At 64.4% G+C, this 113383-nt stretch carries 103 protein-coding genes and 2 riboswitches (2 of these 105 only partly in view); of the genes, 45 read left to right on the top strand and 58 right to left on the bottom strand.

From position 1 onward, the window contains the following. The 4 genes from LR961_RS12565 to LR961_RS12550 all read right to left on the bottom strand — a co-directional run. A protein-coding gene (locus tag LR961_RS12565) for a TonB-dependent receptor (RefSeq protein WP_232149690.1) crosses the window boundary here: on the bottom strand, positions 1-593 show its beginning. 1918 nt of this gene lie to the left of the window's left edge; 593 of the gene's 2511 nt are visible here — the first part of the coding sequence; the start codon lies at positions 591-593; the stop codon falls past the left edge of the window. Between the two features lie 91 nt (positions 594-684). Then, positions 685-1839, bottom strand: a complete 1155-nt coding sequence (locus LR961_RS12560) for an ROK family protein (protein WP_232149689.1) — start codon at positions 1837-1839, stop codon at positions 685-687. Further along, complete coding sequence (locus tag LR961_RS12555) at positions 1836-3179, bottom strand: MFS transporter (RefSeq protein ID WP_232149687.1); 1344 nt, start codon at positions 3177-3179, stop codon at positions 1836-1838. The genes LR961_RS12560 and LR961_RS12555 overlap by 4 nt, the downstream gene beginning before the upstream one ends. Positions 3180-3467: 288 nt before the next feature. Continuing rightward, entirely contained in the window at positions 3468-4898 is a 1431-nt protein-coding gene (locus LR961_RS12550; protein ID WP_232149685.1) for a GGDEF domain-containing protein, read from the bottom strand. 116 nt (positions 4899-5014) lie between these two features. Between LR961_RS12550 and LR961_RS12545 the strand changes: the two genes are divergently transcribed. From LR961_RS12545 to LR961_RS12535, 3 genes are all read left to right on the top strand, one after another. Further along, entirely contained in the window at positions 5015-5812 is a 798-nt protein-coding gene (locus LR961_RS12545) for a TlpA disulfide reductase family protein (protein WP_232149682.1), read from the top strand. A gap of 26 nt (positions 5813-5838) precedes the next feature. Continuing rightward, complete coding sequence (gene dsbG / locus LR961_RS12540) at positions 5839-6654, top strand: thiol:disulfide interchange protein DsbG (protein ID WP_232149681.1); 816 nt, start codon at positions 5839-5841, stop codon at positions 6652-6654. Positions 6655-6768: 114 nt separating this feature from the next. Further along, positions 6769-7752: a cation diffusion facilitator family transporter gene (locus LR961_RS12535; protein WP_232149679.1), complete on the top strand. Its 984-nt coding sequence runs from the start codon at positions 6769-6771 to the stop codon at positions 7750-7752. Between the two features lie 437 nt (positions 7753-8189). Here LR961_RS12535 and LR961_RS12530 read toward each other — a convergent pair whose 3' ends face one another. After that, positions 8190-10253, bottom strand: a complete 2064-nt coding sequence (locus LR961_RS12530; RefSeq protein WP_232149678.1) for a 3-hydroxyacyl-CoA dehydrogenase NAD-binding domain-containing protein — start codon at positions 10251-10253, stop codon at positions 8190-8192. A 239-nt stretch (positions 10254-10492) separates the two neighbouring features. On the opposite strand from LR961_RS12530, the gene rpoE reads away from it, so the two are divergent. From rpoE to recO, 9 genes are all read left to right on the top strand, one after another. Further along, positions 10493-11113 (top strand): RNA polymerase sigma factor RpoE, encoded by a 621-nt coding sequence (gene rpoE, locus LR961_RS12525; RefSeq protein ID WP_232149677.1) that lies wholly within the window; start codon positions 10493-10495, stop codon positions 11111-11113. Then, the gene (locus LR961_RS12520) at positions 11110-12009 is read left to right on the top strand and encodes a sigma-E factor negative regulatory protein (RefSeq protein ID WP_232149676.1); all 900 of its coding nucleotides are present in this window, start codon (positions 11110-11112) and stop codon (positions 12007-12009) included. The genes rpoE and LR961_RS12520 overlap by 4 nt, the downstream gene beginning before the upstream one ends. Before the next feature lie 124 nt (positions 12010-12133). Continuing rightward, on the top strand, positions 12134-13678 hold the full coding sequence (locus LR961_RS12515; protein WP_232149675.1) for a DegQ family serine endoprotease: 1545 nt from the start codon (positions 12134-12136) through the stop codon (positions 13676-13678). Positions 13679-13836: 158 nt separating this feature from the next. Beyond that, the gene (gene lepA / locus LR961_RS12510; RefSeq protein WP_232151141.1) at positions 13837-15627 is read left to right on the top strand and encodes a translation elongation factor 4; all 1791 of its coding nucleotides are present in this window, start codon (positions 13837-13839) and stop codon (positions 15625-15627) included. A gap of 103 nt (positions 15628-15730) precedes the next feature. After that, on the top strand, positions 15731-16540 hold the full coding sequence (gene lepB / locus LR961_RS12505) for a signal peptidase I (RefSeq protein WP_232149674.1): 810 nt from the start codon (positions 15731-15733) through the stop codon (positions 16538-16540). A 169-nt stretch (positions 16541-16709) separates the two neighbouring features. Continuing rightward, complete coding sequence (locus LR961_RS12500) at positions 16710-17087, top strand: DUF4845 domain-containing protein (RefSeq protein ID WP_232149672.1); 378 nt, start codon at positions 16710-16712, stop codon at positions 17085-17087. Beyond that, entirely contained in the window at positions 17077-17754 is a 678-nt protein-coding gene (gene rnc / locus LR961_RS12495; protein ID WP_232149668.1) for a ribonuclease III, read from the top strand. Before LR961_RS12500 ends, rnc begins: the two co-directional genes overlap by 11 nt. Beyond that, on the top strand, positions 17751-18650 hold the full coding sequence (gene era, locus LR961_RS12490; RefSeq protein WP_232149666.1) for a GTPase Era: 900 nt from the start codon (positions 17751-17753) through the stop codon (positions 18648-18650). Before rnc ends, era begins: the two co-directional genes overlap by 4 nt. Before the next feature lie 96 nt (positions 18651-18746). Further along, positions 18747-19472 carry a DNA repair protein RecO gene (gene recO, locus LR961_RS12485; RefSeq protein WP_232149664.1) on the top strand — a complete coding sequence of 242 codons (726 nt, stop codon included), beginning with the start codon at positions 18747-18749 and terminating at the stop codon, positions 19470-19472. 143 nt (positions 19473-19615) lie between these two features. Here the strand turns inward: recO and LR961_RS12480 are convergent, their stop codons facing one another. Further along, a complete protein-coding gene (locus LR961_RS12480; RefSeq protein ID WP_232149663.1) occupies positions 19616-20329 on the bottom strand; it encodes a response regulator in 714 nt (237 codons plus the stop codon). Between the two features lie 124 nt (positions 20330-20453). Here LR961_RS12480 and rlmD point away from each other — a divergent pair, with 124 nt between their 5' ends. From rlmD to LR961_RS12430, 10 genes are all read left to right on the top strand, one after another. Further along, positions 20454-21794 (top strand): 23S rRNA (uracil(1939)-C(5))-methyltransferase RlmD, encoded by a 1341-nt coding sequence (gene rlmD / locus LR961_RS12475; RefSeq protein WP_232149662.1) that lies wholly within the window; start codon positions 20454-20456, stop codon positions 21792-21794. A 3-nt stretch (positions 21795-21797) separates the two neighbouring features. Next, complete coding sequence (locus LR961_RS12470; RefSeq protein WP_232149658.1) at positions 21798-22289, top strand: CYTH domain-containing protein; 492 nt, start codon at positions 21798-21800, stop codon at positions 22287-22289. A gap of 279 nt (positions 22290-22568) precedes the next feature. Further along, positions 22569-23258: a DsbA family oxidoreductase gene (locus tag LR961_RS12465; RefSeq protein ID WP_232149654.1), complete on the top strand. Its 690-nt coding sequence runs from the start codon at positions 22569-22571 to the stop codon at positions 23256-23258. A 67-nt stretch (positions 23259-23325) separates the two neighbouring features. After that, positions 23326-24333, top strand: coding sequence for a beta-N-acetylhexosaminidase (gene nagZ / locus LR961_RS12460; RefSeq protein ID WP_232149653.1), 1008 nt, complete (start codon positions 23326-23328; stop codon positions 24331-24333). After that, positions 24333-24884 carry a hypoxanthine-guanine phosphoribosyltransferase gene (locus LR961_RS12455; protein ID WP_232149652.1) on the top strand — a complete coding sequence of 184 codons (552 nt, stop codon included), beginning with the start codon at positions 24333-24335 and terminating at the stop codon, positions 24882-24884. The genes nagZ and LR961_RS12455 overlap by 1 nt, the downstream gene beginning before the upstream one ends. Before the next feature lie 7 nt (positions 24885-24891). Next, entirely contained in the window at positions 24892-25341 is a 450-nt protein-coding gene (locus tag LR961_RS12450; RefSeq protein ID WP_232149650.1) for a hypothetical protein, read from the top strand. Between the two features lie 7 nt (positions 25342-25348). Then, complete coding sequence (locus LR961_RS12445) at positions 25349-26095, top strand: S-methyl-5'-thioinosine phosphorylase (RefSeq protein WP_232149648.1); 747 nt, start codon at positions 25349-25351, stop codon at positions 26093-26095. A gap of 90 nt (positions 26096-26185) precedes the next feature. Next, entirely contained in the window at positions 26186-26392 is a 207-nt protein-coding gene (locus tag LR961_RS12440) for a cold-shock protein (protein ID WP_057506519.1), read from the top strand. Between the two features lie 96 nt (positions 26393-26488). Further along, a complete protein-coding gene (locus tag LR961_RS12435; protein WP_232149645.1) occupies positions 26489-27799 on the top strand; it encodes an NAD(P)/FAD-dependent oxidoreductase in 1311 nt (436 codons plus the stop codon). After that, entirely contained in the window at positions 27796-29436 is a 1641-nt protein-coding gene (locus LR961_RS12430) for an acyl-CoA dehydrogenase family protein (protein WP_232149643.1), read from the top strand. The genes LR961_RS12435 and LR961_RS12430 overlap by 4 nt, the downstream gene beginning before the upstream one ends. Here the strand turns inward: LR961_RS12430 and LR961_RS12425 are convergent, their stop codons facing one another. The 4 genes from LR961_RS12425 to LR961_RS12410 all read right to left on the bottom strand — a co-directional run bounded on the left by LR961_RS12425 (position 29437) and on the right by LR961_RS12410 (position 33459). Then, positions 29437-31134 carry a diguanylate cyclase gene (locus LR961_RS12425; protein ID WP_232149636.1) on the bottom strand — a complete coding sequence of 566 codons (1698 nt, stop codon included), beginning with the start codon at positions 31132-31134 and terminating at the stop codon, positions 29437-29439. Positions 31135-31293: 159 nt separating this feature from the next. After that, on the bottom strand, positions 31294-31656 hold the full coding sequence (locus tag LR961_RS12420) for a hypothetical protein (protein ID WP_232149634.1): 363 nt from the start codon (positions 31654-31656) through the stop codon (positions 31294-31296). A 163-nt stretch (positions 31657-31819) separates the two neighbouring features. After that, positions 31820-32161: a hypothetical protein gene (locus LR961_RS12415; RefSeq protein ID WP_232149633.1), complete on the bottom strand. Its 342-nt coding sequence runs from the start codon at positions 32159-32161 to the stop codon at positions 31820-31822. Positions 32162-32283: 122 nt separating this feature from the next. Continuing rightward, positions 32284-33459: an acetyl-CoA C-acyltransferase gene (locus tag LR961_RS12410; RefSeq protein ID WP_232149632.1), complete on the bottom strand. Its 1176-nt coding sequence runs from the start codon at positions 33457-33459 to the stop codon at positions 32284-32286. Positions 33460-33637: 178 nt separating this feature from the next. On the opposite strand from LR961_RS12410, the gene LR961_RS12405 reads away from it, so the two are divergent. Then, positions 33638-36487 carry an autotransporter serine protease gene (locus tag LR961_RS12405; RefSeq protein ID WP_232149630.1) on the top strand — a complete coding sequence of 950 codons (2850 nt, stop codon included), beginning with the start codon at positions 33638-33640 and terminating at the stop codon, positions 36485-36487. Positions 36488-36673: 186 nt separating this feature from the next. Here the strand turns inward: LR961_RS12405 and LR961_RS12400 are convergent, their stop codons facing one another. Then, the gene (locus LR961_RS12400; RefSeq protein WP_232149627.1) at positions 36674-37771 is read right to left on the bottom strand and encodes a Glu/Leu/Phe/Val dehydrogenase dimerization domain-containing protein; all 1098 of its coding nucleotides are present in this window, start codon (positions 37769-37771) and stop codon (positions 36674-36676) included. A gap of 303 nt (positions 37772-38074) precedes the next feature. Between LR961_RS12400 and LR961_RS12395 the strand changes: the two genes are divergently transcribed. Next, on the top strand, positions 38075-41593 hold the full coding sequence (locus LR961_RS12395; protein WP_232149625.1) for a methylmalonyl-CoA mutase family protein: 3519 nt from the start codon (positions 38075-38077) through the stop codon (positions 41591-41593). A 73-nt stretch (positions 41594-41666) separates the two neighbouring features. Next, a complete protein-coding gene (locus LR961_RS12390; RefSeq protein ID WP_232149623.1) occupies positions 41667-42710 on the top strand; it encodes an LD-carboxypeptidase in 1044 nt (347 codons plus the stop codon). A gap of 38 nt (positions 42711-42748) precedes the next feature. Here LR961_RS12390 and LR961_RS12385 read toward each other — a convergent pair whose 3' ends face one another. The 5 genes from LR961_RS12385 to ahcY form a co-directional block, all read right to left on the bottom strand. Continuing rightward, entirely contained in the window at positions 42749-43711 is a 963-nt protein-coding gene (locus tag LR961_RS12385; RefSeq protein ID WP_232149621.1) for a hypothetical protein, read from the bottom strand. Positions 43712-43760: 49 nt separating this feature from the next. Beyond that, a complete protein-coding gene (locus tag LR961_RS12380; RefSeq protein WP_269670724.1) occupies positions 43761-44216 on the bottom strand; it encodes a GyrI-like domain-containing protein in 456 nt (151 codons plus the stop codon). Positions 44217-44293: 77 nt separating this feature from the next. Continuing rightward, positions 44294-44509, bottom strand: coding sequence for a DUF4287 domain-containing protein (locus LR961_RS12375; RefSeq protein ID WP_232149618.1), 216 nt, complete (start codon positions 44507-44509; stop codon positions 44294-44296). A 60-nt stretch (positions 44510-44569) separates the two neighbouring features. Further along, on the bottom strand, positions 44570-45361 hold the full coding sequence (locus LR961_RS12370) for an aminoglycoside adenylyltransferase family protein (protein WP_232149616.1): 792 nt from the start codon (positions 45359-45361) through the stop codon (positions 44570-44572). Between the two features lie 149 nt (positions 45362-45510). Beyond that, complete coding sequence (gene ahcY, locus LR961_RS12365) at positions 45511-46956, bottom strand: adenosylhomocysteinase (protein ID WP_057636091.1); 1446 nt, start codon at positions 46954-46956, stop codon at positions 45511-45513. A 32-nt stretch (positions 46957-46988) separates the two neighbouring features. Beyond that, a riboswitch (S-adenosyl-L-homocysteine riboswitch) is annotated at positions 46989-47075 on the bottom strand. 105 nt (positions 47076-47180) lie between these two features. On the opposite strand from ahcY, the gene LR961_RS12360 reads away from it, so the two are divergent. Both LR961_RS12360 and ppc read left to right on the top strand, forming a co-directional pair. Next, positions 47181-49691, top strand: coding sequence for a prolyl oligopeptidase family serine peptidase (locus LR961_RS12360; protein ID WP_232149611.1), 2511 nt, complete (start codon positions 47181-47183; stop codon positions 49689-49691). Positions 49692-50310: 619 nt separating this feature from the next. Next, the gene (gene ppc, locus LR961_RS12355) at positions 50311-53022 is read left to right on the top strand and encodes a phosphoenolpyruvate carboxylase (protein ID WP_232149609.1); all 2712 of its coding nucleotides are present in this window, start codon (positions 50311-50313) and stop codon (positions 53020-53022) included. 88 nt (positions 53023-53110) lie between these two features. Here the strand turns inward: ppc and LR961_RS12350 are convergent, their stop codons facing one another. Together LR961_RS12350 and metK are read right to left on the bottom strand one after the other, a co-directional pair. After that, a complete protein-coding gene (locus LR961_RS12350; protein ID WP_232149606.1) occupies positions 53111-53632 on the bottom strand; it encodes an acyl-CoA thioesterase in 522 nt (173 codons plus the stop codon). A gap of 355 nt (positions 53633-53987) precedes the next feature. Then, positions 53988-55223 carry a methionine adenosyltransferase gene (gene metK / locus LR961_RS12345; protein WP_232149604.1) on the bottom strand — a complete coding sequence of 412 codons (1236 nt, stop codon included), beginning with the start codon at positions 55221-55223 and terminating at the stop codon, positions 53988-53990. A gap of 155 nt (positions 55224-55378) precedes the next feature. On the opposite strand from metK, the gene LR961_RS12340 reads away from it, so the two are divergent. Next, entirely contained in the window at positions 55379-56452 is a 1074-nt protein-coding gene (locus tag LR961_RS12340) for a metal-dependent hydrolase (protein ID WP_232149603.1), read from the top strand. Here LR961_RS12340 and LR961_RS12335 read toward each other — a convergent pair. Beyond that, a complete protein-coding gene (locus LR961_RS12335; protein ID WP_232149601.1) occupies positions 56446-57267 on the bottom strand; it encodes a methyltransferase domain-containing protein in 822 nt (273 codons plus the stop codon). The genes LR961_RS12340 and LR961_RS12335 overlap by 7 nt on opposite strands. Before the next feature lie 473 nt (positions 57268-57740). Here LR961_RS12335 and LR961_RS12330 point away from each other — a divergent pair, with 473 nt between their 5' ends. Beyond that, positions 57741-58340 carry a nitroreductase family protein gene (locus tag LR961_RS12330; RefSeq protein WP_232149599.1) on the top strand — a complete coding sequence of 200 codons (600 nt, stop codon included), beginning with the start codon at positions 57741-57743 and terminating at the stop codon, positions 58338-58340. 122 nt (positions 58341-58462) lie between these two features. Here LR961_RS12330 and LR961_RS12325 read toward each other — a convergent pair whose 3' ends face one another. Then, positions 58463-59317: a DUF3883 domain-containing protein gene (locus tag LR961_RS12325; RefSeq protein ID WP_232149597.1), complete on the bottom strand. Its 855-nt coding sequence runs from the start codon at positions 59315-59317 to the stop codon at positions 58463-58465. A gap of 336 nt (positions 59318-59653) precedes the next feature. On the opposite strand from LR961_RS12325, the gene LR961_RS12320 reads away from it, so the two are divergent. Beyond that, positions 59654-62317, top strand: a complete 2664-nt coding sequence (locus LR961_RS12320; protein WP_232149596.1) for a M1 family metallopeptidase — start codon at positions 59654-59656, stop codon at positions 62315-62317. Between the two features lie 247 nt (positions 62318-62564). Here LR961_RS12320 and gcvP read toward each other — a convergent pair whose 3' ends face one another. Then, a complete protein-coding gene (gene gcvP, locus LR961_RS12315; protein WP_232149594.1) occupies positions 62565-65429 on the bottom strand; it encodes an aminomethyl-transferring glycine dehydrogenase in 2865 nt (954 codons plus the stop codon). A 108-nt stretch (positions 65430-65537) separates the two neighbouring features. After that, positions 65538-65646, bottom strand: a riboswitch (glycine riboswitch). A 331-nt stretch (positions 65647-65977) separates the two neighbouring features. Here gcvP and LR961_RS12310 point away from each other — a divergent pair. Both LR961_RS12310 and LR961_RS12305 read left to right on the top strand, forming a co-directional pair. Further along, a complete protein-coding gene (locus LR961_RS12310) occupies positions 65978-67198 on the top strand; it encodes a multidrug effflux MFS transporter (protein WP_232149593.1) in 1221 nt (406 codons plus the stop codon). A gap of 75 nt (positions 67199-67273) precedes the next feature. Continuing rightward, positions 67274-67690, top strand: coding sequence for a hypothetical protein (locus LR961_RS12305; protein ID WP_232149592.1), 417 nt, complete (start codon positions 67274-67276; stop codon positions 67688-67690). 378 nt (positions 67691-68068) lie between these two features. Here the strand turns inward: LR961_RS12305 and LR961_RS12300 are convergent, their stop codons facing one another. From LR961_RS12300 to LR961_RS12235, 14 genes are all read right to left on the bottom strand, one after another. Beyond that, positions 68069-68668 (bottom strand): hypothetical protein, encoded by a 600-nt coding sequence (locus LR961_RS12300; protein ID WP_232149591.1) that lies wholly within the window; start codon positions 68666-68668, stop codon positions 68069-68071. 241 nt (positions 68669-68909) lie between these two features. Continuing rightward, positions 68910-69395 (bottom strand): hypothetical protein, encoded by a 486-nt coding sequence (locus LR961_RS12295; RefSeq protein WP_232149589.1) that lies wholly within the window; start codon positions 69393-69395, stop codon positions 68910-68912. 237 nt (positions 69396-69632) lie between these two features. Then, positions 69633-70820, bottom strand: a complete 1188-nt coding sequence (locus LR961_RS12290) for a serine hydrolase domain-containing protein (protein WP_232149586.1) — start codon at positions 70818-70820, stop codon at positions 69633-69635. A 229-nt stretch (positions 70821-71049) separates the two neighbouring features. Continuing rightward, positions 71050-71508, bottom strand: a complete 459-nt coding sequence (locus tag LR961_RS12285) for a hypothetical protein (RefSeq protein WP_232149585.1) — start codon at positions 71506-71508, stop codon at positions 71050-71052. A 64-nt stretch (positions 71509-71572) separates the two neighbouring features. Next, entirely contained in the window at positions 71573-71959 is a 387-nt protein-coding gene (locus LR961_RS12280) for a hypothetical protein (RefSeq protein ID WP_232149584.1), read from the bottom strand. Between the two features lie 1522 nt (positions 71960-73481). Continuing rightward, entirely contained in the window at positions 73482-73820 is a 339-nt protein-coding gene (locus LR961_RS12275) for a hypothetical protein (RefSeq protein ID WP_232149583.1), read from the bottom strand. Positions 73821-73889: 69 nt separating this feature from the next. Continuing rightward, complete coding sequence (locus tag LR961_RS12270; RefSeq protein WP_232149582.1) at positions 73890-74540, bottom strand: hypothetical protein; 651 nt, start codon at positions 74538-74540, stop codon at positions 73890-73892. A 559-nt stretch (positions 74541-75099) separates the two neighbouring features. After that, positions 75100-75417 (bottom strand): hypothetical protein, encoded by a 318-nt coding sequence (locus LR961_RS12265; RefSeq protein ID WP_232149581.1) that lies wholly within the window; start codon positions 75415-75417, stop codon positions 75100-75102. A 96-nt stretch (positions 75418-75513) separates the two neighbouring features. Further along, positions 75514-75930, bottom strand: a complete 417-nt coding sequence (locus LR961_RS12260) for a hypothetical protein (protein ID WP_232149580.1) — start codon at positions 75928-75930, stop codon at positions 75514-75516. Positions 75931-76004: 74 nt separating this feature from the next. Further along, positions 76005-76415 (bottom strand): hypothetical protein, encoded by a 411-nt coding sequence (locus tag LR961_RS12255; RefSeq protein WP_232149579.1) that lies wholly within the window; start codon positions 76413-76415, stop codon positions 76005-76007. Positions 76416-76726: 311 nt separating this feature from the next. Continuing rightward, positions 76727-78751, bottom strand: coding sequence for a M2 family metallopeptidase (locus LR961_RS12250; protein WP_232149577.1), 2025 nt, complete (start codon positions 78749-78751; stop codon positions 76727-76729). Between the two features lie 200 nt (positions 78752-78951). Beyond that, positions 78952-80622 (bottom strand): phosphoethanolamine--lipid A transferase, encoded by a 1671-nt coding sequence (locus LR961_RS12245; protein ID WP_232151140.1) that lies wholly within the window; start codon positions 80620-80622, stop codon positions 78952-78954. Continuing rightward, positions 80619-81395 carry a phosphatase PAP2 family protein gene (locus tag LR961_RS12240; RefSeq protein WP_332311035.1) on the bottom strand — a complete coding sequence of 259 codons (777 nt, stop codon included), beginning with the start codon at positions 81393-81395 and terminating at the stop codon, positions 80619-80621. The genes LR961_RS12245 and LR961_RS12240 overlap by 4 nt, the downstream gene beginning before the upstream one ends. Before the next feature lie 181 nt (positions 81396-81576). After that, entirely contained in the window at positions 81577-83214 is a 1638-nt protein-coding gene (locus LR961_RS12235; RefSeq protein WP_232151138.1) for a glycosyltransferase family 39 protein, read from the bottom strand. A gap of 250 nt (positions 83215-83464) precedes the next feature. Here LR961_RS12235 and LR961_RS12230 point away from each other — a divergent pair, with 250 nt between their 5' ends. Together LR961_RS12230 and LR961_RS12225 are read left to right on the top strand one after the other, a co-directional pair. Then, on the top strand, positions 83465-84160 hold the full coding sequence (locus tag LR961_RS12230) for a response regulator transcription factor (protein WP_232149572.1): 696 nt from the start codon (positions 83465-83467) through the stop codon (positions 84158-84160). Beyond that, entirely contained in the window at positions 84157-85443 is a 1287-nt protein-coding gene (locus LR961_RS12225; RefSeq protein ID WP_232149571.1) for a HAMP domain-containing sensor histidine kinase, read from the top strand. Before LR961_RS12230 ends, LR961_RS12225 begins: the two co-directional genes overlap by 4 nt. Before the next feature lie 174 nt (positions 85444-85617). Here LR961_RS12225 and LR961_RS12220 read toward each other — a convergent pair whose 3' ends face one another. Genes LR961_RS12220 through LR961_RS12200 form a run of 5 tightly spaced genes read right to left on the bottom strand, consistent with a single transcriptional unit; the run spans position 85618 to position 88622 of the window. Continuing rightward, on the bottom strand, positions 85618-86109 hold the full coding sequence (locus LR961_RS12220; protein WP_232149570.1) for a hypothetical protein: 492 nt from the start codon (positions 86107-86109) through the stop codon (positions 85618-85620). Between the two features lie 54 nt (positions 86110-86163). After that, positions 86164-86421 (bottom strand): cell division topological specificity factor MinE, encoded by a 258-nt coding sequence (gene minE / locus LR961_RS12215; RefSeq protein ID WP_057634586.1) that lies wholly within the window; start codon positions 86419-86421, stop codon positions 86164-86166. Between the two features lie 2 nt (positions 86422-86423). Beyond that, complete coding sequence (gene minD / locus LR961_RS12210) at positions 86424-87233, bottom strand: septum site-determining protein MinD (RefSeq protein ID WP_232149569.1); 810 nt, start codon at positions 87231-87233, stop codon at positions 86424-86426. A gap of 32 nt (positions 87234-87265) precedes the next feature. Next, positions 87266-88030, bottom strand: coding sequence for a septum site-determining protein MinC (minC, locus tag LR961_RS12205; RefSeq protein WP_232149568.1), 765 nt, complete (start codon positions 88028-88030; stop codon positions 87266-87268). A gap of 1 nt (position 88031) precedes the next feature. Next, entirely contained in the window at positions 88032-88622 is a 591-nt protein-coding gene (locus tag LR961_RS12200) for a GNAT family N-acetyltransferase (protein WP_232149567.1), read from the bottom strand. A 151-nt stretch (positions 88623-88773) separates the two neighbouring features. On the opposite strand from LR961_RS12200, the gene LR961_RS12195 reads away from it, so the two are divergent. From LR961_RS12195 to LR961_RS12175, 5 genes are all read left to right on the top strand, one after another. Further along, positions 88774-89973, top strand: a complete 1200-nt coding sequence (locus LR961_RS12195; protein WP_232149562.1) for a sensor histidine kinase — start codon at positions 88774-88776, stop codon at positions 89971-89973. Then, positions 89973-90614 (top strand): response regulator transcription factor, encoded by a 642-nt coding sequence (locus tag LR961_RS12190; protein WP_232149561.1) that lies wholly within the window; start codon positions 89973-89975, stop codon positions 90612-90614. Before LR961_RS12195 ends, LR961_RS12190 begins: the two co-directional genes overlap by 1 nt. 315 nt (positions 90615-90929) lie before the next feature. Next, positions 90930-92066: an SRPBCC family protein gene (locus LR961_RS12185; protein WP_232149560.1), complete on the top strand. Its 1137-nt coding sequence runs from the start codon at positions 90930-90932 to the stop codon at positions 92064-92066. A gap of 105 nt (positions 92067-92171) precedes the next feature. Further along, positions 92172-92543: a DUF423 domain-containing protein gene (locus LR961_RS12180; RefSeq protein ID WP_232149558.1), complete on the top strand. Its 372-nt coding sequence runs from the start codon at positions 92172-92174 to the stop codon at positions 92541-92543. A gap of 4 nt (positions 92544-92547) precedes the next feature. After that, complete coding sequence (locus LR961_RS12175) at positions 92548-93222, top strand: DNA-3-methyladenine glycosylase (RefSeq protein WP_232149556.1); 675 nt, start codon at positions 92548-92550, stop codon at positions 93220-93222. A 14-nt stretch (positions 93223-93236) separates the two neighbouring features. Here LR961_RS12175 and LR961_RS12170 read toward each other — a convergent pair whose 3' ends face one another. The 9 genes from LR961_RS12170 to LR961_RS12130 all read right to left on the bottom strand — a co-directional run bounded on the left by LR961_RS12170 (position 93237) and on the right by LR961_RS12130 (position 98509). After that, positions 93237-93557: a hypothetical protein gene (locus LR961_RS12170; RefSeq protein ID WP_232149555.1), complete on the bottom strand. Its 321-nt coding sequence runs from the start codon at positions 93555-93557 to the stop codon at positions 93237-93239. Positions 93558-93676: 119 nt separating this feature from the next. Continuing rightward, the gene (locus LR961_RS12165) at positions 93677-94186 is read right to left on the bottom strand and encodes a hypothetical protein (RefSeq protein ID WP_232149554.1); all 510 of its coding nucleotides are present in this window, start codon (positions 94184-94186) and stop codon (positions 93677-93679) included. 111 nt (positions 94187-94297) lie between these two features. Beyond that, complete coding sequence (locus tag LR961_RS12160) at positions 94298-95110, bottom strand: M15 family metallopeptidase (protein ID WP_232149553.1); 813 nt, start codon at positions 95108-95110, stop codon at positions 94298-94300. Between the two features lie 9 nt (positions 95111-95119). Further along, positions 95120-95689, bottom strand: a complete 570-nt coding sequence (locus LR961_RS12155) for a PH domain-containing protein (protein WP_232149552.1) — start codon at positions 95687-95689, stop codon at positions 95120-95122. Then, complete coding sequence (locus LR961_RS12150; protein WP_232149551.1) at positions 95686-96984, bottom strand: alpha/beta fold hydrolase; 1299 nt, start codon at positions 96982-96984, stop codon at positions 95686-95688. Before LR961_RS12150 ends, LR961_RS12155 begins: the two co-directional genes overlap by 4 nt. Before the next feature lie 2 nt (positions 96985-96986). Then, the gene (locus LR961_RS12145) at positions 96987-97169 is read right to left on the bottom strand and encodes a DUF4177 domain-containing protein (RefSeq protein WP_232149550.1); all 183 of its coding nucleotides are present in this window, start codon (positions 97167-97169) and stop codon (positions 96987-96989) included. After that, positions 97166-97345, bottom strand: a complete 180-nt coding sequence (locus LR961_RS12140; RefSeq protein WP_232149549.1) for an Arc family DNA binding domain-containing protein — start codon at positions 97343-97345, stop codon at positions 97166-97168. The genes LR961_RS12145 and LR961_RS12140 overlap by 4 nt, the downstream gene beginning before the upstream one ends. After that, positions 97342-97617, bottom strand: coding sequence for a hypothetical protein (locus LR961_RS12135; RefSeq protein WP_232149547.1), 276 nt, complete (start codon positions 97615-97617; stop codon positions 97342-97344). The genes LR961_RS12140 and LR961_RS12135 overlap by 4 nt, the downstream gene beginning before the upstream one ends. A 10-nt stretch (positions 97618-97627) precedes the next feature. Continuing rightward, positions 97628-98509: an SPFH domain-containing protein gene (locus tag LR961_RS12130; protein WP_232149546.1), complete on the bottom strand. Its 882-nt coding sequence runs from the start codon at positions 98507-98509 to the stop codon at positions 97628-97630. A gap of 334 nt (positions 98510-98843) precedes the next feature. Here LR961_RS12130 and purT point away from each other — a divergent pair, with 334 nt between their 5' ends. Continuing rightward, on the top strand, positions 98844-100028 hold the full coding sequence (gene purT, locus LR961_RS12125) for a formate-dependent phosphoribosylglycinamide formyltransferase (protein WP_232149544.1): 1185 nt from the start codon (positions 98844-98846) through the stop codon (positions 100026-100028). A gap of 261 nt (positions 100029-100289) precedes the next feature. On the opposite strand, the gene LR961_RS12120 is transcribed toward purT, so the two are convergent. Both LR961_RS12120 and LR961_RS12115 read right to left on the bottom strand, forming a co-directional pair. Next, positions 100290-101504, bottom strand: a complete 1215-nt coding sequence (locus LR961_RS12120) for an endonuclease/exonuclease/phosphatase family protein (RefSeq protein WP_232149543.1) — start codon at positions 101502-101504, stop codon at positions 100290-100292. A gap of 28 nt (positions 101505-101532) precedes the next feature. Then, the gene (locus tag LR961_RS12115) at positions 101533-102288 is read right to left on the bottom strand and encodes an arginyltransferase (RefSeq protein ID WP_232149542.1); all 756 of its coding nucleotides are present in this window, start codon (positions 102286-102288) and stop codon (positions 101533-101535) included. 150 nt (positions 102289-102438) lie between these two features. Between LR961_RS12115 and LR961_RS12110 the strand changes: the two genes are divergently transcribed. After that, positions 102439-103020, top strand: a complete 582-nt coding sequence (locus LR961_RS12110; protein WP_232149541.1) for a hypothetical protein — start codon at positions 102439-102441, stop codon at positions 103018-103020. A 278-nt stretch (positions 103021-103298) separates the two neighbouring features. Here LR961_RS12110 and LR961_RS12105 read toward each other — a convergent pair whose 3' ends face one another. From LR961_RS12105 to LR961_RS12090, 4 genes are all read right to left on the bottom strand, one after another. Beyond that, positions 103299-104507: a sigma-70 family RNA polymerase sigma factor gene (locus LR961_RS12105; RefSeq protein ID WP_232149540.1), complete on the bottom strand. Its 1209-nt coding sequence runs from the start codon at positions 104505-104507 to the stop codon at positions 103299-103301. 58 nt (positions 104508-104565) lie between these two features. Next, a complete protein-coding gene (locus LR961_RS12100) occupies positions 104566-105093 on the bottom strand; it encodes a DUF2007 domain-containing protein (protein WP_232149539.1) in 528 nt (175 codons plus the stop codon). Between the two features lie 3 nt (positions 105094-105096). Further along, the gene (tesB, locus tag LR961_RS12095) at positions 105097-105993 is read right to left on the bottom strand and encodes an acyl-CoA thioesterase II (protein ID WP_232149538.1); all 897 of its coding nucleotides are present in this window, start codon (positions 105991-105993) and stop codon (positions 105097-105099) included. A gap of 75 nt (positions 105994-106068) precedes the next feature. Then, positions 106069-106851: an enoyl-CoA hydratase/isomerase family protein gene (locus tag LR961_RS12090; protein ID WP_232149537.1), complete on the bottom strand. Its 783-nt coding sequence runs from the start codon at positions 106849-106851 to the stop codon at positions 106069-106071. A 37-nt stretch (positions 106852-106888) separates the two neighbouring features. On the opposite strand from LR961_RS12090, the gene LR961_RS12085 reads away from it, so the two are divergent. Next, positions 106889-107341 carry a copper chaperone PCu(A)C gene (locus tag LR961_RS12085; RefSeq protein WP_232149535.1) on the top strand — a complete coding sequence of 151 codons (453 nt, stop codon included), beginning with the start codon at positions 106889-106891 and terminating at the stop codon, positions 107339-107341. Between the two features lie 14 nt (positions 107342-107355). On the opposite strand, the gene LR961_RS12080 is transcribed toward LR961_RS12085, so the two are convergent. After that, positions 107356-108261, bottom strand: a complete 906-nt coding sequence (locus tag LR961_RS12080) for an AraC family transcriptional regulator (RefSeq protein WP_232149532.1) — start codon at positions 108259-108261, stop codon at positions 107356-107358. Positions 108262-108382: 121 nt separating this feature from the next. Between LR961_RS12080 and LR961_RS12075 the strand changes: the two genes are divergently transcribed. Next, positions 108383-108916, top strand: coding sequence for a peroxidase-related enzyme (locus tag LR961_RS12075; RefSeq protein ID WP_232149531.1), 534 nt, complete (start codon positions 108383-108385; stop codon positions 108914-108916). Between the two features lie 314 nt (positions 108917-109230). Here LR961_RS12075 and LR961_RS12070 read toward each other — a convergent pair whose 3' ends face one another. Together LR961_RS12070 and uvrA are read right to left on the bottom strand one after the other, a co-directional pair. Continuing rightward, positions 109231-109638, bottom strand: a complete 408-nt coding sequence (locus LR961_RS12070; RefSeq protein ID WP_232149528.1) for a thioesterase family protein — start codon at positions 109636-109638, stop codon at positions 109231-109233. Continuing rightward, positions 109635-112598, bottom strand: coding sequence for an excinuclease ABC subunit UvrA (uvrA, locus tag LR961_RS12065; RefSeq protein WP_232149525.1), 2964 nt, complete (start codon positions 112596-112598; stop codon positions 109635-109637). The genes LR961_RS12070 and uvrA overlap by 4 nt, the downstream gene beginning before the upstream one ends. Positions 112599-112877: 279 nt before the next feature. Between uvrA and rplU the strand changes: the two genes are divergently transcribed. Then, positions 112878-113186, top strand: coding sequence for a 50S ribosomal protein L21 (rplU, locus tag LR961_RS12060; RefSeq protein ID WP_132864516.1), 309 nt, complete (start codon positions 112878-112880; stop codon positions 113184-113186). Between the two features lie 17 nt (positions 113187-113203). After that, on the top strand, positions 113204-113383 hold the 5' portion of the coding sequence (gene rpmA / locus LR961_RS12055) for a 50S ribosomal protein L27 (protein WP_232149523.1). It continues 81 nt past the right edge of the window; only the first 180 of its 261 coding nucleotides appear in the window; it begins with the start codon at positions 113204-113206; its stop codon lies beyond the right edge, outside the window.

Genomic DNA, 113383 nt, shown 5'->3' with positions numbered 1-113383 from the left:
AGCTCGCTGCGGTACAGCCCGGTGTCGCCCACGGTGATCTGGGCCTTGCCGTGGGTCTGCTCGCTTCCTTCGGCCAGGATGTTGTTGACGATGGCGGCGCTGCCGCTGGCGTAGATCGGTGCCGGGCCCCCGCGCACCACTTCCACGCGTTGATTCATCACGTCGAGGCGGTTCATGCCGTCGCCGGAATTGAAGAAGTTGCCTTCCAGCTCGTGGTAGAGCGGGAGGCCATCCTGCTGGAACGTGATGTAGCCGCGGTCGGTGGGGATGCCGCGCAGGCGGGTGATGTTCATCACCTCGCCGCCGGTGGCCTCCACATGGATGCCGGGCACGCCGCCGAGCAGCTCGGCGTAGTTCTTCGGTGCGAGCTTCTGGATGTCCTCGCGACTGAGTGCGTTCACGGCATAGGAGGCGTCGAAGCGTCGCTGGGTACGCGCGGCACCGGTGACGACCACGGCATCCAGCGTGGCGGCCGTGCTTTCGGGTTGACCGGTTCCGGTGTCCTGGGCAGCAGGAGAGGATTGGGCCAGGACGGTACCGTGCAGGGTGATCAATGCCAGGCTGATCGCTGACATCAGGAGGGAAGGTTTCATCGAGGGAACGGCCTTGTGGGGCGGTGAGGAAGACCGCAGCACGGTAGGTTTGATCGATGACGGATTTGTTTGCTTCTTCGGAAATAAATACTCAGGTCGCATCGTCGGCGCTGAGCCGGTGGATCGGGAGCAACGCGGCGCCGATCGACACCGCCGAACCGGCCAGGCGCGAGACATGCAGGCGTGGCTGCGGCAGGTCCAGCGTGCTGCTCCAATGGCTGCGCTGTGCCAGTTGTGCGCCCACGGCGTCGAGTACACGCAGCGGCAGTGGGCCCGAAAGGATGACCGCACCCGGATCGAGCCACGCCGTGCCGGCTTTGGCGGCAACACCGAGTTGCTGGCCGGCGCGCGCGGCCCACACATCGACGATGTCGATGTGCTCGTCCAGGTGCCGCTCGAGCTCGAACAACGTGCGGATGTCCGCTCCGGCTGCACGCAGCGTGGCGAGCAGATCCAATCCGGAAGGGCGGGGAGCGTCCAGCGGGAACAATCTGCCGATATCGCCGGCATTGTTGAACTCCCCGCGCAACACGCTGCGCCGATGGATCACTCCGCCCCCAACGCCGTGTCCAATGAACAGCAACAGCGCCGATGCGCAGTCGCGGATCAGGCCGCTGTCGTGGTACTCGGCCAGCGCCGCCAGCGTGGCGTCATTCTCGACCCAGACCGGGAAGCTGAAGCGATCATTGAAGAAGTGGTGGTTGTCGATCGCCCGCCATCCGTGCAGCCAGTTCACGACGTGCCGCTGCGCGGGGCTGGAGGCTACCACTGGGCCAGGAACGGCCACGCCCAGGCCGAGGAAGCGCGAGTGGAGCAGCGCGGGCCGATGGGTCAGCGCATGCAGGCGCTGGTCCAGCACCCGGACGAAGTCTTCCGGGTCGGGGCTGTCGAAGGCGGTCGTGTCGCGGGCGAGGACATGGCCGGCAAAGTCCACCAGCGCGATCTCCAGCCAACCGGGATGAACGGTTGCACCGGCGGCGTAACCCGCGCCGCCGGCCAGTGCCAATGGCACCAAAGGCCGGCCGCGTTGTCCGTCGGCCGTGGGCGCACGCTCTTCGACCACGCCCAGCATCAGCAGCTCCCGGGTCAGACGGGTCAATGCACCGTTGTGCATGTCCAGCTGATGGGCGATGGCGATACGCGGTGCGCTCCCCATCGTTCGCAGCAGCCCCACGATGCGCTTGTGGTCCGTATCCAGCCGGATCGATGGACGGTGGCGGGGAAGGGGGGCCGGATGAAGGCTCAAGGAGGCATTCCGATAGGTGCGCGCTGCCGGTACGGCAGCGTGAGCAGGACGGTGGAGAGGATGCTGCCGACGATCAGCATCACGACGACCAGGGCAACGGTGGCGGGGGCGTGGACCTGTACGCCTGGAAACAGCGCCGTCGCCAGCAATGACGAGAGTCCGAGGGCGAGCTTCATGGTGCCGGTGAGCAGCGCGAAACAGGACAGGTCCACCTGGTGGCCGCTCCGGCATGCATGGAGTCGTGCGATCCGTGCGGTGCGGCGCCATTTGATCACCCCCGTGCCGGCGCGGCTGAAACCGTGGAGGGTGGCGCACAGGATCGCGGGCAGGGCCGAGGCAATCTCCAGAAGGGCGACCGCGCCGACGATTCCGGACCCGGACAACAGCAGGATCACGCGTGCTTCGCTTCCCAGCCGACGCTGCAACCAGGCGACGCCCGGCCGTGCCGCAAGCATGCCGATGACCAGCGCGAGGGTGAGCGCAGCGCCGTGGCTGGCAAAGGGGAACAGGCGCGCGAGCACTCCCACGAGCACGATCTCGACGGCGGTGGCCATCAGCACCGGCAACAACGGCAGCAATGGCGCGCGACGGACGCCGCTGCGTTCGGCCCGCGTAGCCAGCACGGGAGGGGGCCTGCCGACGTTGCAGGCCAATGGCATGCAGGTCAGGACGATCAGCAGTGCGATCACCATGCAGATCCACAGTTCTGCTGCGTGTCGCATCCCGGAGCGCTCTCCGATAACGGCGAACATGGCCGCGGCGACGCACAGTTTCGCGCAGGGGATGGCCGTTGCATGGAGGGCGACGTAACGTTCGGCGTCGACGTCGTCTTCCGGCAGCAGCGAGGTGAGCGCGTTCTGGGCGACATCGTAGAGTGCGTAGAACGTGCGGAAGGCCAGCGAGCAGCCCAGAAGCTGCCAGTAGGTCTGCTCCTGTGTTGCCGGCGGGAACGGGAGGAACAGCAGGCAGGCGCAGGCGGCGGTGCCCAGCCCGCCGATCATCTGCAGCCGCAGTGCCAGGCGGTGCTGGTCGCGAACCCTGGCGAATGCCGCGGCCATCAGCAGATCGAGCACGCTGCTGTAGGTGAACGAAGCTGCCAGCAGTTGGCCGATGCGCGGTGCCGGCATTGCCAGCCGGGTGTGCAGGTAGTACGCCAGCGTCAGGTCGACGAACGACCAGGCAAGGGTCCGGACGAAGTGGCCGGCGGCATAGAGATGCCGTGATGGGAGCGGAATGTTCAACGCGGTGGATCGAGTGGGGTGGCTGCGGCGGCAACCTTGTACCCGCACGGCGTGACAGATGACTGACGCAGGTTTGCGGCCGATGTCGAGCGGATGCACGGTTCCTGCGCGACGCCGGTCGTGTCTCACGCCAGGCGTTGCTGGGCATGGGTTTGCCGGTCGCGGGCCGAGCCGTGGGGTTGGCGGCGGGGCGCGGGCGGGCGGCTTCTGTCCGTATGAATTGTGGGTACAGAAGCGCAGGCGATGCGCGGTGCGGGCCAGCGTATTGCTGGCCGGAATCGATGATCGGTTGGCTGTCGCAACGCCACAGCCGCGTGCGGAGGACGGTTCAGCCTGTCCGTTCAGCCCGCCGGTTCATCGGGCAGTGCCGACAGCACTGCCCGTCGGTCAGCCGCGCTGCAACGCGGCGCGGCCGGGTGCGGCCGGCAGCCTTTCATTGCCGAGCACGACGCGGTTGCGGCCCTGCTTCTTGGCCTGGTACATGGCGGCATCGGCACGCGCCATCACCCGCTCGTAGTCCGGGTGGCCGTCATACAGCGCCACGCCGATGCTGGTGGTGATGTCCAGGCGATGATCGTCACCCAGCGGTACCGGGGAGTCGGAAATGCGCCGGCACAGGCCTTCGGCAATCACCAGCGCCTGCTGTTCTTCGACCGCCACCAGCACCACGACGAACTCCTCGCCACCGTAACGGAACACGTAGTCACTGCCACGGGTGAACTGGTTGAGGATGCCGGCCACATGCTGCAGCGCGCGATCGCCGGCCTCGTGGCCGTACTCGTCATTGATGGCCTTGAAGTGATCCAGGTCCAGCAGCAGCACCGCGAAACTACCCTTGGATTTCTCGGCCAGTTCGATCTCACGGCGCAGGACCGTGGGCAGGAAGCGGCGGTTGAGCAGATTGGTCAGGGCATCGGAACCGGCATCCAGTTCGCCGATGCGCTCGAACAGCATGCCCAGCAGATTGCGGATCTGGCTCACCTTCATCCGCACATCCTGCAGTTGTGCGGCGCGTTGCTGGGGCGTGCTGCCGCGTTGCAGGGTGTGCTGAAGCAGCTGGTCGATCTCGCTGATCAGGTTGTTGATCTGCCGCGTTTCGGTGCTTTCGCCGAAGCTGGGAATGCCTTTGTGGGTGAACCACAGTCCGAATTCGGATTGGGCCAGCGATTGCGCACCCACCACTTCGTCCTGGCTGGCCAGGGCGTAAAGCAGGGTGTTTTCCCAGTCCAGCAGCAATGCGCGCTGGCGTTCGCGCTCGGTGCTCACGTTCTGTACCAGCGAGAACAGGCGGTAGGCCGCATCGGTGCGCGAAGAGCGCTCGCGCGCGTTGGAATAGGCCAGCGTCATGCCCTCCAGGGCGATGTCGAACGACGCGGTCAGGCTGGTCATTGCCGCATGCGCTGCCTCGCCATGCCCGGCGTGCTCGGCGATAAGTGCGAACATGCGCTGTTTCAGAACACGGGTGCCGCGCGTGACCAGATCCACCGGGATGCCGATCCGCGCATGCACGTCACCGACCACCCGCTGGTTGGCGATCAACTGTTCCACGTTGTCAGGGTTGGCGTTGAGCAGGTCGGATACCCAGCGTTGCATCGCCGGCTGCAGGCGCACGCGCACCTGGTCATGCGACAGCGAGCGGGATGCTCGCGTGTCGTTCAGCATGACTTTGTAGAAATGTGCGGCCAGTTCGGCGGCGTGGTGCTGGGCGATATCGGCCAGTACGGCGCAGGCCGGGGCACCGGCACTGGCGAGGCTGTGCCGCCAGTCGGCGACAAGGGCCGCGCTTTCGGCATCGGTAACAAGAGGAGCGGTATTCATGCGTAGGATAGGCAGGTTGCCGAAGGGCAACTGACAGTTATCGGCAGTGGCCGGGTTTGATTGAGGGTTCAAGTGCGAAATGAAGTGTTGAAGATTACCTGTGCGGGCGTGAGGCGATGATCAGCGCCGGCCCATTTCCGTTGATGGCGTTGGTGGCATTGCTGGCGTTGGGGGTTGCCTGGGGATTTGCCCGGCTGTTGGCACCGGCGGCCGAAGAACGCCGCAGCCGCGCCGGTGCCGTGGTGCTGGATGCCTTCCTGCTCGGCCTGCTGGGCGCACGGCTGGCCCACGTGGCCTGGCATGCAGGCGACTACCTGGCCCAGCCGTTGTCGATCATCCGCCTGGGCGATGGCGGTTACTCCGTCAGCGCCGGGCTGCTGGTCGCCGCGGCGTATGCACTGTGGAAGACACGGCGTTGGGCACCGCGCAAGCCAGTGCTGCTTGGGCTGGCGGCGGGTGCGGCGTTCTGGGCCATCGGCGGGATGACATTGTTCGCAATGCAGCGCTCGGCCATTCCGCTTCCCGATGCCGTGCTGGCCGACCTGCAGGGACAGCCCGCACCGTTGTCGGCGTTCGCCGGCAAGCCGGTGGTGGTGAATCTGTGGGCTACCTGGTGCGGACCATGCCGGCGCGAGATGCCGGTGCTGGCCGCCGCGCAGAAGCAGCACGCACAGGTGCAGTTCGTGTTCGCCAACCAGGGCGAAACAAGCGAGGAAGTGGCGGCCTATCTGGCTTCCGAGCAGTTGCGGATGGACAACGTGCTGCTCGACGAGGAGTCCAAGGTCATGCAGCAGACCGGCGCACGCGCGCTGCCCACCACCTTGTTCTTTGGCGCCGATGGCCGCCTGCACAGCCTGCACATGGGCGAGTTGTCGCGCGCGACGCTGGAAACACGCCTGCGCCAGTTGCAGTGAATTTCGATTTTCTGAAGAGGTAAATGATGATCCGTTCCCGTTCGATGTTGTTCCTGCTGGCCACTGCGGCCCTGGTGCCGACGGCCTGCGCCCGTGATGGTGAACCCGCCAAGCCAGCCGCTGCACCTGCTGCGAAGCCGGTTGCCGCCAACGAGCCGGCCGTGGTCAAGACGCTGCGCTCGCAGGGCGTGGAGTTCATGGGCACGTTTGAAACCCCGGTCGGCCTGACCGGTTATGCCGGCGTTGCCGGCCAGCGGCCATTGGGTGTGTATGTGTCCAAGGACGGTCAGTACGCGGTGGTTGGTACGCTGGTCAACGCGCAGGGCGAAGACGTGAGCGCGGCCAAACTCAAGGAACTGGTATCGGCCCCGTTGGGTGCGCAGGCCTGGAGCAAGGTGGAAGCCAGTCACTGGGTGGCTGACGGCAAGGCGGATGCGCCGCGCGTCATCTACGCCTTCAGTGATCCGAACTGCCCCTACTGCAACCATTTCTGGGAAGCGGCGCGGCCGTGGGTGGAATCGGGCAAGGTGCAGATCCGCGAAATCCTGGTGGGCGTGATCCGCGAGGACAGCGCCAACAAGGCCGCCGCCATCCTCGGCGCGGCTTCGCCGGAACAGGCGCTGCTGGAGAACGAGCGTAATTTCGCCAAGGGCGGCATCAAGCCGCTGCCGACGGTGCCGGCCGATGTGCAGGCCAAGCTGCGCGCCAACGAATTGCTGATGCTGGAGCTGGGCTTCCAGGGCACGCCGGGCATCCTGTTCAAGGATGTCGATGGCAGCGTGCAGATGCGTTCGGGCATGCCGCAGGGCGAAGATCTGGCGAAGGTGCTGGGGCCGCGCTGAGCCGCAGCAACGTGCGCCGGCCGTGCATGAACTGCCGGTCGGCGCCGGCGTCGGATGTAATAGTCTCCGTCACGCAGGGCTGACTAAGCTGGCCGCCACTTCCGGAGCCAGTCCATGAGCCACGACCACAATCACCTTCCCAGCGAAATCCGCCACGAGAAACCCTTGTGGTGGGCACTGGGGCTGACCACGTCCTATCTGATCGTGGAGGTGATCGGCGCCTTCTGGACCAACAGCCTGGCGCTGCTGTCCGACGCGGCGCACATGGCCACCGACGCACTCGGTCTGATGATCGCGCTGACTGCCGTGCGCCTGAGCCGACGTCCGCCCGATGCCAGGCGCACCTACGGTTACGCGCGCCTGGAAGCGCTGGGCGCGGTGACCAACGGCCTGCTGCTGTTCGGCGTGGGCATCTACATCCTGTGGGAGGCCGCCGAGCGTTTCCGTCAGCCGCAGGACATCGCGTCCACCGGCATGATGTGGGTGGCCGCGTTCGGCCTGGTGGTCAACCTGATCGCCATGCGCCTGCTCAGCGCCGGCAGTGGCGAGAGCCTGAACGTCAAGGGCGCCTACCTTGAAGTGTGGAGCGACATGCTCGGCTCGGTGGCGGTGATTGCCGGCGGCCTGATCATCCATTTCACCGGCTGGACGTTGGTCGATCCGATCCTGGCGGTGTTGATCGGCCTGTGGGTGCTGCCGCGCACGTGGGTGTTGCTGCGCGACGCGATCAACGTATTGCTCGAAGGCGTGCCGAAGGGCGTGGTGCTGGGTGATGTGGAGCAAGCGTTGCGCGGCCATGCCGGTGTTGCAGGTATCCACGATCTGCATGTCTGGGCATTGGCCTCCAGCACCCCGGCGCTGACCGCGCATGTGGTGATGAACGAGGGGCAGGAGCCGGACGTGCTGCGTCGAAAGCTGGCTGATGTGCTGCATGAGCGTTTCGGAATCGATCACGTCACATTGCAGGTGGAAGTGGATCACTGCGGTGACGACTGCGCGGATATGAAGCCGCAGGCTGCTGACGATCACGATCACGATCACGATGGGCATTCGCACGGTTCAGACCGGCAGGGGCATCACGGGCACGTGCATCGCTGAAGTTCGCCCTCACCCCACCCCACCCCCGCACCGGGCCCCGGCCCTTGCTTCAGCGCAAAGGCGTTCAACGGGCTGCGAACCGGAGCTTCGCTGGCAAGTCCGTATCGCCCCGCGAGCGGGAGAGGGGCTTGATATCCAGCAATTTGAAGCAACTCGTAACTGCAGCTTCAGCCCCTCTCCCGCCTGCGGAAGAGGGGCTCTGTATCTCGCAATCTGAAGTGCCTCTTGCAACTGCAGCCTTGGCTCCTCGCGCGCGAGTGGGGGGCTCGATTTCTCGCGGCGTGAAACACAGCCCGCAAATGCAGCTTCAGCCCCTCTCCCGTCTGCGGGAGAGGGGTTGGGGTGAGGGGAGAGCGCAAAGCGCCCAGCCGCTTTCCAAATGAAAAACGGAGCCACAAGGCTCCGTTTTTCATTCCATCAATCAATCAACAACGCACTCAGATCACCGGCTCACGCAACACCGCCATGTCCCAACCCTGGCGCGGTGCAAAGCGGTCGCCATAACGCGCCTGCAGGGTCTTGAGCTTCTCAACCAGCCCATCAGCCCCGGCCGAGCGGATGTACTGGATCGGGCCGCCACGGAACGGCGCAAAACCGGTGCCGAAGATCACCCCGGCATCAAGCAGATCGGCATCGGCGACCACGCCATCGTGCAGGCAGGCCACGGCCTCGTTGAGCAGCGGCAGGATCAGACGGTCTTCCAGGTCCGACGGTGCCTGGTAGTCCTTGGCCACTTCCGGCTTCACCGCACGGCCGTTCTCCCACTTGTAGATGCCCTGGCCGTCCTTCTTGCCACGCTTGTTCTGTTCAACCGTAGCCAGCGCTGCGGGAACCTGCAGGCCCAGGAACGGTGCCAGCTCCTTGCCCACGCCGGCGGCGACATCCAGCCCCACCGTATCGAGCAGCTCGATCGGGCCCATCGGCATGCCGAACTTCACCGCGGCCTTGTCGATCACCGGGCCGGGGATGCCTTCGGCATACGCGGTGGCAGCTTCCAGCATGTACGGGAACAGCACGCGGTTGACCAGGAAGCCCGGCGTACCGGCCACCGGCACCGGGAACTTGCCCAGCGCCTTGCAGAACGCGGCCAGGCGCTTTTCGGTTTCCGGGGCCATGCCGTCGTGGTGGATGATTTCCACCAGCGGCATCTGCGCCACCGGGTTGAAGTAGTGCAGGCCGGCAAACTGCGCCGGGCGCTGGATGTGGTCGCGCAACTCGACCAGCGGGATCGAGGAGGTGTTGGTGGTCAGCAGCGCATCGGCCTTCATCTTCGGCTCCAGCGACTGGTACAGCGCACGCTTGGCTTCCGGATTCTCGATGATGGCCTCGATCACCAGGTCGGCCTGCGCCACGCCGTCACCGGCCAGGTCGGCCTTCAGTCGTGCGACTACATCCGGGCGCTTGGCCGGGTCCTTCACCTTTTTCTCGAACAGCGCCTGGGCGCGGGTCATGGCCGGGTCGATGAAGCGCTGCTCGCGGTCCTGCAGGGTCACTGTGAAGCCCTTGTAGGCGGCCCATGCGGCGATATCACCGCCCATCACGCCGGCGCCGACCACATGCACATGCTTGATGCCGGAGTCCTTGCCGCCCAGGCCCTTGAGCCGCTCGGTCAGGAAGAAGATGCGGATGAGATTGCGTGCGGTCGGGCTGCCGGCCAGCTTGACCACGGCCCGGCGCTCGGCATCCAGGCGTTTCTGGATGTTGCTGCCACCGGTACGTTCCCAGGTGCTGATCAGTGCATATGGTGCCGGGTACTGGTCCTTCTTGGCCTTGCGCGCGACCTGCTTGGCCATCTGCGGGGCCAGGATCTTGCGAGCCAGCCAGCTGTTGGTCGCCCAGGCGGTGGCGCGCTGCTTGAACGGCCGGGTCGTACCGCTCTGCGCCAGTGATACCGCCGCATCCACCAGCACCGCCGGTGCGGCAACCTTGTCCACCAGGCCGATACCGCGCGCAGCCGAGGCTGACAGGGTGCGGCCGGTCAGCATCATGTCCATCGCCGCCGGGGCGCCCACCAGCTGCGGCAGGCGCGCGCTGCCACCCCAGCCCGGGAAGATGCCCAACTGGGTTTCCGGCAGGCCGATGCGGGTGGAAGCATCGTTGGAGGCCACACGGTAGCGGCAGGCCAGCGCCAGTTCGGTGCCGCCGCCCAGGCAATGGCCGTGGATGGCGGCCACGGTCGGGCAGGGCAGCTCGGACAGCTTCTGGTAGACGGTCTGGCCGCGCCGGATGGCGTCATTGACCGTGCCGCGCCGGTCGAACTCCTGGAACTCCTTCAGGTCGGCGCCTGCGATGAAGCCGGCCGGCTTGGTCGAGCGCACCACCACGCCCTTGGGCGGGTCGATGGCCAGGCGTTCGACGATGTCGCCCAGTTCCAGCAGCACGTCCTGCGACATCGCATTGACGGGGCTGTCCTGGCGGTCGAGGCTGAGCACTGCGATGCCGTCTTCACGCAGTTCGGTGTGCCAATGATTGAAGCGGAGCCCGTCGAAGCCTGAAAGCATGGGACGTTCCATCCGGTTGTGTATGGAGAAGATCGCTATGATCCAGAGGTTGTTTCCCCGGCGTCAAATCCCAATGCTTGGGTATGTGATGCATTCGCGCCGGCCGCTGCTTCCCGACAGCCTAGCCGAACGGGAGTTAAAAGCCGGTGCGGCCCCCTCCGGCGAGGGGGCTGAACTTTTTCCGCGAGCAGCGGTCTCATTGCCCGACGTCGGTTGGGCTGACAGGAGTGCGGCCCGTTATGGCCGAGGTTGAAACACCGCAGGAGCTGGATCTGGAACTGGTCCGGCGCGTGCAGCGCGGCGAGAGTGCGGCGTTCGATGTCCTGGTGCGCAAGTACCAGCACCGGATCGTCGCGCTGATCGGGCGCTACATCGCCGACTGGAGTGAATGTCAGGACGTGGCCCAGGACACTTTCATCCGCGCTTACCGCGCGATTGGGAACTTCCGTGGCGACGCCCAGTTCTATACCTGGTTGCATCGGATCGCAGTGAATACCGCAAAGAACTACCTGGCCGCACACAACCGGCGCCCGCCGACCGACGATGTCGACATCGGTGATGCCGAGCAGTTCGACAGCGGCACCCGTCTGCGCGACACCGACACGCCCGAGCGCGAGTTGATGCGCCAGGAACTGGAACAGACCGTGATGAAGGCGGTCGATGCGTTGCCTGAAGAGCTGCGCTCGGCCATCACGTTGCGAGAGGTGGAAGGCATGAGTTACGAGGAAATAGCACAGAAGATGGGTTGCCCGATCGGCACGGTGCGTTCGCGGATATTCCGTGCACGCGAGGCCATCGACGCGCAGCTGCGGCCCTTGCTGGATACCGCCAGTGCAACCCGTGAACGGAGCCGCATATGAATACCAACGGCCGTACCCTGGAAATGACCAATAGCCCCGACAAATTTGAACTTCATTACCGCCAGCAGCTGTCAGCGCTGGTGGATGGTGAGTTGGCCGCTGACGAAGCGCGTTTCATGCTGCGTCGGCTTGAGCGTGACGCCGAGCTGTCCGCCTGCCAGGAGCGTTGGCAACTGCTCGGTGATGCCCTGCGTGGTCGTGCCTGTGCGCCAGCGCCGCTGGATTTCAGCCTCAAGGTGTCCCAGGCCATCGCCGCCGATGTGGCCCAGCACGGTCCGGTACTGAACGAAACGCCCCAGCGCGCCGCGCGCCGGGGCTGGAAACGCTGGGGCGGCGGTGCCGCGCTGGCGGCTTCGGTTGCAGCGGTGGCGTTGTTCATGGCCCGCGAGCAGCTTCCGGAAAGCAGCCTGCCTGAAACCGTCATCGCCACCACCGCGCAGGTCAGCCCGGTATCGGCCGGAGCGACCGAAGCTGATGGTGCCGGCGCGGTCTCCGCTGCTGATGCAGCCGCCGGGCTGGTTGCCGCGGCACCGGCCGTGGCGGTGGCTGCCGCACGCCGACAGGACGCCACGCAACGCCGTGGCAGTGCCACCCGGACCCAGCAGGCCGCCCGTGGCGCCACGGTTGCCCGCGTGACCGAACCACAACGGGCATTGGCCGCCGCCGCACCGGTGCCTGCCATCCATGCCAATGCACAGGCGCAGGATCCGTTCGCTGCTGCCGCCACGTTGCAGGCACGGCCATGGCCGCGCTCAACCCTGTCCCAGGGTGGTGCGCTCAACGCCAGCTTCCCGACGCAGCAACAGGGCGGGGCGACGTTCTACCCGTTCGAGCCGCGACTGCCTGCGCAGGACGCCGAACCGGCCGAGCCGCAAGCGCAGCCGCTGCGCCGTTGATTTCCCGGGCGCCGGCCGCAACTCAGCGCTGGCGCCTTCCAGACATGCCGCTGTCGCATGCCGCCACCGGCGTGCTGGGGCACGGCGACCTACCAATATCAGATGAAACGGAGGCTCGATGCTGATGACTCACCGTACTTTGAACAGCGCGAATTCGACCCGGGTGATCCCGTCCAAGGTGCTTGGCCTGCTGGCCATGACCCTGCCGCTGGTGGCCTGCGCCCAGAGCGAGGCGCCCACCGCGCCCACCGAGCAGGTTGCCGCCGCACGCCAGGTTGCCCCGGCGCCGCAACTGGTCAGCGGGTTGCCGGACTTCACCCAGCTCGTGGACCGGGTGGGTCCTGGCGTGGTCAAGGTTGAAACCGTCATCGGCGCGCGCAGCAATCCGCGCGCGGGCAATGGCCCGAACATGGACGAGATGCCGGAGTTCTTCCGTCGCTTCTTCGGTCCGGACTTCCCGGGGCCGGGCCAGCAGGGGCCTGAAAGCGGTCCGCGCGGACGTGGCATGGGCTCGGGCTTCATCATTTCCAATGATGGTTATGTGCTCACCAACCATCACGTCATCGATGGTGCCGAGACGGTCAAGGTCAAGCTCAGTGATCGCCGCGAATTCACCGCCAAGGTGGTCGGCAGCGATGCCCAGTACGACGTGGCCTTGCTGAAGATTGAAGGCAGGAACCTGCCGACCGTGCGTGTGGGTGATTCCAGTACGCTCAAGGCCGGCCAGTGGGTGGTGGCGATCGGTTCGCCGTTCGGTCTGGAGCACTCGGTCACCGCGGGCATCGTCAGCGCACTGGGCCGCAGCACCGGCGGGCAGGAACAGCGCTATGTGCCGTTCATTCAGACCGACGTGGCGATCAACCAGGGCAACTCCGGTGGCCCGCTGCTGAATACGCGCGGCGAGGTGGTCGGCATCAACTCGCAGATCTTCTCCGCGTCCGGTGGCTACATGGGCATCAGCTTCGCCATTCCGATCGACCTGGCGATGAATGCGGTTGAGCAGATCAAGAAGACCGGCAAGGTCAGCCGTGGCCAGTTGGGCGTGATGGTCGGGCCGTTGACCGGCGATGCCGCCGAGGGCCTGAAGCTGCCGGACAGCCGGGGTGCGCTGGTCAACCAGATGGTGCCGGACAGCTCGGCGGCCAAGGCCGGTATCGAGGTGGGTGATGTGATCCGCTCGGTCAACGGCACCGAGATCAACGACGCCAGCGAACTGCCGCCGATGATCGGCGCCATGCCGCCGGGCAGCAAGGTGCGCATGGGCATCGTGCGCGACGGCAAGGCGCGTGAGATCACCGTGACCCTGACTGAACTGGCCGAAGACGCGGCACGTCCGGGCAATGCCGGCGCCGCAGCCGAGGAAGGCAAGCCGCAGGTGGGCGCCAATGCCCTGCTGGGCCTGGATGTGGCCGACCTGACCGCTGCCGAACGCCGTCAGCTGGGCCTGGAAGCGGGCGAGGGTGTCCGCATCACCGGGGTGAAGAGCCAGGCCGCGCGTGAGGCGCGGCTGGCGCCGGGCATGGTGGTGCTGCAGGTCGGGCGCAGCCCGGTGGGCAGCGTCGCGGCACTGAACCGCGAGTTGTCCGGGTACAGGAAGGGCGACGTGGTCATGTTGCTGGTCCGTGCCGGCGGCAACAGCAGCTTCGTTGCGATCCGTGCCGGCGAGTAAGCTGGCCGGGGCAGCAATGCCAACGGGAGCCGCCTTCGGGCGGCTCCTTTCGTTCAGCCGCCGGCAGGCCCCCTGTGCGGGCCCCCTGCCGGGCATGCGATAATGGCCCGTTATCCTGACGACGCCGCGCGCCGCCGCCACCTATGTCACACGATTCAATGCGGATGATCCGCAACTTTTCCATCATCGCCCACGTCGACCACGGCAAGTCCACGCTTGCCGACCGCATCATCCAGTTGTGCGGCGGTTTGACCGCGCGCGAGATGGAGGCGCAGGTGCTCGACAACAATCCGATCGAGCGCGAGCGTGGCATCACCATCAAGTCGCAGTCGGTGTCGGTGCCATACACGGCCCGCAACGGCCAGACCTACTTCCTGAACTTCATCGACACCCCGGGCCACGTCGACTTCTCCTATGAAGTCAGCCGCTCGCTGGCCGCCTGCGAAGGCGCGCTGCTGGTGGTCGACGCCGCCCAGGGTGTGGAGGCGCAGTCGGTGGCCAACTGCTACACGGCCATTGAACAGGGCCTGGAAGTGGTGCCGGTCCTCAACAAGATCGACCTGCCGACCGCCGACATCGACCGTGCCAAGGCCGAGATCGAAGCCGTGATCGGCATCGACGCTTCCGACGCGGTGGCAGTCAGCGCCAAGACCGGCCTGAACATGGAGGAGGTGCTCGAAGCCATCGTCCACCGCATTCCGCCGCCGGCCGACCGTGGCAGCAACAAGCTGCAGGCACTGATCATCGATTCCTGGTTCGACAATTACCTGGGCGTGGTCTCGCTGGTGCGCGTGATGCAGGGCGAGATCAAGGCCGGCGACAAGATCCAGGTCATGTCCACCGGCCGCTGGCATCTGGTCGACAAGGTGGGCGTGTTCACTCCCAAGCGCAAGGAAATGCCTTCCCTGCGTGCCGGTGAGGTGGGCTGGATCAACGCCAGCATCAAGGATGTCCACGGTGCGCCGGTCGGCGATACGCTGACCCTGCTGGCCGACCCGGCCGCCGAGCCGCTGCCGGGCTTCCAGGAAATGCAGCCGCGCGTGTTCGCCGGCCTGTTCCCGGTCGATGCCGAGGACTATCCGGACCTGCGCGAAGCGCTGGACAAGCTGCGCCTGAACGACGCCGCGCTGCGTTTCGAGCCGGAAAGCTCCGAGGCGATGGGCTTCGGCTTCCGCTGCGGCTTCCTCGGCATGCTGCACATGGAAATCGTGCAGGAGCGCCTGGAGCGCGAGTACAACCTCGACCTGATCAGCACCGCGCCGACGGTGATCTACGAGGTGCTCAAGAGCGACGGGACCATCGTGATGATGGACAACCCGGCCAAGCTGCCGCCGATCAATGCGATCGAGGAAATCCGCGAGCCGATCATCCGCGCCAACATCCTCACCCCCGAGGAATACATCGGCAGCATCATCAAGCTGTGCGAAGAGAAGCGCGGCAGCCAGATCGGCATCAACTACATGGGCAGCCAGGTGCAGATCAGCTACGAACTGCCGATGGCCGAAGTGGTGTTGGATTTCTTCGACAAGCTCAAGTCGGTCAGCCGTGGCTATGCCTCGCTGGAATACCACTTCGTGCGTTTCGAGGCCGGTCCGTTCGTGCGTCTGGACGTGCTGATCAATGGCGACAAGGTCGATGCGCTGTCGCTGATCGCCCACCGCAGCCACGCCGATCGTCGTGGCCGCGAGCTGTGCGAAAAGATGAAGGATCTGATCCCCCGACAGATGTTCGACGTGGCCATCCAGGCCGCGATCGGCGCGCAGATCATCGCCCGTACCACGGTCAAGGCGATGCGCAAGAACGTGTTGGCCAAGTGCTATGGTGGCGACGTTTCGCGCAAGAAGAAGCTGTTGGAAAAGCAGAAGGAAGGCAAGAAGCGCATGAAGCAGGTGGGCCGCGTGGAAATTCCGCAGGAAGCCTTCCTGGCCGTGTTGCAGATGGACAAGTAACAGTGGTGCGGTATTCGGAATGGGTGGTTGATCAAAGGCGGCATCGCCTTGCTTTGGCCTGTTCCGGCTCCCCGATCACCAATGCCATTCAAAAGGAATCCGAATGAAATGGTTTGAAATCGCCCTGGTCGTGTTGACGCTGGGTTCGGGTCTGGTGTTGCTGCTGGACAAGCTGTTCCTGGCCAAGCGACGGGCGGCCAATGCCAGCCTGCTGGACGGCGAAGAGCCGGTGATCGTCGATTACTCGCGCGCCTTCTTCCCGGTGCTGGCCATCGTGCTGGTGCTTCGCAGTTTCGTCGCAGAGCCGTACAAGATCCCGTCCAGCTCGATGATGCCGAACCTGCTGATCGGCGATTTCATCCTGGTCAACAAGTTCTCCTACGGCTTCCGCCTGCCGATCACCAACACCAAGGTCATCCCAGTGTCCGAGCCGGAGCGCGGCGACGTGGTGGTGTTCCAGTTCCCGGGCCATCCGGGCCAGGACAACGATCCGCAGATCGGCGAGAACTTCATCAAGCGCGTGGTTGGCCTGCCCGGTGACCACATCGGCTTCCAGGGCGACACGTTGTCGATCAATGGCCAGCCGGTGAACTATGAAGTCAAAGGCCAGTATGTCTTTGACGGCCAGCCGACCCGTTACACCTTGCTGACCGAAAACCTGCCTGGTCGCACCCACACCGTGCTCGAGCAGCTGGGCGTGGCGGACATGCGGGGGCAGGGTGAGTGGCAGGTTCCGCAGGGCCATTATCTGGTCATGGGTGACAACCGCGACAACAGCGACGATGGCCGTTTCTGGGGCGTGCTACCGGAGAAGAACCTGCGTGGCAAGGCCTTCCTGATCTGGCTCAACTGCAGCGGCTGGTTCTGCAAGAACAGCTTCGAGCCGTCGCGCATCGGCAACCGCATCCAGTAATCGACATGGAGCAGGCCCGGCTACTGCCAGTCCAGGGGCTTGTTTGTGCCCACGCCCGCGCGCCCAAGGGGTTGCGCGGGCGATCCCATTCAGTCTTTGCAGGCTTGCGCGTGTCGCGGGGCAGGCATTCAATGAACACCATCCATCACGCGCATCTGGGGAGATCGCAATGAAGTACAAGCAAAATGGCATGACCTTGACCTCGTTCGTGGTAGTTCTGGCGGTCGTTGGTTTCGCGCTCTACGTCGGCATGAAGCTGTTCCCGATGTACCAGGAGTACTACGCGGTCAAGGCTTCGATGAAAGCGTTGGCCAATGAGTCGAGCAGCGCCGACATGGACCCGAACAAGGCGCAGGAGCTGTTCTTCAAGCGGATGGACATGAACTACTCCGAGAGCGTCAAGCGCGACAACATCAAGTTCGATCGCATTGATGGCGGCTGGCGCATGAACGTGAGCTACGAAGTGCGCCGCCCGCTGATCGGCAACATCGACCTCGTCGGCCGTTTCGACAATTCCCAGGACCTGACTTCGCGCAGTGTTGAATAGAACGTTCCAGCGGGGTGACCTGATCGGCCACCCATTTCAGGATCAGGGTCTGCTCAAGCAGGCCCTGACCCATCGCAGTGCCGGCGCTCCGCACAACGAGCGCCTGGAGTACCTCGGCGACAGCATCGTCAACCTGCTGGTCGCCGAGGCGCTTTTCACCCGTTGGCCCAAGGCCGACGAAGGCGCGTTGACCCGCGCCCGCGCCGCACTGGTGTGCGAGAGCGCGTTGGCGGTGATCGCGCGCACCCTCAACCTGGGCGAGCGGCTGACGCTGGGGCCGGGCGAGATGAAATCCGGCGGCCACCGCCGTGACTCGATCCTGGCCGACACCGTGGAAGCGGTGGTTGCCGCCATTTACCTGGACGCCGGTTTCCTGGCTTGCCGGGAGGTGGTGCTGCCGTGGTTCGAGACTTCGCTGGCTGCCGTGCCGGTAGGCAAGCCCGAGAAGGACCCCAAGACACGCCTGCAGGAATGGCTGCAGGCCCGGCAGAAGCCCCTGCCGGTATACGAGCTGGTCCTGGAGACCGGCGACGACCACGCCAAGCACTTCCAAGTGCGTTGCAGCGTGGCTGACCCTGCCGTGAGCACCGAAGGCGAAGGCACTTCGCGACGGCTGGCCGAACAACAGGCGGCCGCGGCCGCGATCGAACAACTGGATTCCAAGTGAACGACACCTCCTCCCATCGCTGTGGCAGCGTCGCGGTCATCGGCCGCCCGAACGTCGGTAAATCGACCCTGACCAATGCGTTGGTCGGTGCCAAGATCAGCATCGTTTCCAACCGCCCGCAGACCACGCGCCATCGTCTGCTGGGCATTGCCACCTTCCCCGAAGGCCAGCTGGTGCTGGTCGATACACCCGGGTTGCACCGCCAACAGAAGCGGGCGATGAACCGGGTGATGAATCGCGCCGCGCGCGGCTCGCTGGAAGGCGTGGACGCCGGCCTGCTGGTGATCGAAGCCGGACGCTGGGACGAGGAAGACACCTTGGCCTTCAACGTGCTGCGTGATGCTGGCATCCCGGTGGTGCTGGTGGTCAACAAGGTTGACCGGCTCAAGGACAAGGGCGCGCTGCTGCCGTTCCTGCAGGAGATCACCGTTGGCCGCGAGTTTGCTGCCGTCCACCCGATTTCCGCGCTCAAGCGCAACGGCCTGGAGTCGCTGGTCCGCGACCTGATCGGTCTGGTGCCGGAAGCCCCGCCGATGTTCGGCGAAGACGAAATCACCGACCGCAGCCAGCGTTTCCTGGCCGGTGAGCTGGTCCGCGAGCAGCTGATGCGTCAGCTGGGCGAAGAACTGCCGTATGCCACCACGGTCGAGATCGAGCGTTTTGCCGAAGATGGCAACCTGCTGCGCATCGGCGCGGTGATCTGGGTCGAGCGCGAAGGCCAGAAGGCCATTGTCATCGGCAAGGGCGGCACCCGTCTGAAGGAAATCGGTGGCAAGGCGCGTCTGCAGATGGAGCGTCTATTCGGTGCCAAGGTGTTCCTGGAAACCTGGGTGCGCGTGCGTGAAGGCTGGTCCGACGACGAGGCTGCGCTCAAGGCGTTCGGCTACGGCGAATGAAGCCAAGGGTTGGGTAGAGAGGGGCTTGGCACAGCTAACAACCGTCGCGCAGTTCCTTGGCCAACCCTCCATCCCGATACCTGAATCCCGCCGCCGATGCGAATCACCGACCAGCCCGGCTTTGTTCTGCACGCGCGGGCCTGGCGTGAAACCAGCTTGTTGGTGGAAGTGCTCAGCCTGGACCACGGCCGTCTTGGGCTGGTGGCGCGGGGCGTGCAGGGGCCGAAGAAACAGGCGCTGAGAGCGGCGTTGCAGCCCTTGCAGGCCATCGCTTTCGATGCGGTGCTGGGTGGTGAACTTGCCCAGCTGCGTGCCGCCGAAAGCCGCGACGTGGCACCGCGCCTGCAGGGCCATGCGATGCTGTCCGGCTTCTACATGAACGAACTGGTGATGCGGCTGGCGCCCCGCCAGGACCCGCTGCCGGAGTTGTACGAGGCATTTGCCACCTTGCGTGCGCGGCTTGATCAGGCCGAGGAGCTGGCGTGGTCGCTGCGTCGTTTTGAACGCGATCTGCTGGATGCACTGGGCTTCGGCTTCGACTGGACACATGCGGCCGATGGCCAGCCCATCGATCCGGCCGCGCGTTACCAGCTGGACCCGCTGCAAGGACCATTGCGTCAGCTCAGCGAGCGCAGTGCCGGCGAGCGTCGCGGCCTGGCGACCGGAGCGGCGCTGTTGGCGCTGGGTGAAGACAGCCAACCTGCGGCGGCGGACCTGGCCAGCCTGCGCGTGCAGATGCGCGCGGTGTTGCTGCACCACCTGGGTGGGCGTGGCTTGAAGTCCTGGGAGATGCTGGGCGATCTGGTACGCCCGGCCGGTTGATGTTGCGTCCAGCTGTCGTAAGAGTGGCGTGCGCTACGAAACCACTGATATTGCCGTTTTGGGGGAGCCTGCAACTGCAGACATCCCCGCGATGAAAACCGTCGCCGGCTTCGCGGCCGAGGCCGCTCCTGCAGCTACGTTGCTCAGTCCATCAGGGCTTTGACTGCCGCATCGAACTGTTGCCGGGCCGAGGGGAGCTCCGGGTTGTTGTGCAGTTGGCGCACTGCACGTGCCAGTCGTAGCGCGCCGACAAAGCCGCAACTGGCCTGCAGACGATGCAACTGATTGCGCAGCGCAACCAGATCGTGCTGGTCAAGCGCCTGGGCCACCGCGTTGCGTGCAACCGGCAGCTCGGACAGGAACAGCTCGCGCAGCGCACGCAGGTGTGCCTGTTGCCCGTTCAGCGCGGTCAGCGCCACGGCTTCGTCCCAATGCGGGACCTGCGCATCGTCATCGATATCGCTGCTGACGGCCGATTTGGCCAGAGTGCGGCGGATGGCCTTGAGCAGGGTTTCGCGGGTCATTGGTTTGACCAGCGTTTCGCTGAAACCGGCCTGCTGCAGAGCCTGTTGGGTCTCGGTGCTGGCATCGGCGGTGTGGGCCAGAGCCGATACGCGTGGGTGTCGGACACGCAGGCGTTGCAGCAGGGTGGGCCCATCGCCGTCGGGCAGGTTGACGTCGATCAGCCACAGGTCGTAATGCCCTGATTCGGCGCGTTGCAGCGCACTGGCGAACGAGTCGGCCACATCCACAGTCGCCGGCAGGGATTCCAGGGCGAACTGGAAGAAACCTTGGCTGGTCATGTCGTCTTCGACCAGCAGCAGGTGGGGGATCGGTCCTTGGATCTGCGTATTCATCTGCTGCCTCCATGCCAGCGTCAACCTGCATATTAGCGAGGGGGGCGTTGGGTGCAAGCGGCAAAGCGCGTTCCTTGACGCTTCTGCGACAATACGCCCCCTTTTGCCCGCAGCCTGTTGCCACGTGGCCCGATCCAGATCCCCCCGCATAGACAAGACCCCGTTCCAGACCGAGATCCTCGACCTGAGCCACGATGGCCGTGGCGTTGCCCGCCGCGAAGGCGAGGGCGGCAAGGTCACTTTCATCAGTGGCGCGTTGCCGCAGGAAACGGTGATGGCCGAGCAGACCGGCAAGAGCCGTCACTTCGACGAAGCCCGCACGGTGGAAGTGGTGAAAGCCTCGCCGCACCGCGTGGAAGCGCGTTGCCCGCATTTCGGCGTGTGCGCCGGCTGCGTGCTGCAGCACCTGGAGGAGTCGCAGCAGATCGTGGCCAAGCAGCGCGTGCTGATGGACAACCTGGAACGTATCGGCCATGTGAAGCCGGGCGCAGTCTTGCCGCCGCTGGCAGGCGACAGCTGGGGCTATCGCCGCAAGGGCCGTTTCTCGGTGCGTCGCGTCGAGAAGAAGGACAAGACGCTGGTCGGTTTCCGCGAGCTGGACCCGCGCTTCGTCGCAGATCTGTCGCAGTGCCTGACGGTGATCCCGGAGATCGGCACCAAGGTGTCGGCGCTGTCCACGTTCATCGAAACGCTGGATGGCAAGCGCGATATTCCGCAGATCGAATTCATCGGCGGTGATGCCGCCATCGCGCTGACCGTGCGCCACCTGCAGCCGTTGTCCGATGCTGACGCACAGGCATGGATCGCGTTCGGCCAGGAACACGGCTTTGCGATCTACCTGCAATCCGGCGGCCTGGAAACGGTGAAGCCGCTGTGGCCGGCCGAAGGCGTGGCGCTGTCGTTCGCGCTGCCGCAGTGGAATGTGGAACTGGCGTTCCGTCCGCTGGACTTCATCCAGGTCAACGCCAAGCTCAACCAACAGATGATCGCGCACGCGCTGACCCTGCTCGATGCGCAACCGGACGAGCGCGTGCTCGACCTGTTCTGCGGCCTGGGCAACTTCACCCTGCCGCTGGCGCGCACCGTGCGTGAGGTGGTCGGCGTGGAAGGCGAGGCCGGACTGGTGGCACGTGCGAAGGAAAATGCCGAGCGCAATGGTTTGAGCAACGCGCAGTTCTTCGCCGCCGACCTCACCCAGGACCAGCGCCACACGCCGTGGATGAAGCAGGGCTTCGACAAGCTTCTGCTGGACCCGCCGCGATCTGGCGCGATCGACGTGCTGCAGCAGCTGCCGTTGAAGCAGTTCAAGCGCATCGTCTACGTGAGCTGCCATCCGGGCTCGCTGGCACGTGATGCCGGTTATCTGGTCAACGAACAGGGCTTCACCCTGGTCAGCGCCGGTGCGATGGACATGTTCCCGCATACCGCACATGTGGAAAGCATCGCCGTCTTCGAGAAGAAGTGAGCCATGGGCATCGAGATCGAGCGCAAGTTCCTGGTAACCAGCGACGCCTGGCGCGCCGCTGCGCATGCGGTCATCCCGATGGCCCAGGGGTATCTCAACGATACCGCGTCGCTGGACAGCGGCGCGCAGAAGGCATCGGTGCGCGTGCGCATCCAGGGTGATGAGGCGTACCTCAACATCAAGTCTCGCGAGATCGGCCATACGCGGCAGGAGTTCGATTACCCGGTGCCGGTAAGTGAGGCACGCGAGCTGTTGGCGCTGTGCGTCGGTGGCCTGATCGACAAGCGCCGCCATCTGGTCAACCACAACGGATTGTTGTGGGAAGTGGATGAGTTCCTCGGCGAGAACGCCGGGCTGGTGGTGGCCGAAGTCGAACTGGAAAGTGCCGGGCAGACATTCGATCTGCCGGAGTGGGCTGGCGCCGAGGTGACTGACGAGGTTCGTTACTACAACCTTGCGTTGGCTTCGCATCCGTACTGCAAGTGGGGCGTGTAGGGGCGTCCTCGGGCGAAAAGCTGTTACCCCTCCCCAGCCCTCCCCTCCGCCAGCGGCGCAAGGGAGGGGGCTGTTTCTTGGGGTCGGAAAGACCGCAGCCAAACCCGCTTCTGCTCCCTCCCTTGCGCCGCAGGCGGAGGGGAGGGCTGGGGAGGGGTAAGGCCTTCCAAACCCACAAACAACCATCCCAGCGGCAGTACGCTCCAATCCATCTGCTCGTAACCGGAACGTACCCGGACTTCGCTACGCTGGCGCATCTCTTCCAAGACAGAAACTCCCATGCGCATCGACATCTGGTCCGACGTGGTCTGCCCCTGGTGCTGGATCGGCAAGCACCGTTTCGAGCGTGGGTTGGCCCTGATGGGCGACAAGGCACCCGAAGTCGAGGTGCGCTGGCATCCGTTCCTCCTGGCGCCGGACGCCGATGCCACGCCGGTGCCGCTGCGCGAGGCCTATGCGGCCAAATTCGGTGGCATCGAACGCACCAACCAGATGCTGGCGCAGACTCAATCTGCCGCCCAGGCCGAAGGCCTGCCGATGGATTTCGACAAGGGCCAGGTCAAGGTCACCACCTTGCCAGCGCATCGGTTGATCTGGCTGGCCGGGCGTGAAGGCGTGCAGGCGCAGGTGGGCGAAGCGTTGTTCCGCGCCCACTTCGAGCATGGCCGCAACCTGGCCGACCCGCAGGTGCTGATCGAAGCCGCCGCAGCCGGTGGCATCGGTGCCGAGCGGGTCACCGCGATGCTGGAATCCGACGAGGGGCTGGCCGAGGTGCGCGCCGGGCTGGGCCAGGCGCAGGCGCTGGGCATCCAGTCGGTGCCCACCTTCGTCATCAACGGCCGCTACGCGGTGCAGGGGGCGCAGCCGCCGGAGGTGTTTGCCCAGGTGCTGGAGAAGGTCGCCGCCGAACTGGCGCCGACGCCGGGCAAGGATGAACAGGCATGCGGCCCGGACGGTTGCAGCGTCTGACGACAAAGGCGCCATCTGCGACAATGCCGGGCTACGCCGCGACCTGGCGGCGAAATGGAGTCCACGCATGCTTTTGATCGGCGTTGCCGGTACCGAACTGACCGCCCAGGAGCGCGGCTGGTTGCAGCATGACGCCGTGGCCGGCGTGGTGCTGTTCAAGCGTAATTTCGCTTCGCGCGCGCAGGTGACCGAGCTGACCGCGGCTATCCGCGCCGCGGCCAACCGGCCGCTGCTGATCGCGGTGGATCAGGAAGGTGGGCGCGTGCAGCGCTTCCGTGAAGGCTATGCCGAACTGCCGCCGCTGGACGGCTTCGGCAAGCTTTACGCCACCGATCCGGACGCCGCCCTGGCACTGGCCGAGCAGCACGCCTGGCTGATGGCCAGTGAGATCCGCGCCTCCGGCCTGGACCTGAGCTTTGCCCCGGTGGTCGATGTCGGCCACGGCAACCTGGCCATCGGCAACCGCGCTTTCGGCGAAGACCCGCAGACCGTCGCTGCGTTGACCGCTGCCTATGTGCGCGGCATGCATTCGGTCGGCATGGCCGCCACGCTCAAGCATTTCCCGGGCCACGGCACCGTGCGTGAGGACACCCACGTCGATACCGCGATCGACCCGCGTCCGCTGGCGGAAATGGAAACGCTTGATCTGGTACCGTTCCGCGCAGGCATCGCCGCAGGCGCCGATGCGGTGATGATGGCGCACGTCATCTACCCGCAGGTGGCACCGGAGCCGGCCGGTTACTCGCCGCGCTGGATCAACCAGATCCTGCGGCAGGACATGGATTTCCGTGGCGTGGTGTTCTCCGACGACATCGGCATGGCGGCTTCGTTCGCCGCCGGTGGCGTTGCTGGCCGGGTCAATGCCCATCTGGATGCCGGTTGCGACGTGGTGCTGGTGTGCCACCCGGAGCTGGTTGAAGAATCGCTGCAGGCCGTGGCCGGCCGCAGCCTCAATACCGCCGCGCTGCTGGGCCTGATCGCCCATGGCGCACTGGGCTGGGGCGGCCTGCTGGCCGATGCCCGCCATGGCGATACCCGTAATCAATTGCTTGAAAACCTTGGAAGAACCGTCTGATGTCCAAACTCACTCTCGAACAAGCCGTGGCCCAGGCCGACCTGCTGGTTGACCGCCCCACCATCGACAAGGCCATCGCCGGTATCGCCGACGCCATCGCGCGCGATTACAAGGGCGAGGTACCTGTGTTCCTGTCCATCATGAATGGCGCGCTGCCGTTTGCCGGCCAGCTGGCGCTGGAGCTGGGCGCACGTGGCCAGGATGCCCAGTTCGATTACATGCAGGCTTCGCGTTACCACGGCGAGAGCGGTGGCGAGCTGGTGTGGAAGCACCGCCCGGTATCGGCGCTGTTCGGCCGTCGCGTGATCCTGGTCGACGACATCCTCGATGAAGGCTTCACCCTGCAGGGCGTGCGCGAATGGTGCCTGGAGCAGGGTGCCACCGACGTGCGCATCGCTGTGTTGACGGTGAAGAAGCACGACCGCTGCTTGCCGGGCGTCAAGGCCGACTACGCCGGCGTCGAGCTGCCGGATCGCTTCGTGTTCGGTTTCGGCATGGACGTCAGCGAGTCGCTGCGTTCGTTGCCGGCCATCTACGCGATGAAGGAATAAAAGGCCGATGAGCAGCCGTCGGTCGGTCGCAGGCTGGCTGACGGTTGTCTTCGTTGCAGGCCAGTTGGGCATTCTGGCGATCAAGGAGCTGCGTGAGCAGGGCAGCCCCCTGGTCGAGCAGTACGCCGTCTTCGGTTATGCGCCGAACCTGATCGCGGCGCTGACGCTGCCGTGGTTGGTACTGGCGCTGGCAGTGAAGCGCATCGGGCAGGCCGACGATGCCTACGCCTGGCGCTGCCTCTGGCACGAGCGTCGCGCGATCACCGCCGCCCTGCTGCTGCCCACCGCCGGTCTGCTGGCCTGGGAGTTCCTCCAGCCCTTCCGTCCCAATCGCACCTTCGACTGGCTGGACGTGTGGGCCACGCTTGCCGGCGCTGGACTGTGGCTGGCCATTGTCCTGCTTGCCCGTGGCATCAGCGGCAGGCAGGTGAATTCATCACCCCCTACAAGAGCATGACAATTCCATGAGTTCCATCGCATTGGCCGTGATCGGCGGCACCGGCGTCTACAAGCTGGCCGCACTGGACGATGTCCAGACCCACGAGGTGCAGACTGCCTACGGCGCACCGTCCGGGCCGGTCCGGATCGGGATGCTGAACGGGCAGCGCGTGGCGTTTCTGGCCCGTCATGGCGAAGGCCATTCGATCCCGCCGCACAAGATCAACTACCGCGCGAATCTGGCCGCGCTCAAGCAGCTCGGCGCCACCCGCGTGTTGGCGCTGAATACGGTTGGCGGCATCACCGAAAACTTCGGCCCGCGTGTGTTGGCCTGCCCGGACCAGCTGATCGATTACACCTGGGGCCGGATCTCCACGCTGAGCGAGGAGGAGGGCAGCGAAGTGCTGCATGTCGACTTCGGCCACCCGTATACGCCAGCGTTTCGAGACAAGGTGCTGGCAGCGGCCAAGGCCCGGAACGTGGTGGTGCAGGATGGCGGCTGTTACGCCGCTACCCAGGGTCCGCGCCTGGAAACCAACGCCGAAATCGCCCGTCTGCGCCGCGACGGCTGCGATCTGGTCGGCATGACCGGCATGCCGGAAGCCGGCCTGGCAAGGGAATTGGGGCTGGAGTACGCCTGCCTGGCCATCGTCGCCAACTGGGCGGCCGGCTGTGGCGAGGCCGAGGAGATCACCATGGCCGAGGTGCTGGCCAATGTGGAGGCCGCCTCGGCGGGTTTGCCGACTTTGGTGGGTGAACTGGCACAGGGGTGATTGTCATCCCGGCCCAAGCTTTGCATACTCCGCCAGTGCGCTTCATTCAGCGTACATCAATCCATTCATCGAACAAGGTCTCGCATCACCATGCCGAACGGTACCGTCAAGTGGTTCAACGACGCCAAGGGATTTGGCTTCATCTCACCGGAGGACGGCAGCGCCGATGTCTTCGCGCACTTCTCCGCGATCAATTCCAAGGGCTTCCGCAGCCTGCAGGAAGGCCAGCGCGTCAGCTATGACGTGACCCAGGGTCCGAAGGGTGCCCAGGCTTCGAACATCACGCCGGCCGAGTGATTCACCGGCTGTGCTGAAAGGACCCCGCTACGGCGGGGTTTTTTTTTGGTTAAACAGCTAACCTCGGACCAACAGCGACGTGCACGAAGGAGCGTGATGAGCAAAGCATTGGATATCGCCATCGTTGGCTATGGCACAGCGGGGCAGGCACTGGCGGTGCTGCTGACGCGTGACGACCATCGCGTGCAGGTGTTCGAACAAGCCCCGACACCGGGGCCGGTGGGTGCGGGCTTCCTGTTGCAGCCCAGCGGGCTGCAGGCCCTTTGGGAGATGCAGCTGCTGCCGCAGGTGCTGGAACATGGCGCGGTGGTGCGTCGTTTGTATGGCGAGACGCCATGCGGGCGTGCGGTGATGGACATGCACTACGCCGGGCTGGATGCACGCCTGTGCGGCGTGGGCATGCAGCGCGGTGCCTTGTTCTCGCTGCTGGACAGCGCATGGCAAGGGCGCGAGGCGCTGCATGTGGACAGCCGCATCGTCGCCATTGATGAAACCCTGCGCCGCGTGCAGGACCATCGCGGGCACTGGCACGGCCCCTTCGATCTGGTGATCGCCACCGATGGCTCGGCCTCGGGGCTGCGCGCGCAGGTGCAGGGCACGCGGCTGGATCGTGTTTATCCTTGGGGTGCGTTGTGGTGCCTGCTGCCGCGCGGCGACTGGGCATTCGGCGATGAGCTGCGCCAGCGCTATGTGGCCGCGCGCAAGATGATCGGACTGCTGCCGGTGGGTACCCGCCCCGGTGATGACGAGCCGCGCCTGAGCTTTTTCTGGAGCCTGCCGCGTGAAGGATTCGGCGCCTGGGAGCAGGCGGGGCTGGAACCTTGGCTTGATGAGATCGAACAGCTGTGGCCTGAAGCCCGGCAGCGCCTGCAGGGCGTCAACGTTCAAACCCAGCTGGCGCGTGCCAGCTACCGCGACGCGGTGATGGAGCGTTGGTATCGCGGCCGGCTGGTGCTGGCCGGCGACGCCGCGCATTCGATGAGTCCGCAACTGGGGCAGGGCGTGAACATGGCCCTGCTCGATGCGATCGCGCTGCGCGATGCGCTGCGCACCGAAATCGGGATCGACGCCGCGTTGGCGCGTTACCAGGGACAGCGCAAGGCGCATGTATGGCTGTACCAGTTCTGGAGCCGCTGGCTGACCCCGGTGTTCCAGTCCGAACGTGATTGGGTCGCCAACGCCCGCGACCTGCTGTTCAAGCCGATGGGGCGCATGCCCGGAGGGCGCGGGCACATGCTGCGGGTGCTGAGCGGCACCCAGCATGGCCTGTTCGGCAAGTTGGCGCTGGACAGCGCATTCATTGCCGATCTGCAGGCGGCGGTGACCAGCGGCGACCGCCGGCATGACGCCATGCCCATGACGCCTTTGGCAGAATCGGCCTGCTGCCCGACCGAGCCAACGTCATGACCGCGCAACCGCCACCGTTTGAAACGCATACCGTCGACAACCAGCCGCCGGCGTTTGCCGGGCGCAATCTCTGGCAGGACGATCAGGCGCTGCAGGAGGCGGTGGCGCGCGAAGGCGCGCAGAGCTACCGCAATGCCCTTGCGCACTACGGTGACATTGCCGGTGGCGACCTCTATCACGCCGGTTTCGATGCCAACCGACAACGGCCCCAGTTGCGTACCCATGACGCGCAGGGGCGTCGCATCGATACGGTGGATTTCCATCCGGCGTATCACCAGCTGCTGGCGACCGCCAAGACCCACGGTGTGGCCGGGCTGTCCTGGCACGCGCCACGGCCGGGTGCGCACGTCGCGCGTGCCGCGCTGAGCTATCTGCACCATCAGGCCGAAGCCGGTACCAGTTGCCCGTTGACCATGACCCATGCTGCGGTACCGGTGCTGCGACAGGCACCGGCGCTGGCCGAATGGGCGGACAAGGCCGCCACGCCGTTCTACGACCCGCGTGATGTGCCCATCTCCGACAAGGCTGGCATCACTGTGGGCATGGGCATGACCGAGAAGCAGGGCGGCTCGGATGTACGCAGCAACACCACCACCGCCACGCCTTTGGCCACCGCCGGCGAGTACAGCCTGGTGGGCCACAAATGGTTTTTCTCCGCGCCGATGTCCGATGGCTGGCTGGTGCTGGCACAGGCGCCCGGTGGCTTGAGCTGTTTCCTGATGCCGCGCCGGTTGCCGTGCGGCAAGCGCAACGCGTTCCATCTGATGCGTTTGAAGGACAAGCTCGGCGACTGGGCCAATGCGTCCAGCGAAGTGGAATTCTGCGGCGCGTGGGCGCATCGCATCGGCGAAGAAGGGCGGGGCGTGGCTACCATCATCGAGATGGTCATGCTGACCCGGCTGGACTGCATGCTCGGTGCCGCGGCGGAAATGCGCATGGCGTTGGCGCAGGCACTGCACCATGCCCGGCACCGGCGTGCTTTCGGCAAGCGTCTGGTCGACCAACCGTTGATGGCCAACGTGCTGGCTGACCTTGCCGTGGAATCGGAAGCGGCTACCGCCCTGGCGATGCGTGTGGCGAGCGCGGTGGATGCCGCGCCATCGGATGCGCGCGAAGCGGCATTCGCCCGCATTGCCACCGCCATTGGCAAATTCTGGGTGTGCAAGCGCGCACCGGCCTTCGTCAACGAAGCGCAGGAATGTCTGGGTGGTGCCGGCTACGTGGAAGAGTCGATGCTGCCGCGCTTGTATCGTCAGGCACCGCTGAACTCGATCTGGGAAGGCAGCGGCAACGTGCAATGCCTGGACGTGCTGCGCGCGCTTGCCCGCGAGCCGGACACGCGCGCGGCGCTGCTGGAGGAACTGGCGCGACCGGCCGGGCAGTTGCCCACCTATGACCAGGCCTGTGCGCAGATGACGACGCGGCTGTCGGCGACAGCGCTGGAGCAGTCCGATGCACGCAGCCTCGTCGCCGCACTGGCGGTGCTGCTGCAGGCGGCAACGTTGATGCGCAACGCCAGCCCGCTGGCCGCAACCTTCGTGCAGTCGCGCTTGTCACCACGGGCTGGGGTTTATGGCGTGCTGGATGCCGCGACGTCGTTCGACGACATCCTCGAACGCGCGTTGCCGCAGGGCTGATCAGCCCGCGCCGTCCAGGCTCGCATCGAACTGCAGGACGCGGTTGCGGCCACTGCGTTTGGCCCGGTACAGCGCCGCGTCGGCCTTGCGCAGCAGGGTCAGCCCGACCACGCCATCAAGCGGGTAGGTTGCCACGCCCAGCGATGCGGTGATCGGTGGCAGTACCTTGCCAGCAAAGGGCACGCTCATCTGCGACAACGCCAGCCGCAACTCTTCGGCATGGCGCATGGCCGAGATGCTGTCCGACTCGGGCAGGATCACCGTGAATTCCTCGCCGCCGTAACGGCAGGCGATGTCTTCCCCGCGCAGGCGCGAGGACAGCAGGTGACCGATGGCCGCGAGCAACGCATCGCCACCGGCGTGGCCGTGGGTATCGTTGAACTGTTTGAAGTGGTCGACGTCCAGCATCAGCACCGACAACGGGAAATTGCGGCGCCCGCAACGGGCGATCTCGCGGGCCAGCGATTCTTCCAGGTAGCGTCGGTTGTACAGGCCGGTCAGTGGGTCACGGATCGACTGCAGGCGCAGCGATTCGCGCAGGCGCAGGTTGCTCAACGCCAGCGACAGCTGTTCCATCGCCGATTCGGCCACGGCCAGACGCGGCAGCGGACCGGGACCTGCGCCGCACAGGAACAGGAAGCCGATCTGCACGCCCTGTGCCGACATCGGGATGCAGGCGGTCGCCACGGACTGGCCCTGGTCGGGGCGGGCGATATGCGGGCAGCTGGCGTCGTTGTGCAGGTCGTCGATCACATGTGGCTGGCCGCGGCGGATCGCCCAGCAATCGCTCGGTGGCAGGAAGGTGGTGGTTTCCACCAGCGGCAGGCCCCAGCTGACGATGTTCTCGGCGCGGTCGTTGGAGGCACGCAGCAGATAGACCGAGCCGGCAATTTCCGGCAGCAGTGCCTCGAGCGTGCGTGCGCTGATCTCCAGTGCTTCCTCTGGGTTGGCGCAGCTCTGCAGCAGGCCGGTGTAGCGCCCCAGCGTCTGCAGGTCGGCGCTGGAGCGCTGCAGTTGCTCCAGGTTGCCTGACAGTTGCAGGCTGGCGCTGGCCGCACGCCGCTCGGCGCGGCTGCGGCGCCGCAGTTCGGACAGCAGGATGCCGTACACCGACGCCACCACCGCCAGGCCGAACGGAATGCCGGCGAAGGCCAGGCCGAGCAGCAGGTCGGCGCTGCGTCGCGAACTGGCCGCGCGTTCGACCAGCAGTTCCTGTTCCTCGCGCACCATCGCCCGCACCTGCTCGCGGATGGCGCTGGTGGTGCGAAAAGCGTTCTGGTTGATCGCCGAGCGCGCCGCTTCCAGGCCCTGGCCGTCGTAGATGTTCACGACGTGCTGGATCTGTCCCAGCCGGCGGTGCACCAACTCATCGAGCTTGCGCACGTTCTGGCGTTGTTCGGCGTTTTCGGCGATGGAGCGCGACAGGCTGGCCAGCAGCAACGGCAGGCGCTCGATGCTCATCTGGTAATCGACCAGATAGGCCTGGCTGCCGGTGAGCAGGTAGCCGCGCTCGGCCGACTCGGCATCAAGCACCATCGCCTGGATCTCATCGATCCGGCTGATGACTTCATGGGTGTGGGCGACAAGGCGCGAATCGGCGATGAAGCGGCGGGCGCCGATGAAAACACCGATGCCGATGGCGATGAAGACCAATGCCGAAAAAACCAATGCGATCTTGCTACGGGTGCGTTGTTGCATCGCCACCTTGATCAGCTGCTGAGCCTGGCCTGCGCGGGCACCTTCTCCCCGCGCAAGGCCTCATGTTTTCCGGAGTGAATCCCCGGCTCCGGCGGCATCGCGCATCAGGCGCGACAGCCACACAGCCAGCGCTCCCGCGCGGCTGCGTGGCGCAGTCTATCAATGCTTGGCTTCGTCTGCTTTTTCGCGCGCGTGCTGGGCCGCGTCGTGTGCTTCGTCAGCCACCTTCTGGGCCGCATCGGCGGTTGCCTCACTGGCATCAGCGGCGGCCTGCCGGGCGGCGACCGAAGCCTCCTGCGCTGCCTGGGAGGTGGCTGCGGCGGCATTGTCCAATGCCTGCTGTGATTGCGCCGCTGCGGCGCGGGTGGCATCAGCAGCCTGCGCGGCGGCATCGCGGGTGGCATCGGCAGCGGATTTGGCTGCGGCCTCTGCATCGCGCCGGGCCTGTTCGGTATCGGGGGCGTTGCAAGCGGCAAGAGCCAGCATCAGGCCTGTTGCCAGCAAGGGGACGGGCAGCTTCATGTTGCTCTCCTGAGCAGGGTGGACGCCCCCAGCCTAGGCGCTTGCGTATTCAGAGCGCGTCAATGCAGTGCGTCTGCCAGCGCTCAACACGCAGAAGAAACAGGCATTAAAAAAGCCGCTGGCGAACCAGCGGCTTTCGAGACTTGCTTTGAAGAAGAAGTTATTACTTCTTGGCTTCTTCAGCAGCGTCCTTGGCTTCAGCAGCGACGTCCTTAGCAGCTTCGGCAACGTCAGCAGCGGCGCCAGCAGCGGCGTCGGTTGCAGCGCCGGCGGTAGCAGCAGCGGCTTCGCCAGCAGCGTCAGCAGCGGTGGCGGCGGTGTCGGCAGCAGCCTGGGCAGCTTCGGCAGTGGCGGCGCCAGCAGCAGCGGCCTGGTCGGCAGCGCCCTGGGCTTCGGCAGCGGCGGCGTCAGCGGTGGCAGCAGCGTCGGCAGCCTGTTCCTGCTTCGAGCAGGCGGTCAGTGCCAGGCCCAGGGCCATCGCGATCAGCAGCTTGTTGATGCTCATTGTGTGAATCCTCGTCGTGAAATTTGGCAACGCGCCATTGCGCGCCGGGAACATGATGACAAGCCCATTTCGACTGTCAAGCGGATGCGCATTCATATTTCTTGGAATCTGAAATTTCCAAGTCAAATCAATTCGATGGCAATTGCGGTTGCTTCGCCGCCACCGATGCAGAGCGATGCAACACCACGCTTGAGGCCGCGCGTGCGCAAGGCGTTTACCAGCGTAACCACCAAGCGTGCACCGGAAGCGCCGATCGGATGACCGAGCGCGCAGGCACCGCCATTGACGTTGACCTTTTCGTGCGGGATGCCCAGTTCGCGGATCGGCGCCATCGCCACAACGGCGAAGGCTTCGTTGATTTCGAACAGGTCCACGTCCTCGATTTTCCAGCCAGCCTTGGCCAGGACCTGGGTGATCGCGCCGATCGGGGCGGTGGTGAACCACTCCGGTTCCTGCGAGAAGGTGGCGTGTGCGGCGATGCGGGCCAGCGGCTGCACGCCACGACGCGCGGCATCGTCGGCAGACAGCAGGACCACGGCAGCGGCGCCGTCGGAAATGCTGGAGGAACTGGCGGCGGTGACGCTGCCGTCCTTCTTGAAGGCCGGGCGCAGGGTCGGGATCTTGGCGATGTCCGACTTGCCCGGCTGCTCGTCCTGGTTGAACTCGGCCTCGCCCTTGCGGGTGGCGACCTTCACCGGGACGATTTCGTCATTGAAGGCGCCGTTGGCCTGGGCGGCCTGGGCACGGGTGACCGACTCGATCGCGTAGGCGTCCTGCTCTTCGCGGGTGAAGCCGAACTTGGCGACGGTGGCTTCGGCAAACACGCCCATGGCCTGGCCGTCGTACGGGTTGGTCAGGCCGTCCCACGCCATGTGGTCCACTGCCTGGAAGTTGCCGTAGCGGTTGCCGGTGCGCGAGTTGGGCAGCATGTGCGGTGCGTTGGACATGGACTCCATGCCGCCGGCAACCACGATCGCGGCCGAACCGGCCTTGATCAGGTCATGGCCCAGCATGATGGCTTTCATGCCCGAACCGCAGACCTTGTTGAGGGTGGTGGCGCCGGTGCTGGTCGGCAGGCCGGCGGCCAATGCGGCCTGGCGCGCGGGCGCCTGGCCCAGGTTGGCCGGCAGCACGCAGCCCATGATCACTTCGGAAACATCGGCCGCAGCGATGCCGGACTGCTGCATGGCCGCGCTGATGGCGGTGGCGCCCAGGGTAGGCGTGGGAACGCCGTTGAACTGGCCGAGGAAGGAACCAATGGCGGTGCGCTTGGCGGCGGCGATGACGATGTCGGACATGTGCAATCTCGGTTGTTCTCTTGCGGCAATTATCAGGACTTGCGGGGCGCCGTCACATTGGACCAACGGCACATCCCTTCAGACTGCGGATTGTCGGCGGAGTATAGAAGGTCGGGCCTGCCTGGCCGTGTGTCGCTAATACCTGAATCTGTGGGACAGCAACCAAGGAGGGCTTTGCGTGAGTAGAAGTGTCAGGGGATGCAACATTCTGAGCGCCTCATTGGCGTTGATATTGAGCGCCTGTGGAGGAGGGGGCAGCACCAAGGTGGCCCCACCGCCGCCGCCGACCACGCCGCCACCGACGACACCGCCGCCACCCACGACCACCGTCCCCGAGCCGGCCATCGATGCGCATCTGGCCCTGACCAATGCCAAAGCCGCGCAGGTGATGGGGCTGACCGGGGCTGGTTATCGCATCGGCATCATGGACTCGGGGGTGATGCGCAACCACCCGACGCTCAACGGACGGGTGCTGGACAGCTACTTCTACCTGGACCCGGCCAGCAACAACGCCAATGTGGATGACGTGGTCGGCCATGGCACGGCGGTAGCCGAATTGGCCGCCGGTGCGGAATACGGGCGCTGGCCTGGCGGCGTCGCTCCGGGGGCGCAGATCATTTCGGCACGGATCATCGCCGACAAGGATCCGGTCGATGATGGTTCCGGGCAAGGCAACGAGGTGACCGGTGCATTGGGATTCGCGCCGATCCACGCGGACCTGATCCGTGCCGGCGTGCGCATCATGAACAACTCCTGGGGCGGGCTGTACTGGACCCGGGACACCGCCACCGCGCCGATCGCGGCCGAGTACCGGCCGTTCATCACCAGCAATGACGGGCTGGTGGTGTTTGCCAGCGGCAACGAATCGCGCAGCAATCCATCGGACATGGCGGCATTGCCCAGCAAGGCCGGTCCCAATGGCACATTGCCGGCGGCTGATCTGGAGCGCGGCTGGCTGACCGTGGCCGCGCTGGATACCGCAGCGCCCACACAGCTGGCCTCTTACTCAAACGCCTGCGGTGTGGCGAAGAACTACTGCCTGGTGGCGCCGGGGACGGCGTCTTACATAAGCCATGACAGCACCGTCGGCAGCCTGAAGTACGTGTACGCCAGCGGCACCTCGTTTGCCGCGCCGCTGGTGTCCGGCGCGGCGGCGTTGGTGTGGCAGGCGTTTCCGTACTTCAACAACGACCTGGTGCGGCAGACCCTGCTGGGCACCGCCACCGACCTGGGCGAGCCCGGGCCTGACGTCAAGTTCGGCTATGGTCTGCTCAACGTCGGCAAGGCGGTGAAAGGGCCGGCGAAATTCGACTGGGGCGACGCCGTGGTCAACGTCAACCAGTCGGGCCTGAACTCGGTTTGGAGCAACGCGATCAGCGGGAGCGGCGGGCTGGTCAAGCAGGGTGACGGCGCGCTGGGGTTGTCCGGGGCAAATGTCTACAGCGGTGCTACCCGGATCGAGCGTGGCACCCTGGCCTTGCGCGACGGCGGTTCGATCCGTTCCAACGTCACAATCACCGCGCAATCCAATCCATCGGCGGCCGGATTGCAGTTCATGAACGGTGATACGCGGGTGGTTGGCAATGTCGACAACGGTGGCAGCGTGCTGCTGCTGGGCGCCGACAGCAGCGGCACCATCGAAGGCAACTACATCCAGCGGCCCGGGGCGCAGTTGATGATCGCGCTGGGAGTGAAGGCATTGCAGGTCAGTGGCTCGGCCGCGCTGGATGGTGGCGTGCTGATCAACGGCATGGTCAGTGGCTATGTGGCGCAGGACGGCAAACGTCAGGATCTGGTTCACGCCGGTGGCGGAGTGAGCGGGCAATTCGCCACGCCGGCCACGGCAACCCAGAACACCGGCCTGACGCTGCTGCAGACGCAGTACGGCTATGACGCCAACAATGCCTGGTTGATGCTGGACCGGGTGAGTGTGACCAGTGCCGCGCGTTCGGCCGGTGTCGGCATCCAGGCGATGTCGGTGGCGCAACAAGTGGAGCATGCCTTCGAACTGCTTGACGGCAATGCCGGTTTGCAGGGCAGCGCCTTCGCTGCGGCAGCAGCGTCATTGCAGCAGGGCAGTGGCGGCTTCAATGGCCTGGGCGCCAGCCTGGAAAGCCTGTCCGGGCGCGCACATGCAACGGCAACGGCGATGACCTTCGATAGCATCGACATGAATCGTCGTGCGCTCTCCGCCCAGTTCTCTGAAAGCGCCGTCACTTCGCCTCAGGGCCGCAGCTGGATGCGCACGTTGGGCGGCGGCGGGCAGGGCGGTTTCCTGGGCAGCGACTACAGCGTTGGTGGCTGGATGATGGGGCATGAGGCCGCCATTGCAGGGGGTGGAGTACTGGGATTCGCCTTCGGCGAAACCCGCGCCAACACGACCGACGGCGTTGCGCAGGACCGCAGTCGTGACCGCCAGATGCAGTCGCAGATGTATGCCGGTTGGCGCATGGGTGCGGGCTATGTGCTGGGGCAGGCGGGCTTTGGCCAGTATCAGCGCGAGATGGATCGTGGCCTGCTGCTGGGCAATGAGCGCGCGGGCGCGCATACGCGCTACAGCGGCAGTTTCCTGTCCGGCAGCGCGGAAGGCGGCTATCGCTTCGGGCACGGCGCGGCATCGCTCACGCCTTACCTGGGAGCCGAATACACCCGCATCGACAATGACGCTTTCCAGGAGCAGGGCGGCTACGGTTTCGGACTGCGTGCCGAGGATTGGAACAGTGACCGCCTGCAGGCACTGGCGGGCGTGCGCGGGCAGTATCGTTGGCGAGGACTGGCGCTCAATGGCTACGCGGAATGGCAGCAGGCGGTTGCCAATGGTGGCCTGATGCTGGATGCGGGCTTCGTCGGTATTGACGCATGGGCGCCGCTGGCGGGGTTGCAACCGGCGCGCTCGGGTGGACTGTTCGGTGTGTCGCTGGATTCGTGGTTGTCGCGCACTGCGCAACTGTCGCTGGGCTATGACCAGCGTTTCGGTCCGCGTGGTGAGAATCGGCAGGTGTCGCTGCGCTTTTTCCAGGGGTTTTGAAGAAGGGCAGGGGCGAGATTTCAACTGCACCCCTCCCCAGCCCTCCCCTTGGCGGTGCCAAAGGGAGGGAAAGCCAGCCAGAGCGCGCTGCTCTTTAGCCCCCTCCCTTTGGCACCGCCAAGGGGAGGGCTCGGGAGGGGTAGTTATCTGGAAGTCTTGGACTTCCAGTTCCCGCCCGGTCCCGCCTTACTCGCCGCGCAGGCGGTTCATGCGCGGGACCGAGCGGCCCATCGGCATCTTCAGCTTGCCGATGGATTGGATGCGGTTTTCGGCGATGCGGTCGGCGGCGCGTTGCGGGGAGATGCTGTCGCGTTCGGACAGATCGAAGACCTTGCCGAGATTGTGGTAGATGCTGCGGATCAGGCGCATCGCGCGTTCGCGGTTGTAACCGTCGATCTCCAGTGACACGTTCATCACGCCACCGGCGTTGACCGCGTAATCCGGGGCCCACAGCACGCCGCGCTTGTACAGCTCATCGCCGACTGCATGGCTGGCCAACTGGTTGTTGGCGGTGCCGCAGATGACCTTGGCCTTGAGCCGGTCCAGGGTATCCATGTCGATGGCGCCTTCCATCGCGCAGGGGGCGAACACGTCAGTGGCGACGTCGTAGATCGCGTCGGGCTTGACCGCTTCGCAGCCGTACTCGCTGACCGCGCGCTGCACCAGCACCGGGTCCAGGTCGGTGACATACAGCTTGGCGCCACGCTCGCGCAGCAGCTTCACCAGCTCCATGCCGATATGGCCCAAGCCCTGCACGGCGATGCTGACCTTGCCGATTTCCTCATGGCCGAACTTGCGGTTCACCGATGCCATCAGCGCCTGCAGGGCGCCATAGGCGGTGAACGGTGCCGGATCGCCGGAACCGCCGTGGACCTGGTGGACGCCGGTGACATAACCGGTCTCCAGGTAGATCTGCTCCATGTCGTTGACGTCGCTGCCCACGTCCTCGGCGGTGATGTAGCGCCCGCCCAGGGCCTCGACCTGACGGCCGAAGGCGCGGAACAGCACTTCGCTCTTGTCGGTGCGCGGGTCGCCGATGATCACCGCCTTGCCGCCGCCCACGTTCAGTCCGGCAAGGGCGTTCTTGTAGGTCATGGTCCGGCTCAGGCGCAGGACGTCGCGCAGGGCGTCGTCGGTGCTGGCGTAGGGGCGCATGCGCACCCCGCCCAGAGCCGGGCCGAGGGTGGTGTCATGGATGGCGATGATCGCCTTCAGGCCGGCATCGCGGTTCTGGCAGAACACGACCTGTTCGTGGCCGGAAGTCTCGAGGGTTTCGAAAAGCATGGAAGCTCCGATGGCGGTTTTTGCCACAACGTCAGTGAACCTGCAGCTAAACAGCAGGCCGAAAACAAAAAATGCGACTTCGCCATTACAGGGACGGGGTCGCGGTGGCGCCATTCTAATGCATTAGGTGGTGGGGATCCGTTCAGGCCTGCATGCCAGGGCCGGTGCCTTACTGTGCCAATGCAGGCCTTCACGGATTGTGCAGAGCGCTGATCGGCAAAAGGTCACGCTGCGCTGCAACCTGACCTGCCCGGCGCGCGGCCCTATCATCGGTTTCAACAGAAACCGGAAGTTGTACGGCCCATGAGTACCCCCGCCTCCCAGTTCCCGCAGACCCAGCCGGAAACCACCCCGCTGCGTTTCGTCACCGCCGCCAGCCTGTTCGATGGCCACGATGCAGCCATCAACATCATGCGCCGGCTGATCCAGGCGCAGGGCGCGGAAGTGATCCACCTGGGCCACAACCGCAGCGTCGAGGATGTGGTGCGTGCAGCATTGCAGGAAGATGCCGATGCGATCGCGCTGTCGTCGTATCAAGGCGGCCACGTCGAGTACTTCAAGTACATGGTGGACATGCTCAAGGAGCGCGGCGCCGGCCATATCAAGGTGTTCGGCGGTGGTGGTGGCACCATCACTCCGGAAGAAATCCGCGAGCTGCAGGCCTACGGCGTGGAGCGCATCTACCACCCCAACGATGGCATGAAGATGGGGCTGGTGGAGATGATCGAGGATGTGGTGGCGCGTGCCGGCAAGGCGCGAGATACCCGTGCACTCGATGCCGACGATGACACGCCGGCCATCGAGGATGAGATTGGTATCGGTCGCGTGCTGTCGCAGCTGGAAGATGGCAATCATTCCGAAGCCGAGTTGGGCCACCTGCGCAAGCAATGGCAGCTGGCTGCCGGCAAGACGCCGGTCATCGGCATCACCGGTACCGGTGGCGCCGGCAAGTCGTCGGTGACCGACGAACTGCTCAACCGTTTCCTGGCCAGCTTCCCGCAGATGCGCATCGCGGTGATCTCGGTGGACCCGACCCGTCGCCGCACTGGCGGTGCACTGCTCGGTGACCGCATCCGCATGAACTCGCTGCGCTCCAAGCGCGTGTACATGCGTTCGATGGCGACCCGCCGCCAGCACGCGGCGATCAATACCGTGCTGCGCGATTGCATCGGCTTCCTGAAGTCGCTGCATTTCGATCTGGTGATCGTCGAGACCGCTGGTATTGGCCAGAGCGATTCGGAGATCGTCGATCTGGTCGATTTCCCGATGTACGTGATGACCAGCGATTTCGGTGCGCCGAGCCAGCTGGAAAAGATCGACATGCTCGATTACGCCGAGCTGGTGGTGCTGAACAAGTTCGACAAGCGCGGCGCCGAAGATGCGCTGCGTGACGTGCGCAAGCAGTGGAAGCGCAACCGCGTCGCTTTCACGATGAAGGATGAGGATGTGCCGGTTTATCCGACCATCGCCAGCCAGTTCAACGATCCGGGTATCAGCTGGATGTTCGCCAACCTGTGTCGCCTGCTGCGCGAGAAGGTCAAGGCCGACACAGGGTTGCAGCCGCAGATCGACACCTCGCTCAAGGAGCCGCGTGCGACGGTGCTGATCCCGGGCAGCCGTGTGCGTTACTTGGCCGAGATTGCCGAGCAGGGCCGCGGCATCAACGCCCGCATCGACTCGCAGGCCGAGGTGGCCGAGCGTGCGCAGAGCCTGTGGCAGGCGCTGAAGGAACTGGGTGATGCGGCATTGCCGGGCGCGCTGGATCTGTACCCGGCCGATGCCCTGACCGACGCCGCTGCCGACAACAGCATCCGCACCCTGCGCCAGCGCTACAACGATGCCGTGCAGTCGCTCGATTCCGAAGCACTGCGCCTGTTGCGCGAGTGGCCCGCACGCCTGAAATCGATCACCGAGCCGGTCAATGAGTACCAAGTGCGCGGCAAGACCATCCGCGTGGAGAACTACCGCGAGTCGCTCAGCCACCAGCAGATTCCCAAGATCGCCGCGCCCACCTACCGCAGCTGGGGCGAGCTGCTGGTGTTTCTGCAGAAGGAGAACCTGCCGGGCTCGTACCCGTACACCGGCGGCGTGTATCCGTACCGCCGCACCGGCGAAGACCCGATCCGCATGTTCGCCGGCGAAGGCACGCCCGAGCGCACCAACCGTCGCTTCCATTACCTGAGCGTGGGCCAGCCGGCGGCGCGCCTGTCCACCGCCTTCGACAGCGTGACGCTGTATGGCGAGGACCCGGCGCCGCGCCCGGACATCTACGGCAAGATCGGCAACTCCGGCGTCAACATCCCCACGCTGGACGACATGAAGAAGTTGTATTCCGGCTTTGACCTGTGCGCGCCGACCACCTCGGTGTCGATGACCATCAACGGCCCGGCGCCGATGATCCTGGCGATGTTCATGAACACCGCCATCGATCAACAGATTGAGAAATACCTGCAGGAAGATCCCGCGCGCTGGGCCGAGGCCGAGGCGAAGATCGCGAAGATCTTCGAAGGCCGCGCCCGCCCGCAGTACCATGGCGAGCTGCCGCCGACCAACAACGGCCTGGGCCTGGCACTGCTGGGCGTCACCGGTGACCAGTTGGTCGATGCCGACACCTACGCGCGCATCAAGGCTGAGACGCTGTCCACCGTGCGCGGCACCGTGCAGGCGGACATCCTCAAGGAAGACCAGGCACAGAACACCTGTATCTTCTCCACCGAGTTCGCGCTGCGGATGATGGGCGACATCCAGCAGTACTTTGTCGACAACAAGGTGCGCAACTTCTACTCGGTGTCGATCTCCGGTTATCACATCGCCGAAGCCGGTGCGAATCCGATCAGCCAGTTGGCCTTCACTCTGTCCAACGGCTTCACCATCGTCGAGTACTACCTGGCGCGTGGCATGAAGATCGACGACTTCGCGCCCAACCTGTCGTTCTTCTTCTCCAACGGCATGGACCCGGAGTACACCGTGATCGGCCGCGTGGCGCGCCGCATCTGGGCGCGCGCGATGCGTGAGCGTTATGGCGCCAACGAGCGCAGCCAGATGATGAAGTACCACATCCAGACTTCCGGTCGCTCGCTGCACGCACAGGAAATCCAGTTCAACGACATCCGCACCACGCTGCAGGCGCTGTATGCGCTGTTCGACAACTGCAACAGCCTGCACACCAATGCCTACGACGAAGCGATCACCACGCCGACCGAGGAGAGCGTGCGCCGCGCGGTGGCGATCCAGATGATCATCAACAAGGAGCTGGGGCTGAACTTCTGCGAGAACCCGTGGCAAGGCAGCTTCATCGTTGACAAGCTCACCGATATCGTCGAAGAAGCCGTGTACAAGGAGTTCGAAGCGATCAGCGAACGTGGTGGCGTGCTGGGTGCAATGGACACCATGTACCAGCGCGGCAAGATCCAGGAAGAGTCGCTGTACTACGAGCACAAGAAGCACGACGGCAGCCTGCCGCTGGTCGGCGTCAACATGTTCCTGCCCAAGGAGCATGCGGGCGAAGTGGCCACCGAGATCGAATTGATCCGCTCGACCGAGGAAGAGAAGGGCCAGCAGATCGAGAACGTGCACACCTGGCAGCGCAATCGCAACGCGTTGGCGCCGGCTGGCGAAACCTCGCATTCGCATGAGGTGGAAGGCGCACCGGCCAACGAAGGCGATGCACATGACGGGCACGGCCTGGCTTACCTGCAGAAGACCGCGCGTGACCGCCGCAATGTGTTCGAGGCGTTGATCGAAGCAGTCAAGACCCACAGCCTCGGGCAGATCAGTCACGCGCTGTACGACGTGGGTGGCGAGTACCGCCGCAACATGTAAACCAGTCCGCTGGATTGTCCGGTCAGGGAAGCGGTTGCTACTCTGGGCCGGACGTTCAACGACAGGCGGCATCATGGACAGACGGCGTTTCATCGGTGGTGCCGCCTTGGCAGCAACGCTGCCGTTGATCGGCCTGCAGGGCGCGGCGGCTGCACCGCGTAAGCGTTTGCTGCCGCCAGCCTTGAACAAGGGCGATACGGTGGGGCTGGTCAGCCCGTCTTCGGCGACCAGCGACCGGCTCAGCCTGCAGCTGGCGCGCGAGGCGATGGAAGCGTTCGGGCTGAAGGTGAAGACCGGCGCGCATTACGACGCGCGTTATGGGCACCTGGCCGGCACCGATGCCGAGCGGGCCGGTGACATCAATACGATGTTCGGCGACAAGCAGGTCAAGGCCATCGTCTGCGTGCGTGGAGGTTCCGGTGCCGCGCGCCTGCTGCCGTTGCTGGACTACGACCGCATCCGTGCCAATCCCAAGATCCTGCTGGGCTACTCCGACATCACCGCCCTGCACAGCGCGATCCAGGCGCGGACCGGGCTGGTGACCTTCCATGGACAGATCGGTTCGGGGACCTGGAATCCCTTCAATGCCGACCAGTTCGACCGCTTGTTCTTCAAGCGCGAACTGATGCATTACCAGAACATCGTGGTGGACGCAGACGACGAACTGGTGCCGCGCAGCAACCGCACGCTCACGCTGCGTGGCGGCATTGCACAGGGCGAGCTGGTCGGTGGCAACCTCACCGTGCTGACGGCGCTGGCCGGGTCGCCGTACCTGCCGGACTTCACCGGCAAGATCCTGTTCCTGGAGGATGTGGAAGAAGCGCCTTATCGCATCGACCGCATGTTCAGCACGTTGAAGCTGATGGGCGCGCTGGACAAGATCGCCGGCTTCATCTTTGGCGAATGCACCGACTGCAAGCCGGGTGACGGCTACGGCTCGCTGACGCTGGACCAGATATTCGACGACTACATCGTGCCGTTGAAGATCCCTGCCTATCGCGGTGCGATGATCGGCCATATCCGCGAGCAGTTCATCGTGCCGGTCGGGGGCAAGGTGGAGATGGATGCCGATGCCGGCAGCTTCCGCCTGCTGGAGCCGGTGTTCTCCGGCGTGTGAGTGTCGATGGGCGCGGCACTGCTGCCGCGCCCGTCTGATTACGCTTGGTCGTCCTCGGTGTCTTCTTCGTCTTCCAGGGACATCCACCAGGCGCCACCCGGAACGCAGGTAGGCGGTGAGTGCTCGCGGGTTTCGATGGCGTCGACATGGCGCCCGGCATGGCCGCTGGCCCAATCCTTGAGCAGCTTCTCCACCGACTTGCGGCTCTGCGCGGCGATGCCGAGGTTGCGCTCCGTCTGCCATGCGCTTTCCTCAGCCTCGCTCTGGTCGTGGCGGTGTGGCGCGCCGTAGCTGCAGCGCATGCAGTAGTGGCGGATGCTGCGCGTCCAGTCCTCGGCATAGCCGATACCGGGCGCCGTTGCCTTCAGCAGTGCATCAAGATCGCCTTCGCTGTCGGCACGCACGAACACGGCGAAGGTCTGGAACTCCGACGGCACCAGACGGCCCAGCTGGTTGAAGACATACACCTCGCGCTCGCCGTCGAAGCGGCTGCCGGTCGAAGCGCCATCGTGCAGCACGATGTCACCGAAGCGGTGGCCACTTTCCGGTAGCGGTACGTTGAGCAGGCGCGCGCGCACCGGATCGATGCGCCGCACGAACACTGTCTCGCTGCCCTGCCACGGGTTCAAGCGGACCGCAGCGACACCGAAATCGCCGTCGATGGGGCCGTCACCTTCGGGCAGGGCGATGTCACAAGCCGCCCACAGCTCGCGAACGGTTCTCCATTCGCCCAAAGCGGTCGCGGCGATGGCTGCATTCCAGTGCTGGGCCTGGCTGAACTCTTCGGACAGTTCGATGGCCTGCAGGTTGTGTCGGAGCGAAATCGGCCAGTCCAGCAGGTACTTGTGCACCAGCCCCTGCATGTAGTGGTAGTACGGATTTTCCGGAACCTGCTCCAGCAGGGCGGTGAAATCACGCGCGGCGTTGCTCAGTTCGCCTTCGTCCACGGCTGCATAGGCGCATTCGTGCAGCTGTTGCAGTGCTTCGTCCTGCTCGGTCATTGCGTTTGCTTCCGTTGCGGCATCGCTGGGTGCACCGGGCCGTCAAGGCTCAGCGGATGGGGATGTACAGCTCCATTTCCGAGGTGGGATCGAACGGGTCATCGAAGCGCTGGTCGTAGCGCTCCAGGTCCACGCCCTCACAGGCCTGGAAACCGTGCTGGTCCAGCAGGTGGTCCATGATCGCTTCGAAGCTCGCGCCGATCTGGGCGGCCGTGCCGACATGGGTGAAGACGGCATAGCGTTGCGCGGGCACCTGAATGCGGACCATGCCTTCCGGAACTGCCGCGTCCTCATCGACCTCGAAGCCGGCCACATATTGCAGCCAACCATCGGTGTGCGGAGCACAGACGCCGTAGCTGACCGCAGGCTCGCGCTTGCCGGTGACTTCGTTTTCGCGGGGAATGAAGCGTTCCCACAGTTGGCCGAAACCGTTGTCGCCTTCGCGGAACAGGTACTCCATCCCGACGACGGTGAAACCGGGGCGCTCGATGATGCGTGATTGCATGGTGCGGGTTCTCGAAGGTCGGTCGCGTCGATGATGTGGGCGACGTTTGTTGTGGATGATGTGGGGCGCCGGATGGCTTAGCCGCCGTTCTGCGCGCGGTGGTAGGCGACCAGCGCATTGGCGTGGCCATGTCCGATCTTGTGCTGTTCCTTGAGGAACGCCACCTGTTCCATGTGCTTCTGGTCCTTCACCTTATCCAGCAGCGCGAACCAATGCGCGACCGGCTTTCCGTAAGTCTTCTCGATCGACGGGAAGTACGAGGCGGGGCCCTGGACTTTGTCGCTGGTGCTCATGCGCTGCTCCTGCTGGATGGGATTGGGGCAATGATCGTTGAAATGGGGTGCGCTGGCGATTCAGTGCTGCGCTTGCAGCAGGAGGGTGATCTTGACCTTGGCAAAATGAATGAACTCCGCCAACGCGGCATCCAGCGCAGTGGTTTCGTCTGCGCCCAGATAGATCTGCCGGGCCTTCGCGACAACGGGGTGATGCGCGGCAGGAATGCGCGGTAGCAGCCAGTCGACGGCAACGTCCTTGGCTGCGATGTTCCCGGTCTGCGCGCTGTACCAGATGCGCGCCAGCGCAAGCACGATGTTGGTTTCGTCGCCTTGCCAATCATCGGGCGTGTTCCATTGGGTCAGCGTATCGGCCAGCGCCTGGATGAAGTCCCTGCGTGGGACAGCATCCAGCAACGTTGTGATGTCAGGGCCAATCAGCGCGACGCTGTGCAAACGCGCCTTGGTCAACAGGATGGCCAGGTCAGGGTCGGTCGTGGGCGGTTCGAGTACGTCGTCAAGCACGTCCTGTCGCAGCCATTCGCCGAACTGAAGTTCGCGCCGTGCCGGGTGGCGCCAGGGCACGACTTCGCCACGGGCGATGACGGTGACTTCCAATGCGCGCAGGGTGGGGTGCTGGCCAGGCGGGGCGGAGATGTTCAACAACTCGCGTTGCAGTGTGCGCAGCGTGGCTGCGTCGGGCCGTTCGACTACGGTCACCAGCAGATCGATATCGCTGAAGGGTTTCAGGCCACCATCGAGTGCGGAGCCGTACAGATGGATGCCGAGCAGGTTGTCTGCCAGGCGCTGTTCGATGACATCACAGGCGAGCGCGACTTGTTCGGCGATGGTCTCGGGAACCTGCGTGGTCATGGCGACGGGTAATCAGCGGCGATGGGCTGATTGTGCCGGAAAAGGAACGGGCGCCTTGAGGCGCCCGTTCCTGTGAAGCTTGCCCTTGCCCCAACCCCTCTGCCGTCATGGCGGGAGAGGGGCTTGAGCAGAAGCAGATGCAGTGCCGATCAGTAGCGGTAATGTTCCGGCTTGAACGGGCCTTCCACCGGCACGCCGATGTAGTCGGCCTGTTCCTGGGTCAGGGTGGTCAGCTTCACGCCGATCTTCTCCAGGTGCAGACGCGCCACTTCTTCGTCCAGCTTCTTCGGCAGCAGGTACACCTTGTTCTCGTAGCTGTCCTTGTTCGCCCACAGGTCGATCTGCGCGAGCGTCTGGTTGGCGAACGAGTTTGACATCACGAAGCTCGGGTGGCCGGTGGCGCAGCCCAGGTTGACCAGCCGGCCTTCGGCCAGCAGGAAGATCGCGTTGCCGTTCGGGAATATGTACTTGTCCACCTGCGGCTTGATGTTGACGTGCTGCACGCCCTTGAAGCCCACCAGCGCATCGACCTGGATCTCGTTGTCGAAGTGGCCGATGTTGCAGACGATGGCCTGGTCCTTCATCGCGCTCAGGTGCTCGATGCGGATGATGTCCTTGTTGCCGGTGGTGGTGACGTACAGGTCGGCACGGCCCAGGGTGGATTCGATGGTGTTGACCTCGAAGCCTTCCATCGCGGCCTGCAGGGCGCAGATCGGGTCGATTTCGGTGACCACGACGCGCGCGCCATAGGCACGCAGCGAGGCGGCGCAGCCCTTGCCCACGTCACCGTAGCCGCAGACCACGGCCAGCTTGCCGGCCAGCATCACGTCCATGGCGCGCTTCAGGCCGTCGGCCAGCGACTCGCGGCAGCCGTACAGATTGTCGAACTTGCTCTTGGTGACCGAGTCGTTGACGTTGATGGCCGGGATCAGCAGGGTGCCGGCCTGGGCCAGCTGGTACAGGCGGTGCACGCCGGTGGTGGTCTCTTCGGAGACGCCCTTCCAGTCCTTGACCACGCGGCCCCAGTAACCCGGGCGCTCGGTGGCAACGCGCTTGAGCAGGTTCTTGATGACCTGTTCTTCGTGCGAGGAGGCCGGCTCGTTGACCCAGTTGCTGCCGTTCTCGAGCTCATAGCCCTTGTGGATCAGCAGGGTGACGTCGCCGCCGTCGTCGACCACCAGCTCCGGGCCGGTCAGGGTGCCGTCGGCCAGAGTGAAGGTCAGCGCGTCGAGGGTGCAGTCCCAATATTCTTCCAGCGACTCGCCCTTCCAGGCGAACACCGGCGTGCCGGAAGCAGCGATCGCAGCGGCGGCGTGGTCCTGGGTCGAGAAGATGTTGCACGAGGCCCAGCGCACATTGGCGCCGATGTCCTTCAGCGTTTCGATCAGCACCGCGGTCTGGATGGTCATGTGCAGCGAGCCGGTCACGCGCACGCCCTTCAGCGGCAGCTCGGCCTGGTACTTGCGGCGGATCGACATCAGGCCCGGCATTTCGTGCTCGGCGATGTCCAGTTCCTTGCGGCCCCAGTCGGCCAGCGAGATATCAGCAACCTTGTAATCGCCTTCCTGCGAGAAGGTCTTGGCAGCAACGTTCATTCATAGCTCCGGTGTGGTGCGAGCAAGCTCGCGTTCGCCGGGCGCCGTTGTTGCATGAAAGCCGCCCGAGCCTGGCTGTACCGGGAGCCTCCCGTACAGTCGCAGCGCCCCTCGGAGCGGGCTGCCGATTATATCGCGGCTGCCGGCCGGCCCAACCAACGGCAGGGGAGAACAACGACAGAGATTGTTAAGTTGGCTGATTGTTCCCGTCGTAGAGGATTGCCATGACCCAGTTTCCCGCCCGTCGCGCCAAGCGGACCTCCGCTGTCCTGGTGCTGTGCGCCGGCCTGTTGCTGTCGGTGCCGCCGGTACTGGCGCTGACCCCGCCGCCAGCGGCAAAGGCCGGCCAGGGCGAGGGTTACCGCCTGCCCTCGGCGGCCCTGCAGGCGGTGGTCGACGCCCCGCGCGCGCCGAGCCTGTACCTGTCGCCCAAGCGCGACATGACGGCGCTGTTGCAGACCCCGCCCTTGCCGACCATCGGCCAGGTGGCGCAGCCGGAACTGCGACTGGCGGGCCTGCGGATCAATCCCAAGACCGTGTCCGACAGCCGTTCCTCGTTCGGCAGCAAGTTGTGGCTGGCCTCCACCGCCGATGGCAGTGAACGTCAGATCAGTGGCCTGCCGCAGCCGCTGTCGGTAGCTTCGTTGGCGTGGTCGCCGGACCAGAAGTACCTGGCGTTCAACCAGGTGGACCCGGTCACCGGCAGCAATGAGTTGTGGCTGGTGGATGTCGAAGGTGGCAGCGCCCGGCGTGTGGCCGAGCGTTTGAACAGCATTGTCGGCAATGGCTATGCCTGGCTGCCGGGTGGCGATGCATTGCTGGTGCTGCAACGTCCTGCCGGGCAGGGCGAGGCGCCCAGTGGTGACGGCGTCCCGACCGGGCCGGCGGTGCAGGAAACCGTGGCCGGGCAGGGCGTGCGCTCGGTGCGCACCTATCAGGACCTGCTGAAGAACGAAGGCGACGCGCGTTTGCTCGAGCACTACCTGAAGGCGCAGCCGGTGCGGGTGGCGATCAATGGCCAGGCAACGCCGATCGGCGCGCCGGGGCTGTTCCTGGGCTTGTCCTCTTCACCGGATGGCAACTACCTGCTCAGCCAGCGGGTGGAGCGTCCGTTCTCCTATGCAGTGCCGCTGAGTCGCTTCCCGCGCCACATCGAGGTGCTGGATGCGCAGGGCAAGCTGGCGCACACCGTGGCCCGTCTGCCGCTGGTGGACGGCCTGCCGACCGGCAATGACGCCGTGCCGACCGGCGTGCGTTCGATCAGCTGGCGCGCCGATGCGCCGGCCACGCTGGTATGGGCCGAGGCGCAGGACGGTGGCGATCCTTCACGCGAGGCAGCCATCCGCGACGCGGTGCTGGTGCAGGCCGCGCCGTTCGACAAGCCGCCGGCAACGCTGGCGCAGCTGGGTTCGCGTTTTGCCGGTATCACCTGGAGTAGTGGCGACCTTGCGCTGCTGAATGAGTACTGGTGGAAGACCCGCCAGGTGAAGCAGTGGAAGATCAGTCCTGACAACCCGGCGCAGGCGCCGCAGTTGCTGTCCCAGCGCTCTGAGGATGACCGCTACAGCGATCCGGGTGACCCGCTGTTGCAGGCTGACGATGCCGGCCGCGTGCGCCTGCAGCTCAGTGCCGATGGCGGCAGTTTCTATCGCATTGGCAGTGGCGCTTCGGCCGAAGGTGATCGTCCGTTCCTGGACCGCGTCAACCTGGCCAGCGGCAAGAGCGAGCGCCTGTTCCATTCGCAGGCCCCGTACTACGAAATGCCGCTGACGATCATCGAAGGCGGCAACGCGCGCATCCTCACCTACCGCGAATCCAATGACGTGCCGGCCAACCTATACGCGCGTGGTCTGGCAGCCGACGCCAAGCCGGTGGAGCTGACCCATTTCGCGCACCCGCTGCCGGCGCTGCGTGGGGTGAAGAAGGAGCAGATCCGCTACACGCGCAACGATGGCGTCGAACTCACTGCCGACCTGCTGCTGCCGCCCGGTTATGACCCGAAGAAAGACGGCCCGCGCCCGGTGCTGATGTGGGCTTACCCGGCCGAGTTCAAATCCGCCGAGGACGCCAGCCAGGTGACCGGCTCGCAGCATCGCTTCAATGCGGTCAGCTACTGGGGGCCGCAGGCGTTCCTGGCCAAGGGCTATGTGGTGCTCAACAACCCGACCATGCCGATCATCGGTGAAGGCGATGCCGAGCCGAACGACACCTACGTGCAGCAGTTGGTCGCCAGCGCGCAGGCCGCGGTGGATGAAGTGGTCAAGCGGGGCGTGGGTGATCGTGAGCGCATCGCGGTGGGCGGGCATTCCTATGGTGCGTTCATGACCGCCAACCTGCTCGCGCATACGCGCCTGTTCAAGGCCGGCATTGCACGTTCGGGTGCCTACAACCGCACGCTGACGCCGTTCGGTTTCCAGGCCGAGGAGCGCAACTACTGGCAGGCGCAGGATGTGTACTCGAAGATGTCGCCGTTCAACTATGCGGACAAGATCAAGGACCCGATCCTGTTCATCCATGGTGCCGACGACAACAACTCCGGCACTTTCCCGATGCAGAGCGAGCGCATGTTCGCGGCGGTGAAGGGGCTGGGTGGAACCTCGCGTCTGGTGATGCTGCCCAATGAGTCGCACGGTTATCGCGCGCGCGAGTCGATCATGACCATGTTGGCCGAGAGCGAGACCTGGCTGGACCAGTGGCTGGCGGCACCGAAGGCTGGCGAGGCAAAGAAGCGCTGATTCACCACTCCCTCCCATGCGCCGAAGGCGGAGGGGAGGGCTGGGGGGCTTTTCGCGGGTAGCAACAAGCGAACAAGCAACACCCCCTCCCAACCTCCCCCTGCGCGCTATGCGCGCAAGGGGAGGGGCTAAAGCCAAAGCCAAAGCCGAAGCCGAAGCCGAAGTGCAGTGCCCGCTCCCTCCTTTGCGCCGAAGGCGTAGGGGAGGGCTGGGGAGGGGTGCTTTTCGCGGGGAACGACAAGCGAACAAGCAACCCCCTCCCAATCTCCCCCTGCGCGCCATGCGCGCAAGGGGAGGGGCTGAAGCTGAAGCCAAAGCCAAAGCCAAAGCCAAAGCCAAAGCCGGAGCCGAAGCCGAAGCCGAAGCCGAAGCCGAAGTGCAATGCCCGCTCCCTCCCTTGCGCCGCAGGCGTAGGGGACGGTTGGGGAGGGGTGCTTCCAAGGCGCAAGCGTCAAGCAATGTCCACGAACCGGACGACTCACGCCTTGTTTTCTGTCTGCGCGGACAGCCAGTAGACAACATGCAGATGCAACTGTTTCAGGTTTGGTGCACTGCAAAAACCAACGGAATTTTCGGTTAGGCTTGGGACGTTTCCGCTCTCAAGGCTTGTGCGTCGTAGATGAACGAGTACCGTAGCAGCGTAGTCTTTGCGACCCCCGACCTGCCGTTGCGTGACGATGTCCGTCGCCTCGGTACGATGGTCGGCGATCTTCTTTCCGAACAGGTTTCGCCAGGCTTTCTCGATGAAGTGGAAGACGTGCGTACCGCCGCCATCGCGCGTCGCGAAAGCCAGGCACCATTGGCCTCGTTGAGTACGCAGTTGGCAGGCCGTTCGCCGCGCGAAGCCGAAGCCTTGGTCCGCGCGTTCAGTACCTACTTCCAGGTGGTGAACATCGCCGAGCGCGTGCATCGCATTCGTCGCCGCCGCGACTACCAGCGAGCGGGCACCAAGCGCCCGCAGCCCGATGGCCTGCACGATGCGCTGCTGCAGCTCAAGGCGCAGGGCGTGTCGCTGGAAGAACTGGCGCAGTGGTTGCCGCGCATCGACATCGAGCCAGTGTTCACCGCGCATCCCACCGAAGCGGTGCGTCGCGCGCTGCTTGAAAAAGAACAACTGATGGTGGCTGCGCTGGTCGACAACCTCGACGGGCAGCGCACACCGGGCGAGCAGGCAGTGGAAGCGGCGCGCTTCCGCATGGCGCTCACCGCGTCGTGGCAGACGGCCGACTCCTCGCCGGTGCGGCCGACCGTGGACGACGAACGCGAGCACGTCGGCTTCTACCTGACTCGCGTGCTGTACCGGGTGATTCCGGTGTTCTACGAATCACTGGAACAGGCGCTGCTCGACACCTGGGGGCGCACGCTGCCGTTGCCGCGCCTGTTGCGTTTCGGCACCTGGGTGGGCGGTGACATGGACGGCAATCCCAATGTGGATGCCAACACCATCGCCGCGACCTTGAACGCGCAGCGCGGCGCGGTGCTGGAGCTGTACATCAAGGACCTGCTCAAGCTCGCCAGCCTGCTCAGCCAGTCCACCGAACTGGTGGGCGTAAGTGAGGCGGTGGTGGCGCGCGTCGAGCAATACCGGCAGCTGCTGCCGAACGTGGAATCACGGCCACGCCACGCCGACATGCCGTACCGGCTGCTCAACGACCGCATGCGTGCGCGCCTGCAGGCCACGCTGGAGGACGCGCCAGGTGCCTATGCATCGCCGGAAGAACTCATCGGCGACATCCAGCTGATCCTCGACAGTCTGGAAGCGAACAAGGGCAAGCATGCCGGCTGGTTCTCGGTACGCCGGCTGTTGTGGCGCGTGCGTACCTTCGGCTTCCATCTGGCACGGTTGGACGTGCGCCAGGAATCGAGCGTGCATGCGCGCGCGCTGGCCGAAGTATTGGGCGGGCAGGACGCCTTCGATGCACTGGATGGTGCAGCGCGTGCACAGGCGTTGTCGCCGTATGCCGCCGGTACATCCGCGTTGCCGGCAGGGTCCGATGAGACCGGCCAGCGGCTGGACAAGGTCTTTGCCGCACTGGCCGATGCACGTCGCCGTCACGGTGCCGATGCGCTGGGCAGTTACATCATCTCGATGGCGCATGACCGCGCGGACGTGCTTGCGGTGCTCGCACTGGCGCGCCGGGGCGGCCTGGTTGATGCCGAAGGCGCGGTGCCGCTGGATATCGCACCGTTGTTTGAAACCGTGGATGACCTCGGGCACGGCACCGCGACCCTGCGCGACCTGCTCGCCGATCCGGTCTATCGCGCGCACCTGGCCGCACGCAACGACGTGCAGATGGTGATGCTGGGCTATTCGGACAGCGGCAAGGATGGCGGCATTGCCGCCTCGCGCTGGGGTTTGCAGCATGCGCAGGTGGAACTGCTCGAGGTCGCCAACGAATACGGCGTGCACCTGACGTTCTTCCACGGCCGTGGTGGTTCGATCAGTCGTGGCGGCACCAAGACCACGCATGCGGTGAATGCGTCACCGCGCGGCAGCATCGATGGACGCCTGCGCGTGACCGAGCAGGGCGAAGTGATCCATCGCAAGTACGGCATCCGCGCATTGGCGCTGCGCTCGCTGGAGCAATCCGCCGGTGCGGTACTGCGCGCCAGCCTGCGTCCGCGTGCAACCGAGCCACGCGAGGAACTGTGGAAGCCGGTGATGGCGTTGGTCGCAGAGCAGAGTTCGCGTGCGTATCGCGCGTTCGTCGGTGATGCCGAGTTCATGAACTACTTCCGCCAGGCCACGCCGATCGACGTGATCGAGCGGATGACGCTGGGTTCGCGGCCGTCGCGACGCTTGGGTCAGGACGCCGCGTTGACCAACCTGCGCGCGATTCCGTGGGTGTTTGCCTGGAGCCAGGCACGGGCGGTTATTCCGGGCTGGTTTGGCGTGGGCAGCGGCCTGCAGGCGGCCGCCGAAGCAGGCCATGAGTCGCTGCTGCGGGAAATGGCGCACGACTGGCCGTTCTTCGAGACCTTCCTCGACGACATGTCGATGGTGCTGAGCAAGGGCGACATCCATATCGCCGAGCAGTTCTCGCGCTTGGCGGGGCCGTTGCACGAGCGTTTCTTCCCGTTGATCCGCGAAGAACTGGCGTTGACCGCGCATTGGGTCAAGCGTCTGAGTGGCCAGCAGGAACTGTTGGAACACGACCCGCGTCTTGCGTTGTCGATCCGCCTGCGCAACCCCTACATCGATCCGATCAGTACCTTGCAGGTGGACCTGCTGCAACGCTGGCGTGCGAGCGGGCGTGAGGACGATGCGCTGCTGCGCGCGCTGGTGGCCTGTGTCAACGGCGTCTCGCAGGGCGTGCAGAACACCGGCTGAAAGCACTGCGGTGGGCCGGGATGTAATTCCGGCCGCGTCGCCTCAGGGTGAGCAGGAGATGCCGGAATTTGATCCCCGGCGTGCGGGCTTATGCGTCCACCTGCAGGTCCGCTTCACCGGACGGGTTGTGCTTGAGCAGCTCCAGTTGCCGCTGTTCCATTTCGTGCCGCAACTGGCGGCGAATCTGCGCCGCGGCGAAGCGGCGTCGTTCATCGCTGGTCTGCGGCAGCAGCGTCGGCACCGGCGTGGGGCGGCCGTTGTCATCCACCGCCACCATGGTGAAGAAGCAGCTGTTGGCATGACGCACGCTGGCCTTGCGGATGTCCTCGGCCACCACCTTGATGCCCACTTCCAGCGAGGAGGTGCCGGTGTAGTTGACCGAGGCCAGGAAGGTGACCAGCTCACCAACGGCGATGGGTTGGCGGAACATCACCTGGTCCACCGACAGGGTGACGACGTAGTTGCCGGCATAGCGGCTGGCGCAGGCGTAGGCGACCTGGTCGAGCAGGCGCAGTATCGAACCGCCGTGGACCTTGCCGGAGAAGTTGGCCATCTCCGGAGTCATCAGCACGGTCATCGACAGCTGGTGGGATTTGGGTTCGGAGGACATGGCAGGCATCGCGCTGACGGAACGGCAGGCTACTCCAGTGATGCAGGAGAAGGTAGGGAGGGGTGTGGCGGGTTTGGGTGCGAGGGCTGGGAGAGCTTGGAGAGCAAGGGCAAGGGGCAGGATGCAGGATGCAGGGCTTTTCGACTTTCCCTTCTCCCGCTTGCGGGGGAAGGTGCCCGTAGGGCGGATGGGGGACGTTTGACTTCATGCACCAGAAGCGTGCCCTCACCCCACCCCCCTCTTCCCGTGAACGGGAGAGGGGCTTAGTCAAAGGCTTGGTCAAAAGCCCAAGCAAAAACAAAAAGGGCCGCCCTTGCGGGCGACCCTTTCAAGCAACAACCATTTCAGCCAAGCCTTACTTCAGCTTTGCAGCCTTGCGCAGGGCTTCAGCGCGGTCGGTCTTCTCCCAGGAGAAGGCGGTCGCGTTCTGGGTCTTGCCGTCGCCGTCAACGTACGAGAATTCCTTCGGCTTGCGGCCGAAGTGGCCGTAGGCAGCGGTCTGCTGGTACATCGGGTGGATCAGGTCGAGCATCTTGATGATGCCGTACGGGCGCAGGTCGAAGTGCGCACGGATCAGCTTCTCGATCTGCGCGTCCGGGATCTTGCCGGTGCCGAAGGTGGTGACCGAGATCGAGGTCGGCTCGGCCACGCCGATGGCGTAGGAGACCTGCACTTCGCACTTGTCGGCCAAGCCGGCGGCAACCACGTTCTTGGCGACGTAACGGGCAGCGTAAGCGGCCGAACGGTCAACCTTGGACGGGTCCTTGCCGGAGAACGCGCCACCACCGTGACGGGCCATACCGCCGTAGGTGTCGACGATGATCTTGCGGCCGGTCAGGCCGCAGTCGCCCACCGGGCCGCCGATCACGAAGATGCCGGTCGGGTTGATGTGCACCTTGTTCTTCGGCAGCTTGTCCAGCCATGCCTTCGGCAGGACCGGCTTGAGGATGTGCTCGCGCACGGCCTCGATCAGGTCCTTCTGCTTGATGCCCGGGTCGTGCTGGGTCGACAGCACCACGGCATCCAGGCCTTCGATCTTGCCGTCCTGGCCGTAGCGCAGGGTGACCTGGCTCTTGGCGTCCGGACGCAGCCACGGCAGCGGCGAGTTCTTCTTCTTGCGGACCTTGGCCTGCTGCTCGACCAGACGGTGCGAGTAGTAGATCGGCGCCGGCATGAATTCCGGGGCTTCGTTGCAGGCGTAGCCGAACATCAGGCCCTGGTCGCCAGCGCCCTGTTCTTCCGGCTTCTTGCTCTTCTTGTCGGTACCGTCAACGCCGGCGGCGATGTCCGGGGACTGCTTGCCGAGCATGTTGATGATCGCGCAGGTGTGACCGTCGAAGCCGACATTGGAGTTGTCGTAGCCGATCTGGTTGATCACGTTGCGGGTCAGGTCTTCGATGTCGACCCACGCCGAGGTGGTGACTTCGCCGGCCACGATGGCCGCACCGGTCTTGACCAGGGTTTCGCAGGCAACACGGGCGCGCTTGTCCTGGGTCAGGATGGCGTCCAGCACCGCATCGGAGATCTGGTCGGCAATCTTGTCCGGATGGCCTTCGGAGACCGATTCGGAGGTGAACAGGTAGCTGGACATCAGGCTATATATCCCTTGATTCGGATGGAAAGATGGGCGCGCATGATACACGTCATGACCCCGGGGTGCATTGTGCGTCGTGACATGTTGCCAGTCGTTAAGCAATTGAAGGCGATCAGGGAGTAGGCGCGCGGCGGGCTTGCTACGATCCGCGCATGGATTCCCTCAGTCAGATCGTTCTCGGCGGCGCCGTCGCCGCTGCCATCGCCCCTGCCGGCCATCGCCGCGCCGCTCTGCTGGCCGGTGCCGGTCTGGGCACTCTGCCGGACCTGGACGGGCTGCTCATCGTCGCCTTCACCGACAACCCGGTGAGCCTGATGACCATCCACCGCAGCTTCAGCCACTCGCTGTTGGTGCTGCCGCTGCTGGGCACCTTGATCTGGTGGCTGTACCGGCGTTTCGGCCATGGCCGGGTCGCCGAAGCGCCCGGACGCTGGTGGTGGGCGATCGTGCTGGCGCTGGTTACCCATCCGCTGCTCGATGCCTTCACCGTCTACGGCACCCAGCTGTGGTGGCCGCTGACGCCGCCACCGGCCATGTGGTCCAGCGTCTTCATCATCGACCCGCTGTATACGGTGTGGCTGTTGATCGGGTGTGCCGTGGCCTGGTGGGCACGGGCGCGGCCCTTGGCGCAGCGTGCATTGCTGGCCGGATTGGTGCTCAGTACGGGCTATCTGGGCTGGTCGCAACTGGCCAAGGCACAGGTCGATCGCGCCGCCGGGCAGGCCCTGGCCGGCATGGGGCTGGCCGATGCGCCGCGCTTCTCGGTGCCGATGCCGTTCAATACGTTGCTGTGGCGGGTGGTGGCGATGACGCCGAATGGCTACGTGGTCGGCGACCGCTCGCTGTGGGCCGATCGCGGGCCGATGCAATTCACCGGTTATCCCTCCAATGTGCAGGCGCTGCGGCAGGCCGCTGACATCCCGGCCGTGGCGCGGTTGAACTGGTTCAACCACGGGTTCATGCGCGCGCAGGTGCAGGGCGGCGAGCTGGTGCTCAGCGATCTGCGCATGGGGCTGGAGCCGGACTACAACTTCAACTTTGCCGTGGCGGTGGAACAGGCCGGGCAATGGCAGGCGCTGGCGCCGCGCCAAGTGGCGCCGGCTTACCGTCAGGCCGGCAACCGTGGGGTACTCAAACAGCGCCTGGCGCAGATGTGGCAGCGCATCTGGCAGGCGCCCACCGCTGCTGATGCAGCGGTGGTCAATGGCGGCCAGGCAGCTCAATAGACGGTCGCGCTGGCCTGCACGAAGGAATAGAAGAACACCGCGTTCGGGTCGTTCTGCACCTGGCGGAACTCCCGGCGCATGCCTTCGACCGTTTCCGGGTCCACCTTGCCGGCCTGCAGCAGCTGGTCGGCCGCTGACAGCAGCAACTCCTCCCACAGCGCGAACATGATCTTGCGCCGCGCCGGCTCGCGGTTGTCCAGGTGCACGGTCTTGGTCTGGGTCTGCACGTCACGGAAGCCGCCGGCCAGCAGCAGGTTGCCCAGCTTGGCACCGACGAACGGGTCGCCGCCGCTGTCGATCTGGTAATCGTTGAAGGCCATCCAGTAGCGCCACAGGTTGGGCGAGTACGGGTCGAGCAGGAACGAGGCGTTCATCACTTCGGTGACGAATACCGGAGAGCCGGGGTTGAGCACGCGCCGTACCTCGGCCAGGGCGCGGGCCGGTGAGGGCACGTGTTCCAGCACCCAGCACAGGAAGGCGCCGTCGAAGCTGCGCGCCTCGAACGGCAGGTCGCTGGCGTCGGCACGCTGGAACTGGCAGCGCTCGGCCAGCCATGGCAACTGGGCAAGGTGCTCATTGGCGGCGGCGAGCTGGCGCTCGTTGAGGTCGATGCCGATGATGTGCAGGTCGGGGAAACGGCGCAGCAGGATCTCGGTCTGTGCGCCGACGCCGCTGCCCACTTCCAGCACGTGGCGGGCGTTGCGGAAATCAATGTCGTGGAAGATCACCGGTTCAAACAGGCGCGCCTGTTTGCGCAGCCGGGCCTGCTCGTTGGCTGAGAAGCCGTGCAGGTAGGGGAAGTCGTTGAGCGTCATGGGTACAGCGTCTTTCAGGGATCAGGAAAGTATCGCCAGCGGCTGTTAGCGCGGCGCATGCGCTGCGGAAACCCAGCATTGCGGTGCCGGGGCCAATCCTTGCGGGCCGGGCGTTTGCGCGGATGGGGCCGTGATAGCCAACGGTTGTCTGCTTGGAAGCAAAGGGAATCAGGCGTGGTTGAGACTACGAGGTGACCAGCTGTAGGAGCGGCGTCAGCCGCGAAGCTGGCAACCTCACCGAGTCCCGTGGTGCATGCAATTGCAGGCGTCTTGGCATGGTCCGGCATGCCCAGCTTCGCGGCTGACGCCGCTCCTGCGGGGCTCCGGCGCGTTTGGGTCTGCGATTCGTTCTGAAATTGAAACGATTTATTGGAATTTATGTAATTGTTCCAATCCTGCAGGTAAATAGAATGGCCGCCAACAAGCACGGATCGGCGCTGTTGCCGGTCTGCTTTCCCCCAGAGGAAACGATCATGAGCAGCCAAGCCATCTCCCTGTACAAGAAGCGCCGTTCCCAGTACGCCCTCGGCAAGAACCTGCCGATCAGCCAGAACGACACCACCCATCTGATCAAGCAGGCGGTCCGCGAAGCCCCGTCGGCCTTCAACGCGCAGTCCTCGCGTGCGGTGATCCTGTTCGGCGCCGAGAACCAGAAGTTCTGGGGCCGCGCCAAGGACGAGCTGCGCAAGATCGTCCCGGCCGACGCCTTTGCCGGTACCGAGAAGAAGATCGACAGCTTTGCCGCCGGCGCCGGCACCGTGCTGTTCTTCATCGACACCGACGTGGTGAAGGGTCTGCAGGAGCAGTTCGCCTTGTACGCGGACAACTTCCCGATCTGGGCCGAGCAGTCCAACGGCATGGCGCAGTTCGCAGTGTGGACCGCGTTGGCCGATGCCGACATCGGTGCCAGCCTGCAGCACTACAACCCGCTGGTTGATGAAACCGTGCGCGAAGCCTGGGGCGTGCCGGCCAGCTGGACCCTGCGTGCGCAGATGCCGTTTGGCTCCAACGAAGCGGCGTTTGGCGAAAAGGCATACGTGGAAGACGACGCCCGTTTCAAGGTGTTCGGTTGATCGTGTCTGACTGACACGCGCCGGCGCGGTTCTCTCCCCCGCGCGCCGACGCAGCCCACACCCGCCCGCCGGCATTGCCGGCGGGTTTTTTTTTACCTGGGCAAGGGCAGCAAACGCGCGGGTCAGAGGCTGCCCGGCTGCGCCCGGTAGGACACCGGCTGCAGCCGGCTATGCGCATCGATTGCCCCGGTCAGCGCGAACAGGCGGGGTTTGTGCCGGAAGTCGAAAAGCCTGTAGAGCTGGTACTGCGCTGCATCGACCCGGGATCGTGCCAGTTCATTGCGGCTGACGTAGAACGGGGTCAGCCTGCCGAAGGCGGTGGTTTTGACCTCGATAAGGCGCTCGCGTCCGGTTTCCTCGAATGACAGCACGTCATAGCCGAGTCCATCACCTTGGCTGTGGGCGACGTGCTCCACGCGCTCGGCCAGTTTCTTCTTGCCAGCGGCATGCAGGCGACGGGTTTCCAGCTCCATCACCAGCAGTTCTCCGGCGTGGCCAAGCGAGCGGTTGCGGCTTTCCAGGGCAAGGTAGTCGCGCTGTGAAGCGCGGAATTCTGTAGGCGCTTCGGCGCGCGGCGCGGGTTGTGCGGTAGCCGCAGGTGGGCTGACCCACGGGTCTGTGCCGATGTCGACGCTTGTCGGCAGTGCCGGGCGGCAGGAGGCGGCTTCGGCGGCGGCCTGCAGTGCGGTGTTGGCCTGTGTCTGTAGTTCGACCACTTCTTGAAGCAAAGCCTGGAAGTTGCCGCGTGGCTTGTAGCCGGAAATGCAAGGGTAGCCCAGCTTCACCAGCACGGCGCTGATATTGCAGTGCTTGAATTCCAGGGAGGGGCGATTGCGATCCTGCAGTTTCTGCAACAGGGCGCGTGCGTGTTCGGTCTTGCTGTAGCGCTGGCCGTTGAGCTCCAACGTCAGCATGTGCAGGTAGTCGGCGACGCAGGCTTCCACTTCCAGCTGTGACCAGTTCTCTCCGCTTGCCATGTGCTGGGTCCGTGCCAGATGCCGTGATCGCACCAGGTTATCTCAACGGGAAGTTGTCTGACATGTGGACGCGGACTGTTCTCGTACGTGATAAGCGTCTGGCGTGTTAAGCGCTCACACGCAGCGCCTCGGTACGGAGGTAAGCAAAAGCGAGATGGAGTGGGAGTAAATGGCGCGCCGCTGTGATCCATTGAGATCCAGGTAGCAGTCACGCCCGGCCGGCGAAAAAATGGGTGGTGAAGCATGACTTCCAGCGCTGTCAGCAGCAGTGGGGTGGGCAGATGATCGGATGCTTGTCGATGGTCCATTCGATTCCGTCCACCCAGGAGAAGCTCGATGCGTTGTTCCCTCGCTGCAGCCATCGCATTGGCGCTGGCCGCCAGTGCCGTGTCCATTCCCGCCTTCGCACAACCCGCGCCGGCAGCCTCCGGTGCGGTGGAAGTGACCACCCAGTTGCCGCGAACGGCAAAGCCGCTGCACTACCGCGTGGAAGTCACGCCGCATGCCGAACAGATGCGTTTCGACGGCAAGGTCAGCATCGACATCGAGGTGCTGTCGGCCACCGACCGCATTGTGTTGCAGGCGGCGGCGCTGACGTTTGGCAACAGCCAGATCACCAGTGCAGCGAAGGGTGGCCCGAGCATCGCGAAAGTGAGCCTGGACGAAGCCAACCAGACAGCCACCTTCGCCTTCGACAAGCCGCTGGCGCCGGGCCGTTATACGTTGGCTGCCGACTACACCGGCATCATCAACACGCAAGCCAACGGCCTGTTCGCGTTGGACTATCCAACCGAGGCCGGCAAGAAGCGCGCGCTGTTCACCCAGTTCGAGAACTCCGATGCGCGCCGCTTCATTCCGTCCTGGGATGAGCCGGGCTACAAGGCTACTTTCGATCTGACCCTCAACGTTCCCAGCGCGCAGATGGCGGTGAGCAACATGCCGGCCACCAGCACGCGCGAGCTGGGCAATGGGCTGAAGCAGGTGGTGTTCCAGACAACGCCGAAGATGTCGACGTATCTGTTGTTCATGTCGGCCGGCGAGTTCGAACGCAGCACGGTCAAGGATGACAACGGCACCGAGATCGGCGTGATCGCGCAGACCGGCAAGGTCGAGCAGGCACGCTTCGCGCTGGAAGCCAGTCGCGATGTGATGCGTGAGTACAACGACTACTTCGGCGTGGCCTATCCGCTGCCCAAGCTGGACAATGTGGCCGCGCCCGGTGGCAGCCAGTTCTTCAGCGCGATGGAAAACTGGGGCGCGATCTTCACCTTCGAGTACGCCCTGCTGTTGGACCCCGCCGTGTCCAGCGTGTCGGACAAACAAGGTGTTTTCAGCATTGCCGCGCATGAGATCGCGCACCAGTGGTTCGGCAACCTGGTGACGATGGCGTGGTGGGACGACTTGTGGCTCAACGAAGGCTTCGCCACCTGGATGGAAGGGCGCACCACGCGCAAGCTGCATCCGGAGTGGGATCTGAACAATGTGGATGCGGCGCTGACCAGCCGGGGCGCGATGGGCCGCGATGCGATGGCCACCACGCACCCGATCGTGCAGCACGTGGCCACGGTGGAACAGGCCAGCCAGGCGTTCGACGGCATCACCTACGGCAAGGGCGCGGCGGTGATCGGCATGTTCGAGGATTACGTGGGCGCCGATGCCTGGCGCGACGGCGTGCGCAGCTATCTGCGGGCGCATGCGTACGGCAATGCGGTCACCGACGACCTGTGGCGCGAGATGGACAAGGCCGCGCCGGGCAAGCGGTTCGTGCAGGTGGCGCATGACTTCACCCTGCAGCCGGGTATCCCGCTGATCCGCAGCAGCAGCGTGTGCGTTGATGGCCGTACCCGGGTGAGCCTGCAGCAGGGCGAGTACACCATCGACCGCAAGGACAAGGTGCCCCTGCGTTGGCGCGTGCCGGTGACGCTGCGCGGCGCCGACGGCAAGGACGTGCGTACGTTGGTCGACGGCAACGCCACCGTTGACCTGCCGGGTTGCGCCGGGCCGGTGCTGGTCAACGCCGGGCAGAAGGGTTACTACCGCACGCTGTATTCGCCGGAGCAGTTCAAGGCACTGAGCGAGGGCTTCGAACGCCTGCCGGTGGTGGACCAGCTGGGCGTGATGATGGATGCCAGCGCGCTGGCCGCCGTGGGCCTGCAGCCAGAAGCCGATACGCTGGATCTCACCGCCAAGGTGGCCGGCGATGCACCGCCGGACCTGTGGCAGCGCGTGACGCGCACGCTGGGCAGCCTGGACGATCTGTTCGAGGGCGATGCGTCGCGACAGCCGGCATTCCGCAAGTACGCCTACGCCCGCCTGCAGCCGGTGCTTGCATCGTTGGGTTGGGATGACCGCGAAGGTGAGTCGGCGCAGGCACGGCAGCTGCGCAGCAGCCTGATCGGCATGCTCGGTGCGATGGATGACCCGCAGGTGATCGCAGAGGCGCGTCGACGTTTCGACGCCTTCCTGGTCAAGCCCGAATCGCTTTCGCCGGAACTGCGGCGCACGGTGCTGGGTGTGGTGGCGCGGCATGCCGACGCGAAGACCTGGGAGCAACTGCACGCCCTGGCGAAGAAGGAAACCTCGTCGATGGTTCGTGACCAGTACTACCAGTTGCTGGCGGTGGGCAAGGACAAGGCCCTGGCACAGCGTGCGCTGGACATGGCGCTGACCGACGAACCGGGCGCGACCAATGGGGCGGGCATGATCGGCGGCGTATCGCGCGAGCATCCGGACATGGCCTTTGACTTCGCAGTGGCGCACCGCGAGAAGGTAGAGACGCTGGTGGACGGTACCTCGCGCGCGGGCTACTTCCCGGGGCTGGGCGCAGCTGCGGACAACCTGCAGATGGTCGACAAGATCAACGCCTTCGCTGACAAGTACATCGCCGCCACATCGCGGCGTGATGCCGAGACGGTGATCGCCGGCATCCAGACGCGCGTGCGTCTGCGCGGTGAGCGCAAGCCGCAGGTGGATGCGTGGTTGAGGAAGAACGGATACTGAGGCGCTTCGGGGAGGCAGCCCTCACCCCAACCCCTCTCCCGCGGGCGGGAGAAGGGCTTAGTTCTACGCAAGTTGAGGCATTGCCAGTAATTGCTGCTTTAAAGCCCCTCTCCCGCCTGCGGGAGAGGGGTTGGGGTGAGGGGAGCTTCTAGCTTTCAGCTTTCAACCCCAACGCCCAAACAAAAAGCCAGCCGGTTCGCACCGGCTGGCTTTCTTTGCATCACATCAAGTCAATGCGTGAAGCCGATCAGGCCTCCACATCTTCCTTGTACGCATCCACCGGAATGCAGGCGCACATGATGTTCTTGTCGCCGTACACGTTGTCCACGCGTGCCACCGGCGGCCAGTACTTCTGCAGCTTCAGCGACGGCAGCGGGAAGGCAGCCAGTTCACGCGGATAGGCGTGGGTCCACTCGCTGGCCGACACCGCACCAGCGGTGTGCGGGGCGTGCTTGAGCGGGTTGTCCTCGCGGTCCAGGCGACCATCTTCGATGGCCTGGATTTCCTCGCGGATCTGGATCATCGCGTCGATGAAACGGTCCAGCTCATGCTGCGATTCGCTCTCGGTCGGTTCCACCATCAGCGTGCCGGCAACCGGGAAGCTCAGGGTCGGGGCGTGGAAGCCGAAGTCGATCAGACGCTTGGCCACGTCCTCGGCGCCGATGCCGGAGGTCTTTTCCAGCGGACGCACGTCCAGGATGCACTCGTGTGCCACCAGGCCGTTGCGGCCGGTGTACAGCGTCTTGTAGTGCGGGGCCAGACGGGTGGCGATGTAGTTGGCGTTGAGCAGTGCCACCTGGGTTGCCTTGCGCAGACCGCCGGTGCCCATCAGGGTGATGTACATCCAGCTGATCGGCAGGATCGAGGCGCTGCCGAAGCTGGCCGCGCTGACCATGCCCACCGGGCCGTTGTCACCCAGCTTGCCCGGCAGGAACGGGGCAAGGTGCGACTTGACCGCACACGGGCCAACGCCCGGGCCGCCGCCGCCGTGCGGGATGCAGAAGGTCTTGTGCAGGTTCAGGTGCGATACGTCCGAGCCCCACTTGCCGGGCTTGGCCACGCCGACCAGGGCGTTCATGTTGGCACCGTCGGTGTACACCTGGCCGCCGTGCTTGTGGATGATCTCGCAGATCTCGACCACCTCTTCCTCGAACACGCCGTGCGTGGACGGGTAGGTCATCATGATCGCGGCCAGGCGGTTGCTGTACTTCTCGGCGTTGAGGCGGATGTCATCGACATCGACGTTGCCGTTGGCATCGGTCTTGGTGACGACGACGGTCATGCCGCACATCTGTGCCGAAGCCGGGTTGGTGCCGTGCGCCGAATCCGGGATCAGGCAGATGTCGCGATGGCCTTCGCCGCGCGACTGGTGATACGCACGGATGGCCAGCAGGCCGGCGTACTCGCCCTGCGCGCCGGAGTTCGGCTGCAGGCTCACCGCGTCATAGCCGGTGCATTCGACCAGCATCGCTTCCAGGCCGTCGATCAGTTCCTTGTAGCCCTGCGCCTGGTCGGCCGGTGCCAGCGGGTGGATGTTGGCGAACTCCGGCCAGGTCACCGGGATCATCTCGGCGGTGGCGTTGAGCTTCATGGTGCAGCTGCCCAGCGGGATCATGGTGCGATCCATCGCCAGGTCCTTGTCGGCCAGTGAACGCAGGTAGCGCAGCATCTCGTGCTCGCTGTGGTGCGTGTTGAACACCGGGTGGGTCAGGAACTCACTGGTGCGCAGCAGGCCCTTGGGCAGTGCGTCGGCGGTGACGGCATCCAGTGCGTCCACATCGAGCGTGGCGCCAAACAGCTGGCCCAGCGCGACGATGTCGGCGCGGGTGGCGGTTTCGTCCAGGCTGATACCGACCGAGCCGGCATCGATCACGCGCACGTTGATGCCAGCGGCCACGGCCTTGGCCTGCACCGCAGCGGCGTCGACGCCGGTGATGTGCAGGGTGTCGAAGAAGTCATTGCCGACCGCAACGCCAGCGGTACGCAGTGCGCTGGCCAGGATCGCGGCCAGGCGGTGGGTGCGGCGGGCGATGCGCAGCAGGCCTTCCGGGCCGTGGTAGACGGCGTACATCGAAGCCATCACCGCCAGCAGCACCTGGGCGGTACAGATGTTGGAGGTGGCCTTCTCGCGGCGGATGTGCTGCTCGCGGGTCTGCAGGGTGAGGCGGTAGGCCGGCTTGCCTTCGGCATCGACCGACACGCCGATCAGGCGGCCCGGCATCGAACGCTTGTAGGCATCGCGGCAGGCCATGAAGGCCGCATGCGGGCCACCAAAGCCGAACGGCACGCCGAAACGCTGGCTGTTGCCGACCACGATGTCCGCGCCCCATTCGCCCGGAGCGGCAATCAGGGTCAGTGCCAGCAGGTCGGTGGCGACGGCGACCAGGCCCTGGCGGGCATGGATGGCATCGACCAGCGCCTTGTGGTCACCGATGTGGCCGGTGGTGTCCGGGTACTGCAGCAGCACGCCGAACACGTCGGCGGTCATCGCTTCGGCCGGAGTGCCGATCTGCAGCTCGATGCCCATCGGCTCGGCGCGGGTGCGCAGCAGTTCCAGCGTCTGCGGGTGCACGGCGTCGTGCACGAAGAACAGCTTGGACTTGGACTTGGCCGAGCGCTTGGCCAGGGTCATTGCCTCGGCGGCGGCGGTGGCTTCGTCCAGCAGCGAGGCGTTGGCGATTTCCATGCCGGTCAGGTCGGCAACCAGGGTCTGGAAGTTGATCAGCGCTTCCATGCGGCCCTGCGAGATTTCCGCCTGGTACGGGGTGTAGGCGGTGTACCAGGCCGGGTTTTCCAGGATGTTGCGCAGGATCACGTTCGGCGTGTGGGTGCCGTAATAGCCCTGGCCGATGAAGGTGCGCAGCACCTTGTTCTTGTTGGCGATGGCGCGGATCTTGGCCAGCGCTTCCACTTCGGTGAGCGATTCGGGCAGCGCCAGCGGCGCCGGCGACTTGATCGAGCCCGGCACGATGGCGTCGGTCATCGCTTCAAGCGAATCATGGCCAACGGTGCGCAGCATCTGCGCGATTTCGGCATCGTTGGGGCCGATGTGGCGGTCAACGAACGCGGTGGAGTGTTCGAGTTCGCGCAGCGAAGGGGTGTTCTGGGTCATGGCTGACGTCCGGAGAAGGCGTGCGGGCAGGGGCGGTGAGCCAGGTAGCCCCGGTGCCGTCAGGGCGCCGCGCACGCGGCACCACAGCCGGCAAGCCGGTGGCTTACCTCGCGCCCCTCTGTCCTTTTGCCTGAGAGTTTGGAAGCGACGCGACGAGGATCGTGCGCTTCGTGCACCTTCGGCGCCGGAGTGAACCGGTCTCTCCAGAGTTTTGTTGCAGGTGGTATCGGGCCTGAGCGATTTACGGGCGTTTGCGCCTTCGGCAGCGGGGTGAACCGCTTCTCCCACCGTGTTCGTACAGCGGCGCGATTATAGCCCGGTGCAGACCTGTTCACCGGCTTGGATTACCATGTCCGGCCCACGCTTCAGGTCGCGTGTGGCGCGCGAGGCGGCTGGGCTGCCGGGTCCGCTGACTGAAGCGGGTGATTGTCCGGACAAATTGCCGCATCATGGTCGCACGCCGGCGCAGGTGCCGGCCCTGTTCATTTATGTTTTCACCTGCATCGGCATTCCGTCCGGTGCTGTCGCGCGTTGTTTCACAGGAACTCATGGAAGCTAGCAAACAGGTTTCACTGCGCCGGATCGCCGTGCTGGTGGGCGGTCTGTCGATGTTCGGGCCATTCGCGATCGACGCGGTGTTTCCGGCGTTCCCACAGATGGGCGCGCAGCTGGGTGCCGACAAACTGGCCATGCAGCAGGTCATCAGCGTCTATCTGCTGGCCTACGCGCTGATGAGCCTAGTCCACGGCGCGCTGTCCGACGCGCTGGGCCGCAAGCGGGTGATCATCGGCGGGCTGGTGGTGTTCATCGGCGCCTCCATCGGCTGCGCGCTGGCCACCGACATGGCCACGCTGCTGCTGTTCCGTGGCCTGCAGGGCCTGTCGGCCGGTGTCGGTTACATCATCGGCCGCGCGGTCATCCGCGACCTGTACGACGGCGACGATGCGCAGCGGCTGATGAGCCAGGTTTCGATGATTTTCTCCATTGCGCCGGCCATCGCCCCGATCATCGGTGGCTGGCTGCTGGGCTGGAGCAACTGGCAGGGCATCTTCTGGTTCCTGGTGGCGTTTTCGACCGCGCTGTTGCTGATCACCTGCATCTGGCTACCGGAAACCCACCCGCAGCATGCCCGCCTGAGCCTGCATCCGGGCCGCCTGGCACGGGACTACGTGGGCATTGCGCTCAATCCGCGCTTTCTGCGCCTGGCCCTGGCCGGTTCGCTGGGCTTCGGCGGCCTGTTCCTTTACATCGCCTCGGCGCCCGCCTTCGTGCTGGATCTGCTGCATCTGAACGAACGGCAGTTTGCGTGGCTGTTCATTCCCACCATCGGCGGCATGGCGCTCGGTGCCTATGCATCCGGCCGCGCTGCCGGCCGTATCGATGGTGCCCGCGCGGTGCGCATCGGCTACGGTTTCATTGCCGTGGCCACGCTCTACAACATCGGCTACAACGCCCTGGCGACCGAACTGGCCGTGCCTTGGGCAGTGCTGGCGCTGACGCTCAATGCCTTTGGCGTGGCGTTGATCTTCCCGATCCTGAGCCTGGCCATCCTCGACATGTACCCGCGCCAGCGCGGTACGGCGTCATCGATGCAGGCGTTCAGCACGCTGCTGACCAATTCCATCATCGCTGGCGTGTTGTCGCCGTTGCTCAGCCGCAGTGGATTGCTGCTGGCCATCGGCGCGGGAGTGTTCGGCCTGGCGAGCTGGGCGATGTGGAAATGGGAGCGCAACAGCCAGCGTGCCATCCGCGCCGCTCAGGTTCCCTGACTGCACCGTCACCGCGATAAGGGACAATATCCCCGTTGGCTGCCTTTACCGGCGGCGATTCAAGAGTAGATACCGATGTCGATCCAATCCAAGGGCCGCCGCGAGGCGAAGAAGAAGCTGGCCGAGCGCGCCCGCAACCAGGCCGAAGCCAATCCGGCGCCGAAGGCCAAGGTCGAGCCGCATGCCGAACTGCGTGACCAGCAGCGCACGCTGCTGGCCGGCATTGTCCGCCGCGAAGGCGAATGGGTGCTGGGCATGGACGGCAAGATCGCCGGTGAGACCACCAGCGCTGCGCGTGTGCTGGCGCTGATCATGCAGGCCGCCGAATGGCACGAGAACAACAACACCCCGGTGCGCCTGATGTACTCGGATGCACTCAAGGACGCCGCGCACGCCGAAGTGGCCGAGCAGGGCATCGACTTCGATACCTACAAGCGCAACCTGGCCAGTGAGCTGGGCACCGCTGCCAAGGATGCTGCCGGCACGCATTGAGTGCTGAACCTGGCGACTCGTGACCGACAAGGGCGCCCATGGCGCCCTTGTTGTTTTTCCGGCGTGCTTGGCAGGCTGTGTGGCTGGCAGGCTTCTTCAGCGTGCAGTGACGGTGCTGCTGGTTCTCAACGCGACAACGTGGCGCCCCAGAGGCCTGTAGGAGCGGCGTAAGCCGCGAAGCCATTGCCGTTTCAGTGGCCGGAATGACTGCAATTGCAGGCGCCCCGCGTGCGGTCGCATCGCCGGCTTCGCGGCTTACGCCGCTCCTACAGTTCCGCGATAGTCGGATCTACTCCTTGCCGCCAACCACTCGTAATTCCTCCGGACAGCAATGCGTGCAGACCGGGGTTTCAATCGATGAATGTCGGCGCAGCGACTTCAGTTCTCCTCGATCACCATGCTGCCAAGCACCTGGCTGGCTTTTGCCTCCAGCTGAGGGTCGCGGCGCGCATCAACGTAGCGGTGGAAGTAACGCAGCTCGTAGCCAACATCGTCGTAACGCAGCGAACCGCAGGACAAGGTGTACTGCTCGGCCCATTGCCGTTGCCCATCGGCGGCCGGTTCCCGCAGCTGGAGCAGCATGTGGATCCGGGCGCAGCGCTTATCCGCCGCGTACTCGCTTACCTGCAGGCTGCTGATGCTGGCAACGGGGCTGTTCGAGAAGTCCCGTTCAAGCTTGCGTTTGATGTTTTCGATGTAGCCACCGATGGGGGCGATGGGAACGTCCGGCCGCGTCATGTAGGCCTCGATCTTTCGGCTATCGGTAGTCGAGCCGGCGTTCAAATCAACGCTGACGTTCCCGCTGCCCCATTTATCCTGTTTCCAGCCCTTGCCGGCAGGTGGTGTGAATGCGAAGCCGTAGGCTCGCTCCTGCTCGGTATAGCTGACGCGGATGGGCTCGGCGCTTGGCGCCGCCAATGCCGATGCGGAATGCAGGGCGAGCAGGATGGAAAATGTAGTGCGCACAGCGGCGGGCATCCGTGTCTCCAGAGGTGGACGTGCAAGATGCTCATGCCAGCGTTGGCTGTCAACGATGGCCCGGCGACCACAGAACCTGTCGCTCAATGCCTGCTGTTGGCAGGTGGTTGTCTGTATGCCGGTTTCAATGCGAAAGGAGGGCAGGGGCTTTCCGCGCGGTGCGGGAACGGGGTGGTGCCGAAGTGACGAGCAGGGCGGCTGAGTCCCAGTTCGGTTCGGCAACACGGCATTGCCATCGGCTTCAGTTCCGCGAGAAATCCATCGTCCAGTTGGTTTCCCAGCTGACGCCTTCGTCATCCGAGAATGCCTGTTCCCAATGCAGATGATCGGCATTCACGGCTGACCAGAGGAAGCGGACCTTGATCGGAATGCCGTTGAGCGTGTCGTCCGCCAGGAAGGTGCCGACGCCATCGTGGAACTGGCCGACGACAGGCACATCAAGTTGCCCCGGGAAACGGCCATCCAGCCACCAGATCGACCATTGTCCGGTTTGTGGATTGAACGCACGCAAGGCCAGCGCCCGGTACTCACCTTCGGGCAGATTGAGCAGGTTGTCTTCGACATTGCCGTAGCCACCGAGCACCTTGTGGGTGGACATCCGGCCGTCGAACTCGACCCATTCGCTGCAGCCGCTCAGCCGCTCTTTCAGGCGGCGGTGGGCGACGTGCCAGTCGCCAAGTACGAAGTCGAAATCCGAAGGGGCAGTGCTGGAAGCATCAAGTGGCATGAGGTGTCTCCCAAAGGACGGGTTGCATACGCTGGTGAGGTGGTTCCATGAATCCAGGTGGCGACGATCAATCCGACTTCGATCCCCCTTCTTGCACGACAACGTCCATGTAAGCCCTGACGCCGGAATCATGCCGATTTGCGAAGCAGGCCCGGCTTGAATGAACTGTTGGGCAGCGCTGCAACATATCCTGGCCGCCAGAATAAATCCGCTAAGCAGGAAAAAGATCAGGATCTGTCAATGCTGTCGGGACAGGCCCGCAGCATCTTCGCGCGAGGCGATTCTCTCGACCAGGGTATCGATCGCCGTCTCCATGGCGCGCGCGGTCTGGTCGCCGCTCTGGTTGGTGATGATGAATATACCCAGGTCGTACTTCGGGATGATGTAGACGTAGCACTGCGAGCGGGGCACGCCGCCATGATGCGCGTAGTAAACGCCTTTCAAGCGGTCGCCGCTGACGATGTTCCAGAAGTAGCCGATGCTGAACTCGGAATCGAACTTGACCAGTTCACGATGCGACTCCGCCACGACGGGCCCGCCGGCAAGTTGGAACTTGAGGTACTTCATCATCTCCGGGACAGTCGCCTTCACGTTCCCGGATGCACCCCAGGGTAGCTGCGGCATAGGCGTGGTCGGTGCTGCGTTGTCGCTGTGATAGCCGACCGCAAGCCGGGGCGCTTCGGTATCACTCAGCCTGATTCTGAGGCCTTCCATCGCCGCAGAATCGTGAAAGAACCTGCGTAGCAGTGACTCGTAGTCGCTCTTGTAAACCGTCTCTAGAGCATGCGCCGCCAGCTCCGTCCCGGTGCTGGAGTAGGCGTAATCCTTCCCGGGCATCTGGCGGATCTCGACAGCGTGCAGGTCCTTGAAGAAATCATCCTTGCCGTAGTGCGCGTAAATGGCATTGAGTTCGCGCGGCGTGCGCTGATCGGTGAAGTCCGCGAGCACCGTGTTCGCGCGTTCCGGCAGCATGTTCGGCAGGCCGCTGGTATGCGACAGCAGGTGACGGATGCGGATGGGCTCGCCCTTGTACTGCAGGTTCGGATAGGCCTCGCGCAGGTACATCCGAATGTCGTCGTCCAGGCTCACCTTGCGCTCCAGCACGGCATTGGCCATCAGGGTTCCGGCGAGTGTCTTGCTCAGCGAACCGATTTCGTAGAGGGTCGCATCGGTCGGGGGGCTTGGCTTCCCGGACTCCATGTCGCCGCGATGACGGATGAATTCCTTGCCTCGATACACGACGCCGATCGAGGTCGAATGGAGCAATGGCTGCTCAATCAGCGTTGCGGCGACTTCATCGATGTCCGCCCCCAGACTCTTCGCCGGGACACTCCCGCCCGTGCAGCCCGTGGCCAAGAGCGCAGTGGACAAGATGAAGTAGTTGAACCACCGCCTGTTTCGAACAGCCATCGGAATCGCTTGCATGCGTCGGCGCTTGAAGGGGGATATGGGAAGGGCTCTTAAGGTAGCCGATTGCCGAGGCACACGCCTGCATCTGTTTTCGCGGATGCGTCTATTCGAATGCAGGGGGGAGCTTGGTCGCCGAGAGCGAAAGTTGAAACCCCAGTCGTCTGTACTGTTTGAGGCGTCGTCTGGCGTCGGAATTAAGCCTGCGCTACGAGGCAGATTCGGTGTGAATGAACTGTGGGGCTTGTCACAGGCGCCCTGACAGTGAAGCGCAGTACAGCATCGACTGGCATACAACGAGCTGGGCAATGGCAAACCCGCTGCAGCAGGCCAGCAGTCCAGTAGCGAGTGCTGCCCAAGAAGTCATCTGAAACCGGCGGGCGATAATGGCTCCCATGACAGCGGAAATACCAAGGCCGGGCAGTGAGAGCAAATGGCCGAGACCAAGCAGACCTTCGGGCTGTGGTAAAGAAGCTTGCCACACCCAATAGAAAAGGAAGGATGCGGCGAGTGCCAAGGCAGCACCCGTTGTAAGGAAAGGAGGTGCTTTGGCGATCTGCAAAATACCTACAAGGCCAAGCCAAGTGAGAAAGTAGTACCAAGTGCCCGCATAGATTGGATCGCCAAAGACGAATGTAGTCAGTAGCATCAATAATCCGATGGCAGACGCAATGCTGCTATCCATCTTGCGCGACACGCTGTTCATTGGCCCTAACTCCGGAATTCAGCCGCGTCGCGAGGTGGCTTCGGCTTGTTGGGTTGCTGCCTCATCAGCTGCTTTCATCCATCGCCCGAAGGATCAGGTTTAACCTCCCACACGTAGCTGTTGAAGACCCGCAAAGAACTGCTGTCTTGACAATATGTTGATTGTCGCTGATCTCGATGCGTCGGCGAACAATACTTGGATGAAACTCGTGCCCACGCTGGAATATCCACCAGTTCGTTGCAGCTTTAGCGTCCGTCGCGCAGCTGGTCATGCTGGGCGCAAGCTGGCTGCATTCACGAATGTCCGGTCGCTTCGGAACTTCAGAGACTGCGACCTCCGCAGATTGGTATCCGATTGGCGTTTCATCCGGAACGTAGCCCTTCTTTTTCGGCGGAAGCCCGGCGGTAGAGGTTATAGGTACGAGTAATAGTGCGAGGATTAAGCTCTTCATTAGATGGCAATCCGGTTGGTCGCTGTTGGATGAAGCTAGAGATAAGCCGCGGCGAGGCTTCGGCTTGAATGAGTTTTTAGGCGGCATGCGCCCGCTAGTCATTGATCATCTGTCCGAACCTTAACGTAAGTTCGTTGCCTCGAAACAGACCGTAAAACGAGTACCCACCTCGTGTGCCGTGAACACGGCGGCCATTCTGGCAATTTACCAAGCGGAACTGGTCATCCGGCATGATCGCCGCCGCAACATTGGCCCACTCCGTGGAGTGCTCCATGTCCTCGATTCCCATGCGTCTAGCGCTAGCGAAAATTTCCTCCTTGCTGAGAGGGGCGTATACGTCACAAAGAGGAAAACCAAGCTGCGCCGCGAGATCTCTCGATTCTATCTCCAGTCCAAGAGAATTGTGCGCGCATCCGGCGAGCGTAGCGGCAGATAGCAGAAGTCCTGCATGAAGGTTGCGAAGATTAGTGAAGCTACTTAGATGCATGATCATGCCGCCTAACGCCTGAATTAAGTCGATCCGCTAAGCGGGTTCGGCTTGAATGAATTGTTAGCCCCAATGCAGATGCTGAAAGTACCCATTGATCATCTTTGGATATGTAGCCTGGTCCAAAAGCTGGGTTCCGAAATGAGAGTAGCTACTTTCTTCGTAACGTACTTTACAGTTGGCTGTGTCGAAAATTGAGCGAAAATTCTGCCGAACCAAATGCAAGCAACTCCGATTGCAAGAGACGAAAATTTGAACAATGTCTAGCTGGTCAGTGAGGTCACGAAAGGTATCCAATGCAAGAATGTTGCTTGGATCTGCTTGCGAGCGATAAGCAAAGACATCTCCCTCGCCGAGAGCCGTTTCATCGAAGTACCGCAAGTAAGTGGAAACTACATCCAGTGATACTCCGAGAGCATCGATCGCCACCCCAAGCGAGGGATGCGGATGTGGCGGGCCGTCGTCTTCGGTGTAAACAACCAAGTCCGACATGGATATGGCGAGCTCTAGGTAGGTAGCTTCTATGATCTGCACAGGGCCAACTCTGGAATTAAGGTGCGCCGCGAAGCGGCGTCGGCTTGAATGAACTGTTAGGCGGTAAACTCATTTCACGTACCGGTCCCAGTTGTCTAGCAGTACGGCGGGAACGCAGTACCCGTCATCGGGCTGCATACTAAACGGAGGTAGCTCGAAGTGGGTATAGCGGCCTCCGGCCTCATTGCAGCTACTGCCGCCGGGCAACTCGAACCGAATAACACGGACGGTGTAGTTGGGACAGATGTCACTGCATTTGTACTCAACAACTACGTCGAAGCCCCGCAGACTACCTAGGATCTTGGGTGGCTGGTTGTAGAGCCTTTTGTCATAGCTAGTGGACGCATAGCTGAGGACTTCGCTATCAGTAAGGTGTCGCCCGCATCCTGCAAGGCCGACTAGCATCAGGCCAAGTCCTACATGCTTGCAAACACGCATCATTGCCGCCTAACCCTGGAATTAAGCCGACGCTGCGAAGCAGCGTTCGGCCTGAATGAATTGTTAGGCATCAGCTAGTTCCCACTGGGCGTCCGAGAACGATAGTTCCCAGAAGCCAGCTTGCCCAGGCAGGAGGCCGATTGTGCCTGTGATCCTTCCTGAAGGTGCAGTCGAATAGGTGAAGGTACTGATCTCCATGGAGCTAAGGTCCTTGGCCGATACCGTCCCGGTCATGTTGAAGCTGATTGTCTGTGCGTTGGTGATGCGAAGAACACGCAGCTCATAGGAGCAGCTGGCTTCGTTGTACGGAGCGACTACCAGTGATATGCCTGTCTCTGCGATGCGGATGTCGGAGGCGGGCAGGTCATGCCATCTAATAGCCGCGAGTGGGATGCTGGACATGATGCCTAACGCCTGAGTTAAGCCGACCCGCGAAGCGGGTTCGGCTTGAATGGATTGTTAGGGCGCACCCTACACGCCGTGCTGCTCTATGAAAACTGGCAGCAAATAGAGGAGAGCTTGAACAGCCTCTGCAGAAACCTCATGCCATTGGGCGTGAAGCGCGGCGTTGCGGAGATCCTTGTGTGCGAGGAGTGCACCCTTGGTTGCTTTGGTGATTGCATCCGCCTTAAAGAGGCCCGTGATAACAACGCTAAACTCTTGATTTATTAGATCATCAAGGCCGTGTTTGGCGGCAAGGCGCTTTACCGAATCCTCTAGAACGACGGCAGATAGCGCCGCAGCGACATCTTTTGCTCCGCCCTCCAGGGCAGTCTGTGCAGCGCCCAGGAAGTCTGTTTGAACATCTAACAGAATCTCTGTGCGCAAATCATTCAAGAGACCATGGCGAATGGACTCTATGGCGCCGCGCAGCATGCCCTCGGCGGCGTGGAGGTCATGGAGTGCCTCTCTGCGAATCGTGCGCCGGAACTCAGAGGCTTGAGCGTGCTCCACGCCATAAACGAAGTTAATTAGCGCTATGCACTCGGTGCGGAGAGAGTGATAGGCGACGGCGTCACGGAAGCCGGCCACCAGGTTGCCGGAGTGCCAAGTAGCTGCCACTGCCGGAAACTTGGAAAGCACCCTTTCTATTTGCTCGATTAGCTTTGACTCTTGGGACATCGAATTGAGCCCTAACGCCTGAGTTAAGCCGTGCCGCGAAGCGGCGTCGGCTTGAATGAATTGTTAGCTGCCGCCCGAGAAGCTAAGGACGGCGCTGCTTGAACCACCCTTGGGATCATAGCCCGACCAAACAGAGCCCCAAGCGTAAGTTTTGCCGGGTGTAAGGCCTTTGCTGAGTAGCCATCTGTCGTTCGCCTCTTTGCGCCGAAGCTCAGCCTCGTGGCTCCAGGGCGCGGAGTCGGCGTCAACAATGGCCAGATGCATGGCTTGAATAGACTCGCCATTGAAGAAAACCGCCAGGACCAACGACTCGGCCGGAACCGCAAACTTGAACGAGCACCAGGGCTCGTTCCGGACGAGCATGGACGAAGCTGCGCCCTCGGGAGAGCGAAGAAAGTCAGAGCGAGTTGTGCGAGGGGAGAGGACTGTGCCGCTTTCAAGGACGATCTCACCGGTTTCGCGATTGGCAATCATAGGCGGCTAACGTTGGACGTATCCGGCCGGAGCAGCGCGCAGCGATGCGAAGGTCCGGTTGACGGAATTGTTGGGCATAACTGTCTTACTCATTTGCCCATTCCTTATGCTGCGGAATCATAATGTCTTCAATCCATTCGCTAAGACTCGCGTAGATTGTTGTACTAGGCCACGGTAGTCGCTCCGAGCTCTTTGACCAAGTAAGATGAATGTCGGCAACTCGGCCACTTCCGTCGAGGATTTCGAAGAGGGCATCGTCGCCATCACCGCGTGCAATGATCTTTACAGGTAACCCAAACATGCAGTGGTCAGGGGAAATCTCAAGCTCCAATTGCTCTCGGAACGCGAGATGAAACTTTTCATCCATTCTTTCAGTAGACCACCACGGATCAAACCATTCCATCTGGATTTCCTCAGAAGCCCAACTCTGGAGTTAAGCCGCGTCGCGAAGCGACGTCGGCTTGAATGAATTGTTAGGCCTGCCGGTGCAAGCCATGACTTAGGTTGCCATGAAGCGCGCGGCGAGAGGAGAAAGAAAACAGAGTGCGAGGACTGCACCATTGAGAAGCAATGATGCCTCGTATAGTGGAACAAATGACCGTGGAAGAATATGAGGCGCATCGCTAAAAGTGAGCGCACTCCAAGCTAGGGTAAAGAAAAGATAGGCCCATGGACTGAATGGGGCAAATAGAGCAAGTGCGAGCAGTGAAAGAAAATAGCCGGCAACAAGTGAGATGCGTACCGCTCCGACTATTGAGCTCTTCTTACTTGATGCAACGGCGAGAGCCTTCGCCTGTGCTTTAACGGACCGGAGGGGCTCGGGCAGCTTTCCTGATCCGAGCTCGTCAGCGACGATGCCAGCGACCGTAATCAGTGCTGTGAGTGAGACGAGCAAGCGGAACGTAAGTTCGGTCACTAGGGGACTCTTCTTTTGAGGCCTAACGCCTGAATTAAGCCGACCCGCGAAGCGGGTTCGGCTTGAATGAATTGTTAGGGCTCATGTCGGGGCGCTGAACGCGAGCGATAGTCAGTGCCTGCAGGGGCCCAGAACATGAAGCCGTTCTTGGATATCTCCAGCGTATCCGATAGCCCGCGCTCTCTAAGTTCGCGCCGCAAGCCATCAATGCCGTCAGACGTCTCAATAGTGTATCCCTCTGACAACACGTCCCCATAGTGCTTCTCGGTGTTCTGGCGGGCAAGGTCAACAATCTCCTCGGGAGATGCCCCAATAGACCATACGTGGACGTCTTGATCCGTGGCGTAAGTCTTGATGCGCCAGGCGCCGTCGTCAGTTGCAAGGAACTGAATAGTGTCAAAGACATCGTCAGTCGCTTCCACCTCGGAGTTGTTGAGGTAGCTGCTTTGGACCGTGAAAAAGAAGACTACGAGGACGATCTTCATGAGCCCTAACTCTAATTAGACCGCCTATCAGCGGTGTAGAGCGGAGTATGCCTTCCGGATGGAACCTGTGCATCTCCAATGATCAGGAGGGCGTTCAATGGGATACGGACGTTGGACACTCAGGAACTATGCGTTGGCTTTTTGGGGCAATACCCGCTGGTGAGCGGGTGTATGGATTACACCCTCGTATCAGCGGGTGTAACGACAAGTCCGTCCGGTAACCTGCTGTCAGGTGTAGCTCTTACGAGCTGTAGAAAACAAAGGGCGCCATTTAGGCGCCCTTCGTCTTCAACCTGATCGGCAGTAGTTGCTTACTTTGCTGCCGCCGCAGGTGCAGCCGCTGCCGGTGCCGCCGGTGCTGCGGCCGGTGCCTGCGCCGTCCAGCCGCACATCTGGCCTTCGTTCTGCTGCTTCAGCCATTCCTGCAGCGGGGCGAAGTATTCCAGCATCGGTGCGGCGTCAAGCTTCTCACCGCCGGTCAGTTCCTTCAGCGTGGCCTGCCACGGCTGGCTGGAACCCTTGCTCAGCATTGCCCAGAACTTCTGGCCCGCTTCCTTGTTGCCGTAGAAGCTGCACTCGTTGAGCGGGCCGGTGTAGCCGGACGCATCGCACAGGCCCTTGTAGAACTGGTACTGCAGGATGCGCGCCAGGAAGTAGCGCAGGTACGGGGTGTTGCCCGGCACGTGGTACTTGGCGCCGGCGTCGAAGAACTCCTCGCCGCGCGTGCTGGCCGGGGCCACGCCCTGGTACTGGGCCTTCAGTTCCCACCACTTCTGGTTGTACTGGTCCGGCTTGATCGAGCCGTCGAACACGCCCCAGCGCCAGCGGTCGATCATCAGGCCGAACGGCAGGAACGACACGCCCGACATCGCCATGCGCATCTGCGCGTTGATGGTGGCCTCGCGGCTTTCCTGCTGTGCGCCGACCAGGCCGATCGAGTTGAGGTACTTGGGCGTCATCGCCAGCACGATGGTGTCGCCGATGGCTTCATGGAAACCATCGTTGGCACCGCCCTGGAACAATGGCGGCAGCGGGTTGTAGGCCAGGTCGTAATAGATGTGGCCGAGCTCGTGGTAGATGGTGGTGAAGTTTTCTTCGTTGGCGGTGATGCACATCTTGGTGCGCACATCCGGGCCGACATCCTTGCCGTCGCCGCCCATGTTCATGTCCCAGGCGCTGGCGTGGCAGACCACGTTGCGGTCCAGCGGCTTGATGAACTGGGTGTTCTGCCAGTAGCTCTCCGGCAGCTTGGGCATGCCCAGGGAGACGTAGAAGTCCTGCGCGCGTTCGGTCATCTGCCGCGCGGTGACCAGTTCGGCGTCACGTTGGGCCTTGAAGCGCGAAGCGGGGTCGTTGCCACCGGCCTTGGCCAGTGCGGCACTCAGATTGGTCTGGTACTGCTTCTCAAGCGCGGCGGTGATGTCCAGGCTGCCGGCGTTGGGGTAGGGCGCGGTCATGTCCCACAGGTTGCTCCAGTCCTGCTGCCACATGTTGCCGGTCAGGTGCGCGGCGATCATGCCGCCGCCGACCTCGGCCTTGTCCTTGCCGTATTCCTTGTCCAGCTTGGCGCGGGTGTAGCAGTGCAGCTGTTCGTACAGCGGCTTGACCTGGGTCCACAGGCGGTCGGTTTCCGGGCCCACTTCTTCGGCCGGCATGTCGTAGCCGCTGCGCCACATCTGGCCGGCATCGCTGTAGCCCAGCTCGCGGGCGCCTTCGTTGACCAGTTCGACAAAGCGCTGGTAGTTGGCGCGCGACGGTACGGCGGTGGAGTGCCAGCCCTGCCAGGCGTCCAGTTGCTTGTCGTAGTCGCGCGAGCTTGCCAGCACCTGTTCCAGGTCGCCGATCTGGCGGCAGTTCTGCTTGTCGCCTTCTCCCACGCAGTAGGTGCCGGCGCCGTAGTCGCCTTCCAGCTTGGTGGCGATGCCGGCCAGCTCCGCCAGCTTCTGCGGATCACGCGGGGCCGGCATGGCGGTCATCAGCTTGAGCAGGCTGATGGCGCGCTTGGTGTCGGCGCTCATCGGCTGGCCTTCGTACTTGTTGGCCTGCTCGATCCAGCCATTGAGGACGGTCAGCCAGCGCTCATTGGCCTTGGCGGCCACGCGCGCGGAATCGTCATTGATGTAGGTGGACGACAGCCACTGTGCCGAGGTCATTTCCGGGTACATGGCCTTGTACTCGGCATTGACCCGGGCGATGAACTGGTCGGCGCTCTCGGCCGGGGCAGCGGCGGTGGCCGCCGGCTTGTCGGCGCCGGGGGCGGCGTCCTTCTTGCAGGCAGCCAGCGACAACACGGCCACGCCCACGGCGGCGGCCAACAAAAGGTGACGATTCTTCACGCAATTCCCCGGTAATGGTTACAAGTACCGGCGAAGGCTAGTGGGGCGCGACGGAGGCCGCAAGTGGACGAAGGCAGGGGCGGTCTGTTGTAGGAGCGGCCTTGGCCGCGAAGCCTGGAATGGTCCCGATACCGGAAATCCCGTAATTGCATTGGCCGCGACGGCCGGATACTGCGATGGCTTCGCGGCCGAGGCCGCTCCTACGTGGGTGTTCCTGGGCTGTCGCAGCCGGCGAACAGGTCGCGGCTGCGGTCATAGACCGAGGTGCGCACCTGCATCAGGCCCAGGACGGAGGGGAAGAGGTTGTCGTGGTCGGCATGCTGGCCGGCGCGCTGGCGCAGGCATTGCAGGTCCAGGCCGCGGTCGGTGGCAAAACCGGGCGAGAACCACATCAGCATCGGCACGCGGGTCTGCTCCTCCGGTGCGATGGCGTAGGGCATGCCGTGCAGGTACAGGCCCTTTTCGCCCAGTGACTCGCCGTGATCGGAGAGATAGATCATCGCCGTGTCGTAGTCCTCCATGCCGCGCAGCGCGGCGATGGTGCGGCTGAGGAAGTGGTCCGTATAGCGGATGGCGTTGTCGTAGCTGTTGACGATCTGCTCACGGTCGCATTTGCCCAGGTCGGGCGTGTCACAGGTCGGTGCGAACTGACGGAACTGCTCCGGGTAGCGTTCGTAGTAGCTCGGCCCGTGATTGCCCAGCTGATGCAGCACGACCACACGATCTCCCGGCTTGGCGCGCACCTGCGTGGCAAGGTCGTTGATCAGGATCTCGTCCATGCAGCGGCCATCGGCACATAGTCCAGGTTGCGTGGCATCGCCCAGGCGCTCAATCGGCAGCCCGTCACATACGCCCTTGCAGCCGGATTGATTGTCACGCCACAAGGTGCTGATGCCGGCGTTTTCCAGCACATGCAGGAGCGATTGGTGGGAGCGGATGCTGTCCTCGTCGTAGTTGTGGCGTCCAAATGGCGAAAACATGCACGGTAGGGAAACTTCCGTACTCGTGCCGCACGCATGCATGTCGGGGAAGTTGATCGCGCCAGTTTGTGCCAGTTCCGGGGTGGTCTGACGGGCGTAGCCGTTCAACCCCCAGTTCTGCGCGCGCACGGTTTCGCCGACCACCAGCACCAGCAGGCGCGGCTTGCTGGTGGGCGCGCGCGGGGTAGCTTTGGCATCAGTGCCGATAGGCAGCTTCGGTTGCTTCCTGATAGGGCTGGAACTGGCCAGATTCTGCTTGAGCGCGACGAGGTAGTTGACCGGTGTTGCCAGGTAGCGCACCTCGCGATGATTGCGCATCAACGCGGATACGTTCTGGAACGAAGCCATCGCACCTGCGCCGCCAACGGCTACCACGCCGAGCAGAAGCAATACACGCCACAGCAGGGCACGACCACGGCTGCGCTTGCGGATGCGTGAACGCCATAGCAGCAGCGTTGGCAGTACGCCGTATCCAAGCAGCGGCAGGATCAATGCCGACGTCATCAGTTCGCTGGATTCCTTGCGGTCGGTGGCCAGCACGTTGCGTAGCATGTCCGCGTCCAGATAGACGTTGTAGCTGTCCATGTAATGCACCGCGAACGCGGTGGTGAAGAACAGCGTTGTCAGCAGTACCTTCGCATTCCAGCGCCATACCAGCAGGCCCAGCAGCAGTGCATGTGCGCTCATCAACAGGGCGAACAGCGAGATGGCGAACAGGGCATCGCCGGGACTGGTGGCCATCGCGCTGCGCCAGAAGAGCGTGTTGCATGCCAGCGCGAAGAACGTGCTGGTCAACAGGATCAACGCTTCGGTGCTGATCTCGGGGCGCCAGTTGCGCAGATTGGTCCAGGTGGTTTCCGGTAGGCGGAATCGGGAGACGACGGTGTTCATGCCGCGTCCCCGTTGCTGGTCTTCTGGCGGTACGTTGTCGGGGCGATCGAGCTTGTCGGGTCGAACAGCCATGCATACAGCAGCGTCGCGACGGCCCAGCTGATCGCCAGCGCCCACAGGTCATGGGACAGAAAATGCGCCCCGCGCAGCTGCTGTGCGATGCCGAACGTGGCGCCGACGGTCAATGCACCGATCAATGCAGGCCAGCGCCATTGCGGGCGTACCTGCAGCATGAAGAAGTACAACGCCACCCAGGCATAACCGGCGCTGGCATGGCCGGCGGGGAAGCAGGCGGCATGGCCAAGCGATGTCGGCCGCACCTGCAGCAAGCCGATGAAGGGACGCAGTCCGCCGTAGCGTTCCAGGTCCCACGGGCAATCCATGCCGGTCCAACTTTTCAGCAGGGAAACCACGCCGGTGGACAGCGCCACCGCCAGCAGCAGGTAGAGCAGCGGTTTGCGCAGTGGACGCAAGCGCGCGTTGAAGCAGGTGCGGATCAGCCCCAGGATCACCAGCAGCGCGGCGAGCGTGCTGAGGTTTCTGCCGCCCTTGTGCAGCAGATGGCTGGTCCACCAGGCATCACGCAGTGCCCATTGGCTGCCCTGCAAACGATAGAGCTGGTCGGCAATCCATTGATCGCCACCGCCCGCCATCAGCACTACGCTGGCAATGGCAAGGACGGCGGAAGGAATCAGCAGCGTCCGGTTGATGAAACCCAGGCGCGTACTCGGCAAGGGCGCGGAGAGCAGGTGAGCGGGAGTGGATCGGGGCATGGAACACGCGGGCCATCAGGGTTGATGGCGGCATGCTGTTGCCGCATCTGTCGGAGTGCGGTCGGAGTTGTGTCGGATTTATGTTGGAGCGCGTGCGTCGGTTCAAGTTGTGGTGCACGTTGTTGCACGCGAGATTGGCTGCCCGCCAGGTGTCTGTCGGGCAGCCAGCGCCCCAGGTGCCTTAGTCGCTGTTGTCCTCGACCGCGGCATTGCCGCTGGGGACCACGCCGTGGGTACGCGCGATGCAGGCCGCGTCCAATGCGGTGCCCGGCACCAGCTGCCAGTTGTTGCGGTTGGCGCTACCGATGTTGATGACCGCATCCGGTTTGGCGCAGGGCGTCATTGCCGCATCCAACACAAACAACCAGCGCCGTTCCGGCGCTTCGGCAGCCCAACGGGCGGCGTCTTCCCATTGCTCGCCGACAGGCCGCTTGAAGCCGAAATCCCTGGCCTGCGGATGGGTCTGCAACAGGTTCTGCTCGCGCCAGGCCACCATGCCCAGTTCGGCATCCGGACCAATGCGATCACGTACCTTGTCCATCACCAGTGACGCCGAGCTGTAAGGGTCCAGCGCCGGCATCGCACCCAACCCGTACATCGACCACAGCAGCACCGTGGTCAACACCACGGCCAAGCCGGCGCGGCGCAGGCGCAACACGATGGCAAGCACCAGCGTCGCGGCACCAAAGCCGATCAGCCACCACCCCACCTGCGGCAACACCCACGGGTCGATGGCGCGCTTGAGCGCATTGCGCTGTGCCCAACCGTCGCCATGTACCGCGCCGTAGCCCACCACCAATGTCGCAACCGCCAGCACCAGCACATACGACAGCAACACCCAGCGCACGCCGGTCCGTCGCAGCAGGCCGGGCAACAAGGGCGCTGCCGCGACCGCCAGGGCAGGCAACATCGGCAGGATGTAGACCTCTCGCTTGCCGGGGCTGGCACTGAAGAACAGCAGCACCAGAAGTGACCAGCCCAGCAGCAGGAGGTAGCGCGGGTCCGCGCGGCGGCACCGGCGCCACCACGCCGGCACCAGCCAGGGCAGCAGCAGGCTGCCTGGCAGCCACAGGGTGGCAATCACCTGGGCGTAGTACCAGAACGGCTGATGGTGGTGCCACGCATTGGTGTAGCGGGTGCCGGTCTGCTTGAACAGCAGCTCATGGGCGTAGGCGTGCAGCCCAGGGTCCGGATTCTTCAACAGGGCGATGCCCAGCGGCCCCAGCCATACCGCCGTGCCGGCGATGAAGGCCGGCACCAACAACCACCAGCGCCAGCTGCGCCCCGGGCCAGTCGCATCGGGATGGCGCCAGCGCCATGCAAGCCATGGCAGCAGCATCAACAACGGCAGGAAGCCGACGCCCTTGGTCACAGTGCCCACGCCGGCGGCGAAGGCCGCCAAGGCCAGTGCGCCCCAGTTCGGCCCCAGCAGCAGATGTCGGACCAGGCCCCAGAGCGCCAACGTGGTCATTGCCATCAGGACCATGTCGATCTGCGCACGCTTGGCCATCAGCCCGAACTGGATGCAGACGTACAGGCCCAGTACCGCGTAGCGGGCGACCCGGGGATTCCACAACCGCCGTGCCATGTCCCAGGTCAGCCACAGCGTCAGCAGCGCGGCCAGCAATGACGGAACCAGGAAAGACAGGTTCCAGTCGCCCAGCAGCTTGTAGGTGCCTGCCTGGATCCACATGAAAGTGGGCGGCTTTTCCGCGTACAGCTCACTGCCGCGGTGGGGCAGCAGCCACTGCCCGGTTTCGATCATGTGCCGCGCGGCCAGAACGAAGCGGGGTTCGTCCGGCGGCTGCGGCGAGCGCATGCCGAGCCCGGCCAGCAGGCTGGCGACCACCAGCGCGATGACGATGGCGAACCACAGGGAGGTCGAAGCGGGGCGGGACTTGAGCGGACGCACGAGTGGCTCGTTGGATGGGGTGGCCGGATGATGACGGCTCCGGCGTTGGAAGCGCGTCAGAATCATTGTCGCCGGTTTCGACGATATTCCGACGGACACCCCGCTAGGATGTCGGCCTGGCCACCGGCGCGCGGGGGCTCTGCAAGGACTCGCCTGCATGCGGCTGCTGGTCATCGAAGACAATCGCAACCTGGTCGCCAACCTGTTCGACTATTTCGAGGCGCGCGGGCATGTGCTCGATGTGGCCCCGGATGGCATCACCGGCCTGCACCTGGCCAGTACCCAGAGCTACGACGCGGTCCTGCTGGACTGGATGCTGCCGCGCATGGAAGGCCCGGAGGTCCTGCGCCGGTTGCGCGAGGAGCAGCGTTCCGAGGTGCCGGTGATCATGCTCACTGCCCGCGACGAGCTGCCGGACAAGATCACCGGCTTCCGCGCCGGCGCCGACGACTATCTGACCAAGCCCTTTGCCTTGCCGGAACTTGAGGTCCGCCTCGAGGCGGTGCTGGCCCGCATCAAGGGGCGCAATCCGCGCAAGCTGCTGGAAGTCCACGACCTGAGTCTGGATCTGGGCACGCTGGAAGCGCAGCGGGCAGGGCAGGTGCTTCATCTGTACCCGGCCTGCCGCAAGTTGTTGGAGCTGTTGATGCGCGCCAGTCCCGCGGCGGTCACGCGTGACCAGCTGGAGTACGCGCTGTGGGGCGATGAGCCGCCCGATGGCGACATGCTCCGTTCGCATATCTACGAGCTGCGCCGCGCCGTCGATGGTCCCTTCGAACAGAAGCTGCTGCATACGCTGCCGCGCGTGGGTTATCGGTTGTCGGCACCGGCCAGGGCCGACAGCGCGCCATGAGCCGGCCAACACTTCGACGCAAGTTGCTGGGCTGGCTGGCCGCCTATCTGGCATTGATCACGCTGGCCGTGTTCGGCGTGGCGAACTACGTGCATGAGCATGCCGAACATGCAGTCTGGCGCTCGTTGTTGAACACCGAGCTGGACAGCATCCTGGCGCACATGCGTGTGGACCGGGATTACCGCTGGCAGGATTCGGACACGCTGTTTTTCTTTGGTGGCGATCCGCACAAGCCCTTGCCCGGATCATTGGCCGAGCTGAAACCCGGGCTGCACGATGGCGCCTTGCTGGAAGGGCGCAAGAGCGCGGCGATGGTGCGTGATACCTCGGATTTCGGGCGCGTGGTGCTGGTGCTGGACATCACCGACTTCGCCGAACTGGAGCACTTCGCCACGCGCTGGGCGATGCTCGCGGGCATCGCACTGGTGCTGGTGACGCTGCTGATGGCCTGGGTCGGCATGAGCCGGCTGGTGCGGCCGCTGTCGACGCTGGCACATGACATCGCCGCGCTGCGGCCGGAGCTGCGCGGGCAGGAGGTGAAGATCGATCCGCGTGCCAGTGCCGAGCTTGAGGTCATCGCCGGTTCGGTCAACGACTATCTGCGTCGCAACGAGCATTTCGTTGAACGCGAGCGCGTCTTCATCAGCACCGCCAGCCACGAACTGCGCACACCGATCGCGGTGATCAGTGGTGCGGCGGAACTGGCCCTGGAACAACCGGAGCTGCCGGTGAAGGCACGGCAGCAGCTGCAGCGCGTGCGCAGCACGGCGGCCAGCGTCGAACAGTTGGTGCAGTTGCTGCTGGTGCTGGCCCGCGATCCGGCCAAGCTGACGGCGATGAGCGAGTTGGTGGCGCTGGAGCAGCTGCTGCCCGAGATCGTCGAGGACCACCGCTACCTTGCCAATGGCAAGGAGCTGGAACTGGCGCTGGTGCAGCTCGATGCCTGCCGCATCCTGGCGCCGCTGGGCGTGGTACAGGCTGCGGTCGGCAACCTGCTGCGCAACGCCATTGAGAACAGCGACCGTGGCGTGATCCGGCTGTCGCTGTCGGCGCGTGCGGTGGTGACCATTGAGGACCCAGGGCACGGCATGAGCCCGGAGGAAGTGGCGCAGGTGTACGCACGGATGGCCAAGGGCGAACGCAGCATGCGTTCGGGGATCGGGCTGGAACTGATCGCGCGGCTGTGCGATCACCTGGGCTGGACCCTGCACATCCATTCGCAGCCCGAACGCGGTACGCGCGTCACGCTGGATCTGGGTGCATCGTTGCCAGCGGGCTCCTGAAGCAGGCGGCGTCTTCTGGAGCGATATCAGGAGCGGGCTGGCAAGGGTTCAAGTATTGCCGCTTCCGGTATTGCAGGCCGCGTGATTGAAGGTTGTTAACGGGGCCGAATCCGGGCAGATCAGCAAGGCTGCTGACGGCTGCAGGGGGAGGGAGCTGCGCACCATCGCCGCCGGTTACACGGTTGGTAACAACGCACGCTCGATCAGCCAGTGCTTCGCATCCTCTGCATCCTGCTCGAACCAGGCCTTTGTGGAGCCGAGCCGATACGTGTAGCCCCACGCATCCATGTCGGCCATCAGGCGCTCGCTGCCGACGCCGCGTAGCTGGCCGGCCAGCACGATCTGCAGGTAGCAGGTGGCGTCTTCCTCCGGCACCGAATCGGTGGCGTCGGTATGCACCTGGGCGCGACGTTCGGGCGGCAGCACGATCAGGTGGCAGGACTCATGCAGCATTGAGTGCACCGGCGTGTCATCGCGCACGTAGACATCATTGGCGATGATGCCGGCCTCCGGTTCGCCCCAGTAGCTGCCGGGAATCTTCTCGCCAGCGGCAACATGGTTCAGGCGCAGGTCGTGGCGGGCGAGCAGGGCGACGGCGTCGTCCCAGTGGATATCGCCGACGCACATGACGTTGGCGGAGTGCTCGGGGGTAGTCAGTTCTGGCATGGCTTCAAAACCACCGGGGCCGCTGTTGGGCGGCCCCGGAAGGGTGTTGCGGTATCAGGCCTGCGGGCCTTCGGGCAGGGCCACGGAAATATCGAGCACGTCGTGCTCGCCATCCTTGACCAGGTCCACCTTCACCGCATCGGCGTCGATGTTGACGTATTTCTTGATCACTTCCAGCAGCTCGCGCTGCAGCAGCGGCAGGTAATCCGGGCCGCCACGATGGCTGCGTTCCTGCGCGATGATGATCTGCAGGCGGTTCTTGGCGGTTTCGGCGGTGGTCTTCTTGGCTTTGAGGAAATCAAAAAGTCCCATGCTCACCCTCCGAACAACTTGGTGAAGAAGCCCTTCTTCTCAACCGACGTGAAGCGCATCGGGCGCTCTTCGCCAAGGATGCGGGCAACCGCATCATCGTAGGCCTGGCCGGCCGGGGATTCGGCATCAAGGATGACCGGCTCGCCCTTGTTGGAGGCATTGAGCACATCGCCGGATTCGGGGATCACGCCGATGGCCTTCAGGCCCAGCACTTCCTCCACGTCGGTGATGCTGAGCATCTCGCCGCTTTCCACGCGCGACGGGCTGTAACGGGTGAGCAGCAGGAACGCCGGCACACTCTTGCCGGCTTCGGCATTGGCGGTCTTGGAGTCGAGCAGGCCGATGATGCGGTCCGAGTCGCGGACCGAGGACACTTCCGGGTTGACCACGACAACGGCGCGATCGGCGAAGTACATCGACAGGAACGCGCCCTTCTCGATGCCGGCCGGGGAGTCGCAGATGATGTAGTCGAAGCCGTCGGCAGCCAGGTCCTTGAGTACCTTCTCCACGCCTTCCTTGTTCAGTGCGTCCTTGTCGCGGGTCTGCGAGGCGGCCAGCACGTACAGGTTGTCAAAGCGCTTGTCCTTGATCAGGGCCTGCTTCAGCGTGGCTTCGCCGTGGACGACATTGACGAAGTCGTACACCACGCGGCGCTCGCAGCCCATGATCAGGTCCAGGTTGCGCAGGCCGACGTCGAAGTCGATGACGGCAACCTTCTTGCCGCGGCGTGCAATACCACACGCGATGCTGGCGCTGGAAGTGGTCTTGCCCACGCCACCTTTGCCGGAAGTGACTACGATGATTTCAGCCAAAGGATTTCTCCTGAATGTTCGGGTGGGCTGCGTCAGTCCTGCGCAGCGATCATGATCTGGTCCTGTTCCAGCCAGACCTGCACGGCCTTGCCGCGCAGGTTGTCGGGAATATCGTCCAGTACCTTGTAACGTCCTGCAATGGCGACCAGTTCAGCGTGAAAATCGCGGCAGAAGATGCGCGCGTTTTCGTTGCCCTGGGCGCCGGCCAATGCGCGGCCCCGCAGCGTACCGTAGATGTGGATGCTGCCGTCGGCGATCACTTCGGCGCCGGCGCCCACTGTTGCAAGTACGGTCAGGTCGCAGTTCTCTGCATACAACTGCTGGCCCGAGCGCACCGTGCTGCGCTGCATGCGGCCGGGTTGCGGCGCTGCGGCTGTCGTCGATGTTGGCGCAGGGGCGGCGGCTGCCGGTTTGGGCGCGGCGGCGCGTGGCGGCGGGGTGGGTTCGGGCTCGCTGCGTTCGTACTGGGCGCGGAACTTGGCCAGCAGTGGCAGGCCCAGCTGTTCGGCCAGTCGTTCGGTTTCCTGCGTGCCGTAGGCCAGGGCAACCGGCAGTACGCCGGCTTCACGCAGGCCATTGAGCAGTTCCTGTGCGGTGGCCAGATCCGGGAGTTGGCTCAAGCCGCCGAAATCCAGGATCACCGCGGCGCGACCAAACAGCTTGGGCGCACGCACTACGCGTTCGTGCATTTCCTGGGTGAGTCGCGCCACATCGAGGGTGCGGATGCGCAGGTTGGCAATGCCGACCTGCCCGATTTTCAGTTCACCAGCCTGTTCGTAATCCAGATTCACTGCCATCTCAAGTTCCCGTCGGCCGCTGTTGCAGGGGCCGGCGTGTGTTGCCCACCCAAGGAACGTCGGGCAGGTTGTCGCCATAGGTTTCCTTCACCCATTCATAGCTGCACAGGTCCTTGAGCAGCATGCTGGCCCGCACATCAACGGCGGGCATGGTGTTTTGGCCTACTTCGCGGAAGCCGAAGCTGCCATGGAACAACAGCGCGGCATCGGCGCCGTGGTCCAGGAATACCTCGCAGGCCATCTGCGGATAGCGCAGCTCGGCGTAGCTCTGGGCGTCGGCGTAGAACGCACGGCCGACACCGCCGCCACGACGGCGGCTGGCCACCACGATGCGGTCAATATAGAAAAAGCTGGGGCAACGCTGCTGGAACCAGGCGAAATTGCAGCTGTCGTGGGTACTGTCGCTGCCGTAGCCGACCAGGAAGCCGGCCATGTTGCCGTCGCGCTCGGCCACCCGGAAATATTCGGCTGTTTCGTAGAAACGGCGGACCTTGGCCGCATCCAGCGGCAGGATGGCCAGGCCGGCGTTGTTGTTCAGTGCCAGGACGGAATCGAGCTCGTGCTCGCGCACGTCGCGGATGACAATCGACATTGTGACTCCGTGGGGGTGAAACGGTGGGTCTGTGCGGCTGCGCCAGCGATTATTGCATGGGGTTGCGGGCCGGGCGAGCGTCGGCCGTGCCCATCGGAGGCATGACTTCCGTGGGAGAGCGCTGAGCGCCCGCGATCCTTACCATGCAGGGATGTTGGGATACCTCAGCCACACCCGCGTTCTCCGCCTGGCCGGCCTGTTCACCTGGGCCCTGGTCAGCTTGCCGTTGATCTACACCCAGTACGCGCCGGAGGAGGGCATGATCCAGCCCGGAGCCGGCGAGGCGGTGTGGCTGTTTGCGGCCTACCTGGCTTTCGGCGGCTGCTACTTCTGGCTGACCCGGGGGCTGAATGCGGCCGGCCACACCGGCTGGTACGACCGGGCTGCGCTGCTGGTGCTGACGGTATCGGCGCTGGTGGTCAGCTATATCTCCGGCACCGGCCTGGGCAGCATCCTGATGATGGTCGCGGCCGGGGTGATCCCGTGGCTGCTGAGCAAACGGGTCGGCGTGGTCTGGCTGGTGCTCAGTCAGCTGGCGGTGCTGCCGGTGTACAGCCTGATCATCGGCCTGCCGCTGTTCGAGGCGCTGCTGCAGTCCTTGCTGTACGGCGGCTTCTCGATGTTCGTATTCGTGACCAGCCTGGTCGCGCGCCAGCAGACCCAGGCCCGGGAGGAACAGCGCCGGCTCAATGCCGAGCTGCGCGCTACGCGGCTGTTGCTGGCCGAAAGTGCCCGGGTCAACGAGCGCACCCGCATTTCCCGTGAACTGCACGATCTGCTGGGCCATCACCTGACCGCGCTGAGCCTGAACCTGGAAGTGGCCGGGCACATCACCGAGGGCCAGGCGCAGGAGCATGTCCGCCAGGCGCATACGCTGGCCAAGTTGCTGCTGACCGACGTGCGCGAGGCGGTCAGCCAGCTGCGCGAGAGCGGCGCCATCGACCTGGCCGCGGCGCTGCGGCCGTTGACCGAGCGGGTGCCGTCGCTGGCGATCCACTTGGACATCGAGGACCCGCTGAACGTGGATGACCCGGAGCGGGCCCATGTGCTGCTGCGCTGCACCCAGGAAATCATCACCAACGCCGTGCGCCACGCGGGTGCGCGTAACCTCTGGGTGAAGGTGGAACGGCAGGCCGGCCAGATCATCATCGAGGCACATGATGACGGTATCGGCGGCGATGTTGATGAGATCATGCCGGGAAATGGCTTGCGCGGCATGCGTGAGCGGTTGGCCCAGTACGGTGGCGGGCTGGACATTGCCGCGCGTCGCGGCGCCGGTTTTCGGCTGCGAGCCAGTCTGCCGGTGGTAACCAATATGATGCTGGCCTCCGGGCCCCAAGGAGTTGAATGATGATCCGTGTCTGTCTGGTTGACGACCAAACCCTGGTACGGCAGGGCATCCGTTCACTGCTGGCGCTGGATGACAGCATCGAAGTAGTGGCCGAGGCGACCGATGGCCGGCAGGCGGTGGAGGTGATTCCCACGGTCAAGCCGGACGTTGTGCTGATGGATATGCGCATGCCGGTGATGTCCGGCCTGGAGGCACTGCAGACCCTGAGCCGCCTGGGCCAGTTGCCGCCCTCCATCATCCTGACCACCTTTGACGACGACCAGCTGGTGCTGGCCGGCCTGAAGGCCGGTGCCAAGGGTTACCTGCTCAAGGATGTGACGCTGGAGCAGCTGGTCGGCGCGATCCGCACCGTCGCCGACGGTGGCTCGCTGGTGCAGCCGGCGGTGACCCAGCGGCTGCTGTCCGGGCTGGAGCACATGCGCAACGAGTTCGTCAGCCTGGACCGCCCGGACCCGCTGACCGACCGCGAAACCGAGATCCTGCGGCTGATGGCCAGCGGCTTCTCGAACAAGGAGATCGCCAACTCATTGGGCGTGGCCGAGGGCACGATCAAGAACCACGTGTCCAACATCCTCTCCAAGCTTGGGGTGCGCGACCGTACCCGTGCGGTGCTCAAGGCCTTCGAGCTGCAACTGGTCTGAGGCTTCAGCCCCGGAGCCGGGCCTGTCGCGGTGCTGTTGTCGGTCGCTTGGCAAAAAGACCGTACATAGTGCTGGTGCTGGCCGGGGCTCTGGGGTGAGAATGTGTCCGAAATGCGCGCCATGTGGCCCGTGCCATCGCCTGAAAGTGCGTTGGGTTGCGGGTTGATGCGTTACCCTTCAACCAGACGATGGGACCCGCAGTCTGGCAAGGGAAACCGGTGCGCCATTTGTGATCAACAACACGCGAAAAGCCTGATAGGATGGGGGCTTCGCTTCAATCAACCCGGCCGTGGGATCGGCCCCGGAGACTCCTGAATGACCCGTATTATCGAGTTCCTGATTGCCTTGGGGATCGTGGCTGGCCTGTTCGTCATCATTGGCGTATGCCTGCCGGGCGAGCGCCATATTTCCGAAAGCATCGAAACCAACCGCAAGATGACGATCGTGTATGACACGGTCAACAGCCTGCGCCGCTTCAAGGATTGGAACCCGCTGGTCCTGCGCGACAAGAGCGTGGAACTGAAGCTCAGCGGTCCGGACGCCGGCAAGGGCGCCCGCCTGGATTACAACTCCAGTGCGCTGGGTCAGGGCAGCTGGGAAATCACCGAGAGCGAGAAGAACAAGCGCGTGGTGATTGCCGTTGATGACCAGACGCGTGGTCACGACAAGGTCACCACCTTCACCCTTGAGCCGACTGGCAAGAACGACCGCAACGTCAAGATCACCCAGGACTACAGCGTCAAGTACGGTTTCGACCTGTTCGGTCGTTACGCCGGCCTGTACGTGAGCCGTCACGTGGGTGATGACGTCAAGCTGGGCCTGGAGCGCATGGCTAACATGCTGGCTTCGGTGCCGAACGTTGACTACCGCGCCGCGGAAGCTCCGCTGACCGATCTGAAGCTGGTGGACATGCCGGCCCAGGACCTGCTGGTCATCAATGCCGGCAACATCGACCGCAACAACGACACCATTCGTTCGTCCATCGAAAGCAACCAGGAATGGATCAAGCGTGCGATGGAAGCCAATGGTCTTGAAGCCGCCGGTCCGGTGCGCATCGTGACCACCGACTTCGGTGCCGAGAAGTACGCGTTCGACGTGGTGCAGCCGGTGCGCAAGCGCAGCGGTGCCGCTCCGGCCGCTGAAGGCGACAAGAAGGAAGGCGAGGCCGCTCCGGCCGCTGCTGCTCCGGTTGCCGCTGCTGATGGCGCGTTGAATGTGAAGATTCCGTCGGGCAACCCGGTCACCTACGTCCACGCTGCTCCGCACAAGTCGGCCTTCGCGTCGTACAGCGGTCACATGGCCGGTCTGGATATTGCCCGCAACGCACTGCGTGCGTGGGCAACCACCAACGGCTACGAAGTGGTTGATCGTCCGTACGAATCGTGGAAGGGCGGTGTGGCCAAGGGCTTCACCACCGAGGGTTCCTACGACGTGTACTGGGCAGTCAAGTAACAATTGCCTGGTTGTTACTGATGTAGTGATCACCGAAAACGCGCCGCTCTCAGCGGCGCGTTTTTTTTGGGCCACCGGAAGTGGCCCGCAGAGGAGGGACGGGACATGTTTCTGCAGGAACGACGTGGGCGTAAACCATCTTTTCTCGCCTTCTGCGGTGGCTTGCTGGCGGCAGTGGCGATTGGACTGTCGGCTTACGCCTCGCACGGAGTTGCCGAGCCATTGGCACAGTCGCATCTGAACACCGCAGCGCTGTATGCCTTCGGCCATGGCGCGGTGCTGGTGGCGCTGGGGGCCAGTTCGATCAGCATGTTCGGGCGGGTTGCCTTGTACGTTCTGCTGGTCGGGACGTTGCTGTTCTCCGGCAGCCTGATTGGCAATGTGCTGATGAAGTGGCCGACCACGCTCGCTCCGGCCGGAGGAATCACTCTGATGGTGGGCTGGGTGCTGCTGGCGCTCAGCGCGGTCAGGCGCTGAGCCCATGCCGCGCTTCCAGCGGGGGTTCGACATCGAGCAGGCGCAGGCGTACCTGGCACGTGCGGATCGGCGTCTGGCCACCTGGATGCGGCGCCTGGGGCCATTGCCGGCACCGGAAGGCTGGCGCAAGTCGTTCGATCCGGTGGATGCATTGGCGCGCGCCATCCTGTTTCAGCAGTTGAGTGGCAAGGCTGCTTCCACGATCGTCGGGCGGGTGGAAGTGGCGATCGGCAGTCAGCGCCTGCACGCCGATACGCTGGCGCGGATCGACGATGCCGGGCTGCGCGTGTGTGGCGTTTCCGGCAACAAGGCGTTGGCGTTGCGTGACCTGGCCCGGCGTGAAGCGGCCGGTGAATTGCCCACGTTGCGGCAGATGTCGGTGATGGGCCACGAAGACATCATCAACGCGCTGGTGCCGGTGCGCGGCATTGGCCGCTGGACGGTGGAGATGATGTTGATGTTCCGGCTTGGCAGGCCGGACATCCTCCCGATTGATGACCTGGGCATCCGCAAGGGTGCGCAGCGGGTGGATGGCCTGGAGCAGATGCTCACGCCCAGGGCGCTGGCCGAGCGTGGCGAGCGCTGGGGGCCGTATCGCACCTACGCCAGTTTGTATCTGTGGCGGATTGCCGATTTCAGTGCCGACGCCAAGGTAAAGACCAACCGTTCGCAGGATTGAGCCGCGGGCGCGCTTCAGTCCCTGCGATGGCTGCGGAACACCGCCAGCGTGCCCGTAACCAGGATCAGCAGGAGCAGCAGCGGGACAAGCAGTGCGTATGCGGGCAATGGTGAGAACAGCCAGACGACCAACATGGCGTGCAGCTCCGCATACACCAGCAGCACGCAGGCGCTGATGCGGCTGCGGCGGTAGCTGCCGTAGGCCAGCGCGAAGTACAGCACGGCGTTCAACAGCGTGATCAGCAGGGTGGTGGGCCTGGAGATGGCCTCCAACTGCCAGGCCCACAGGCCCGCCGCAAGTTGCAGGGTGCCCAGCAGGACGCCGGTTGCGGCCATCAGCAGTACGGCCCGAGCAGGTGGTTGGCGCGGAGCAGGCGGATGGGGCGCGGACGCGCGATAGGGGTTGTCGCCGATGTTTTCGCTCGCGCATTGCTGCGCGGCATGATCATGCGCGTTCAGGGATTTTCAGCCGGGCCGGGGTGCGGCTTGAACAGCGGGTTGTCGGCAAGCGACGCGCGCGGTGCGGGTGGGTTCTGTCGCCAGTTCCGGAGAAAGCGGTGGTAGCGGTACGTGGCTGTCATCGCGCGGAAGTAGAAGAACAGGAACACCAGCCCGAACACCAGGCCCGTGGGTTGGCCGGTTGTCATCACGACCAGGATCTTGGACAGGGCGAAGTACAGAAACATGATGGTCGCAGCGGTGCGGCTGCGCTTGTGGATACCAAACGCAAGTGCGGCGATCAGCGCCACATCGATCATGTTCCAACCGCTGAAAACGGCGTTCTCGCTGCGCGACTGCGAAACCACCGCGGCCAGCGTTGCCAGCAGGGTCAGCGCGCCGGAAACGCAGGCGGTGATCCAGCCGTGGCGTATGGGTGCGCTGATGGTTTCGGGAATGTCGCGTTCGGCAGGTGCTGCGGGTGCAACTGAAACGGCGGGGCTCTGGTAGGGGTTGTGTCCGTTCACGGCTTGGCTGTCCTTAAGCTCGGCATGAGAAAACGGCCTGCCTCATTGGAGGCGGGCCGTTGCGCGGTAGTGGATTCCCGTTGCCGAGATTAGGCCGGCATCGAGCCGGCGTCAAAAGCTCCCGGCGGGCCGCCAGCACCAATGCCAGGGCTCGTAGACGATGCCGTGCGGGTTGTCGCGCGGGTAGCTCATGTGGAAGTGGAAATCGCCCGCACGCCGTTGCAGCCAGTCGAAGGCTGCGGTGTGTTCGAAGGACTCTTCGGCCGGTGGTTCGCCGGGTGTGCTGATGTCCAGTGCGTTGCCGCCGTGGTGCTCGCTGTAGCCGGGTGCTGCATTGACCGTGAGGATGTCGGCAACGCTCAGGCCGCGCGCGCGCTTCCGTTCAAAAATGCCCAGTTGATAGTCATGGCTGCGGTAGCCGGATATCGCATCCAGCGCGATGTCGTCGATGGCAGCGGCATGCTGCATGCGCTGCCAGCTGCGCGCCGCGTTGCCGGTCAGCCACAGCGGGCGGCGGTAGCGGTCGAAACCTGCCAGTTGCAGGTGCGCCGGTTCGGCGACCAGGGGCAGGCCGGTTTGCTCGGAGTACTCGCTGCTGTCCAGGCCGAGCTGGTCCAGCCGTTGCTGCAACTGTGCCAGCGGTAGTTCACCGTTGGGCGGCGGCATGCGCGATGGCTGCGACAGGTGAGCGTCCAGCAGGTTCAGTGCCAGCTCGATGCCGGGCTCTTCCGGCAGCCGGGTAATCAGCGGCATCAGTCCGCGTGGCAGCTGCACGGCAAGATAGCGGCCGTCGCTCTTGCGTCGCAGCACGTGGCTTGCACGTGCCAGCAACCGGGCGTCGTGATTGCTGCGCGCACGCAGCAGGCCGCCGGGCCATATCTCGATGTCCGGCGTGTTCAGCAGATGGTGCGGGGCGTTGCGCATGGAAGCAGCTTAGGCCCGTGGAGGCGTTGCGGCCAGCCGGCGCAGTTCATCCAGCAGGTCACGTGGCCGTTCCGGGCTGATCAGAACCGCGGTGCCATCGCGTAATGGCAGCACCAGCACGCGGCTGTTGTCGGTGACCAGGCAGAAGCACTTGCTGCCATCGTCCATGCGGAAGTGGCCAGAGCGGAAGCCGGGCAACTGGAAGCCGTTGCGTTTGGTGACGGGAGCGAAGTCCGGATACTCGTCGAAACTCACCACGCGTGCGCGATCCAGCAACAGCGTGTCCAAGGGAATGTCTTTACGGTAGACCGTGCTGACAATGTCCAGGCGGCTGCGATCCAGGGTGATGCCGCGGCGGCGATAGAGCAGGCTCAGGCCGATCGCCAGCAGCGGCAGCACGACCAGCGCCCCCCAGGAGTCGAAGTCGGCATGGACCGGCGGCTTGCCTGCAAACACGGCGATCAGCGGGTCGATGCTCAGCAACAGCAGCAGCGGGCCCCACAGCCACCACAAGGTGCCTGTCGATCCTGTGGCCACCTTGATGGCCTTGGGATAGGTCGTGCCCGCCGTGGTCTTCATCCCTGTGCCTTGATCCAATTGGCGATGTCGTCGAGCAGGCCGACATCGACATGGCCCGGGCGTTGGTACTCCTCCAGCGAGGCCTTGCCTTCGCCTGCGATGCCGAGGTGGTTCAACGCTGGGTAGTGCTTGAACGTATAGCGATCGCCGTGCAGGCCCTGCTTCCAGAGTTGCCATTCGGCATCAACTACCTGGAAGTCCCGGCCGCCCTGCAGCAGCAGTGCCGGCAGGTTGCTTGCACGGACATCTGCCACAGGGTCGATCTGTTCCAGTTGCTGCCAGAAACGGCCGGGCAGGTTGATCAGGGTTGCCTGGGGATCGTTGCGGACCTTGCCGATGGCCGTTTCCAGCGCATCGAGCTGGAGCTGGTCTTCGGCGCTGATGCTGCCGTCCAGGCCCAGCATGTAATGGTTCTGCTCAAGCAGGATGTCGAGGATGGGGCGCACCGGCGCGGCCATCAGTACCAGTCCGGCAACCTTGCCGTTGCTGGCGGCGGCGATGCGCCCGGCGAGCATTCCGCCCTGGCTGTGGCCCAGCACGTAGATGCGCTTCGGATCGATGCTGGCATTGCCGGCCAGTGCGCTGACGGCGGCAACGGCGTCGTTGCTGGTTTCGTCATCGATGCTGAAATCGCCGGTGAAATCCTGCGGTCGCGCATGGGTGCGCTTCTCATAGCGCAGCACCGCGATGCCCTGCGCGGCAAGGCCGCGCGCGATGTCCAGGAACGGGCGATTGGGGCCGACGGTTTCATCGCGATCCTGCGGGCCGGAGCCATGTACCAGCACCAGCGCAGGGAACGGACTCGAGCCCTTGGGCAGGGCCAGTGTGCCGGGCAGGCCGCTGTTGAAGCGGCCGTTGGCTGGAACATCGAAGTCCTGTTCGATGATGCTGGCGTCGGCGGCTGGTGCCGCAGCTGGCGCTGCGGGTGCGGGCTGTATCAGGAAGCCGGCAATCTGGTCGTTGCTGTCCAGCACGATGCGTGCCTGCAACCGTCCGTTGGCGTAGTCCAGCGGAATGACGACGATCCGATAGCCGCCCTCCGTGCTGCTGCTGGCGTCGCCTCGCTTGCCGGCCGCGCCCATCTGCGCCGGCAGTGATTCCCACACCGCCTTGAGCTTGTCGGCCGGAACGGCCGCCTTCATCTGCGGCGAGAACAGGGCTTCGGCGGCGACGTACTGACCGGCATCGAGGTGGTCCAGCAGGCGTGTGGCCAGCGCGGCGGGCGCATCGGCAGCAACCGCACCTGCCGACACCATCAACATCAGCGTAGCCACCCATCCCGTCAGTCGCTTCATCGTCACTGCTCCTTCTTGAAGATCAGCACGGCCGGTGAGAGCTGCCCGTAATGCACCATGTTGACCAGCTCCCAGCCCAGGTTGCCCTGTTTGGTGAGCTCGGCCTGCAGTTTTTCCGGGTCGGGGCCGCCCTTGAGCAGTGACGGGGACATTTCGACGGTGAGGTACTGCCAGCGCTTGCTCATGGATCTTCCTTGTCATCCTGCGTGGGTTTGGGAAGACGCCCGGCCTTGCGCAGGGCGTCGCGGATCACGTACTCGATCTGTGCGTTGAGGCTGCGCAGTTCGTCATCGGCCCAGCGCTGGGCAGCCGCCAGTACTTCGGCGTTGATGCGCAGCGGGTAGGCCTTCTTCTCGCTCACTTGCGGGGTGCTCGATTACGCAGGTGCAGCACCAGCGACACGCCCAGTGCGTTGACCGCCACCACCAGCGCGATCACCACGCCGTAGGCGATGTTGCGGTTGTCGCCGGCCAGGTGCAGGGCGGTGGCACCGATGAACATGCACAGGGCGATCAGCGCCCAGCGCAGGCCCAGCCCGCGTGCGTGGGCGGTACCGGGGCGGCCGCTCCACACGGCAATGCACAGGGCGGGGATGCCGGTGGCGGCGATGATCAGGGGGGCAACAGCATTCACTTGGGTTTCCTCAGTACAACGAACCAGCGTTCACGATCGGCTGGGTGCCACGGTCCGAGCACAGCACGGTGAGCAGGTTGCTGACCATGTGTGCCTTGCGTTCCTCATCCAGATGGACGACTGCGTTCTTCTGCAGTTCCAGCAGGGCCATTTCGACCATGCCCACGGCGCCGGCGACGATCTGCGTGCGTGCGGCAATCACCGCGCTGGCCTGTTGGCGCTGCAACATGGCCTGGGCGATCTCCGGTGCATAGGCCAGGTGGCTGATGCGCGCGTCGAGCACCTGCACGCCGGCATCGGCCAGGCGTTCTGCCAGTTCGTCCTTCAGGTGCTGGGAGATCTCGGCGGCGTGGCTGCGCAGGGCGAGTTGGCCTTCGGTGTGCTGGTCGTACGGGTAGCTGGTGGCCATCGCGCGCAGCGCCGATTCGGATTGGATGTGCACGAAGCTTTCGTAGTCATCGACGTTGTAGACCGCCTCGGAAGCATCGACCACCTGCCAGACGATGACCGCGGCGATCTCGATCGGCGAGCCGTCCAGTTCGTTGACCTTGAGCTTGCCGCTTTCGAAGTTGCGCACGCGCTGGCTGACCTTGCGCTTGGTGAAGAACGGGTTGTTCCAGCGCAGGCCGTTGTCCTTGACCGTGCCCACGTACTTGCCGAACAGGCTGATCACGGCCGCCTGGTTGGGCTGGACCATGTACAGGCCGCAGCTGAGGAAGATGCCGATGGTTACCAGGATGATGCCGCTGAGAACCAGCAGCCCGCCGCCGCCCGTGCCGGACTTGGTCAGTATCACGGCGAAGATGATGGCCGCCGTGCCTGCCAGCATCAGGACTATCGTGCCGAGCAGGGTGGGAATGCCGGACAGGGAACCGATGGACTTCTCTTTCATGGCACATCTTCCGTGGTGGTTGGATGCGAAGATATCAAATTGATATCAATGTGCAAGTGCCGGGCGCGGGAGGTGGTGGGCAGGGCGGGGGCTTGGGCTTTCACCGTCATTCCCGCGCAGGCGGGAATCGCCTCCGCACTGTTCTCGTTCTTCGGCTCGATCTAGGCCGTTGGGCTTTTTTGAAGGCCAAAGTTGGGGCCAGAGCCAGTGCGATTCCCGCCTGCGCGGGAGTGACGGCCGATTCCCCGTGCGCCGGATGGATCGCAAAAAAGCAAAGCCGGCGCCAGCTTCCCTAGAATGTGCATCCTCTTTAGCGCCTGTCCGGAACTGCCTGATGATCACCCTCGGTACCCCGCTGTCCCCGTCCGCCACCCGCGTCCTGCTGCTCGGTTCGGGCGAGCTGGGCAAGGAAGTGGCCATCGAGCTGCAACGTTTCGGGGTGGAAGTGATTGCCGCCGATCGCTATGCGAACGCACCGGCGATGCAGGTGGCGCACCGCAGCCACGTCATCGACATGCTCGACCCGGCCGCGCTCAAGGCGCTGGTCGCGCAGGAGCAGCCGCACCTGGTGGTGCCGGAGATCGAGGCCATCCACACCGAAACCCTGGTGCAGCTGGAAGCCGAGCACGGCCTGCGGGTGATTCCGACCGCCCGCGCTGCGCGCCTGACCATGGACCGTGAAGGCATCCGCCGCCTGGCCGCGGAAACGCTGGGTCTGCCGACCTCGCCGTACCGTTTCGTCGATACCGAAGCCGAATACCGTGATGCCGTGGCTGCCATCGGCCTGCCGTGCGTGGTCAAGCCGGTGATGTCGTCCTCGGGCAAGGGCCAGAGCACGCTGCGCAGCGAAGCCGACATCGGCCCGGCATGGGAATACGCGCAGACCGGCGGCCGTGCCGGCGCAGGCCGTTGCATCGTCGAAGGCTTCATCGATTTCGATTACGAAATCACCCTGCTGACCGTGCGCCACGCTGCCGGCACCGACTTCTGCGACCCGGTTGGCCATCTGCAGAAGGATGGCGATTACCGCGAAAGCTGGCAGCCGCAGGCGATGTCGGCCAAGGCGCTGGAACGCGCGCAGGACGTGGCACGTGCCATCACCGATGACCTGGGCGGTTGGGGTCTGTTCGGGGTGGAGCTTTTCGTGAAGGGCGATGAGGTGTGGTTCAGCGAAGTGTCGCCGCGTCCGCACGATACCGGCCTGGTGACCCTCGTGTCGCAGGAGCTGAGCGAATTCGCGCTGCATGCGCGCGCCATCCTGGGGCTGCCGATTCCGCTGATCCGCCACAACGGCCCATCGGCCTCATGCGCGATGCTGGCGCAGGGCAACGGCGTGCCGTTCTTCAGCAACGTGGCCGAAGCACTGCTGCACCCGGATTCGGCGTTGCGCCTGTTCGGCAAGCCGGTGGTGCAGGGGCAGCGTCGCGTCGGCGTTACCTTGGCGCGTGCGGCGGATGTGGATCAGGCACGTGCGATCGCGCGTGATGCGGCGGCTGCGATCGGGATTGAGCTGCGTTGATGCGTAGGCTGGGATGTAATCCCTGCTGAGTTGAGTCGCAAAAGCAGAAGCAGAAGCCAAAGGCACCCCTCCCCAACCCTCCCCTTGGCTGCGCCAAAGGGAGGGAGCAGAAGCGGCCTTCGCGGTGAACTGAGATCAAGCAGAACCGCTCCCTCCCTTTGGCGCAGCCAAGGGGAGGGTTGGGGAGGGGGAGCTCCTGGCATCGCACCAAACAAAACGCCGGCTTTCGCCGGCGTTTTCCATCCATGCGGAACGCAACGCTCAGCGCACGTCCACCCAAACCAGATGATGGTCGCTGCCATCGGCGATCTTCGCCTCCGGGCTCTCATTGGCGGGCCAGAACACGCCACTGCCGATGTAGCTGAGTCCGGTCGAAGGCAGCACGTAGTCCAGCCGCATCGTGCCCGAACGCGGGCCGAAATCGCCGGTGGCATGCTGCGGTGCGCCGTGGCGGACCATGCCTTTCTCGGCGTAGGCCATACCGGTTTCCTCGGCGCCCTTGCTGCTCGGGGTCGGGTAACGCAGCACGCGCGGGTGTTCGAGCAGTTCGAGGATGCCCTCATGGCGGCCGTCGCCATCGGCGGGGTCGTTGTTGAGGTCGCCCATGATCACGAAGCGCGCATCGGCGGCCAAGCCACCGCAGCGGCCCTGGTCATCGCACAGCCAGGGTTTGTCGCCGCCGTCCAGGTATTCCTTCCACAACCGCAGTTCGTCGTGGTTGCGGGCGGCGTTGCGCTTTTCCTTGCCATCAAACACTGGCGGAGTGGGGTGCGAAGCCAGCACATGCACGGTGCCCTGCGGCGTGTTCACCGGGACGTCCCAGTGCGATTTGGATGACAGGCGCAGCTGCGACCACACCGTATCCGGCCAGAACGACTTGCCGGTGCTCGGTTCGATCGGTCGCAGGGCACCGGGCATCGCGCTCCACTTCAGCAGCTGGAAACTGCGCGCAGCCTTCTCGTCGATGGGGTATTTGGACAGCACCAACATGCCGTATTGGCCCGGATGCAGTCCGTAGCCCCAGGCGTCGTTGCCACGCTCGCGGCCCTTGCCGCCAACGCTGCCGTTGTTGTCCAGGTCCAGCCCGCTGGGCACGCCGGTGTTGACCGGTGCCAGGTAACGATAGGCGTAGTGCAGCGGCTCGCCGCCGCCGGGCTGGGCAACCTCCAGGTAGCGCTGCTGGAACAGGTCCGCGGCGCGATGGGCCTGGTCGAAATCAAATTCGTTGAGCAACACCAGGTCCGGGCGGACCTGCTGCAACACGGCGGCGATCTTGCGTGCGTGGGCGCTGTCGCCCTGCAGTTCGCGGATCAGGCCGCCTTCCTCTTCGGAGTACAGCGAAGTGTTGTAGGTCGCCAGGCGCAGTTGCGCAGGAGAGGGTTCGGGCATTGCGGAGGTCCGCTCGGTGGATTGTGCGCAGGCGCTGCACAGCAGGGCCACGGCGGCGATCAGGGCATGGGTTTTCATACCCGCCATTTTGCACGTCGCCGGTGTCAGTGGTTTGTCAGCGTTCGTCCAATAGGCCGTCGAAACCCTGCCAGTGATGGCCGTCGTAGGCTTCCAGCGGGTGGAAGCGGCGCTTGTAATCCATCTTGCGATGGCCGTGAATCCAGTAGCCCAGATACAGGTGCGGCAGACCCAGCCGCTGTGCCCAGGCGATCTGCTGGAGGATGCCGAACGTGCCCAGGCTGCGCTTGGCCTGGTCGGGGTCGAAGAAGGTGTACACGGCCGACAGCCCCAACGCAGTGAGGTCGGTCACGGCCACTGCAAGCAGCTGCCCGCGATGGCCATCGATGCCGCGCGTGCGTATCTCCATGAAGCGGCCATGCGACCAGTCGCCGACCAGGAACTGGTCGAACTCGTGCGGGCCGTGGTCGTCCATGCCGCCATTGGCGTGGCGGTGCTGCAGGTAGCGTTGGTAGAGCGCGAATTGTTCGTCGGTACGTTCGGCCGGCAGTACCCGGCACTCCAGGTCGGCATTACGGGCAAGGGTGCGGCGCTGGGTGCGGTCCGGGATGAAGCGCGCCACCGGAATGCGCACCGGCACGCAGGCCCGGCAGTTGATGCAATGCGGGCGGTAGACCAGGTTGCCCGAACGTCGAAACCCCCAGCCCAGCGCCATCGGGTACAGCTCGGCCAGGCGCTCGTCCTGCGGGTCGAGCACGAGGTCGCGCGCCTGCCGGTCGGGCCAGTAGCCGCAGGGGTGTTCGCCGGTCTGGAACAGGCGCAGTTCCTGGTTGGGGTCGCGATGCAAAGCCATGTCCGCAGCATAGCCTTCGTGGGTCTCAAAACATGCGCCTGTCCGCGTGATGAACGTGGCAGGTTCGGCGGTCAACGGACGTGACGGTGGTGCGTTGACCGTAGCGAGGACGCACTGTCGCGTCCGATCTTCCACCCTCGGAGACGCACAATGACCCGGCGTAAACCTCTGCTCCTGCTGGCCATGCTGTTGGCAACTTCGGCGACCGGCCTGGCCATCGCTGCCAGCCCCGCCAGCCCGAAGCCGACCGCACCGCGCATGGACAGCAACGGCGACGGCGTGATCGACCGCCAGGAAGCTGCATCGCATCCGCGCCTGGCCCAGCGTTTCGACGAACTGGACAAGAACAAGGACGGCAAGCTGGCGCGCGATGAAATGCCGGCCCCGCGTTTCGGTGATCGTCACGGCCGTGGCGGCCACGCTCACGGCGGTCATGGTGGCCGCGATGGCGGTCGTGATGGTGGCTTCATGCGCGGTATGGATACCGACAACGACGGCCGTATCAGTGCCGCCGAGCATCGCGCCCAGTTCGACCGCATGGACCTCAACAAGGACGGTTTCATCGACCAGGCTGACCGTCAGGCCCGTGCCGAGCAGCGCCGCGCCGAATGGTTTGCCAAGGCCGATACCGACAAGGATGGCAAGCTGAGCCAGGCCGAGCTGCACGCGGTCCGTGGCAAGGACGGCCCGCGTGGCCCGCGTGCGCCGATGCCGGCACCGGCCGCGAAGTAAGCCGGGAAAGGTGCCGCGGCTGTCCGGGGAAACCCGGTGGGCGTAGGAGCGGCGGATGCAGGCTGCCGAGGGCATGTAGGAGCGGCGTGAGCCGCGAAGCTGGCAATCCAGCAGCAGTGCAAAATGCCAGCAATTACGGATTTTTCCTGCACCAGCAGGCTACATCAGCTTCGCGGCTCACGCCGCTCCTACATTGCCTGTGACGCCCTCATGCACCCCCGCTGAAAACAGCGGGGGTGTTCTTTTAACTGGCTGGGCCGAACGCGGAGTTGGTTGCGTTACTTGTTCAGCAGCACAAACAACACCGTGGCGACCGTAAATGCGGTGGCGCTGACCATGGCGGTGCGGCCGAACATGCTGCGGTAAATCCAGGTCGGGCCGTTGCGCCCATGGCGGGCGGCGTCGCGGGCCAGCATCGGTGCCATTACCCTCGGCAGCGTGACCAGGTACAGATAGTTGAGGATGAGCATGCCGGCGCCGAGCACGCTCAGGCCCACGACCAGCTTCAGCTGCAGCGCCACCACTGCCAACGTGCTGCCGCAGAACAGCACGGTGATCAGGTTATGCAGGCGCAGGAAGCGGCGCAGGTCGCGTTGCTCATCGGCGGTTTCGGCATAGCGCAGCAGGTACAGGCTGGAAAACCACGCGGCGAGCATGCCGGTCCCGATGCCGGCGGCAATCAGCCACAGATCCAGTGGGTTGTGCATCAGCGTGTTTGCCACCGCACCCAGTGAGCCACCGGCCGCACCGCCGCCCACGGTGTTGGCACCCAGGCCGCCGGCGCCCAGCTTGCCGGCACCGGCCACGCTGGCGCTGCTGGCGATGGCGATCGCACTGGCCGTGGTCGGGGCCGCCAGCATCACCGCCGAGCTGACGATGGCAGCGAACGCGGTGCCGGGCGCGCTGGCGCGGGCGAACTCGCCAAAGCGCTTGAGCATTTCCTCGCGCACGCTGGCGCGGGCCCGCGACAGACGTTTGCGTACGGCCGCGTCACTGAGCCCCAGCAGCAGGGCGACCTGCTGCGAACTCTGGCCTTCGCGGTAGAACAGCAGCAGGGTTTCGCGGCTGTCCTCGGGCAACGCGGAAATGATCTCCTCGGCGGCCAGTTCTTCTTCCACCCGTGCCATTTCGTCGGCGCCGTCCAGGGCAGGGTCGGCCGCCATGCCGATGGCGATGTCCGCCGCTTCGCCACTCAATGGGCGGTTGCGGTTGGCGCGCAGCCAGTCGCGGGCGAGGTTGCGGGTGATCTGCCGCAGCCAGGGCAGGAAGCTGCTGGCGTTGTTGAGCCGGGTGAGCTGCTGCCAGGCCTTGATGAAGGCCTCCTGGGCGATGTCCTCGCTGGCCTGTACGTCGCGGGTGATCGCCAGGGCAATGGCCGTCACCGTGTTCTGGCAGGCCATCACGATGCGTCCGTAGGACTGCGCGCAGCCGTTGCGGGCGGCGGGCAGTTCGCGTTGCAGCATGGTTTCCAGCGTCGCGCTCGTCATCGGCAGTTCCCCAGGGGCATGCAAGACATGACGGGCGCGCTCGGCAGATGTGACCGACTTACTGTGCCGGTGCCGGTGCCGGTGCCGGAGGCGGAGGCGGTGTGCTGGGCTGGATGCGCACCCGGATTTCCTCGGGCTGTTCCGCGGCCGGCGCCGGTTGCGCCTGTTGCGCAGGCGGTGCAACGGCCTGGGTGGGCGCGCCGCGATGGCGCAGCATGATCACCAGCGCAACGCCGGCAATCACCAGCAGCAGCGCGATGCGGATGCGCCAGGCCCAACTGCGGCCACTGGCCTGCGCAGGGGCGTCGCGGAACGCGTACTCGGCGGTGGGGTGGTCGCGGCGGGTGGTGTCGAGCAGGCGCGCATCACGCAGGATTTCACGCGCACGCGGCTGGTCGTCGGCATGCACCACCCAGACCGATGGCTGGTTGGTGCCGTCGTTCTTGTCGAGATAGCTGAACTGGCCACGGCGCTTGCTGCGGTACGAACGGCCATTGGTGACGCGTACCTCGATGCCGGCATCGCGCAGCATCTGCGCCACGCCTTCGGCATTCTCAACGCGCTGGCTGCTGAAGATCTTGCGCATGGTTCAGCCCTTGCTCGTGTCGGTGTCGTCCGGGGTCACCCGGATCAGGCCTTCCTGCGCGGTGCTGGCCACCAGCACGCCATCGCGGGTGTAGAACTGGCCGCGCGCCAGCCCGCGCGAATCCTGTGCGCTGGGGCTGTCCAATGAGTACAGCAGCCAGTCGTCCACGCGGAACGGGCGGTGGAACCAGATGGCGTGATCCAGCGAGGCCATCTGCACATGCGGCTGGTAGTAGCTGATGCCGTGCGGGAAGGTTGCCGTGCCCAGCAGGTGGAAGTCGGAGGCGTAGGCCAGCAGCGCCTGGTGCAGTTCCGGTGCGTCGCCGACCTTCTCGTTCAGACGCAGCCACACCTGGTGGTAGGGCGGGCGCTTGGGCGGGTTGAGTTCGTCGCGCGGATAGACATGGCGGAACTCGAACGGGCCGCCGCGCGAGAGCCAGCGCTGCACTTTCACCGGGAGCCGCTCCAGCACATCGGCCGGCAGCGGGCGGTTGGGTTCGATGTCTTCGGGCTGCGGCACCTCGGGCATCTTGTGCTGGTGCTCGGCGCCGTGTTCGGCCTGCTGGAACGAGGCCGCGCAGAAGAAGATCACCTTGCCGTGCTGGATCGCGGTGACCCGGCGTACCGAGAAACTGCCGCCGTCGCGGGTGCGGTCGACGTCGTAGATGATCGGGTGGTCGATGTTGCCGGCGCGCAGGAAGTAGGCGTGCAGCGAATGCACATGTCGGCCGTTGCCGATGGTGGCCTGGGCGGCGGCCAGCGCCTGGCCCAGCACCTGGCCACCAAACACGTACTTGGTGCCGATGTCGCGGCTCTGGCCGCGGAACAGGTTGTCCTCCAGCCGCTCCAGCGACAACAGGTCAATCAGTTCGGTTACGACGGGTTCGGCATTGGCGGACAAGACGGCGGCCTTCGATTCGACAGGCCGCGATTATAGCGGGCGGCGCGTGTGCGCCCGCCCGCTGCCCGGTACGGATCAGCTCTTGCCCAGGCGGGCGACCAGGGCCTGCAGTGCGGCCTGCGCATCGGGCGAGAACCAGCTTTCGACAAAACGGTCGAGCTGGATGTGCTCCGGCTGCATGGCCTCGTGCAGGTCGGCGCGGGCGATGGCACGGGTCTGCAGCATCGGCTGGCGCGGCAGCTTCAACTGCGCCTGCATCCACGCCACGGCGTGTTCGACGACCTGCGTGGCGCCGTCGGCCAGTTCATCGACCAGGCCGATGTCCAGTGCTCGCTCGGCGGTGACCAGCTGACCGCCGGCCAGCAGCACGGCGGCACGGTGGGTGCCGACCACGCGCCGCATCAGGCGCTGGATGCCCTCCGGGGCGACCAGGCCAACCTGCACTTCATTCAGGCCGATCACGTAGGGCTTGGCCGGATCGACGCTGCGGGCCATCACCCGGTAGTCGCAGCACAGCGCCAGCACGCAACCGCCGGCCGGGGAATGACCGGTCAGCGCGGCCACCACCGGGATGCGGCTTTCGGCCAGCGTGCGCGCGGCGCCGAAGAATGCCTGCCAGCTGTCCAGCAGCTTGTGCTTGTCCTGGCCATGGCGCAGCAGGTACGGCACGTCCATGCCACCGGTGAAGATGCGCTCGCTGCCGGACAGCACGATGCCGTGCACATCGTCGGTCATGGCCTGGTTGAGCGCGGTGATCAGCGCGCGGCACAGCTCGGTGTCCAGTGCGTTGACCGGCGGGCGTGCCAGGCGCAGCTCGCGGATGGGGCCATGGTTGATCACTTCAATAAGCGTGGTCATGCTGCGATTTCTCGTACGGCAGGGAGTCGTGGTCTCGATGATAACCAAACCATTCGTGGGCGTACTGCTGGCCATGTGTGCCTTCCCGGCCGCTGCCGAGGTAGCGGCGCCGGCCTGTGTGACCCTCACTGACGGCTGGGTCCGCTTGCTGCCGATGGCCATGCCGATGGCGGCCGGGTACGCGCGGCTGCGCAATGATTGCCGCGATGAAATCGTTGTCGTGGCAGCGGGCAGCCGGGCGTTTGGCGGAGTGTCGCTGCACGAAACTACCTTGAACCAGGGTGTCAGCCGGATGCGCGAGGTGGCGCGGTTGCCGATAGCCGCAGGTGCTTCGGTCGAGCTCAAGCCCGGTGGCTTGCACCTGATGCTGATGCAGCCGCAGGTGCAGCTCAAGGAAGGCGCGCAGCTGCCGCTGCGATTGAGCCTGGAAGATGGCCGGCGCGTGGACGGCACGTTGCAGGTGCGGCGTGACGCACCGGCGCGGCCGTAGCGCCAGCCAGCGGTTCAGTGCGTGGAATCGGTTTGAAGCAGTTGCGTGTCGTCATCGCGCGTGGCGGCCAGCTTGAGCCAGTCGCGCGGTGACACGCCTGCCTTCGCGGTGAATGCCCGCGACAGGGCAGAAGCGTTGGCATAGCCCAGTTCGTCGGCAAGCAGTTTGATCGGCCTGCCAAGGCGCAAGCCGCGCTGGGCCAGGGCGATGCGCCAGTCGCTCAGATAGTCCGCCGGTGTCTGTCCCACCCGTTCGCGGAACGCATTGGCGAAGGCCGTGCGCGACATGCCCGCGCGCTCGGCCATGCGGCTGAGCGTCCATGGTTCGCCCGGAAGATCGTGCATGGCGACCAGCGCGCGTGCCAGTCGTGGGTCGGACAAACCGGTGATGAAGCCGGGCCGGATGCCAGCTTCCTGTGGATGATCAAGCAGCCATCGCAGCAACTGGATCAGCACCACTTCGAACAGCCGGTCGGCCAGCAGCCGCTGCCCGCAGCGTGCCTGGTCGGTCTCCGCGAACAGGAGTTCGAGCGCCATCTCCAATCCGGGTATCCGCGTCAGCGGAAGCGCGATGAGCGAGGGCAGGCCGCGCACCAGTGGATGCGAGACGCCGTCATCGAAATCGATCCGCGCGCAGGTGAAATCAGCGCCTTCGCGCGGTGGGTTGTGGAAGCGATGGGTGAGCGGACGGGGATAGAACAGCAGCGTGGGCACTTCGAAGTGCATCGTGGCCGGCAGGTCGCGGTGGCCTGGATGACTCACCTCCAACTGCCCGCGGCGCAGGACGTGCAGGTAGCCGTGACCTTGCCCGGCATCGAAGGCGGTGAGCCCGCACAGCGGCCCGGAGTGATGCAACTGCGCCTGGAAGCGGAAGTTCTCCAGGATGCCGGCCAGCCGATCAATGGGGGGATGGGTGCTCATTTGTATCAATTGGTTCATTTGATGTACGAATCGTATCAAATGGTTCGTTGTGGCGAGGGAAACTGGCTTCACGGGCAACGCAGCCCGATTCGCTTCATCCCCTCACGATCAGGAGATCACCATGTCCCGCGTCAGCCTCCAATCCCAAACCGCTCCCGCTGCCAGCCAACCGTTGCTGGCCCAGATCCATCAAGCCTTCGGCGCCACGCCGAACATGTTCAAGGCCGTTGCCAATTCACCGGCGGCGCTGCAGAGCATGTGGGCTGCCTTCGGTGCCCTGGGCAAGGGCACGCTGGGCGCGCGTCTCGGCGAGCAGATCGCCGTGGCCATCGCCAACCGCAATCGTTGCGAATACTGCCTCGCAGCGCACACCGTCCTCGGCCAGAACGCCGGTGCTTCCGCCGATGAAATGGCGGCTGCGCAGGGCGGGCAGTCCGACGACGCCCGCACCGCTGCCGCACTGGCGTTCGCGTTGAAGGTGGTGGAGCAACGTGCACAGGTTGGTGATGCCGATGTCGCGCAGCTGCGTGCTGCCGGCTTTGACGATGGGCAGGTCGTGGAAATCCTGGCCCATGTCGCGCTCAACCTGTTCACCAACTACATCAACGTGGCACTGGATGTGCCGGTGGATTTTCCGAAGGTGGCGTTGAAGTAAGCGGGGTTGAGTTGGCTGGTTTGCCAGGAGCTGCCCCTCTCCCCAACCCCCGCTTTGCGCCCCGGCCCTTGCGCTGGCGCAAGGGCGTTCGATGGGCAACGAACCGGTGGTTCGTAGGCTGCCCCTCTCACCCCGCAAGGGGAGAGGGGCTCAGTCTGCTTCGAGTTGAAGCATTGCTTGCGACCTCAGCTTTCAAAGCCCCTCTCCCCTTGCGGGAGAGGGGTTGGGGAGAGGGGGCGCTTCTGCGCTTCAGCCGGAAAAAGAAAGCCGCCCTAAAGGGCGGCTTTCTTCATTCCAGCAATGCACGCAGCAGCTCAGCTCGAAGCGTTCCGCACCGCTTCCGGCAATGGCGCGCTCTTGCCGGTCTGCGTATCCATCCACACGACGACCACATTGCCGTCGGAGTACAGCGTGCCGGGGTCCTTCTGATCGACGATGCGATGGCCGATGGTCACGCTGCTGTTGCCCAGGCGTTCGACGAACAGCTCCACCACGATGTCGTTGGGCCACACGATCGGCAGGCGGTAGTTGATGTTGGTGTTGGCCACCACCGGCGCGATCCGGTCACTCATCGACACGCCTTCCACACCCAGCATCCAGCGCACGCGCGCTTCTTCCAGATAGGACACGTACTTGGCGTTGTTGACGTGGCCCATCGAGTCCATGTCGCGCCAGCGCACGCTGATCGGCACGCGGGCCAGTTGCTTGTGTTCGGTGCTCATTGCGAAGCCTTCTTCTTGCTGGTGGTGGCGGCCTTCTTGGTGGCCGTCTTCTTGGCGGGCTTTTCCTTGCGCGGCGGACGCGCGTCGGGCTTGTTGGCCACGGCGGCAGGGCGCTCGGGGCGCGCGCTGGTGGAGGGCAGCATCTTGGCCAGGAACTGGCCGGTGTACGAATCCGGATGCGCGGCCACATCTTCCGGCGTGCCGGTGACCAGGATGGTGCCACCGCGATGGCCACCTTCCGGACCCAGATCGACGATCCAGTCGGCGGTCTTGATCACGTCCAGGTTGTGCTCGATCACCACCACCGTGTTGCCTTCGTCGCGCAGCTTGTGCAGCACGCCGAGCAGCGCTTCGATGTCGTGGAAATGCAGGCCGGTGGTCGGCTCGTCGAGGATGTACAGGGTGCGGCCGGTATCGCGGCGCGACAGTTCCTTGGACAACTTCACGCGCTGCGCTTCACCACCGGACAGCGTGGTCGCGCTCTGGCCCAGCTTGATGTAGCTCAGGCCCACGTCGACCAGCGTTTCCAGCTTGCGTGCGATCGATGGCACCGGCTCGAACAGGCGCAACGCATCTTCGACCGTCATCTCCAGCACGTCGTTGATGTTGTAACCCTTGTAGAGGATCTCCAGCGTCTCGCGGTTGTAGCGCTTGCCGTGGCAGACGTCACAGGGCACGTACACGTCCGGCAGGAAGTGCATTTCCACCTTGATCAAGCCATCGCCCTGGCAGGCTTCGCAACGGCCGCCACGCACGTTGAAGCTGAAGCGGCCCGGCGAATAACCACGCGCACGCGCTTCGGGCACCTGTGCGTAGAGTTCGCGCAACGGCGTGAACAGGCCGGTGTAGGTGGCCGGGTTCGAGCGCGGCGTGCGCCCGATCGGCGACTGGTCGATATCCACCACCTTGTCGAACAGGTCCAGCCCGTCCACCGTCTTGTACGGCGCGATCGGGTGCGAAGCACCGTTGATTTCGTTGGCGGCCAGGGTGAACAGCGTGTCGTTGATCAGCGTCGACTTGCCCGAGCCGGATACGCCGGTCACACAGGTCAGCAGGCCGGCCGGCACATCCAGGTCGACATTCTTCAGGTTGTTGCCGCTGGCGCCGCGCAGGTGCAGCGTCATCTTCGGGTTGGGCTTGTGGCGCCGCGCCGGAATCTCGATCGCGCGCTTGCCCGACAGGTACTGGCCGGTCAGCGAGCGCGGTGCGTCGAGGATGTCCTGCAGAGTTCCCTGGCCGACGATCTCGCCACCGTGCACACCGGCACCGGGGCCGATATCCAGCACGTAGTCGGCCAGCCGGATCGCGTCCTCGTCATGTTCGACCACGATCACCGTGTTGCCCAGGTCACGCAGGCGGGTGAGGGTGCCGAGCAGGCGCTCGTTGTCGCGCTGGTGCAGGCCGATGGAGGGCTCGTCGAGCACGTACATCACGCCGACCAGGCCGGCGCCGATCTGCGATGCCAGGCGGATGCGCTGCGCCTCGCCACCGGACAGGGTGTCGGCCTTGCGTTCCAGGGTGAGGTAATCCAGGCCCACGTCGACCAGGAAACCCAGTCGTTCGCCGATTTCCTTGACGATCTTGGTCGCGATTTCACCGCGCCAGCCGGGCAGGGACAGCGTGCCGAAGAAGCGCTTGGCTTCATCGATGGGCATCACCGCGATTTCCGGCAGCGGCCGGTCGGCGACGAACACGTTGCGTGCGGCCTTGTTCAAGCGCGCGCCCTTGCACTCCGGGCACGGCCGCGCGCTGATGTACTTGGCCAGCTCTTCGCGCACCGCCGGCGATTCGGTTTCGCGGTAACGGCGTTCGAGGTTCGGAATGATGCCTTCGAAGCGATGCTTGCGCTGGCTGCGGCCACCGGCCTCGGTGAAGTAGGTGAAGGTCACCTGCTCCTCGCCACTGCCGTACAGCACCGCCTTCTGCACATGCTCGGGCAGCGATTGCCACGGCGCATCCACGTCGAACTTGTAGTGCTTGGCCAGCGAGGCGATCAGTTGGAAGTAATACGCGTTGCGACGGTCCCAGCCGCGCACCGCACCTGCGGCCAGCGACAGCTCCGGGTGGATCACCACGCGCGAAGGGTCGAAGAATTCGGCCATGCCCAGGCCGTCACAACCGGGGCAGGCGCCGACCGGTGAGTTGAACGAGAACAGGCGCGGTTCCAGCTCCGGCAGCGCGTAATCGCACACCGGGCAGGAATACTTGGACGAGAACAGATGCGCTTCGGCATCGGTGCCATCCAGGCTCTGTACCGAGGCCATGCCGTCGCCCAGCTTGAGCGCGGTTTCAAAGCTTTCGGCCAGGCGCTGCTTGATGTCCTCGCGCGGGCGGAAGCGGTCGATCACCGCTTCGATCGTGTGCTTCTGGCGCAGCGCCAGCGGCGGCACCGCATCGATTTCGTGCAGTTCCCCATCCACCCGCACGCGCACGAAACCCTGCGCGCGCAGCTGGTCGAACACCTGCACGTGCTCACCCTTGCGCTCGCGGATTACCGGCGCCAGCAGCATGTAGCGCTGCTCCGGGTCGAGCGCGAGCACCTGGTCGACCATCTGGCTGACCGTCTGCGCTTCCAACGGGTAGCCGTGGTCCGGGCAGCACGGGCTGCCGACGCGGGCGTAGAGCAGGCGCAGGTAGTCGTAGATCTCGGTGATGGTGCCCACGGTCGAGCGCGGGTTGTGCGAGGTGGACTTCTGCTCGATCGAGATGGCCGGGGACAGGCCTTCGATGTGGTCCAGGTCCGGCTTTTCCATCACGCTGAGGAACTGGCGTGCATAGGCCGACAGCGACTCGACGTAGCGGCGCTGGCCTTCGGCATAGATGGTGTCGAACGCCAGCGAGGACTTGCCCGAACCGGACAGGCCGGTGATCACGATCAGTTTGTCGCGGGGCAGGTCGAGGTCGATGTTCTTGAGGTTGTGCGTCCGCGCACCGCGGATGCGGATGAAATCCATCGCCATGGGAGATCCGGTTTTGACCGCCACCGGCTGGCCGGGGGCAGAAGAGGGGGGCGTAGCTGACGGCAATCAATCAGCCTAGCGGCCTTGTGATTTGGGGGCAATTGCCGCAATTGCCAGTCGGGCAACGGAGCTGAACCCCGGATGCAGGTCTTTGTTCAGGCAGAGATTTCCGAGCAAGGGGTGGGTTGACCCGGACTTGGTCCTGTCGGTAAAATCCCGCTTCTGTCCGCCCTCGATGGCGGGCACGGCGACCACAATAACTACAGAGGAAGTCTGGTCATGTATGCAGTTCTGGTAACTGGCGGTAAGCAGTACCGCGTCGCGCAGGGTGAAACCCTTCGCGTTGAAAAGCTCGAAGTCGAAGCTGGCAGCGAGATCAAGTTCGACAACATCCTGATGCTCGGCGATGCCGACGGCATCAAGCTGGGTGATGCGCTGAAGGGCGCTTCGGTGACCGCCAAGGTTGTGGCCCACGGCCGCGCCGACAAGGTCCGGATCATCAAGTTCCGTCGCCGTAAGCACCACATGAAGCGTCAGGGTCACCGTCAGTACTACACCGAAATCCAAATCACCGGCATCGCCGGCTAAGCAAAGGAGAATCCGTCATGGCACATAAAAAGGGCGTAGGCTCCTCGCGCAACGGTCGCGATTCCAACCCGAAGTACCTGGGCGTCAAGATCTTCGGTGGCCAGGCCATCGAAGCTGGCAACATCATCGTGCGTCAGCGCGGCACCCAGTTCCACCCGGGCGCAGGCGTCGGCCTGGGCCGCGACCACACGCTGTTC

It is taken from the genome of Stenotrophomonas sp. SY1 (assembly GCF_021202945.1).
GTDB lineage: Bacteria > Pseudomonadota > Gammaproteobacteria > Xanthomonadales > Xanthomonadaceae > Stenotrophomonas.
The sequence above is the reverse complement of the archived record's forward strand: the minus strand, read 5'-3'. Positions and strand labels throughout refer to the sequence as shown.

Excerpts from the sequence above, each read along its gene's own strand:
- LR961_RS12550 (WP_232149685.1), bottom strand. The coding sequence starts at position 4,898 with ATGAATACCGCTCCTCTTGTTACCGATGCCGAAAGCGCGGCCCTTGTC.
- LR961_RS12545 (WP_232149682.1), top strand. The coding sequence starts at position 5,015 with ATGATCAGCGCCGGCCCATTTCCGTTGATGGCGTTGGTGGCATTGCTG.
- dsbG (WP_232149681.1), top strand. The coding sequence starts at position 5,839 with ATGATCCGTTCCCGTTCGATGTTGTTCCTGCTGGCCACTGCGGCCCTG.
- LR961_RS12535 (WP_232149679.1), top strand. The coding sequence starts at position 6,769 with ATGAGCCACGACCACAATCACCTTCCCAGCGAAATCCGCCACGAGAAA.
- LR961_RS12530 (WP_232149678.1), bottom strand. The coding sequence starts at position 10,253 with ATGCTTTCAGGCTTCGACGGGCTCCGCTTCAATCATTGGCACACCGAA.
- rpoE (WP_232149677.1), top strand. The coding sequence starts at position 10,493 with ATGGCCGAGGTTGAAACACCGCAGGAGCTGGATCTGGAACTGGTCCGG.
- LR961_RS12520 (WP_232149676.1), top strand. The coding sequence starts at position 11,110 with ATGAATACCAACGGCCGTACCCTGGAAATGACCAATAGCCCCGACAAA.
- LR961_RS12515 (WP_232149675.1), top strand. The coding sequence starts at position 12,134 with ATGACTCACCGTACTTTGAACAGCGCGAATTCGACCCGGGTGATCCCG.
- lepA (WP_232151141.1), top strand. The coding sequence starts at position 13,837 with ATGCGGATGATCCGCAACTTTTCCATCATCGCCCACGTCGACCACGGC.
- lepB (WP_232149674.1), top strand. The coding sequence starts at position 15,731 with ATGAAATGGTTTGAAATCGCCCTGGTCGTGTTGACGCTGGGTTCGGGT.
- LR961_RS12500 (WP_232149672.1), top strand. The coding sequence starts at position 16,710 with ATGAAGTACAAGCAAAATGGCATGACCTTGACCTCGTTCGTGGTAGTT.
- recO (WP_232149664.1), top strand. The coding sequence starts at position 18,747 with ATGCGAATCACCGACCAGCCCGGCTTTGTTCTGCACGCGCGGGCCTGG.
- LR961_RS12480 (WP_232149663.1), bottom strand. The coding sequence starts at position 20,329 with ATGAATACGCAGATCCAAGGACCGATCCCCCACCTGCTGCTGGTCGAA.
- LR961_RS12470 (WP_232149658.1), top strand. The coding sequence starts at position 21,798 with ATGGGCATCGAGATCGAGCGCAAGTTCCTGGTAACCAGCGACGCCTGG.
- LR961_RS12465 (WP_232149654.1), top strand. The coding sequence starts at position 22,569 with ATGCGCATCGACATCTGGTCCGACGTGGTCTGCCCCTGGTGCTGGATC.
- nagZ (WP_232149653.1), top strand. The coding sequence starts at position 23,326 with ATGCTTTTGATCGGCGTTGCCGGTACCGAACTGACCGCCCAGGAGCGC.
- LR961_RS12455 (WP_232149652.1), top strand. The coding sequence starts at position 24,333 with ATGTCCAAACTCACTCTCGAACAAGCCGTGGCCCAGGCCGACCTGCTG.
- LR961_RS12450 (WP_232149650.1), top strand. The coding sequence starts at position 24,892 with ATGAGCAGCCGTCGGTCGGTCGCAGGCTGGCTGACGGTTGTCTTCGTT.
- LR961_RS12445 (WP_232149648.1), top strand. The coding sequence starts at position 25,349 with ATGAGTTCCATCGCATTGGCCGTGATCGGCGGCACCGGCGTCTACAAG.
- LR961_RS12440 (WP_057506519.1), top strand. The coding sequence starts at position 26,186 with ATGCCGAACGGTACCGTCAAGTGGTTCAACGACGCCAAGGGATTTGGC.
- LR961_RS12435 (WP_232149645.1), top strand. The coding sequence starts at position 26,489 with ATGAGCAAAGCATTGGATATCGCCATCGTTGGCTATGGCACAGCGGGG.
- LR961_RS12430 (WP_232149643.1), top strand. The coding sequence starts at position 27,796 with ATGACCGCGCAACCGCCACCGTTTGAAACGCATACCGTCGACAACCAG.
- LR961_RS12425 (WP_232149636.1), bottom strand. The coding sequence starts at position 31,134 with ATGCAACAACGCACCCGTAGCAAGATCGCATTGGTTTTTTCGGCATTG.
- LR961_RS12420 (WP_232149634.1), bottom strand. The coding sequence starts at position 31,656 with ATGAAGCTGCCCGTCCCCTTGCTGGCAACAGGCCTGATGCTGGCTCTT.
- LR961_RS12415 (WP_232149633.1), bottom strand. The coding sequence starts at position 32,161 with ATGAGCATCAACAAGCTGCTGATCGCGATGGCCCTGGGCCTGGCACTG.
- LR961_RS12410 (WP_232149632.1), bottom strand. The coding sequence starts at position 33,459 with ATGTCCGACATCGTCATCGCCGCCGCCAAGCGCACCGCCATTGGTTCC.
- LR961_RS12400 (WP_232149627.1), bottom strand. The coding sequence starts at position 37,771 with ATGCTTTTCGAAACCCTCGAGACTTCCGGCCACGAACAGGTCGTGTTC.
- LR961_RS12395 (WP_232149625.1), top strand. The coding sequence starts at position 38,075 with ATGAGTACCCCCGCCTCCCAGTTCCCGCAGACCCAGCCGGAAACCACC.
- LR961_RS12390 (WP_232149623.1), top strand. The coding sequence starts at position 41,667 with ATGGACAGACGGCGTTTCATCGGTGGTGCCGCCTTGGCAGCAACGCTG.
- LR961_RS12385 (WP_232149621.1), bottom strand. The coding sequence starts at position 43,711 with ATGACCGAGCAGGACGAAGCACTGCAACAGCTGCACGAATGCGCCTAT.
- LR961_RS12380 (WP_269670724.1), bottom strand. The coding sequence starts at position 44,216 with ATGCAATCACGCATCATCGAGCGCCCCGGTTTCACCGTCGTCGGGATG.
- LR961_RS12375 (WP_232149618.1), bottom strand. The coding sequence starts at position 44,509 with ATGAGCACCAGCGACAAAGTCCAGGGCCCCGCCTCGTACTTCCCGTCG.
- LR961_RS12370 (WP_232149616.1), bottom strand. The coding sequence starts at position 45,361 with ATGACCACGCAGGTTCCCGAGACCATCGCCGAACAAGTCGCGCTCGCC.
- ahcY (WP_057636091.1), bottom strand. The coding sequence starts at position 46,956 with ATGAACGTTGCTGCCAAGACCTTCTCGCAGGAAGGCGATTACAAGGTT.
- LR961_RS12360 (WP_232149611.1), top strand. The coding sequence starts at position 47,181 with ATGACCCAGTTTCCCGCCCGTCGCGCCAAGCGGACCTCCGCTGTCCTG.
- ppc (WP_232149609.1), top strand. The coding sequence starts at position 50,311 with ATGAACGAGTACCGTAGCAGCGTAGTCTTTGCGACCCCCGACCTGCCG.
- LR961_RS12350 (WP_232149606.1), bottom strand. The coding sequence starts at position 53,632 with ATGTCCTCCGAACCCAAATCCCACCAGCTGTCGATGACCGTGCTGATG.
- metK (WP_232149604.1), bottom strand. The coding sequence starts at position 55,223 with ATGTCCAGCTACCTGTTCACCTCCGAATCGGTCTCCGAAGGCCATCCG.
- LR961_RS12340 (WP_232149603.1), top strand. The coding sequence starts at position 55,379 with ATGGATTCCCTCAGTCAGATCGTTCTCGGCGGCGCCGTCGCCGCTGCC.
- LR961_RS12335 (WP_232149601.1), bottom strand. The coding sequence starts at position 57,267 with ATGACGCTCAACGACTTCCCCTACCTGCACGGCTTCTCAGCCAACGAG.
- LR961_RS12330 (WP_232149599.1), top strand. The coding sequence starts at position 57,741 with ATGAGCAGCCAAGCCATCTCCCTGTACAAGAAGCGCCGTTCCCAGTAC.
- LR961_RS12325 (WP_232149597.1), bottom strand. The coding sequence starts at position 59,317 with ATGGCAAGCGGAGAGAACTGGTCACAGCTGGAAGTGGAAGCCTGCGTC.
- LR961_RS12320 (WP_232149596.1), top strand. The coding sequence starts at position 59,654 with ATGCGTTGTTCCCTCGCTGCAGCCATCGCATTGGCGCTGGCCGCCAGT.
- gcvP (WP_232149594.1), bottom strand. The coding sequence starts at position 65,429 with ATGACCCAGAACACCCCTTCGCTGCGCGAACTCGAACACTCCACCGCG.
- LR961_RS12310 (WP_232149593.1), top strand. The coding sequence starts at position 65,978 with ATGGAAGCTAGCAAACAGGTTTCACTGCGCCGGATCGCCGTGCTGGTG.
- LR961_RS12305 (WP_232149592.1), top strand. The coding sequence starts at position 67,274 with ATGTCGATCCAATCCAAGGGCCGCCGCGAGGCGAAGAAGAAGCTGGCC.
- LR961_RS12300 (WP_232149591.1), bottom strand. The coding sequence starts at position 68,668 with ATGCCCGCCGCTGTGCGCACTACATTTTCCATCCTGCTCGCCCTGCAT.
- LR961_RS12295 (WP_232149589.1), bottom strand. The coding sequence starts at position 69,395 with ATGCCACTTGATGCTTCCAGCACTGCCCCTTCGGATTTCGACTTCGTA.
- LR961_RS12290 (WP_232149586.1), bottom strand. The coding sequence starts at position 70,820 with ATGCAAGCGATTCCGATGGCTGTTCGAAACAGGCGGTGGTTCAACTAC.
- LR961_RS12285 (WP_232149585.1), bottom strand. The coding sequence starts at position 71,508 with ATGAACAGCGTGTCGCGCAAGATGGATAGCAGCATTGCGTCTGCCATC.
- LR961_RS12280 (WP_232149584.1), bottom strand. The coding sequence starts at position 71,959 with ATGAAGAGCTTAATCCTCGCACTATTACTCGTACCTATAACCTCTACC.
- LR961_RS12275 (WP_232149583.1), bottom strand. The coding sequence starts at position 73,820 with ATGTCCAGCATCCCACTCGCGGCTATTAGATGGCATGACCTGCCCGCC.
- LR961_RS12270 (WP_232149582.1), bottom strand. The coding sequence starts at position 74,540 with ATGTCCCAAGAGTCAAAGCTAATCGAGCAAATAGAAAGGGTGCTTTCC.
- LR961_RS12265 (WP_232149581.1), bottom strand. The coding sequence starts at position 75,417 with ATGGAATGGTTTGATCCGTGGTGGTCTACTGAAAGAATGGATGAAAAG.
- LR961_RS12255 (WP_232149579.1), bottom strand. The coding sequence starts at position 76,415 with ATGAAGATCGTCCTCGTAGTCTTCTTTTTCACGGTCCAAAGCAGCTAC.
- LR961_RS12245 (WP_232151140.1), bottom strand. The coding sequence starts at position 80,622 with ATGAACACCGTCGTCTCCCGATTCCGCCTACCGGAAACCACCTGGACC.
- LR961_RS12240 (WP_332311035.1), bottom strand. The coding sequence starts at position 81,395 with ATGCCCCGATCCACTCCCGCTCACCTGCTCTCCGCGCCCTTGCCGAGT.
- LR961_RS12235 (WP_232151138.1), bottom strand. The coding sequence starts at position 83,214 with ATGCGCTCGCCGCAGCCGCCGGACGAACCCCGCTTCGTTCTGGCCGCG.
- LR961_RS12230 (WP_232149572.1), top strand. The coding sequence starts at position 83,465 with ATGCGGCTGCTGGTCATCGAAGACAATCGCAACCTGGTCGCCAACCTG.
- LR961_RS12225 (WP_232149571.1), top strand. The coding sequence starts at position 84,157 with ATGAGCCGGCCAACACTTCGACGCAAGTTGCTGGGCTGGCTGGCCGCC.
- LR961_RS12220 (WP_232149570.1), bottom strand. The coding sequence starts at position 86,109 with ATGCCAGAACTGACTACCCCCGAGCACTCCGCCAACGTCATGTGCGTC.
- minE (WP_057634586.1), bottom strand. The coding sequence starts at position 86,421 with ATGGGACTTTTTGATTTCCTCAAAGCCAAGAAGACCACCGCCGAAACC.
- minC (WP_232149568.1), bottom strand. The coding sequence starts at position 88,030 with ATGGCAGTGAATCTGGATTACGAACAGGCTGGTGAACTGAAAATCGGG.
- LR961_RS12200 (WP_232149567.1), bottom strand. The coding sequence starts at position 88,622 with ATGTCGATTGTCATCCGCGACGTGCGCGAGCACGAGCTCGATTCCGTC.
- LR961_RS12195 (WP_232149562.1), top strand. The coding sequence starts at position 88,774 with ATGTTGGGATACCTCAGCCACACCCGCGTTCTCCGCCTGGCCGGCCTG.
- LR961_RS12190 (WP_232149561.1), top strand. The coding sequence starts at position 89,973 with ATGATCCGTGTCTGTCTGGTTGACGACCAAACCCTGGTACGGCAGGGC.
- LR961_RS12185 (WP_232149560.1), top strand. The coding sequence starts at position 90,930 with ATGACCCGTATTATCGAGTTCCTGATTGCCTTGGGGATCGTGGCTGGC.
- LR961_RS12180 (WP_232149558.1), top strand. The coding sequence starts at position 92,172 with ATGTTTCTGCAGGAACGACGTGGGCGTAAACCATCTTTTCTCGCCTTC.
- LR961_RS12175 (WP_232149556.1), top strand. The coding sequence starts at position 92,548 with ATGCCGCGCTTCCAGCGGGGGTTCGACATCGAGCAGGCGCAGGCGTAC.
- LR961_RS12170 (WP_232149555.1), bottom strand. The coding sequence starts at position 93,557 with ATGGCCGCAACCGGCGTCCTGCTGGGCACCCTGCAACTTGCGGCGGGC.
- LR961_RS12160 (WP_232149553.1), bottom strand. The coding sequence starts at position 95,110 with ATGCGCAACGCCCCGCACCATCTGCTGAACACGCCGGACATCGAGATA.
- LR961_RS12155 (WP_232149552.1), bottom strand. The coding sequence starts at position 95,689 with ATGAAGACCACGGCGGGCACGACCTATCCCAAGGCCATCAAGGTGGCC.
- LR961_RS12150 (WP_232149551.1), bottom strand. The coding sequence starts at position 96,984 with ATGAAGCGACTGACGGGATGGGTGGCTACGCTGATGTTGATGGTGTCG.
- LR961_RS12145 (WP_232149550.1), bottom strand. The coding sequence starts at position 97,169 with ATGAGCAAGCGCTGGCAGTACCTCACCGTCGAAATGTCCCCGTCACTG.
- LR961_RS12130 (WP_232149546.1), bottom strand. The coding sequence starts at position 98,509 with ATGAAAGAGAAGTCCATCGGTTCCCTGTCCGGCATTCCCACCCTGCTC.
- purT (WP_232149544.1), top strand. The coding sequence starts at position 98,844 with ATGATCACCCTCGGTACCCCGCTGTCCCCGTCCGCCACCCGCGTCCTG.
- LR961_RS12120 (WP_232149543.1), bottom strand. The coding sequence starts at position 101,504 with ATGGCGGGTATGAAAACCCATGCCCTGATCGCCGCCGTGGCCCTGCTG.
- LR961_RS12115 (WP_232149542.1), bottom strand. The coding sequence starts at position 102,288 with ATGGCTTTGCATCGCGACCCCAACCAGGAACTGCGCCTGTTCCAGACC.
- LR961_RS12110 (WP_232149541.1), top strand. The coding sequence starts at position 102,439 with ATGACCCGGCGTAAACCTCTGCTCCTGCTGGCCATGCTGTTGGCAACT.
- LR961_RS12105 (WP_232149540.1), bottom strand. The coding sequence starts at position 104,507 with ATGACGAGCGCGACGCTGGAAACCATGCTGCAACGCGAACTGCCCGCC.
- LR961_RS12100 (WP_232149539.1), bottom strand. The coding sequence starts at position 105,093 with ATGCGCAAGATCTTCAGCAGCCAGCGCGTTGAGAATGCCGAAGGCGTG.
- LR961_RS12090 (WP_232149537.1), bottom strand. The coding sequence starts at position 106,851 with ATGACCACGCTTATTGAAGTGATCAACCATGGCCCCATCCGCGAGCTG.
- LR961_RS12085 (WP_232149535.1), top strand. The coding sequence starts at position 106,889 with ATGATAACCAAACCATTCGTGGGCGTACTGCTGGCCATGTGTGCCTTC.
- LR961_RS12080 (WP_232149532.1), bottom strand. The coding sequence starts at position 108,261 with ATGAGCACCCATCCCCCCATTGATCGGCTGGCCGGCATCCTGGAGAAC.
- LR961_RS12075 (WP_232149531.1), top strand. The coding sequence starts at position 108,383 with ATGTCCCGCGTCAGCCTCCAATCCCAAACCGCTCCCGCTGCCAGCCAA.
- LR961_RS12070 (WP_232149528.1), bottom strand. The coding sequence starts at position 109,638 with ATGAGCACCGAACACAAGCAACTGGCCCGCGTGCCGATCAGCGTGCGC.
- uvrA (WP_232149525.1), bottom strand. The coding sequence starts at position 112,598 with ATGGCGATGGATTTCATCCGCATCCGCGGTGCGCGGACGCACAACCTC.
- rplU (WP_132864516.1), top strand. The coding sequence starts at position 112,878 with ATGTATGCAGTTCTGGTAACTGGCGGTAAGCAGTACCGCGTCGCGCAG.